This is a genomic window from Oceanipulchritudo coccoides (assembly GCF_010500615.1).
Classification (GTDB): Bacteria; Verrucomicrobiota; Verrucomicrobiia; order Opitutales; family Oceanipulchritudinaceae; genus Oceanipulchritudo; species Oceanipulchritudo coccoides.
The window spans coordinates 746,419-861,761 of the sequence record NZ_JAAGNX010000002.1 but is presented as its reverse complement, the minus strand read 5'-3'; the positions used below and the strand labels follow the sequence as shown (position 1 = coordinate 861,761).

The window sequence follows — 115,343 nt, the reverse complement described above, 5'->3', positions numbered from 1 at the left end:
TCAAGCCGACAAATTCCGGGGTAATCTGTGAGCGCCGACTCCAAGTCTTGATGGGGCGACGATCGTCTGCCGCCTGCGCCTTGGAAACCTTCTTCCAGAGACCGGGGTCGACGAAAAATCCTTTTTTAAGTGAACGAGCCATATGTATAAATGTGTGTGACCGTTAAAATTGAATGGGTTAATTCTTTACCTTGCGGCCATTCCGGCGAACCAGAATGAGCTTGTTCGAGGCCTTGTTCTTCTTGCGGGTTGGGAAGCCTTTTGAAAGCTGGCCCCAGGGGCTGACCGGATGGCCACCGCCTGAAGTACGGCCTTCACCACCACCCATCGGGTGGTCAACTGGATTCATGGCAACACCACGCACACGGGGGCGACGACCCTTCCAGCGGGAGCGTCCAGCCTTGCCGAGGGAACGGTTGGCGTGCTCGGAATTCCCGACCTCTCCAATCGTGGCGCGGCAAGTGGCCTTGACCATACGAATTTCACCTGAAGGCATCCGAAGAGTCGCGTTGCCCTTCTCAATCGAAACGAGTGTCGCAGCAACACCTGCAGTCCGGACCATTTGAGCTTTGGTATTCGGCTTGATCTCGATATTGTGGACCTTCATTGCCGCAGGAATGCTTTTTAACGGCATGCTGTTACCCGGCTTGAATTCTGCCGACTCGCTGGCGTTGATGATCTTGTCCCCGACATTTAATTTGTTCGGCGCAAGAATGTAACGCAGCTCGTCGTCCTCATACTTGACCAAGGCAATATTCGCGGAGCGATTTGGATCATACTCGAAGCGGATAACCTCGGCAGGCATATCGATCTTGTCGCGACGGAAATCAATCCGGCGGTACAGCTTCTTATGCCCACCACCGCGGCGACGGCTGGTGATACGTCCGTAGAAATTACGGCCACCGGTGCGCTTTTTGGATTCCGTGAGGCTTTTGACCGGACGTTCCTTGCTGAGACCTTCGGTGCGAACTCCAACATGGAATCGCTGTGCCGGCGTGATGGGTCGTTTTGAAATAATAGGCATTTTCTTATCTCCTGATGACCTTAGGCCATTTCAATGGTTGATCCCTGCTTCAATCGTACAATGGCTTTCTTGTAACTGGACCGGCGATGCACCTTTCCGCGTCGCATGCGATCCTGCTTGAATTTGGGTTTTACGTTGGCGATCCGGACCACGGACACTTCCACTCCAAACTGAGCTTCAATGGCCTGCTTGACGGCGACCCGATTGGCCGAATCAGCAACTTTGAACGTGTACTGATTGGCATGGGAAGTCGCTTCCGTCGCCTTTTCGGTGATAACGTGTTCGAGTAAAATACTATCGCGGTAAATCATATTAGTTGCCTCCATTCAAACGGGTGAGCAGACGCTCCAAACCCTTTTCACTGAAAATCACCTGGTCATAGGCGCTGAGGTCGTATGCATTCACATCGCTTGCCTCGTTGACCTCTATTCGGTTGATGTTGCGGGCTGCCAAGAGGCTTTGATCGGACCAGCTGTCATCAAGAATGAGCAGACGACCTTTCGGGGCAACTTTCTCCAACACCTCGTTGAAAAGACGGGTCTTCCGGTCAGCAACTTCCCATTTTTCAATAACTACGACTTCCCCGTCAACAGCACGGTCGAAAAGAGCGCGGGAAAGGGCTGCATGACGCATCTTCTTGTTGATGCGCTGGCTGAAGTCCCTGGGCTGAGGGCCGTGTGCAACAGAACCATGGTAATGCTGGGGAGCAACCTTGGATCCCTGACGGGCTGTTCCTGAACCCTTCTGGCGGAACGGCTTTTTGCCAGTTCCATGAACCGTTGAGCGGGTCTTTGTGGAAACAGTGCCTTGGCGACGATTGGCCATTACGGCCAGAATCACCTGCTTCAAGGCCTGCAGGCCCTTTTCCCCGTCAAATTGTGGAATAGCGTATTCCTTCTCCGAGGAGGAACCACCATCTGAACTGAAAACTTTGAGTTTCATGATTATAAAATCCTCTTGGAAATTAAGCCGAAGCCTTGGCCTTGATCGCCTTGCGGACCAGAACGGTCGACCCTGTTGCACCCGGGACAGATCCCTTTACCAGAATGAGATTCTTCTCAGGCAGGATTTTCACGATCTTCAGGTTTTGCACGGTGCGGCGGTGGGTCCCGAACTGTCCGGGCATCTTCTTTCCCTTGATGACCTTGCCTGGCCACTGGCACATCCCATAAGATCCACCGCGACGATGGAACATGGAACCGTGGGAAGCAGGTCCGCCAGCAAAATTCCAGCGTTTAACGACCCCCTGAAAACCACGACCCTTGGTCTCCCCGATGACGTCGACTTTGGCGTCATCCTGGAAAATCTCCACAGTCAGGGAGGATCCTGCTTCAGCAGTGGAATCCTCTGTCAGGCGAATCTCCCGCAGAAACCTCTGGGGATCCGAACCGGCCTTCTTGAAATGGCCTTTCGCGCCATTGCTTGTGTTCTTCTCCTTTTTGGAGCCGAAGCCGATTTGAATAGCACTGTAGCCATCCTTCTCCTGATTCTTCACTTGAACGACAGGACAAGGACCGGCTTCAATGACGGTTACAGGCACAAGCTCCCCAGTCTCTATGTAGACTTGGGTCATGCCGACTTTTTTGCCAATTAATGCTGTACTCATAATCTAAGCGGCAGACGGGAAGGACTCCCAGACCCTGCATTAGAGGTTAATAAAATGGATTTACGGCTTGTGTTTGGAGTTGCCTGGAGGATTCCTGGCACTTTCCCGACAAACCGGGTTTCCCCGAGGGGAAAAACAGAGGAGAAAAGTGGGCCGCAAAAGCCCTGTCAAATCTTTTGCAGAAAAATCTGCGGAAAAATCATTAAACGTTGATCGTGATGTCCACCCCGGCAGGCAGGTTGAGCTTTTTGAGCTCATCAACTGTCTGGGCTGTCGGTTCAACAATATCGATCAAACGCTTGTGGGTACGTTGCTCGAACTGGTCCATTGACTTCTTGTCAACGTGGGGGGACCGGTTCAAGGAGACCTTCTCAATCAGGGTCGGCAGGGGAATCGGGCCAGCGACACGGGCTCCCGAGCGCTTGGCAGTATCTACGATCTCAGATGCACTCTGATCGATAATGCGATAGTCGTAACCTTGAAGTTTAATGCGAATACGTGGACCACTCATAACGAAATTTTTAAAAGGTGAATTGGTTTGGTTAGATCAAGTTCGAGCCGGTGCGCGGGAGGATGTTTTTACAATATCCTCAAGCATATTGTTAGGAACAGGCTCAAAGTGGCTCGGCTCCATCGAATACGAGGCACGACCCTTGGAAAGAGAGCGGACATCCGTGGAATAACCAAACATCTGCTCAAGAGGAACATGAGCCATAATCTTGGTGAGGTTATTCTTGGTTTCAATTCCCTGGATAACGCCACGACGACGATTCACATCGCCAACAATATCTCCCTGGAATTCATCTGGTGTCTCAACTTCAACCTTCATTATTGGCTCAAGAAGGACGGGCTTGGCCTTGGCCATTGCGTCCCGGAAGGCGAAAATACCGGCCATTTTAAAGGCCATTTCCGAACTATCCACTTCGTGGAAGGAGCCGAAAGTGAGGCGAACCTTGAAATCGACGACAGGATAACCGGCCACAGTACCATTGCGCATGGCTTCCTTGATCCCCTCCTCAGTTGGCTTGATGTATTCCTTGGGAATGACCCCGCCAACGATTTCGTTGGAGAATTCGTATCCCTTACCCGTGTCCAGCGGCTCAATCTTGATTTCAGCATGGCCATACTGACCACGACCACCCGACTGGCGGACAAACTTGCCCAAGCCATCGGCAGGATGCGTGATCGTTTCACGGTAAGCGATCTGGGGACGTCCCACCGTAGCTTCAACCTTGAATTCACGGAGCAGACGGTCGCGGATAATATCCAAGTGAAGCTCACCCATTCCAGCAATGATGGTCTGCCCAGTCTCCTCGTCGGAAGAAACCATGAAAGTCGGATCTTCTTCAGCGAGGCGTTGCAAGGCGATGGAAAGTTTCTCCTGGTCAGCCTTTGAAGCAGGCTCAACGCTCATGCTGATGACCGGTTCCGGGAATGTCGGTGGCTCAAGAATGAGATCGACACCCTTTTCAGTCAGCGTATCGCCAGTGCGAACATCCTTGGCACCAATTATGGCCACAATGTCACCCGAGTAGGCCCGGGTAATATCCTCGCGGCGATCAGCGTGCATGACCATCAAGCGGCTCACGCGCTCAGATCTGCCAGTCCGCGGATTGTAAAGAGTGGATCCCTTTTCAAGAATTCCCCTGTAGACGCGGAAGAAAAGCAATTTCCCCACGTAAGGATCAGTAAAAAGTTTGAATGCCAAGCCGGCGATTTTGCCTGAATCGTCTGGGCCAACTTCGACAAGAACAGATTCGTCATCCACTGAGTGCCCCTTCTGGGCAGGGATGTCCAATGGACTGGGAAGGTAATTTACGACAGCGTTGAGGAGCTTTTGAATCCCCTTGTTCTTGAATGCCGTTCCGGGGATCACACCGATGAAATGATGTGAAAGAGTCGCTTTGCGAATTCCCGCCATGAACTCTTCCTCAGTGATCTCTTCACCCTCAAGGTACTTTTCGGCGAGAGCGTCGTCAAAGGCTGCTATGTCCTCAAGAAGAGACTCACGATACTCCTTGGCCTGCTCGAGATACTCTTCAGGAATATCCTCCTCAGTGTAACTTGTCCCGGTGGTATCATCATCATTGTAGAAGTGAGCCTGCATGCGGATCAAATCAATGAGGCCCTTGAAATTCTCTTCAGCACCAATCGGAATATAGATCGGATGGGCATTTCCACCAAGTTTGTTGCGAATATCATCAACGGCACTGAAGAAATCAGCCCCTGTACGGTCCATTTTATTGATGAAACAGATCCTTGGAACCATGTACTTGTTCATCTGGCGCCAAACCGTTTCAGATTGGGGCTGAACCCCGGCCACTGCACAAAATACAGCGACAGCGCCGTCAAGGACCTTAAGCGAACGCTCTACTTCGGCTGTGAAGTCAACGTGCCCGGGGGTGTCAATGATGTTGATCCGGTGCGGAATAGCCTCGTAAGGACCTCTTTTGGTCATCCACTCAGTGGAAATGGCCGCCGAGGTGATTGTAATGCCACGCTCGCGCTCCTGCTCCATCCAGTCAGTCGTGGCGGCACCCTCGTGAACCTCGCCTATCTTGTGGATCTTACCGGAATAAAAGAGAATGCGCTCAGTTGTGGTCGTCTTGCCGGCATCAATGTGCGCGACAATACCAATATTACGCTGAAACTCAAGGGGTACGGTTCGGGAAGAATCGTTTGCTGGTGATACCTTTTTAGGATCGAAAGTGCTCATGGAATTTAAGTACTGGAACTACCAGCGGAGGTGGGCAAAAGCCCGGTTAGCTTGGGCCATTCGGTGAGTATCGTCCTTTTTCTTAACGACCGTTCCCGTGTTGTTGTAGGCATCAGTTATTTCTGCGGCGAGATTGGCACTCATGGAACCGCGCCGGGCGCGGGATGCGGTGACAAGCCAGCGAAAGGCCAGACTCTGCTGTCGCTCGAAGCTGATTTCCAGCGGAACCTGATAGGTTGTTCCCCCGACACGACGGCTCTTTACCTCGAGCTTTGGCCGGATATTCTCCAGGGCACCCAGAAGAAGGTCGACTGGATCTCCCTTGCCAAGGTTTTCACTGACCTTTTCAAAAGCTCCATAGACAATAGCTTGAGCTATGGACTTCTTGCCATCCAACATGATGACATTGATCAGATGACTGACTAAGGGGCTGTTATAGCGGGGGTCAGGCGTGTGTTCGCGCTTTTCGGCTCTGCGGCGTCGTGACATGGTTTTCTCTCTAAATTTGGGTGTTTAAAATCAACTTTTCGGCCGTTTGACACCGTATTTGGAACGGCTGCGGCGTCTCTTTTCGACTCCAGTGCAATCAAGTGCTCCGCGCACAATATGATAACGGACACCAGGAAGGTCCTTTACGCGACCTCCACGGACCAGAACCACACTGTGCTCCTGAAGACTGTGCCCTTCATCCGGAATGTAGGCGATCACCTCATATCCGCTGGTCAGGCGGACCTTGGCAACCTTCCGAATAGCCGAATTTGGCTTTTTCGGTGTGCGGGTCATTACCTGTGTGCAGACGCCGCGGCGAAATGGATTTTTACGCAAAGCGGGCGACTTCCCCTTCTTAAAGGTGGAAACGCGTGGATTACGGACCAATTGATTGATTGTTGGCATGGCTCAAGATTCGATTTTGGAAAAAGGGCAGACCGTAGAGCTTTGGAATTCCACGGCAAGTTTTTTTTAGCTGGTTTGAATTTAGTTTTAGAAAAGGATGCCGGTCGCATCAATTACGGTGACAACCGGCATCGCTGTAAGTGTAAGAATTGTGACTAACTGGCGTCGACAGCGTCCTCCCCGACTTCCTCCGAAGACGGTGCAACAAGAGTGTTGATCTTCAGGCGCCGATAGGTCGGAAGCCCTGTTCCTGCTGGAATCAGGTGACCCATGATGACATTTTCCTTGAAGCCTTCCAACTTGTCGACCTTGCCGAGCGTGGCGGCATCAGTGAGGACACGAGTGGTTTCCTGGAAGGAAGCAGCGGAAATAAAACTTTCCGTCTCCACAGAGGCCTTGGTAATTCCGAGGAGGATTGGCTCCCCTTCAGCAGGCTGGCCACCCGCTTCGGAGATTCGCTCATTTTCCCGGATAAAGGAATCCTTGTCGATCTGTTCACCCCAGAAGAAGTCGCTGTCGCCGGGCTCCGTAATACGGACCTTGCGGAGCATCTGCGAAATGATGACTTCGATGTGCTTATCGTTAATCGTCACCCCCTGCAGACGGTAAACTTTCTGGATTTCGGCAAGAAGGTACTCTTGGACAGAGCTCGGTCCGAGAATATCGAGGATCTCGTGCGGATCAGCCGCTCCTTCTGTCAGGTGCTGTCCCTTGTAGACCACATCCCCAGGTTGTACGATGATGTGCTTGCCGTGCGGAATAAGGTGTTCCTCTTCCTGTCCGGACTCCTGGTCCGTGACAACAAGACGCTTTTTCCCGCGCACCGTGCCATTCATTGAAACAATACCGTCGATCTTGGCCATTTCGGTGGCTTCCTTCGGGCGGCGGGCCTCGAACAATTCGGCAACCCGCGGGAGGCCCCCGGTGATGTCCTGTGTCTTCGAAGCTTGACGAGGTGTCTTGGCGAGCAATGAACCACCGTCAATCTCATCCCCTTCGGTTACAGAGACAGTCGCCCCTGTGGGAATCGAGTACGTTGCGAGGAGGCGCTTGGCATCCTTGGCATCAACAATTTCAATTTGCGGTGAAAGGTCTTCCTTGTGCTCAATGACGACCGTCGCGATCCGACCTGATGAAGGATCAATCTCGCGCTTGACGGTGACACCGGGAATCATGTCGCTGAAACGGACTGTACCCGATTTTTCGGATAGAATCGGAACATTGAACGGATCCCACTGGGCCAATTTTTTGGCCGCCTCAATCTGATCGCCATCACGGACCGTCAAAACAGCACCGGCGGGAATATTGTAGGTTTCCAGTTCCTTCTCGTTATCGTCGATAATTGAGACCGCACCAGTCTTGTTAAGGACAACGCGGGAAGCACCATCCCCCACTTCAACCAGCCGCAGACCATTAAAACGGACAAAACCACCATTCTTGACGGTAATGTCGGCCGACTGGGCAAGGGCGGAAGCGATACCACCGATGTGGAATGTACGCATTGTCAACTGCGTGCCCGGCTCGCCGATTGACTGGGCAGCAATAATGCCGACAGCCGTCCCGATTTCCACCAGATCATTGGTGGCCGGATTGATACCGTACGCCTTGGCGGAAAGACTGTTGCCGCGGATGTGCGTCAAGGCGGACATGACTTTGACCCGCTCGATTCCCAGCTCGTCAATACGGGCGGCAATCTCCTTGGTAACCATTTCGCCTGCCTTAATGACAATGTCATCCGGATCAATCGGGTTGCGAACATCGAGGGAAACACAGCGACCAATGATGCGCTCACGAAGCGGGACAATGACGTCGTCACCTTCGATGATGGCGAACTTCCAGATACCATCCCGGTTTCCATCATCAATATCCGTGATGATACAATCCATTGCGACATCACAAAGCTTACGGGTAAGATAACCCGCATCGGCTGTTTTCAAGGCCGTATCGGCCAATCCCTTGCGGGCCCCGTGAGTGGAAATAAAGTATTCCAGAACGCTCAAGCCTTCACGGAAGGAGGAGAGGATCGGACGCTCAATAATTTCACCTGACGGCTTGGCCATCAACCCACGCGTTCCGCACAGCTGGCGGACCTGCTGCTTGTTGCCACGGGCACCGGAGTCCATCATCAGATAGACCGGGTTGACCTCTCGCTTGCCATTATTCTCGTTAAGATGCTCGAAGACCGCCTGGGCAATCTCGTCAGTGGCCTGAGTCCAAATATCAACCACCTTGTTATAGCGTTCGCCGCCGGTGATGATACCCTTCCGGTACTGGTTGGAGACGTCCCCGATGCGCTTGCGCGCCCGTGCAACAATTTCGCTCTTTTCGGGAGGAATGATCATATCCTCCATGCCGATTGAAATACCGGCCATCGTGGCAATTGTGAATCCGGTTTCTTTCAAGCGATCCAGCATTTTGATGGATTCTTCACGACCGGCTGCCTGATAGGTGCTGTTGATCAGCTCACCCAACTTTTTCTTGGCCACCGGGAAATTCATAAAGCCAAGGACTTCCGGCCAGATTCCACTGAAAATGACGCGACCCGGTGTCGTCACAATTACCTTTTGACGGGAATTGCCGTAGGGGGTCTTTGTTCCATAATTCGGGTTTTCAAACCGAATCCAATCGTGCTTGCCAATGACGCCATCGGCTTCAGCAAGGAGAACTTCCTCGATGGAGCTGAACAAAGGCACATGGGCACCCTTCACAGGTTGCTCGCGCGGCTCGATTGTCAGATAATAGGAACCGAGGACAATATCCTGGGAAGGAGTGAGAATTGGATCCCCACTGGAAGGTGAGAAAATATTATTTGTGCTCATCATGAGCAGCTTTGCCTCAAGAATTGCCTCAAGGCTCAGCGGCACGTGCACGGCCATCTGGTCACCGTCAAAGTCAGCATTGTAGGCGGCACAGACAAGCGGGTGCAGGCGGATAGCATCCCCTTCAATCAAAGTCGGCTCAAAAGCCTGGATGGAAAGGCGGTGCAAGGTCGGAGCACGATTCAAGAGCACCGGATGGCCGATCGTCACCTCTTCAAGGATGTCCCAGACTTCGGGTGAACGCTTTTCAATCATCTTGCGAGCACCACGAACTGTATGGACAAAGCCCAGTTCTTTCAGGCGCCGGATAATGAAGGGTTCAAAAAGAACCAGAGCCATCTTCTTCGGCAAACCACACTGGTGGAGTTTCAGTTCAGGGCCGATGACAATGACCGAACGGCCAGAGTAATCCACTCGCTTGCCAAGAAGGTTTTGACGGAAGCGTCCCTGCTTGCCTTTGAGCATGTCGCTGAGCGACTTCAGCGGGCGGTTCCCAGCGCCTGTCACAGCACGGCCATGACGACCATTGTCGAACAACGCATCGACCGCTTCCTGCAACATGCGCTTTTCATTATGGATAATGACATCCGGGGTCTTCAAAAGAAGCAGGTTCTTCAAACGGTTATTCCGGTTGATCACCCGACGATACAGGTCATTCAGGTCAGAAGTGGCGAAGCGGCCTCCTTCAAGAGGAACAAGCGGGCGCAGATCCGGCGGAATCACCGGAACGACTTCGAGCACCATCCATTCAGGACGTGACTCAGACTCGATGAAGCCCTGGATTACCTTCAGGCGCTTCGAAAGCTTCTTTTTAATCTGCTTCGAACGGGTGTTGTGCATCTGCTCGTGCAACTCGTCGACAACCGAGGGAAGATCCATGTTTTCCAGGATCTTGCGAATCGCCCCAGCGCCCATTTCAGCAACAAAGGAATCATCCCCATACTCGTCCATGGCAGCCGTATACTCTTGCTCTGTCAGCAACTGGCGCTCTTCCAGAGGTGTCTTGCCCGGATCAACAACAACATAATTCTCGTAGTAGATGACCCGCTCAAGGTTACGCGCCGTCAGGTCGAGGAGCAGACCAAGGCGACTGGGCATACTCTTGAGAAACCAAATATGAGAGCAGGAAACGGCCAGCTCGATGTGGCCCATCCGTTCACGGCGGACTCGGCTTACCGTGACTTCTACACCACATCGGTCACAAATGACACCCTTGTACTTGATGCGCTTGTACTTTCCGCAAGCACACTCGTAGTCCCGGACTGGACCGAAGATGCGCTGGCAAAACAATCCGCCTGGTTCAGGCTTGAAAGTACGGTAATTGATTGTTTCGGGATTTTTCACTTCGCCCCGTGACCAGCTGCGGATGGCATCCGGGGAGGCGATTGTGATGGAGACTTGATCGAAGGACTTTTCCTTGTCAAATCCCAGAAGGTCGCGGGCTTCGCGTGTCTGAAGTTCGTCACTCATGGCAAATAATTGGCTGATTGTTTAGCGTTGGATCAGTTGGCGAAGGCGGAGGCCAGAGGATCCTGGTCGCCCATTTTGATATCAAGGCAGAGGCTCTGCATTTCCTTCATGAGAACATTGAAGGACTGCGGAGTGCCGGCTTGCAGACTGTTGTCACCTTTGACAAGGGACTCGTAGATTTTGGTACGTCCTGCGACGTCGTCGGACTTGACGGTCAGCAACTCCTGCAGCGTGTAGGCAGCTCCATATGCCTCGAGGGCCCAGACCTCCATCTCACCGAATCGCTGTCCGCCATACTGAGCCTTACCGCCCAATGGCTGCTGGGTAATGAGACTGTAAGGACCCACTGCGCGGGCGTGGATCTTGTCCGCGACCAAGTGGTTGAGCTTGAGCATGTAAGTATAGCCGACAACGACCTCCTGGTCGAGGCGACGGCCGGACCGGCCATCGTAAAGGAAGCTCTTGCCGGTCAACGGGAGGTTGGCTTGTTCAAGGTAGCCCTTGATCTTTTCTTCCTCAATACCGTCAAAAATCGGTGTCGCAATCTTGAGCCCAAGTGCTTTCGCGGCGTAACCGAGGTGACACTCGAGAACCTGTCCGACATTCATCCGGCTCGGAACCCCAAGCGGATTAAGGCAGATATCCACGGAAGACCCATCGGCGAGATAGGGCATGTCCTCAACCGGAACAATCTTGGCGACAACGCCTTTGTTCCCGTGACGGCCGGCCATCTTGTCTCCAACCTGGATCTTGCGCTTCGTCGCGATGTAGACCTTCACGTTCTTCACTGTGCCTTGGTCGACATCATCGCCGGATTCAACGCCTTCAATGCGGCGCTCCTGATCCGTTTCAAGCTCATCAAACTTGCTTTTGAAGCTGTCGATGATCTCCATGATCTTGATTCGGACCGGAGAAGGATCGATATCAATCGACTTGTAGACGGAGGCCAGCTTGCGAAGAAGGGTCTTCGTGATCTTCCGGTTGGCCGGAATGATGATCTCCCCACTTTCGCCGTTAACCACATCGAGAGGAATCTTTTCCCCGAGAAGGATATTTGAGAGGCTTTCTGTCAGGGACTCACGCAAGCGATCCATCTGCGTACGGAATTCTTCGTTGATCTTCTTGATCTGCCGGCGGCGGTCCGAGGCGGAGAGCTTCTCCGTTTCACCCTCGACACGACTCGACACCTTGACGTCCATGATGATCCCGGTCGTGCCTGACGGAACGAGGAGAGAAGTATCCTTCACATCGGCAGCCTTTTCACCGAAAATCGCACGGAGAAGCTTTTCTTCAGGAGCCAACTCGGTTTCGCTCTTTGGTGTGATCTTGCCCACGAGAATATCGCCGGGTTTCACTTCAGCACCAACGCGGATAACCCCGTCATGGTTCAGATTCTTGAGAGCTTCCTCACCCACATTGGGAATATCTCGTGTGATTTCTTCCGGCCCGAGTTTGGTGTCTCGTGCGGTCACTTCAAATTCCTCAATGTGAATCGAAGTGAAAACATCATCCTTGAGGAGCCGCTCACTGATCAGGATAGCATCTTCAAAGTTGTACCCGTTCCAAGGCATGTAGGCCACAAGGACATTACGGCCCAGTGCCAATTCACCCTGATCCGTGGAAGCCCCATCAGCGAGCAAGTCGCCCGCCTTGATCTTTTGCCCCCGCTTGACGACCGGCTTCTGGTTGAAGCAGGTACCCGCGTTGGAGCGCAGAAACTTACGTAGCGGATAAACATAAAAACCGGTTTTCGGGTCGCTCTTGTCCTTTTTGAGCAGCTTGGGAGAAACCTCCCCGTCGCTTGTGACAATGATTCGCCGCGCATCGACTGAAGCAATCACTCCATCCGCCTCGGCAATCGTAACTGTCTTTGAGTCCCGTGCGACACGTTCTTCAATTCCGGTGCCCACAAGTGGGGCCTCGGTTTTAAGAAGCGGCACCCCTTGGCGTTGCATATTGGATCCCATCAACGCGCGATTGGCATCGTCATGCTCAAGGAATGGAATCAGACCGGCAGCCACAGAAACAACCTGCTTGGGCGATACGTCCATCAGGTGGACTTCCTTCGGATCGACTTCAATAAAGTCATCCGCCTTCCGGGCAGTCACACGACCTTCCAGTTTCCCCTTGGTCACTTTGGAATTTGCCTGGGCTATGATCTTACCTTCTTCCTGGTCAGCATTCAGGTAAATCACCTCGTCAAGCACCTTGCCGTTTTTAACAACACGATAAGGGGCTTCAATGAAACCAAACTCATTGACCTGTGCATAGGTCGAAAGACTGTTGATCAAACCAATATTTGGTCCTTCAGGGGTCTCAACCGGACAAATACGGCCGTAGTGCGAGGGGTGGACGTCGCGCACTTCAAAACCAGCGCGGTCCCGATTCAACCCTCCAGGGCCGAGAGCGGAAAGACGGCGTTTGTGCGTCACCTCAGCCAACGGATTGATCTGGTCCATGAACTGGCTCAACTGGCTACGCGCATAGAAATCGCGGATCACCGTGCTCAAGGCCTTTGGATTGATCAGTTTCTGTGGCGTGACCGAATCAACACTCTGGTCATAAAGTGTCATGCGCTCCTTCACGAGGCGCTCTGTCCGGGCCAGACCAATACGGCACTGGTTCATCAAAAGCTCCCCAACTGTGCGAACACGACGGCTGCCAAGGTGATCGATATCGTCAACGATCCCATCACCCTTTTTCAAACGGACAAGGTATTTGGTCGCCTCAACAATGTCTTCAACGACAATGATTCGGGTTTCTAGAGCAGTCTCGAGGCCCAGCTTCTGGTTGATCTTATAACGACCAACCCGGCCGAGGTCATAGCGCTTGGGATCCTGGAAGAGACGCTTCAGGAGGGCCTTGGCGTTCGCTGTTGTTGGCGGCTCACCTGGGCGCAGACGCTTGTAAATATCCTTGAGGGCCTCCTCCTCATTGCGGGTCGGGTCCTTCTTGAGGCAGCGAATGATCGCTCCATCGTCAATGGTTGTATCGATGACCCGGACAGTATCAATCCCGGCCGCTTCAATGCTCCGGACAATGGTCTTGGTGAGTGGTTCGAATGACCGGGCAAGAACCGCACCTTTGTCAGCATCGACAAGGTCTTCCACCAGCACAAGCCGGCTGACGCTTTCAAGCTTCAGGGCCTTCTTTACCTTGAGGTCTTCAATATTATAGAAAAAGTTTAGAATCTCAAAATCACTGCCGTACCCCATTGCGCGGAGAAGGGTCGTGATCAGGAACTTGCGGCGACGACGGCGGCGATCAAGATAGACATACAGCAGGTCATTCTGATCAAACTGGGTTTCCAGCCAAGTACCACGGTCAGGAATGATCCGGAAACTGTACAGGGTCTTTCCACTCGTGTGCGGGGTTGTCTCAAAGGCGATGCCCGGCGACCGGTGCAGCTGGCTTACCACCACACGCTCTGCCCCGTTGATGATGAAGGAACCACGCTCGGTGATCATGGGCATTTCACCCATGTAAATTTCCTCATCCTTAATGGAGTCCTCTTCACGGAGACGAAGCTTCACATAAAGAGAAATGGAATAGGTCACTCCTTCACGAATCGCTTCCATCTCGGTCATCTTCGGACCAGCAAGCGTGTACGAGACATATTCCAAGCTGCAACGACCATCGTAGCTCTCAATCGGGAATACTTCACGCAGGACTGCTTCCAGACCGACATGCTCGCGCTGGGTCGGAGGAACATCTTCCTGCAAAAATTCCTTGAAGGAATTGAATTGAATTTGAATCAGGTTCGGCGGAGCGATGACCTCTTTCAGTTTCCCAAAGTTGATTCTGTCAGACATGGTATTTTCAGATTGAGAGATGATGGATTTCCAGCGGGGAAATTAAATAACAGGTAGCGCTGGCAAAGTCCCTTGCGAGCCTCTGCCAGCGTACCTGGAAAAATATGATCGATAATTCGTCAGATTTACTTGATTTCGACTTCAGCACCAGCTGCTTCAAGCTTCTTCTTGAGCTCGTCAGCGTCGTCCTTAGTGGTAGCTTCCTTGACGGCCTTCGGTGCACTTTCGACCAGTTCCTTAGCCTCCTTGAGGCCGAGTCCGGTGATGGCGCGCACTTCCTTAATGACGGCAATCTTGTTGCTGCCGTGACCCTTCAGGACCACGTCAAACTCGGTCTTTTCCTCTTCTGCAGCGGCTTCACCGCCAGCAGCACCGCCAGCAGCAGCTACGGCGACAGGTGCAGCAGCGCTGACACCCCATTTTTCTTCGAGGTCCTTGACCAATCCAGCGATATCGAGAACCGACTGGGAACTGAGCCATTCAATGACGTCTTCTTTTGTTATTTCTGCCATGGTTATATCCTATTAGAGACAACTAGCGTTACTCACACACCGCGTGCTTTATCCGTTTAAGGAGACTTTCTCCCTAGCTGATTCGTTCAGGTTGAAATTAATAATATAATAGAGTGTTTCGACCTCAACCGTCCTGTTCCGACTTGGCATGGAGGACATTGAGGAGTCCCTGCGGAACGGCCTGAATGATCCGGACCATCTGCGATGCCGGTTGGTTGAGCAGACCCAGCAACTGGGCCTGGAGAATTTCCTTTGAAGGGAGCTTGGCCAGATCAGAAATCTGGGATGCCGAAAGGGGGTTGTTGTCGAGAACACCGCCTTTAATCTCCAACTTCTTCTTGTCCTTGAAGAATTTTTCGAGGGCCTTCGCCACGCCAGCGGCATTTTCGCCACCCACCACGAGCGCTGTTGGCCCACGGTAATTCTCTTCTTCAATGGGCATTTCACGATCGCTAGCCGCAATCTTCAAAATACGGTTTTTCACCACGTGGAATTCCGCACCAACTTCCGCCAGGATGCGACGGAGCTCTTCTGTCTCGGCTACGGTGACACGCTCAAAGTCTGCAAGATAAACATAATCGGACTTCTCAAGATACTGGCCGACTTCTTCGACTAGAAATTTTTTCTCTGGTTGCATAGATTTGTTCCTTCCGACTTATAAATTAGCGTAAACAGCTGAATCCAAGCGGACTCCCGGGGACATTGTTCCCGAAATCGCAGCTGACTTGATGTAACTGTGCCCCTTCAATGACTCCGGACGAGCCTTACCGAGGGCATCGAATACCGTAGTGATATTCTCCTCCAGATCCTGAACCGAGAAAGAACGCTTGCCGACAACAATACCGATGTTGGCAGTCTTATCCATCTTGAATTCAACACGGCCTCCGCTCTTGACGGACTGGATGGCTGCCGAAATGTCGTCTGTAACTGTTCCCGACTTGGGATTGGGCATTAACCCACGCGGCCCCAGGACACGCGCCACCTTGCGCACTTCCTTCATCGCGGCCGGCGTTGACACAGCGACGTCAAAGTCTGTCCATCCGTCCATGATCTTGGCGATCAGGTCATCCATACCAGCTTCGTCAGCACCTGCATCGAGGGCCTCCTGCGCATTATCGGTAAAGGCAACAACCCGGACTTTCTTGCCGCTTCCCTTGGGAAGATTGACAATGCCTCGGACCATTTGGGTGCTTTGTTTTGGATCCACCCCGAGGTGGAGCGACAATTCCACGGTCTCATCAAACCGGGCCTTGGGGAACTTGCTCAGGAGTTCCAGAGCCTCGTTCAGTGGATATGTGTCCGCGTGCGTATATAACTCGCTCGCAGTCTTTCGTTTCTTTGTGATTTTTGCCATTTAGTAAACTCCCTCCTTGGAGGTTCGAACGTTTGGGTTAAAAAATTAGTCGACCACTTCAATGCCCATTGAACGGGCAGTCCCTTCAATAATACGCATCGCGGCCTCATCGGTTGTCGCGTTAAGGTCTTTCCTCTTCGTCTCAACGATTTCCAGGATCTGCTTACGCTTAACCTTGCCGACCTTCTCCTTGTTGGGCACGCCAGATCCCTTGGCCAGACCGGCAGCTTTCTTCAGCAAAACCGCTGCAGGCGGGGATTTGGTGATAAAGCTGAATGAGCGGTCTGCATAGACCGTGATCACTGTTGGAAGGATTGTGCCGGCCTGATCTTTCGTGCGGGCATTAAAATCCTTACAAAAGGCCATGATATTGACACCAGCCGCACCGAGGGCAGGGCCAACTGGAGGAGCCGGATTAGCAGCCCCTGCCGGGAGTTGAAGTTTGATTGTTCCTGTGACTTTCTTTGCCATTGTTGCTTTCTAGATTTTTCCGGCTCACGCGAATAAGAGGCGTATCGGTGCGGCCGAAGGTTATTTCATAAATTAGTCGCCATCCGTCATTCGCTCAACCTGCCAATATTCGAGCTCAACAGGTGTGAATCGCCCAAAAATGGAAACAGAGACCTTGAGCTTTCCGCGCTCCGTATCGATTTCATCGATTCGGCCACTCAGATTGAGGAAAGGTCCATCCGTGATTTTAACTTCCTCACCCACTTCGTATTGAACCTTCGGCACTTCCTTGCCTTCGGATTCTTCAACCTGCTTCAGAATACGGTCAATTTCCGAGTCCTTGAGTGGAGCCGGGGATTTCCCGCCAGCAAACCCAATTACCCCGTCAGCCCCGTTGATAAAGTACCAGACTTTCTGGACCAAATCGTTGTTTTCATCATAAAGACGGCAATGCACGAAAATATAGCCCGGGTAGAGCTTTCGCTTCCGTTGGGACTTTTTGCCATGCTTGACCTCCGAAACGGTCTGGTCGGGGATGAGCGCCTCGAAAACAAAGTCCTCGAGCTCATTTTCAGAAATATAGCGATCAATATAGCGTTTTGCGGCAGGCTCCTTGTTTGAGAGCGTCTGCACGACAAACCACTGTCCTTGCCGGACCGGATTATCGCTGTTGGATGAATCTTCTTCCATTAATCAACCTGTATTCCTACCCGCGAACCCAGTTGGTCAGCAATTGGATCCAATTGTATACACTGAAATCAGCCAGAGCGATGAACGCCCCCAGAAGCAAAGTGGCGAAAAACACCACAACGGTGCTGTCCCTCAGCTCTGTCTTGGTCGGCCAGACTGCCTTTTTGAGCTCCGTAGAGGTTTCTCCAAGGAATATGCGGGCTTTTCTGAATGGGTTAGGCATGATTTGAATGAATGATTATTTCCTGAAGCAGGCATTAACTGTAAAAAACTGGCAGGGCAGGAGGGACTCGAACCCCCAGCCAATGGTTTTGGAGACCACTACTCTACCAATTGAGCTACTGCCCTGTAATTCTCAAAATGTTTAAGTGCGGATGCCGGGAGTCTTCATTTCGAAGAAACCCGGCAACCGGCGACAAAAGGGAATAGGATTATTCCGTGATTTCCGTGACACGGCCAGCACCAATTGTGCGCCCGCCTTCACGGATCGCAAACCGCTGCCCAGGTTCCATGGCAATCGGCTTCTGCAAGGCGATTTCCACGGAAAGATTGTCACCCGGCATAACCATTTCCACACCTTCCTTCAGGGTAAGAATACCCGTCACGTCGGTGGTACGGAAGTAGAATTGCGGACGATACCCGCTGAAGAACGGCGTGTGACGACCACCCTCTTCCTTGGTCAGGACGTAAATTTCAGCATTACCCTTGGTGTGCGGGGTGATCGAACCTGGCTTGGCCAGAACATGGCCGCGCTCAACATCATCCTTGGCAACACCACGGAGAAGCACACCGACATTGTCACCAGCTTGGCCTTCGTTCAGCAGCTTGCGGAACATTTCCACACCTGTGACGACGGACTTGCGGGTGTCGGTCAGCCCGACAATTTCGATTTCCTCGCCGACCTTGACGATTCCGCGCTCGATACGGCCAGTGGCAACAGTACCACGACCCGTGATGGAGAACACGTCCTCAACGGACATAAGGAATGGCTTGTCGATTTCACGCTCAGGAGCAGGAATCTCAGCATCAATAGCTTCCATCAGGTTGCCGATGCACTCAACACCCTGTGGGGTGCCTTCGAGAGCGCCGAGGGCTGTACCACGAACAACAACAGCGTTGTCACCGTCATACTGGTACTTGGAGAGAAGGTCGCGGACTTCAATTTCGACAAGCTCGAGAAGCTCTTCGTCATCCAGCAAGTCAACCTTGTTAAGGAAAACAACAATCTTCGGCACGCCAACCTGGCGAGCGAGAAGGATGTGCTCACGAGTCTGCGGCATAGGCCCGTCAGCGGCGCTAACAACGAGGATAGCTCCGTCCATCTGGGCGGCACCCGTGATCATGTTCTTAACGAAGTCAGCGTGTCCCGGGCAGTCAACGTGAGCATAGTGCCGATTGTCGGACTCATACTCAACGTGCGCAACGGCGATCGTCACTGTCTTCGTTTCGTCACGAACTGTCCCTCCCTTGGCGATATCCTTGTAGGACTTGAACTGGGCAAGACCCTTGTCGGACTGCACCTTGAGAATGGCAGTTGTGAGTGTTGTTTTACCGTGGTCAATGTGACCGATTGTTCCCACGTTAACGTGAGGTTTTGTTCTTTCGAATGTTTCTTTGGCCATGATCGCTAATCAGATTATGTTACGACGTTGTTTGTACGACTTAACTGCTGGTGATAGTTGAAGGTTGATGTTTAGTGGAGCCCTCGAGCGGATTTGAACCGCCGACCTCTTCCTTACCAAGGAAGTGCTCTACCGACTGAGCTACAAGGGCGCCGAAGAAGATTTGAATTAAAGCAAAGTGGCGGAATTTGCGGGTCATGAACCGTAGGGTCAAGACCTTTTTCCGCGATTTTATAAACAAATTTTCCAGAGCCGGAAATAGAGCTCGGATTGCTCACGGATAGACCGTTATGCGATAGTAGCCACTTGGCAAGCCGCGATAGTAATCCAGCGACCCGATATAGCCCTGCAGGGCCTGGTCCCAGTCGGTGAAACCTGAACTGCCAGAGATGACAGGTTTCCCAAGAGGTATTTCATGGACCAGATGCAGGTAAAAGCGAATCGGCGGCCAGAGCGCCTCGGGGGAAAGCTGCCTGAGGCTGTCCGGCAACGCGGACACCCGGAGTGAATGGTCAACCCTCTCCCCGAGGGGAATCGATTGAAGGCTGGTTTCCGAAACAATGCTAGGCAGCGGGGCCGTTGGCTGGCGACCAAACCGAGACAGATAAAATGCGGGTCCCGCCGGAAGAGCGATCTCCGGCGGTGCACTTCCGAACGGTGGCAGGGAAATTGTAGCAGGTGATGAGTCCGGAAGAGTCAAAATTGGCTCATACTGGGAAAACACTTCCGTTGCTTCCCGGAGGCTGGCCACATCATCCATCTGGCTGACCAGGTTCCATTTGGTTGGCATGAACAAAGGCGCACTGTCCTGAAGGAAGGCCTGTTCACCAAGGGCTGGATTGACGCGAATGCCCGAATTCCCAACATAGTGAACCTGCACGGGATCCTCTGGAGCCGAACGCGGTGAGGGAAATTCAATCCTGATAAAATAGAAAACACCGATATGGACGACTAGACCACCCAGAATGGAGACGAAGGCCAGTGTGAGAATTCGTTTCATGATGGAACTTCCGCTCAAAAGCCATCGGAATTAAAGAATTCCTCCTCATATGGCAGCTCAGCAGCCAGATGCACTTCTGAAAATCCAGCGCGGCCAGCCAGATCCATAAGCATGAAGAGCGTCTCTGTAGAAATAGTGGCATCGGCTTTAATCAGCAAGGTGGCGGGAAAGTCTTCCGTGCCCAGTCCGTTTTCCGTCACATAGTCCTTGAGGTGCGATTCAAGGGTAAGGGCAGAAAGTTTTTCCCCATCGAAGAAATAGAGCTCGTTCCGGTCAACTGTCAGGACTGCCGCCACGGACCCGCGTTGCAGCTCCAACGAACTGCTTTTGGAAAGGCGGATCGCCGTCCCGGGGGTAAGTATAAAGGCTGACACGTTCAAAGAGACAAAGAGCCCGATGAGGATAACATCTAGAAATGGAACGACATCGAAGCCGGACCGGGGCCGGCAACCGATGAATTTCCTCAGCTCGAGCGGTTCGGTAATTCCGGGCATTATTGATCCGCCTCCGGTTCTTGGGTCTCTTCATCGGGCAACCCACCGTCCGTTTGCTCCTGTTGCATGAACTGGATCAAGTCATGTCCGGTGTATTCCATGTCGTGCACGAGTGCGCGGACCCGCCCATGCAGGAAGTGGTGCGCAATGTGCGCCATGATGGCGATCATCAGCCCGAAAGCGGTTGTCAGCAAGGCTTGGCCGATTCCTCCCAGCAACAGCCCAAAAGTCGGATATCCGACTGTCTCGCTGAATGGGACGCCGAAAAAGGCCTGAAGCATTCCAAGGACTGTACCCAACAAGCCAATCAACGGAGCAATCCGGGCGATTGCCGCGATGGAACCAATGCGGCGTTCAAGAATAGGAATTTCAACCAAGGCAGCCTCTTCCGCCACAGTCCGCATTTTTGACTCGGAGGCTCCCGCTTGCAGCAGAATCGCTTTGACGATACCCGGGATCGGTCCGGGCATATCCTCACAAAGGGTCAGGGCCTCCAGGCGGCGACCCCGGCTGACCAGGTTGCGAATTCCCTCAAGGAACTGCCCGGTCCTCAATTGACCCCGGTGCAGGAAGAGCGTCCGCTCGATAAAAATGATAAAGCCAAAGAGGCTCACCGCGAGGAGTACCCACATCATTGGGCCACCCTGTTCAATTAGACTGAAATCAACTTCTCCCATAATCAGTATCGGTTAACGTAATGAATCCAACTTTGCCTGGGCCAAGGCCTTTCCCGGCAGCCCAAGAAGCGGAATTGTCTCAAAAATCCTTCTAGCGACGGCGCTTTGCCCGTTTTTCGCCTGAATATCTCCAATTTCGAGGAGAACCCGGGCCATCCAGTAGCGACCAGCGTCCTCTGTCAGAACCGGTTGACTCAGGTTGGGGTCGAGAACAAACCGCTCATAAACCAACCAGAGAATCCCCTCGCCTGCTTCGATATCACCTTGTTCATGGAGGGCATGAGCCCATTTGTAGCCGGCCTCCAGCCGAATGGCCGCAGGCGCTTCAGAGAGCAGGCAGGTGCGCTCGTAAATAACGGCAGCTACATCGTAGCGGGAACTGTCCTCACTTCCCAATGCCATGAGGCAATCAGCGCGACTGAGTTCGGCGCGGTACCGCTCTGGATGCTGCGGATACTGGGCCAGGAGCCGCTCATAAAGCAGCAAGGCAGTGGGGAAATCGTTCAAGCGCCTGGCAAGGTCCCCCTGCTTGAGGCGGGCATAATAGACCAGCCCATGGTTGGGATAATCCGTCACGAGTCGCTCGAGAATCGTGATGGCCTCCTGCAAGTGGATGGCCAGTCCCCGTTGCTCTGCGTTCAAGGCAGCTTCCCAAAGGGCGATGGGGGCGTATTCACTGTCCCGGAAACGGTCGACCAGATTGATCAGGCTCTGCTGGGCGCTGACCAGGTTGTCCTGATTGGATTCAACCCTGGATTCGACTAGATAAGACAGGATTGTCGGGCCGCTTTGGGGGAACTTCCCTCTCAATTCGGTAAAAACCTCCAAGGCTCCCGCCTTTTCAGCCCGCGCATAGCGAGCTTCCCCGATGAGCAAGAGCAAATTGGCCTCGACCTCCTGGAGGAGCTCCGGGGGGAGAGATTCATTACGGGGTGAATCCAAATCAGCAAGAAGGGAGCTGGCCTGCTCCTCTGCACTGGCAGGTTCAGATGCTTCGAGGGTCAGGCGTGCGGCGATCCACTTCAACCGCAAAAAGAGACCCGGAGGGACTTGTTCGCCATCCGCATCGCCCAGATCAAGTACCGATTCAATGCGCTCAAAGGCCTCCTGAATGCGGGCGTTGCGCCGGAGATAATCGAGCAGGTTCCATTCCGCCTTCCAGATGACAGCCAGTTCCAGGCGTGGATCTGAAAAGGCGGCATTGATCAAATTCCCTGCCGCTTCGGCACGGCCAGCACCAATTTCGCAAAGAACCTGCTGGAAGAAAACTGTTGGGGCCAGTGATTCCGGAGCCTCGAGCAGGGCCGCGGCATAGGCCTCCGAGGCACTGCTGTAGTCTTCATTGAGAAAAAAACAATCAGCGATTAAAACACCTGTCCGAAGAGATTGCTCGCCGGGAGGCAGTTTCGATCTCAACTGGTTAAGGTAATCGGCAGCTGTCCGGTAGCGGGGCGGGCGCTGATTCCATGAGACGTAAGCCAGCAGCCTGAGGGCGGTCGGCATCAATTCCGAATTGGGATATCCGTTGTAAAGTTCGAGTGCGCTTGTTTCAGCTTCAAGGAGTTCCCCTTTTTCAATAAGCAGATATGCTTGAAAAGCCAGAAATCGGTCTGTCAAGGGATGCGAGGGGGAACTCTCAAGCCATGTCTCAAGATCGTCCAGGAAGGTCTCCCGGTCACGTTCCCCGCTGTATGACTGGGTCAGAAGAGAAAAAGCAAGCGCAAGGTCTTCTGGGTCTGCCGAAGCCTCCGAGACAAGTTGACGGAGGGCAATGCGCCCACGGGTTGAGTCGGCTCCGGCAATCGTACCCAGCAAGAGCAGGAAATCCGAGCGAAAGCCAAATTCCCTGAGCCCGGGAAGGGCGAGATGATCACTGAGCACCTCGACAGCCAGATTCGACTGCCCGCTCCGGTTTAAGGCGACTGCCAGCAACCTGGCTGCCTCGAATCCTCCACGTTCGCCTTTCATCGACCGGACCGCCTCGCGCAGGGCACTGACCGTTTCTTCGTCGTAAATACCGTTTTTGAGATCCTCCCGTAAGCGGATAATCTCAAAATGATCGGAAAGGAGCTCTGTTGGGGCAGCTTCTTCAGCCTCAAGAAACCGTTGGTTGGCCTGCTCGAGCGAGTCGTTTCGAGCAAGGAGCAAGGCTTGCAGCAGAATAAACCAGGACCGTTCTGAGGGGCCAAGTTCATCTGGATCGATTTGATTGAGTGAAATACGGAAGGCCTCGTCATCGGATGCGAAGAAGAGATACATCGACTCAATGAGCGGATCCACGGCGAAGCCATCCGACTGGAGGCGCTCATAAACCGCACGGGCGGCGTCGAGCTTGCCCATCACAAGAGAAATCTCGAGACGCTTATTCAAGAGATCGACAGTCTCTTGCGTGGATTCAGAAGACTCCAGAAGTTGGTCGACGAGGATTTCCGCCACAGAAAGGAAACCGCTGGCGATGGCCGAATCCAAGCCGTCCAGTTCCCATTTGCGACGAATTTCCGCCACCGACTCCTCCGTGCTGAGGGTTTCAGGGAACAGAACCGATTCCCCGGTGGGTGCATCTGTTATTTGTCCCTGTAGGCAGAGCGTGGCAGCGACAAATGATGCCGCCAAAACCAGAGCCAAGGTAAATATTCGCAATGACATAGATAAATCGATTAGTAGCGAAGTATTGTTCTCGTCGTTGAATCGGCAAGGACCGTTTCCTTCCAAATATCAGAATTCGTAGCTTGAATGTAGCGGAGATTACCTCTACGCAGTGAGGTCCTATGCATCTTTTTTGCCCACGAGAACCTGATCCGGAGACAAGGGCCAGTGCCGACCCGGAATCAGTCAAGAAAATGGTCGACCTGGGGCTGAGCGTCACCATCGAGTCTGGTGCGGGACTGGCCAGCGACCATGATGATCTAGCCTACGTCGATGCCGGCGCCGGCATTTCTGAAAACCGGGACCAGGCATTGGCAAATGCCGATATTGTCCTCAGGGTCGGCTCTCCCGAAGTGGAAGAAATCGCTAAACTGAAACGCGGGGCCCTACACGTCAGTTTTCTCAATCCCTTCGCACGGAAGGACCTCCTGAAGGCCTTTGCAGAAGCGGGTGTCCATGCGGTCTCCATGGAAATGATGCCACGGACCACGCTGGCACAGAAGATGGATGCCATTAGCTCACAAGCCAATCTCGCCGGTTATTATTCGGTCATTCTGGCTGCGGAGCGGCTTAACCGGATTCTTCCCATGATGATGACTCCCGCGGGAACCATTTCGCCAGCACGCGTCTTTGTCATTGGAGTCGGGGTGGCCGGCTTGCAGGCCATTGCCACGGCAAAGCGGCTCGGGGCACGAGTGGAGGCCTTTGATACGCGCCCGGTTGTCGAGGAACAAGTTCGTTCGCTGGGGGCGAAATTCGTGAAGATAGATCTGGGCGAGACCGGGCAGACCGATCAGGGATATGCCAAGGAATTGACACCCGAGCAGATTGAAATGCAGCGCAAGGGAATGGCAAAAGTCTGTGCGCAGAGCGACATCGTCGTGACCACAGCCAAGCTCTTTGGACGGCCGGCCCCCACCCTCGTGACGAAGGAGATGGTCGCTGGCATGAAGCGCGGGAGTATCCTTGTCGACCTGGCCGCGGAAACCGGTGGGAATGTCGAGGGAACGGTCGCCGGTGAAGAAGTGGAAACCAAAGGCGGCGTGCGGATTATCGGCCTTAACAAGCTTGAAGCCTGCCTACCCTGCCATGCCACGCAGGTCTATGCGTCCAATCTGGCCAACTTCATCGAGCATTTCTGGGACAAGGAAGCGAAGGCGTTCCAATACAATCTGGAGGATGAAATCCTGAAGGGATGCCTGATGACCCACGACGGCGAGATACGGGACGAACGCTTCCGGGACTAGCCCAATCACAAAACTCACTTTTACACCATGGATATCATTCAGCTACTGTTCATTTTCGTGCTCGCGGCCTTTCTCGGGTACGAGCTGATTAAAAAGGTCCCCTCACAATTGCACACGCCATTGATGTCGGGTTCCAATGCCATCAGCGGCATCACGATTGTCGGGGCCATCCTTGCCCTGCACACGGACACGGGCTATTTCGCCCTCATTCTGGGATTTCTGGCGCTGATCCTTGCGACAATCAATGTCGTGGGCGGTTATGTCGTGACGGACCGCATGCTCGCCATGTTTAAAAATAAAGAAAGCAAGAAATGAGTCCCTCACTAATCAATTTTGTCTACATTGTCGCCTCGATCCTCTTTGTCCTCGGGATTAAGATGCTCGGGTCAGCCAAGACTGCCCGCAAGGGCAACCTGATCTCGTCTGTGGGCATGCTCATGGCGGTTGTCGTGACCCTGCTCTACAAGGGGCTGGACTTCAAATATATCGTTGTCGGCTTGATCATCGGTGGAGCAATCGGACTAGTTGCAGCAAAGCGGGTCAAGATGACCGCCATGCCCGAGATGGTCGCCCTCTTCAATGGATTCGGGGGACTGGCCAGTCTTCTCGTCGGCTGGGCCGAGTACGAAAAAATCCGCGGACAGGGCTTCCTTGAGTATTTCACCCGCCAGGATGCACCAGTGATCTTTACCTCGACGGTGATCGTCCTCGCTGTGCTCATCGGTGGAATCACCTTCACGGGAAGCATCCAGGCATGGGGCAAACTTTCGGGCAAGCTCGGTAGCCGCGCGGTAATTATTCCAGCTCAGCGCTTGATCAATGGGGCAATCGTGGGCGGCATCGTCCTGCTTTCCCTGCTTTTCATCTTCTCAGGCAATCTTGAATTAAGCTCCGGGACGCAGTTGGCGATCTTCCTCGGGGTAGTTCTCCTGTCCCTTGCGCTGGGTGTGCTGGGCGTGCTCCCCATTGGGGGCGGCGATATGCCGGTGGTCATTGCTCTCTTGAACAGTTTTTCCGGATTGGCCGCCGCAGCAGCCGGTTTTGTCATCCTCAACAACGTTCTCATCGTTGCGGGTTGCCTCGTTGGTTGCAGTGGCTTGATCCTCACGATCATTATGTGCAAGGCGATGAACCGCAGCCTGACAAATGTCCTCTTCAGCGGGTTCGGATCCTCAACCCAGAAAACCGGTGCTGAAGTCAAAGGCGAAATGAAGGCCGCCTCGGTTGAGGACGCCTATTACGTCCTGGAGGCTGCTTCCTCCGTTGTTATTATTCCGGGTTATGGGATGGCGGTTGCCCAGGCACAACACGTGGTCAAGGAGCTGGGCGAGTTGCTTGAGGCGAATGGTTGCGAGGTCAAGTATGCCATCCACCCTGTCGCTGGTCGCATGCCGGGCCACATGAACGTGCTCCTCGCGGAGGCGGATGTGCCCTATGAGCAGCTCGTCGAGATGGATGATATCAATCCCACAATGCCTTCCGTGGATGTGGCCATTGTCATTGGGGCAAACGATGTCGTCAATCCGGCCGCGGCCGATGATGAAGCAAGCCCGATTTATGGGATGCCGATCATCAATGCCCACCTGGCCAAGACAGTTTACGCCCTCAAGCGCGGACAAGGGGCCGGCTTTAGCGGGTTGATCAACCAGCTCTATTTCCTTGAAAAGACCCGGATGCTCTACGGTGATGCGAAGGCAACCGTCAGTGCCCTTGTCGGCCAATTGAAGGAAGACTAGCCGTCTAAGGCTTCAGGAAGTAGCTGCGTTGCTTTTCCGAGATGGGCATTTCCAACTGCTCCATCACGGCGAGGACGTCTTCCCATACATGGCGCTTGGCTTGAAGGCCCTGATTGCGCAGCAAGTAGCTCGGATGGTAAGTCGGCATCAGGGAAATGTCATTGAAACTTTGCCAGTGGCCACGAATCTTGCCCATCCGGCGCTTTGGATCAGCTCCGAGCAACCCGTCGAGAGCGGTCTTGCCGAGCGCAACAATGACCTTGGGCTGGATAATCTCCAGCTGCGCCAGCAGGTAGGGAAGGCAATAAGCCATTTCAGTTGCGGCCGGTGGGCGATTTCCCACGGGGCCCGGCACCGGTGGACGATAGGTCATGATGTTGCCGATGTAGACTGCCTCACGTGACAGGCCCATTGTCTGGATGATTTTTGTCAACAACTGGCCCGCCGGACCCACAAACGGCTCACCCTCGATCTCCTCTTCCGCCCCCGGGGCTTCACCGCAAAAGAAAATCTGCGCCTCGAGGGACCCGATACCCGGGACGACTTTCTTCCCCGGCTTGAGCTGGGATTGGCACCAGTCGTCAGAAAGGATTTTCTCCCGTAGAAATTTCATTCGCTCCGCCTTTGTCCCATCCGGGAGAGCGACACTCGGTGGCGCAGGCACTTCCGGAATCTCGTTCGCCATCTTCGCGGTTGGACGGGAGGGCTTGGTCACCTTGGGTTTGGGAGCAGGTTCTTTCGCGACAGGTTCAACCTTTGCCGGCGCTTCCGCTTCGGCGGCTGCCGCCACATCCCGCAAAACCTGCAGTGTCTCGTCGCTCAGGTAAACCGACTTCTCGCCGGCCTTCTGGCGCCTGAGGAGTTCGTGATATACCGCTGCCAGTTCAGGTTTCATTGCTGGGATGACTATCAGTCGCGGGCCTTCCGGGCGTCAATGCAGAAGCCTGTTTAAAACTTGGGCTTGCCGAGATAACGGGCAATTCGCTGCGGGACACCGTCAAATGACCCGTTTGAGAGGAAAACGACCACATGCTTGCCACCATTACTCAAGGAATCCTTGAGTCCGGATTCCAGTTCCTCGTTGGTGCTGTAAGCATGGGCCTTGCTGCCAAGGCGCAAAGCCATTGCGGGAAGATCAATCCGTTCGCTCTCCGGATAGCGCTCTGCCCGGAAGATCGCTCCCAGATGGACTTCATCCGCTGCATCGAAGGCCAGCTCGAAGGCCGTCTCATGGATATTGCGGCAAGCCGTGTTGGAGCGCGCCTCAAAACACATGACAAGCCGGTGCTCAGGGAAGCGGCCCCGGAGTGACTCGAGGGTGTGGCGGACAGCTGTCGGATGGTGGGCAAAGTCCATCATGATGGTAGTGGACTCCGTCGCATGGATTGTCTCTTGCCGACGCTTGACCCCATTAAAACTGGCAAGCGCCCCGAGTGGGAATTCAACCGGGTTGGGGCATCCACTCGCAAGAGCCGAGGCAAGCGCGGCCATGGAAGCGTTGCGGGCGTTGAAGAGCCCCCAGACAGGCCAGCTGACATGTCCCCATTCCTCTCCTTTGAAGATCAGGTCAAAATCACTGCCTTCAGCGGATTCCCTGTAATTTAAAATCTGCAAATCCGCCCGATCGCCTAATCCTACCCGCAGGACCGGGGCCCAGTTGATGTGGAGCAAATCTTCAAGGGCGGGATCGTCGCTGTTCACCAGGATCGTGCCGTTTTCCGGGACAATCTTGATCAAGTGGCTGAAGGTCCGCTTAACATCTTCGAGATCGCGGAAGATGTCCGCGTGGTCGAACTCGAGATTATTGAGGATCAGGATATTCGGGCAGTAATGGATGAACTTGCTCCGCTTGTCGAAAAAGGCGCTGTCATATTCATCCCCCTCTATGACAAAGGGGGCGTCGGTGGATCCGGCATGCGCACCTGTGGGAAGATCATTTGGAACGCCCCCGATAAGGTAACCGGCGTCCAATCCGGACTCTCTCAACAGGTGGGCAGCAAGCGTTGTTGTAGTGGTTTTTCCATGCGTTCCGGCCACCACGATGGTATTCCGCTTCTGCAGAATCTCCCGGGCCAGAAGCTCTGGCAGGGAGACAAAAGGGATCTCCCGGTTTGATAAAAGCCACTCCACCTCGGGATTGCCCCGGGTGTTCACATTCCCGACCACGACAAGATCAGGCCGCAATGCCTTCAGCCGGTTTGCATTGTAGCCCTCAAGAATTTCAATACCACTCTCCCGGAGCCGGTCGCTCATCGGCGGGTAAGTGTTTTGATCCGCACCCAGCACATCGTGCCCAAGGGCTCGCATCAACAAGGCACCATTTCCCATACCGGTGCCGCAGATGCTCATGAAGTAAATCCGCATCAATCCAAGAAGAGAAAGGATGCGCCGGGAGACAACCCAGAAGTCAGCTTGCGATAATAAAGAATCCGGATAAGGTTTTCTAATAAAGGATTGCTAAGGCGACCCGATTCCTAATACCAATCACAGAAACCATGAGCACGAAAAAATTCACATTCAAGAACCCCTTTCCACTCGGGGAAGACACCACCGAATATCGCCTGATTACAAAGGATTACGTCAGCGTGAAGGAATTCGACGGCAAGCCGGTGCTTGTCGTGGATCCGAAGGGGTTGGAGCTCCTGGCCAACGAAGCCACGAAGGATATTTCCTTCATGCTGCGCCCGGCCCACCTTGAACAGGTGGCCTCCATTCTGGACGACCCCGAGTCGAGCGACAATGACCGGTATGTTGCCTTGGCCATGCTGCGCAACGCGGATGTCTCTTCCCATGGAATCCTCCCCTTCTGCCAGGACACCGGAACGGCCACCGTTGTCGCCAAAAAGGGCCAACAGGTCTGGACAGGCGGTGGTGATGAGGAACATCTCAGCAAGGGAATTTTCAAGACCTACAACGAGGAGAACCTCCGTTACTCACAGACCGTGCCTCTCGACATGTACACGGAGAAAAACTCGGGCACGAATCTTCCCGCGCAGATCGACATCTATGCGGAGAATGGAATGGAATATAAATTCCTGTTTGTCGCCAAGGGCGGCGGATCTGCCAACAAGACTTTTCTATACCAGAAGACCAAGGCCTTGCTGAACCCGGAGAGTCTGGAGGAGTTCCTCACGGAAAAAATGAAGACCTTGGGAACGGCGGCCTGCCCGCCCTATCATCTGGCATTTGTCATTGGCGGGACTTCCGCAGAGGCAAATCTGAAAATGGTCAAGCTGGCCTCGACCAAGTACCTCGACGGGCTTCCGGAGAAAGGGAATGAACATGGCCAGGCCTTCCGTGACCGCGAGCTGGAGGCAAAGCTCCTCAAGATTGCCCAGCAGACTGGAATCGGCGCGCAATTCGGAGGGAAGCACTTTGCACTGGATGTGCGTGTCATCCGTCTTCCCCGTCATGGTGCCTCCTGCCCGGTCGGAATGGGCGTCTCCTGCTCGGCGGATCGCAACGCCAAGGCGAAGATCAATAAGGACGGCATCTGGATGGAAGCACTCGAGCCGAATCCCGGCCGGTTCATTCCGGAAAAATACCGGACACAGACTAAAACAGGAGCCGTTAAAATTGACCTCAACCAGCCGATGGAAGACATCCTGGCAACGTTGAGCAAATATCCGGTCACGACGCAGCTCGCCCTCAGCGGGACGATTGTTGTCGGACGTGACATCGCCCATGCCAAGCTCAAGGAGCGTATCGATGCTGGAGAAGGCCTGCCCGACTATATCAAGAACCACCCGATTTATTATGCTGGCCCGGCCAAGACCCCGGAAGGCATGCCTTCAGGTTCCTTCGGTCCGACAACTGCCGGGCGGATGGATTCCTACGTCGATCTCTTCCAGTCGCACGGCGGCTCCAAGATCATGATCGCCAAGGGCAATCGCAGCCAGCAGGTGACGGATGCGTGCAAGAAGCACGGTGGCTTCTATCTTGGCTCGGTTGGTGGACCGGCTGCCTTGCTGGCACAGGATAACATCAAGAAAGTCGAAGTCCTCGAATATCCGGAGCTCGGCATGGAAGCCGTCTGGAAGATTGAGGTCGAAGATTTCCCCGCCTTCATCCTAACAGATAACAAGGGGAACGACTTCTTCCAGATGATGAACAATTGCCCGGTGAGGTAATCAAGCGGCATCTTCATTCCGGCAATACGGCCAGTTCCGGACAGCAGGTCAGGATCGCCTTGTCGCACGTGTGGAGTTTTAGTCCAAGGTCTTCCGCGAGAGCAACATACTGGCTGTCGTAGCCGCTTAAACCGGTCCTGCGGGCTACCGCTAAAACGCGCTCCGGAGGAACCTCGTAGACGTTATCCCCCATCAGGGAATGAGCGTCCTCGAGCAAGGCATGCGATTCGGAGGCGGATACATCGCCCTTTCGTTCGAGCGTACAAAGAACATTCAGGAATTCATCCAGCCAGAGACCGGGGGCGAGCCATTCAGGCTCCCGCTGAAGCAATGCCTCAGCTGCCACGGAGCGCTCACCACGAATTAACAGGTAAACAATCACGTTTGCGTCCACGACAATCACATGCGCCCCCCCCGCTTTAATTGATCAAGATTCGCATCTTCAAGCCAGGTCTCCATCCCCTCACGGCGCAGCCTTACACGCTTCAGCAGGGTGGACCGGTCAACCGCAACCGGGGAAACTGCCCGCTCAAGGGTTGTCACGATTTGCTTGTTGAGACTGCGTCCGCTCCGCTTGGCTGCTTCCTGCAACCGCGCATGCACTTCCGGAGGCAGGTTCTTGATCGTGAAATTCATGGTTCCATTTTGCAACCGTTTTGGTGTCCTGGCAAGCGGATTTGCTGAAGGCATATTTGGCGGGCTGACTGCTGACCCGAATTCCAGAAGCCCGAAAACCAGTCAAATTCAGGCACGTGATCGGCATATGCGCACACCCGTGGATTCAGATGGATCCTGGTCCAGCGATGAGGGTCTCTGTGACGTACTGCCGCTTGGCATAATCGTAGAACATCCTTGAACCGGGCTTGCCCGAACCCTCCATGTAGTGGAACCAGCCGCCGAGGCCGGGAAAGTACATCAAGGGATAGAGAGATTTCCCAGTCTGCATCCATCGATGCAGTGAAGGATCAAACAGGGAAACCGCCTCGCTGCTCTCTCCTGAATAAAGGAGAAACCCGTGCTCGAGATGGTAAATGTACTGGTCTCCGAGCACCTTGAACTCCCCGAACCAGCTGTGTAGCCGCCAGTCATCCTGTGCGAGGATTGCGTCGTCCCATGGCCCGAGGCTGAAGGGAAGCTGGAGCAGCGAATTGTTGGAGTCGCTTAGTTCGGGAGATGGCCACCCGTCAGCACCTTCAAGGTAATAGACGATAGGAGAGGGAACATCCCTGAAATACTCGAACGGCGTCTCGCACCAACTCGGGAATGACCGGGGATCACGCCGGTGGCAGGGAATCTTGGGCGGCGCACCGAGGAAGTAGACACTCTGCAGGCTGTCGCAGTAATCAAAGACATTGGTGAATTCCGGAAAGATGCCTCCATTCCAGGAAATGTAGGGATTATTGAATCCTTCAAAGCCTGCGGGGAAAGTTATCGAGACCAGGCTCTCACAATAGGCGAAGGCTGTATTGCCAATGCGCTTCAAGCTGTCGGGCAAGTGGACCCGTCTCAGCTCGAGGCAGGCAAAAAAGACGCCTTCCGGCAGTTCCTCAATCCCATCGGGTATAGTGATTTCAGCCAGACTCGTGCAGCTGGAGAAAGCGAGTATCCCGATCGACTGGACCGATTCCGGAATGTCGACCCCGGTCAGGCCTTCGCATCGGCTGAGGGCGTACTCCCCGATGGAGGTACAGGAATCGGGAATCTCCAACCTGCCGGAAAAACCCTCAAGGACCTTGATCAGTCTCTCGTTGGCGGGGGATTCCAAGTCGACTTGATACAGGGCCTCTCCCTTCATGAGAAAATTTGGATTCGACTGAGGGACGACCAGTGTTTGCAGGCCCGGGGTGTTGTCGAAGGCCAGCTCGTCGATCGTCGCCACCTTGGCACCCAAGGATACTTCCGTCAGGGCAAAACAGTTGGCAAAGGCTCTGGACTCAATCCTGACAACCGAATCCGGAACTACGATGTAGGCAAGGTTGTGGCAGTCCCTAAAGATGTTATCGCTTACAGTCTGGAGGGAATCTGGGAGGGAGACACTCACTAATCCGGACATCCCAAGGAAGGCCGCGGTGTCCATGGAAAGGACTGAATCCGGTATCTCCAATTCTGAAATGCCTGTGCAGTTGGCGAAGGCCTGAAAACCGATCGATTCGAGGCCATGAGGGAGAGCAAGAGCTTCCAGAGCGCTACAATTGAAGAAGGCTCGGCTCCCGATCCGGCGAAGGTTTTGCGAAAAGGAAACTTTGGACAATGAGAAACAGTCCTCGAAAGCGTCATAAAGAATCTCCTCAACGGAATCGGGCAATGTGATGGATGGGAGGCTTATACAACCAGCAAAGGTCGAGTTTGAAATCTCCGGCAGCCCTGACGGGAGGTCGATATGAGTGAGGGAAGTACAATCGGCAAAGGCACGCCTTCCGATGACCTCGACGGTATCAGGGATGTCGACTTCGCCAAGATTGACGCATCCTCTAAAGGAATCCTCCTCAATGAGGGTCAGCATGCTTGGCAAGGTGATAGCGCTCAGGCCCGTGCACGCTTCAAAAGCACCATGATTGATTTCTTGAACGGATTCCGGAATCACAATTGAGACAAGGCTCTCGCATCCGGCAAAGGCACCTTCCCCAATGAAGGCAATGGCTTCAGGGAAGACGATGGAAGTGAGGCTCAAGCAATCACTGAAAGCGAAGTTGCTGATCCAACCGACACCTTGTCCCATGACCACACTTTCCAATCTAGTCATTCCAGAGAAGGCGCTCCAGCCGATCGAACCAACGCGGTCCGGAATGGCCAGATTTGTCACGCTGGTGCAGTTCCAAAAAGCAGCCTTTCCAATTTCCTTCAGGCTGTCGGGCAGGTCGATGGCTGACAGGCTTGTGCAATTCGCAAAGGCAGACTCATCAATCAACTCAAGGTTTGCCGGAAGAGTGATCTGAGCTAGTCCCGAGCAGTCCCTGAAAGCGCCAGACCAGATGGCCTGTACGGAAGCAGGAAGGTTGATCTCGGTCAAGCTGACGCAGGTGGCGAACGCGTGGTGGTCAATCGCCAGCAAGGAGGATGGCAAGGTCACATCCGCCAACTGGGTGCATCCGGAAAATGTTCTCCCGCGAATGAACTGCACCCCCTCAGGGACCGCAATGGAAAGCAGGCTGGAACATCCGGCAAAGGCGGATTGTTCGATTGTCCGGACAGAATCCGGGAGGGCCAGGTTTACGAGGCTGCTGCACCCGCGAAAACACTCTGGACCGATCGACAACAGGGTCCCGGGCAAGGACACGTTTCTCAACTGATTGCATCCAGCGAAGGCGTAGTGTCTCAGGTACTCCACTCCTTCAGGTATGTTGATCGATTCCAGACTGAAGCACCACGCGAAGGCGAAGTCCTGGATCTGCCGAACACTATCGGGCAAGGTCATGTTGACCAGGCTTTCGCAGTCGAAGAAGGCCTTCTGCCCGATGAAGGTCAGCCCGTCCGGCAGCGTTATTGCGGACAGGCTCTGGCAGTAGGCAAAACTGTTGGGACCGATGGAGGTGACTGTATGCGGAAGGACGACCTCAATCAAATTCGTACAGTGACTGAAGGTGGAGTCGAGTACGGCTTCCACTCCATCGGGAAGTGCAACCGATTCAAGGCTGTTGCATTCCTTGAAGGCATGTGACCCGATGACCGTCAATGTCGAGGGGAGGTTGATCGAGGTCAGGGATTGACAGCTTCCAAAGGCCCAGGTTCCGATCGTAAAAAGCCCCTCCGGAAGGTTGATGCTTGAGAGCTTGGAGGCATTCAGGAAGGCGTAGTCCCCGATGTGTGTAATCGTGTCGGGAAGTGAAACAGTGGTTAAAGAATGGCAGTTGGAGAAGACGCTCGGTCCGATTCGTGTTACCGGGAATCCTTCTATCTCAGCCGGGACAGTTGCTTCCGCCACCTCGCAGGTGAAGCCGGTAATCTCCACCTCGGATCCCGTAACGTCATAGGTAAACGGTCCCTCATTCGCACCAGAAAGTGGCGAGCAAAAAACAAAGGCCAGTAAGACTTTTGCCAGAGCTGGAATGAAAACCTTTGGGAAAGTCATTAGCACATTTGTCTATCGACAAATCACTAAGTTCCAATGACAAAGCTATTGTTAACTGTGCTAATCCAAGAGATAAAATTCACGTAACCCTTCAGGCCGGCTTCTCGATTTCCTCGGACTCAAGATAGCGCAGGTACTCGCTCTCGAGGAGGTCGACGAGCTGGGAAAATTCATCGACGACCGCCTTCAGGATATCGGCGTTCTCCAGATCAATCCCTGCCTTGCGCAACTGGGTCATCGGGTAGTCGTTGCCGCCGGACTTCAGGAGTGTGAGGTACTTCTCAACGGTTCCTTCCGGATCTGTCTCCATCTGCTTCATCAGGTAAGCCGCAGAGGCATAGCAGGTGGCGTACTGGTAAACATAAAAAGGCGTCCGGTAGAGATGCGGGATGCGCGACCATGAGAGCATGTAGGGATCATCGTCAGGAATGATATCACCGTGATGGGATTTGACGATCGACTTCCAGAGGTTGGTCAGGCTCTCGGCGGTAATCCCCTCGCCTTTTTCGGCCATGGCATGTGCCTGAAGCTCAAAGTCGGCCATCATGGTCTGCAGGAAGAAGGTTCCCTTGATCTTCATGAGCTGGGACTCGAGGAAGGCAATGCGTTGTGCAGGATCGTCAACTGTCTCAAGGAACTGGCGCAGGAGGAGCTTCTCATTCAGGATGGAAGCCACCTCGGCAACAAAGATCGTGTACCAGTGAGTGGCGTAGGGCTGGTATTCCTGCGACAGGCGTGTGTGCATGGAATGACCCATTTCATGCGCCACGGTGAAGACGTCATCCAGCGTCCCACGGTAGTTCAGCAGGACGAAGGAGCCGATGCCGTAACGGCCCGCATTGTAGGCCCCCGACCGTTTTCCGGGCGTCTCAAAGACGTCCACGAATCCAGCGCTGAACTGCTGGGCCATCTTGCTTGAGTATTCCTCACCAAGCGGTACGACTGATTCAACTATGAGCGGGACAATCTCGTCGTAGTTGTAGGAGGTCGTGTCATCGACGAGCGGCATGAACATGTCGCTCCATCCATAATGCTCGAGGCCGAGAAGGCGCTGGCGCAGCTGGTGGTAGCGCTGCAGGACTTCCCCTCCGTCACGGGCGACCTCGACCAGCGACTCAACCACTTCCAGCGGAATGTTGTTCTCGTCCAGCTCCATCTCAATGGTGCTGGCATACCCTCTCGCCTCGGCAAGGGCCCAACCCTGGTTCAAGACTCCCTCATAAATCGAGGCAAAGGTGTTTTGGCGGTCTTCAAACTGCTCCATCCAGGCCTCCTGGACGGCCTTCCGGTCCTCGGGATTGCGGTAAGTCGTCAAGGCCTTGCTGTAAAGCCCGGGCGTAACAGTTATAACGGTGCCGTCCGAAAGTGTCACCTCCGGGCGGTCACCATCAGCATTAGTCAATGAGCTGAAAACCTGGGCCGCTGTCCTCCGCACCTTTCCATGCAGGCTGAGCAAGCGCTCGCCCTCGGAGTTCAATGTATACCGGCCAGTGCGGTAGGCGTCCATCAAGCCGAAGCGATACTGCTCGAGGCCAGGTGTTGCATCAATCCATTCGATCATCGTCTCCTGTGGGATGGTCAATACCTCTGGTGTGAACCAGGAGATGCTGGCGGAAATCCGTGAATAGGTCGCCAGAAGCTTCCCTACCTGGCCTTGGACAAAATTGTCCCGCGTATCGACATCCCGCCGCTGACCGGCAAAGCCCCAGAGGCGGGTCGAGACCTTGCTGGCCTCGTCGGAGAGCTGGTAAACCTCCAGCAAGGTTGCAGGTCCCTCGCCCAGCCGGCCCTCGTAGGTCGCGACTTCATTGTAGAGCTCCTCCATACGCAGGAGGTCGCTTTCCCATGCCTCCCAATCAGGATAAAACAAGGTAAAGTCCCATTTATAGCTGGCTGGGACATCGTCCCGGGATTCAAATTCAAACTTGTCCGCTGCGGAAAATAGCACGCAAACGGGTATCAGGAGTGTCTGCAGGAACAGGAGAGTTTTAAAAATACGCATACGCTACGGGTGATGGGGAAATCATTATTGTAAAGCCGTATTGGCTTTTTGACCTGCAAAGTACACAAAAAAGCCGGCCCCCTTTCGGAGGACCGGCTGGATAAAAAGACGTTCGGGAGCGATTACTTGGAAGAGGCAATCTCGACCAGTTCGACAAAGGACTTTGCCTTCAATGCAGCGCCCCCGATGAGGCCGCCATCAATGTCGGGCTGATCCATCAGTGAGGAAGCATTCTCCGGCTTCATCGAACCTCCGTAGAGGATGCGAATCTTGGCCGCGGCGCCTGCCCCAAGCAGGCTGGAAAGCTCGTCACGGATCATCTTGTGGACTTCCTGCGCCATTTCCGGAGTGGCGGTCTTGCCAGTGCCAATGGCCCAGACGGGCTCATACGCAATGACCAGATTGTCCGCTGCGTCAGCAGTGACACCTTTCAGTCCCCCGACCAACTGCTCCTTGACGACTGCGAATGTCTCATTGGCTTCCCGCTGCTCGAGGGTTTCCCCCACACAAAGAATCGGCTTCAGCGAGCTATCGAGCGCAGCCAGGACCTTTTCATTGATGAAGGCATCCGACTCCTTGAAATACTCCCGGCGTTCACTGTGCCCAAGGACAACAAACGTACAGAACAAGTCGCGCAGCATCACCGGCGAAACTTCCCCGGTGTAGGCTCCTTCTGATTTCGGGTGCATGTTCTGTGCCCCGAGTTGGACATTGCTGTCCTCAAGAGCCTTTGCACAACTCTCAAGAGCGGTAAAGGGCGGGCATACGGCAACACCGACATCGGTTTGCTTGCCGAGGGCAATGTTGATTTCATTGATCAGGTCACTGCCCTCAGAACCGGTCTTGTTCATCTTCCAGTTACCGGCAATCAGGTATTTACGAAAAGTTTTAGCCATGGTCTTAATTGTATTGGTTCAGAAAAAGAAAATCACCCTAGATGGCGATCAGGCTTGGTCAAGGGCAACCACACCCGGGAGCGCTTTACCCTCAAGAAACTCAAGACTGGCCCCCCCGCCGGTGCTCATAAAGGAGACCTTCTCGGAATAACCGCTTTGCTTGATGGCTTTTACGGAATCGCCTCCCCCGATAATCGAGAGGGCATTCCCTTCCGCCACAGCCTCCGCCACAGCAAAGGTACCCTTGGAGGATTCCTCGATCTCGAAAATCCCCATTGGCCCGTTCCAGAGAACAGTCTTGGCATTCTCAACTGCCTTGCGGTAGGTCGCGATAGTCTTCGGGCCGATATCGACACCTTCCCAACCATCCTCAATATCACCTTCCTGGATTTTTGTCTCGCCGAGCGTCCCGGCCTTGAAGTCGAGGGCATTGCAGACAAGATTGTCCTCAGGTAGAAGGAATTCAACCCCCTTGGCCTTGGCCTTTTCCAGGGCCAACCGGGCAGTCTCAACCTTATCCGGCTCAGCGAGGCTGTCGCCCACCTTGCCACCTTGGGCAAGTTTGAACGTGTAGGCCATCGCCCCGCCAATCAGGATCTGGTCGGCCTTTTCCAGCAAGGCATCAATCACCATGATCTTGTCGCTCACCTTGGCTCCACCGAGAATGACCACAAAGGGTCGGTCCGGATTGGAAGTCTTCTCACCAAGGAAAGTCAGTTCCTTTTCAATCAGGAATCCACAGACGCAGGTATCCAGATACTTGGTTACGCCTTCCGTACTCGCGTGTGCCCGGTGGGCCGTCCCGAAGGCATCGTTGACGTAGATATCCCCAAGGGAGGCCAGCTGCTTGGCAAATTCCGGATCGTTATCGGTCTCGCCTTTGTGAAAGCGGACATTCTCAAGGAGGAGGACATGTCCATCCCCTAGTGAGTTGGCTGCACCTTCGGCGGATGAGCCCACACAGTCTCCCGCAAAGGCGACCGGCTGGCCGAGCTTTACTGACAGCGCGTTGGCGATGGGGCCTAATGAAAACTCCAGATTGGGCTCCCCCTTGGGACGCCCGAGGTGACTCATGATGATGACCCGGGCACCCTCTGAAACGAGGTACTTCAGGGTCGGCAGCGCCGCCACAATGCGTGTGTCATCGGTGATCTGCATTCCGCTAAGCGGTACATTGAAATCCACCCGTACAAGTACGCGTTTTCCTTTAACGTCGATATCTTTAATCGTCTTGATAGCCATTATTATAAGAGTTGAAAGTTGTGATTGGATGAAAAAAAGCCGCCCTCAGCGTGAGTAGAATCACGGGGGCGGCTGACAAAATCAATTCGGTACTATTGAAAGATTATCCGGTGATTCAGACAATCTTCTTGAGCAGGTCGACCACGCGGTTCGAGTAGCCCCACTCATTGTCGTACCAGCTGACCAGCTTGAAGAAGGTGCTGCTGAGTCCCATGCCACTGCCCGCATCGAAAATCGATGATGCCTTGCAGTGAATGAAATCGGAGCTGACCACTTCGTCTTCGGTGTACTCAAGGATGCCCTTGAGCTCACCTTCCGAGGCTTCCTTCATCTTCTGGCAGATTTCCTCGTAGGAAGTTTCCTTCTCAGTCTTCACCGTCAGATCAACAACCGAAACGGTTGGGGTCGGAACGCGGAAAGCCATCCCGGTCAGCTTGCCCTTCACGGCTGGCAGAACAAGGCCAACAGCCTTGGCCGCACCAGTAGTTGAAGGAATAATATTGATAGCCGCCGTACGACCACCCTTCCAGTCCTTGCGGCTCGGGCCGTCAACGGTCTTCTGGGTGGAGGTGTAGCTGTGCACCGTGGTCATCAGACCTTCCTTGATGCCGTAGTTGTCCATGATCACCTTGGTGATCGGCGCCAGACAGTTGGTCGTGCAGGAAGCATTGGAAATGATGGTGTCTTCAGCTGTCAGCTCGCCGTCATTGACGCCGATTACGACTGTCTTCACCTTGTCGCCCTTGCCAGGTGCGGAAATAATGACCTTCTTGGCACCGCTCTTGATGTGGCCTTCAGCCAGCGTGTCCTGAACAAACAGGCCAGTGGACTCGATGACCACTTCAACGCCGAGTTCCTTCCAAGGCATTGCTGAGGGGCCTTCGCGGACGGCGAGACACTTGATCTTGTGACCATTGACGACCAGCGTGTCATCAGCGTCTACATCCGGGGAGCTCTTTTCGCTGGCAACTGTGCCGTTGAAACGACCCTGGATGGAGTCATACTTCACGAGATACGCGAGGTTGTCTGCCGGAACAAGGTCGTTGATTGCGACGACCTCGAAGTCCTTGCCGAGGAGATCTTGTTCCACCAGTGCGCGGAATACCAGACGGCCAATGCGGCCGAATCCATTGATTGCTATTTTCGTTGCCATAATTCTGTTTCTTTTAAGCTGATTTTCGAAATGATGGTTATGAACGCTCCAAAGGCAGGTTGGCGAGAAAAACCTTCCACTCCTTTAAAGCGATACCGCAAGGGGTATAGGCGCAATCGGGGGCTTGCCAAGCAATAAATTAAATTAATTCAGCCGGACAAAAGCCATTAATTTAGCTAATACCACCAAGGGCAACGATCAAGCGATTCTTCTGCCAAGCATCGGCCCGGAAGACATGGGAGGCCCCACCCCGAAGGCACTCACCCAAGGGCAAATTCAATATCGACCTGCGGATCGGACCCGACGAGCAGGTAGACCGTCGAACCGGTCATCCAGCCGCCTGTTTCAAGGCTCTGGGAATTAGCGACTGCTGTAATGTCCTCGTAAAGGGAGGCGTCGATCCCTTGGCGATTGAGAATGAACAGGTGTACAATCTTTCCATCCGCGGTATGGAAGCAAACGAGGGAGACATTCTGGTCCTGCCAGGTCAATTGCTTGCAACCGATCGGGACGAGGGCTGTCAGGCCTGCAGGCAGCCCCTCGTAAACAGGAGCTTCCTTATTATCAAGCCATGACTCGATCGAGGTCAGGTCCTCTGTCAGATGATCCAGCTGGAAATAAACATTGCGCACATAGTAGGCCATGCCATCGCGGAAATTGCCAAAGTCATCCGGGGACTTCCCCGTGATGGATTGCTGGATGTCCTGTATGAGCACTTCATTTTGGCGCACGTAAAAGAACGATCCAAGCCCAAGAATAACCGCAGCGGCGGCGCCAAAGGCCCACAAGAGGTTCCGGCTGAAGAAACGGGCGGGAGCGGCGACCGGAGCCGCGCGAACAGTTTCCAGCAAGGCGGCTTCAAGATCATCAGGGACCGGGGTCTGATCGAAAGCCTCCCTTAACTGGGGATCCATCTCTGCCTGCAGCTGCATCCACTCCTGCAGTTCCGGATCGGATTCAGCCATCTCCAGTGCTTCCTGCATTTGTTCATCAAGTTCCGCCTCCGATGACTGGAGGTAGGCGCTAAGCCGTTCCTTTGCTTCCTGTTTATTCATGAAAGTTGTCCGGTGAGGTGTTGATAGAGCTTTTCCTTGCCCCGGTAGAGCCGCGACATGACCGTTCCAATGGGGAGCCCAAGGATGGTCGCGATTTCCTTGTAAGTGCTGGATTCGAGATAGAAGAGGGAAAGAGGAGCCCGTAGGTCGTCCTCAAGCTCATTCAACGCGGCGACCGCCGCCGCTGCGTCAATCCGGTTGCCTGAATCACTCACTGGTGCCTCATGATTGCCAATTTCCTCATCAAACTCCACCTCCGGAAAGCGCGTCAGGCGGCGCTTCTGGTCAATAAACTTCCGGTAGACGGTCGAATTGAGCCATGCCTTGACCTTGGATGGATCCTGAATATCCCGATGCTTCCTCGCCAGGCGCTCATAGGCGTACTGGGTCAAGTCGGCGGCATCTTCCGGACGTTTGGCCAGATGCAGGGCAAATCGATAAACTGTCTTGTAATGCTCGCGCACAGCTTCTTCGAGATCGATCCCCGAACGGACGGCTGCAGGCGTTTTCATACAACCATCCGTAAGGGAATTCAATTGTAGGGTAAAGGCTATCCTCTACTCCTTTATCGGCCAGACTTCACCAATGGGCAGGAGAAGTAAAAGTTGACCGGGGTGATCACAATGTGACCGAGCTCAACATGATGCAGCACCATGTCAGCAGAGGTTAACTCGAAGTTCACCACGCCGTCGCCATCCGGATCGTGGGCTGCCTTGCCTGCGTCCGTGAAGGCCACCAGTTGGACGGACCAGCGACCACCATTGTAGTGCCCCACGCCCGGGGCGGCATCGGCAACAGGGCGCTGGCCACTGAGGCCGCTCATGTCGAAATTAAAGAGCAAATCAAGGGTATGGGCGGGAGGGTTCTTGAAGCTGTTGGTCGTCAAAACCGTGGAATAAATATCACCATTGGCCCAGATCACGTCATCGACGCGAGTGGAGGCCTTATCGCTGGCTGCGTTGGCGAGGACCCCGGCCAAAAGAAAGGCAAGGGCGAGAGTCAGGTTACGGAGTTGTGTATATTTCATTTTGATAAGTGTGTTTGAGGTGAATGAAACACCGGCAGGGCCAACAGGCTCCCAAACGGCTGGAGCGGAATTGCCCCATACACAAATCGACGAACAGGTCCGGGCTTTATTCTCCAGACCGGAAAATTTATTCGTCCTCGTTGAATGCTGCCGCATCATTGATCATCCTGATCTCCAAATTGTGGGACTTCTTGATCGCTGAACTTCCCTCAGCCGCCTTGACTTAATCAAAGGGAAAATTTGTGATAGCGGATATGACAGCGACAAATCCGCAGACCACTTCCACCCATTCTCCCTCTGGCAAAAAGCCCAATGTCTTCCAGCGCCTCTGGCAAAAGCTGGACGCGAAGATGCAGGCAAAAGCAGAGGCCAGTGCAGGTAACTGCTGCTGCGATGACGGGAAGTCCGATAAGAAGGCGGGCGACAAATGCTGCTGAGCTTTGTTGACTGGCTGATCTACAGCCTCCTCGGCCTTGATCCAGGAGCTCATCATGTGCAGGCGCTCCACTTTTTCGTCTATGATGTCCTGAAGATCTTCTCACTGCTGACCGTCCTGATTTTCCTCATCGGAGTCATCCGGACCTACCTGCCGGAAAAAAAGCTGAAGGACTGGATGAGCCGCGGGGGACTCTTCGGAAATTTTGTCGCAGCCACATTCGGGGCCATCACGCCCTTTTGCTCCTGCTCCTCGATTCCACTCTTTATTGGTTTCCTGAAAGCTGGCGCGCCCCTTGGAGTGACCTTTTCCTTTCTGGTGACATCGCCACTCATCAACGAGTACCTCGTCATCCTAATGCTGGGGACTTTTGGTTGGAAAATAACCGGGCTGTACGTCCTGCTCGGCATGGTCATGGGGATTACCGCCGGAGCTGTGATTGGTCGCCTGAAGCTGGAAAGCCAGCTGGAGCATGATCTGGTGGATCCGTCCGGAGGGACAAACCAAGGAGAAGCTAATTTGGCTTTCAAGGACCGGCTCAAGTATGGCTGGGACGAAGCCTACTCCATCCTTGCGAAAATCTGGCTCTGGGTACTCCTCGGGGTTGGTGTGGGGGCGATCATCCATAATTACGTCCCACAGGAAAGTATCCATGCTGTCATGGAAAAAACAGGAATCCTTTCCGTCCCGATTGCCACATTCCTGGGGGTCCCGCTTTACGGGAGTTGCGCGGCGATTGTCCCGGTGGCCGTCGTGCTGTTCGAAAAAGGGATTCCGCTGGGAACAGCCCTCGCGTTCATGATGGCCATGGCGGCCCTGAGCCTGCCCGAAGCCATTATGCTCCGCCGTGTCATGAAGCTCTCGCTAATCGCTGTTTTCTTCGGTGTTACCACAGCGGCAATCATCATCTCGGGGTACGTCATGAACGCCGTCGTCGGTTGGCTTTGATACCAGTGGAAAAGAAATATATCCCAAGACCAAGTAAACCCTTGCCCCGTTAATTTTAATTGGCATCTTGGAGGCGCGGCGATCCGTGCCGGACGTCGGAAACAAATGCTCTTGTTTCAACAGTCAAAAAACCCCCATAATCAATAGCCATGAACGGCCCCCAAATTGTCCGTCTACCGGAACATATTGTTGAAATTGTCAGTGACGCCGGAGAAGGCGCCCAGAAGGCAGCAGTCAGCTTTGCCCAAGTCTGCGCCAAGGCCGGAAACGGCTTGTGGACAGTGGAAATTATTCCGTCGGAGATTCAACCGCCACCGCACACAACCGGCAGCGCCAGTGGCAACCGGATCCGGTTGGCCGAGCGCGGTAATGTGACCAATGTCGGCAACCTCGCCAATGTGGTCTTTGCCTTCAACGAAATGGCACTGCTTTCACGCCTGCAGGCGGAATCGGTCGCCCCGGATGCCCTCTTTCTCATAGATGACCAATGGGCCACGCATGATGTCGAAGCCTACCGGAAATCCTACCGCGAGGTCCTTGAACAGGTCCGGAAAGGAGGAGGAACGGTCATCGAGGTGCCGCTCGAGAAAGAGACCCAGAAGCATGTCGACGACACACGTCGTGGAAAGAACATGTTCGCGGTGGGAATGCTCTGTGCACTCTACAGCAAGGAACTGGAAATCCTCAGGGAGGTTGTGAGAAACGTTTTCAAGAAGAAGACCCGCAAAGTGGTCGACACGGCTGTCAAGCTGGCGACCGCCGGCTATGAGTACGGACTGGCGAATTTTGAGACCCGCTTTGAAATTCCTGCACTCCCGACGGATAAATCGATGGTCGCGATGAACGGCAACACCGCGCTGGCAATCGGGGCCGTGGCCGCAGGGTTTGATCTTTGTTCCATGTATCCAATCACGCCGGCGACTTCCGCCTCACACGTCCTGTCAGATATTTTCGAGGACTTTGGCGGCTTTGTCCATCAGGCCGAGGATGAAATCGCAGCCATTGGCGTTGCCCTTGGAGCATCGTACGCGGGCAAGACCGCGATCACGATTACCTCCGGTCCGGGGATGGCGCTCAAGACAGAATTCCAGGGACTCGCGGTGATGACCGAAACGCCGCTGGTCATTGTCGATGTCCAGCGCGGGGGACCGAGCACCGGGTTGCCCACGAAAATCGAACAAGGTGATCTGCTCCACTCCCTTTACGGCACACCCGGCGACGCCCCGAAGGTCGTCATGGCGGCGAGCACAATTGAAGAATGTTACTACATCCTCTCAACCGCCCGGAAGATCGCCGAGGAATTCCGTATGCTGGTGATTGTGCTTTCGGATGCCAACCTTGCCACCGGGCAGCAACTTTTTGTCAGGCCGGATGTATCGAAAACTCCACGACGTCCGCCGCTCGACTTAAGCCCCGTGGCAGACGATGCCCTCCCCTACGACTGGGATCCCGTCACCGGCCTTTCACAGCGCCTCATTCCGGGACAACCCGGCGGCATGGGCGTGATCACTTCACTCAACCACGACCGCAACGGCAAGGCCTGCTATGATTCGGAACGCAACCAACGGGGCCATCAGATGAGGAGCCGAAAATTGGCCGCCCTGCAGAAGAGTCTGCAGCCGCCAGCGATTCACGGTGCTGAGGAAGGCGATCTGTTGCTCATCGGCTGGGGAAGCACACGTGGGACAATAGAGGAGGCAGTCGACATGGCCCGCGCCGAGGGAAGCAATGTTTCCTCGGTCAATATCCAGTTTCTCAGCCCGCTTCCACCAGGATTGAAGAAGATTTTCTCGCGCTTCCAAAAAGTGATGACGGTGGAGCTCAACTACAGCGATGACTGGGATGATCCCCTCATCAACGCTGAAAGCCGACGCTACGGGCAGCTTGCATGGTTACTCCGCGCAGCAACGCTGATCGATATTGATTGCTATGCGAAGGTACCGGGAAGGCCGCTCATGCCGGTCGAGATTTATAACGAAATCCAGAAGCACCTTGAGGAAGGTGCCAAGCCGGGGAAGGAAAAGACCGCCGCACAAAAGGAAGGGAATTAATCATGGCCACGATCATTGAAGAATGTCTTGAAGAAACCTGCTCCATGGGGGCACACACACTTGAGGATTATGAATCCGAGATGCCGCGCTGGTGCAAGGGCTGTGGCGACCACGGCGTGCTGGCCGCGCTGCAGCGGGTCCTGCGGAAGAACAATATCGATCCGGAGAATGTCGTCTCGGTCTCCGGCATCGGATGCTCAAGCCGGCTCCCGCATTACATGAACACCTACGGATTCCATGGCATCCATGGACGCGCCTTGCCGATCTCCACGGGTGTCCGGCTTGCCCGCCCGGAACTGAAGGTGATTGTGACGATGGGCGATGGCGATTGCTTCAGTATCGGAGGCAACCACTGGCTCCACGCGATCCGTTACAATATTGATGCGGTTGTCCTGGTCTTGGACAATGAAGTCTACGCGCTGACCAAGATGCAGGTTTCCCCGACTTCTCCTGAGGGAACAAAAACCAACACGACACCGAAGGGCACTTACCTGCGCCCGATGAACCCGTTGAGTATCGTCGCGGGGATGACCAATGTCTCCTTCATTGCACAAAGCGCCACTTGGCTCCCGTCCCATCTGGATGAGACCATTGAAAAGGCGTGGGATCACAAGGGGCTCTCCTTTGTCCGCATCCTTCAGCGTTGTCCGGTCTTCATGCCGAGTGCCTTTGGCGAGGGCGGCCTGAATTACCCGGTCACCTTCCTCGAGAATGAAAGTGGCATTCCCGTTCATCCCGGACTGCTCAAGCGCGGGCCAAGCAAGCCGCACAACCACTTCGACCTGAATGACGCACAGCGCGTTGCGGCCACGGTCGACCCCGCCCCAATGGGCTTGATCTATCACAATCCGGAACTTCCCACCTATGAGGAAATCCGAGCCGGACGTTGCAAGCGCCCAGATCATGAAACCTTTATCAAGCGGCTCGACGGGGTCCTCGACCGGTTCGCAGTCTGATTGGAGAATCTAAAATGAATAGCCAAATCCGCCAACCGGTCACAGATGTCTGGCATCATCACTTGGGAACTCTTGAAGAGGCTCTGGATGAATCCATTCGCGGTCTCCAGAATCTTCTTCGACTCGATGAATATCATCGACATGGACATGAGCAACCGAAGCTCAAGGAATCCCTTGGTCCCTTCGGCTCATCGACCCTCGACCTGAGCGCCCTTTCAGATGTTCTTGGAAGCTCAGGCAGGCTCATTCCGAAGGAACGTCTCGAACGGATCAGCCAACTGCTGGATGACTTGCAGAAACTCCATAAGTACTGCCAGTCCACACCGAATAAATTGCCGTATGCCGATCTCGAGGAAGATGAGGCCGTTATTCACCAGAAAGCGGAAAAGCATCTCAATGAGATGGCCCGGATTTTTGCCAATCTCCGCATTGCCCAACTTGAGATTCATTCGAAATACAAGGATGCGGAGCATGGCCCCGTGTTCAAGGAATTCACTTGGCGCACCCTGAACCCCACCGAGTTGAGCGTCTGCCCGCCCTTTATCGTGAACGCCGAGATTGGGAGTGATAGTGGACCGGTCCTGCGCAAGATCATGTCGCTCCTTGAGAGCCGCAAACCGATCAAGGTCGTGGCCATGCGGTCAACCCTGAAAAAAACCTATTCCCCCACTTCCGACCCGAGCGTTCCCGCTACCCTCGCCATTGAAATGATTCCCGTCGCCATGCGCGGGGTTTATTTTCTCCAGAGCAGCGTGGCCGCGCACGATTTTCATAACCGGCTCTTTGAGGGGCTGACTTCGCCGCGCCCGACCCTGCTCTCCATCCTTGCCCAGAAGAAGGGAGAGGATGGACCCGTCTTTCAACTCAGGGCGCAAAAGGCCGTACGGTCACGGGCCTTTCCAGCAGTTGTTTATAATCCGGATGTCGCCCGCGGTTTTGTTACCTGCTTTAATCTCTCTGCCAATCCCGAGGGGCCGACCGATTTCAATTTTGCCCACTTTGCCGCAGAAGAAAAGGACTTTGCGAAAGAGTTCTCCATTCCGCCTGACGGGACTGATCCGCGCAACCTCGTTCCCGTGTCTGCCTATCTGGAACTGACAAGACGTCAGCGCATTGGCAAACTGCCATCAGTCACCATCACCGGGGAAGATGGATCCGAATCCACCCTGCTGGTTTCGCAGTCGATTGTCACCCAGATGTCCGACCAGATCCATCTCTGGAAAACCCTCCAGGAGCTTGCCGGGGTCGACAACCCGTTTGTCATGGATACAAAAGCCACCCTGACGGCGGAGTTTGGGGCCAAGCAGAAAGCACTCCTGGAACATCAGCAGGAAGAACTGAAGAAAGACAGTTCCCATCGCGAACAGGTCGCCGTGGCCTCAGCCGTGCAAAGGATTGTTTCTCACTTCACGGGTGTTGATGCCTCGGAGATTGATATCCAGAAACTGCTCGCGACTGTAGCGGAAAATCCAGGACAGTAGGTTATCCCATGGCACTGCGCTGAACCCACCCCGGGATCAAGGGACGACGGTCCGCACAGGGCGGAAGCCGGCATAATTGAATCCGAACTCAGGGGCAGAAAAGTTGCGATAGGCAGACCTGCACTCGAAAGCATTGAACAGGAGAATCCCATTGGTTATCGCCCCGCCGCGGAGAAGGCGTTGGCCAAAGCCGGAGGTAACGGGCCCGACCGGATCTGTCACGGGTCCGGTATCATACGAGTCGTAGAAATCCCAACACCACTCGAGGACATTCCCTGACGTATCATAGAGGCCCCACGCATTCGGCTGCTTTTCACCGATAGGATGTGTGCTAGTGTTTTCGTTTCCTCCATACCAGCCAATCAAGTCGAGGTTTGGATCGAGAGGCGATGTACCGGTGTGAGTAATCGGCCCACTGTAAAAGGCAGTCGTTGTTCCAGCCCGGCAGGCATACTCCCATTCCGCCTCAGTGGGCAGGCGATACCCATTATTATCAAATTCATACTGCGGGATGCCTCCACCCGTTCGATGAGTTTCACCTCCAAGAGTGTAGCATGGATCCAACCCGTGCAATTCACTCAGCAGATTGAGCCACTTCACGACATCATTCCATGAAACAAGCGTCACCGGATGCATGAACTCTTCGCTGAATCCATTTTGGCCAACCGGAAGCCCCGAAGTTCCATCAAATCCATTCTGGCCTACTGAAATATCCGTGTATCCCAATCCCAAAGCTGCACCCTGTGCGCGCACGGCATCCCACTGGGCCTTGGTGACTTCTGTTTGCTGGATGTAGAATGAGCGCGTCAAGGTCACCTCATGGGGAATCTCATCTGAATCACGTCCTGGCTCTGCGGGATCTGTAGGGCTTCCCATCGTAAATAAACCTGAAGAGACCAATGACATGGCGCCTGTGGTTTCAACCCTGAGGAAGATTTTCGGGTCAACTGCTTCCGTCCCCGGAGCAATTCCCGCCCAGGCGGCAAGGTCGTTACTGCGATCAAGAGAAACCTCCACAGATCCACTTCCGGTCGGAAAGGATTCGCTGATCGTGTCACTGATAAGCGGAACCCCACCACCCGTTGGTGTAAGGACCGTTCGAAATTGCACATTAGTCGCGCTTACCTCGACCAAACCGGGGCTAACCGGAAGCCAGGTTGTGCCATCTGTACTCATCTGAACCGCGGCATCCACGTTCGGCCAAGGTTGAGCCATAGCCGAGGTTCCACCAGCAATAGCCAATATAATCAAAATTATCGCGTGCAATTTTTTCATAGTACAAATCCCCACGGAAAATACCTAATTTTCAACGATCCGCCCTGCAACTCTATAATGTGCAGGCAGTTCGGAGTGAGTGTTCTCCCATGAAGACTGAAAAGGACTCAATCCTTCTTCTTGGCCTTGGCCTCCCGCGCACGCTTCAATCGATTCTGCCAAGCCTCGGTCTGGGAGAGTCCCAGAAAAACCGGTTCAATCAGCCCAGACTCCCATTCAAGGCGCACTTTGTCGATTTCATCGAAAACGTCCTTCTTGGTAACGATGAAATTAAAGCGCTCTTGGGGGTCGCGGTCGACATTGTAGAGGCCAAGGTATTTCTCCTTACCTGGAGGGATGACCATTTTGTAGTCACCCCTTCGGACCGCGTAGGCTCCCGCATCAAACTTGCGCAGGAAGACTGCCGCATGGGCGGGTTCCGGATTCTTCCCAGTCACATGAGGGACGAGGTTCACGCCGTCCAAAGGCTTTTCGGGATTAATCGGGGCATTAGCCAGATCGGCAATAGTGGCGAAAATATCGAGGGCACTGACCGGGTCGCGATAAGTCGTCCCCACGGGAAGCTGGCCCGTCCAGCGGAGAGCGAAGGGAACCCGCCAGCCGCCTTCCCAAACATCTGATTTCCATCCACGTAAAGGCGCGTTGCTGGAAGCATTGCTTTGAGGCCCGCCGTTGTCCGAGAGGAAGAATACGAGGGTGTTTTCATCGAGCCCATTGGCGGCAAGCGTTTCCAGCACACGGCCCACTCCATCATCCAAGGCACTGACCATGGCAGCATAGGTCCGGCGGTCTGGGTTTTCAATGCTGGGAAAGCGGGCAAGGTATTCTTCTGTCGCCTGCAGAGGGCCGTGCGGCGCATTGTAGGACAGGAAGAGGAAAAACGGCCTGTCACTGTTCTCCTCGATGAATTCCACCGCTGCATCAGAAAACGCATCCGTAAGATATTTGGTCGGCTTCACATGCTCGTGGTTGCGGAGAATCCAAGTCCGGTAACTTTCAATCTCGTTCCTTGCCTTGTAGCTATCCTTGATCGTGAGTTCCTCGGGAAAATATCTATGACCTCCGCCAAGGTGACCGTAAAAGAAGTCAAACCCTCGGTTGAGCGGATGCAGATCCGGATGCGCGCCAAGGTGCCACTTTCCGACGATACCGGATGTGTAGCCAACCTTCTGAAGGGCAGAGGCAATCGTATCCTCGCTCAACGGCAGTCCCATGTTCGAATCTTCAGTCTTGTATTGCGGATTTCGCTCGAAGCCAAAGCGTTGCGGATAACGGCCGCTCATGAAACCAGCCCGGCTCGGTCCACAAACAGGATAAGTGACATAAGCGCTGGTGAACTGAACGCCCTGATCAGCGATCTTGTCGATATGCGGGGTTGGGATTTCGGTGCCTCCATTGAATCCGACATCCGCGTAACCAAGGTCATCGGCAAGGATCACGACCAGATTAGGCGGGCTCTCGCTAGCACCGCTGATGTAATGAGTGAAGGCCAGGAAAAGCGCGGTAATGAGAATTGGATATTTCATTTTGATTTGGATTGTAAGGGGTTGTCTCGGCTGGCTAGGACCGGAATTAATTTTCAGGATCGGCATCTTCCGAGCAGAGGAGCTTTACTTTCTGCTTAAGGTAAATGGGCTTGCCGTTCAGCTTGGGTCTGCTGAAGCGCAACTGGGACAGGTGCATGATGGCGGGTAAAGCGAGCTCCTTGTTCTTGATGTTAATAATCTCAGGATTCAAGGCATACCCGTCCGGGGAAAGTATGCAGAAGATGACAATTTCCTCGCTGATGCCACTGCCCTTTAATTCCTCCGGATAAGGGATTTCTTTACCGAGCTTGCCCTGAAGGGAGAAGTATTTCTTCACGTCGCTCCACTCGTAAATTTTGTCTGTCATGGAATCGATGTCCACGAATACATCCCGCCCAGCGAGGGCATTGACCCGGTCCTTGATCGACAACTTGAAAAGGACAGGAATAACCACGGTCTGGGAAACCGCTTTGCCATCCTTCATCGCCGGGCTGAATTTCCAGCCTTTGACAGCTTCAAGTGCAGCCTCCCCAAATGCATCATGGGTGGCGGAGACAATCGAAGATTCCGAGACATCACCTTCGGTATCAATGGTCGCACGGATTTTAACGACACCGTCTTCGCCGCTGAACCTGAGCTCCTCAGGGTAAGTGGGCTGGTTACCATCGAGTAAACGGAGTCCGGTTGTCTCGGCACCCAGCGTGAGTACGACCATAGAGACAAGCAGGGTAAAAAGGATTGATTTCTTCATGCTCATTTTAGGGTTAAGGATTAGCAAAGGCCTGCTGACATCCTACCACAATTATCCACCCAACTGGGAGGGATATTGTCCCAGAGTAGCAGAAGATTTGTCTCAATCGTCTGGAAAACCCAATCCCGGCCGTTTCCTTATGGAGTATCCGACAAGCGATAAAAGACGGACGGGCTGATTGCCGGGTTCACATCCACAAACCAGAATCCGTTCACCCGATCTGTCGGGGCCGGAACCGGCAGGTTTCCCCAGTTGGTATCGAGGGAGGTGTTTTCCTGCAGGATCCAGTTCGGGCTTGGAGTCGGCCAGGTCAGCCGGAATCCACCAAGGGGATTCTCGGATATAAAGACCTGATCGGGATTCAGGACCGTGTCCGGATCATTCTCATCATACAGGTTGTCCCCGTCATTATCCAATCCCTTAGAGTCTGCGTCATTGGCTGAATCTTCATTCACACTTGGGTCTACCGGGGATCCACCCAGGCTCACGTCGCCCGTTCGCAAGTAATAATGAACCGTATTGCCTAAACCCGGATCAATGACGTTTTCCGGATAGGGTTCGATGGTGTCAGGGTGGCATCCAGCACAGAGTGAAACTCCGTTGACAGCATGGTGCTTCCGCAACCCGTAACCGCTGTTCTTCGCTTTGCCATTTGTGGGAAGCTCGTTGTAATTACTCTGAACCGTTTCCCCATAGTCGCGCCCGTGACAGCCCATGCAGCCCAACTCATCGCCTTCACTCCACATGATCAGGGGGTTGTCCCGACCATCCCCCGTATGGCAAAAAGAGCAGGATCCGGTCACATTGTCGGGATTTCCGGTGTGGAGATCGTGAAGCGTATCCGATCTTCCTCCGGTAAAGCCGGGATGGCACGTCGAGCAATAGCCCAAATCATCCTGAGCCGGATCATGATAGCTCTCGTAAGCGAGCAGACCAATCGGCTGAAACAGCAGGCCGGCAATAGCGGCCATGGAAAAGAGAATACTTTGGGGGCGGGGATTTAGGGGACGTACTTTCATGGTCATTTGAATAATTGTCCCGGAACTTCGGAGCAACGGCAGAAAGCCCTTTGAGGTATCAAAGAAAAGTTTATGGGGTGTTTAATCAGTACTTATTCAATAGGCTTACCCAGTCAGCCCGGCCGGAATCTTTGGTTTCCGGATCGCTGATTGGAACCGGGATTCAAGGCAATAGAATCCCGCGAATCCAGTCCCTGAAATCCACCAGGAGAAAATAAAGGTCCCAGAATACTCCAACGACTCGGTGTTTACCCCAGCGAACCAAGCGCCCGGAAACACCTGTCTTTCCGCGAACAGATATTTCTCTCAGTTGCTCAAGAATCCTCCGGGGCATGCTTTCAGGCGAGAAATGGGATTCATAGGCCGCCCTGGCCAGATGGCCCATTTCCCCGGCGCGGTGTTGCTCCCTTTCAAGGATAGCCGGAATGTCCTCAATCCGGTTCTCAGGAACTCGCAGCAGGAATGTTTCCCAATCCGGTCCATCTGGCAAAACCAGATCGTCTGAAATCAGTACGGGAGCAACCCCCATCCTCATCGACTCAAAGAGGCGGATGCAATTTGCCCCCTTCCCCCTCGGACAGATTGAAAACGAGGCTTGTCGGATTTGCTCCACATAAGCGGACTGTGCGTCCTCGGGCCGGGAGGGGGACCAGTGGTTGTATACCTCGGAGGTGTCCTGCACGATGGCGTTTGGAAAGCCCTCTAAGAATCTCAGCACCCTGTCCCTGACCGGATGGGAGTTTCTTCCGGAAAAACAGAACAGGTAGGACTTCTCACGGGGCAGGTGGTTCTTGCAAAAGCGATTGCCTCCGGTTTCGGCAAGGTACTCGAAATATCCATGGCTGGCTGTCATACCCGGCACGTGGATCTTACGGGTGAGGTTCACATAGAGCCCCGGAAGCACCGGCACCCCGGCATCTCCCTGCGAATACATGACCGTCCTCGGCGATAGCAAAAAACCCCACGGAAGTTCCCGGATGATTCGCTCGTCATACGAGTCAAAGACCAGAATCAAATCCGCTTCCTCCGGCCGATCCAGCACCTCGATGCCGTCGGGCAGGTTGGCAAGAAACGAACGACAACACCTCTGGCTGAATTCGCAGGTCCTGCTTTGTACCGGATGGAGCCCTAATTCCATTGATCAAAAACGTATTTTGGGAACTGAACAACGGCAAGCCCTCATCAGCGAGAGGTGCACCCTCATTCCGGAATCAGCTCCTTAAGCAACTCGTTCATTCCTTCCGTAGCCTTTTTCTGGATACAGTCCCATCCGCCCAAGGGGATACTCCCGGGAATGCATGGATCGATGACAAACCTACGGCAATCCAGGGGCGCATGGTGGATTAAACTGGCCGCCGGATAGACCACAAGAGAGGTCCCAATCACAATGAGGATGTCGGCCATCTCAACAATGCCAGCTGCCTCGGCAATCGCGGGCACCTCTTCCCCGAACCAGACAACATCCGGGCGTAACTGATTACCGGCGGGATCAAGGTCTCCAAGGAAGATATCCTTTTGCCCGAGATGAACCCGGTATCCGGGATCCTGACTGCTTCGGGCACGTAGCAGCTCACCGTGCAAATGCAGCACCTTGCTGGATCCGGCCCGCTCGTGGAGATCATCCACATTCTGGGTAATGACCATCACATCAAAATGCGTCTCCAGTCGGGCAATGGCATGATGGGCCTTGTTGGGGTCCGCCTCCCGCACCGCCTTTCGACGCATGTTGTAAAACCGCAGGACAAGCTCAGGATCCCGCTCAAAGGCCTCCGGCGTGGCCACTTCCTCCAGCTTGTAGCCCTCCCACAAACCGCCACTTCCGCGAAAGGTTTGGATCCCGCTTTCCTCCGATACGCCGGATCCGGATAAAATGACACACCTCTTCATGGGCTTTCAGGATGATGATTAAGAAAGGATCTGGCTATGAAATAGAGACGCCTGCAAAGCGAATCACTCCCGTCAACAAGCCAGAGGCCCGTAAGACATAATGGTCATAAGATATGTCACAGGCGTCCTCGCCTGGACTGGTGGCCCACTATAAACATAACAACCGGCCAGAGGCCTGTTACACATCATGAACCATCAAAAATATACGCCGTCCCCACTTTCTGTTCTAGACCCCTCTTTTACTGTAGACTCAATGTAGGATGGCCTGCCATGAGCGACCCCGCGCCAGCGGGGGAGTCGAATGGTACCCGGGGTGGGGGTCGAACCCACACTCCTTGCGGAACCGGATTTTGAGTCCGGCGCGTCTGCCAATTCCGCCACCCGGGCAAAAGGGAAAGATAGAAGAGAGAAAGGAGAACGGCTCAGGGCAAGCAAATTCCTGCGGGAAAGCCTACTCGCGGACGAGCTTTGGATCAGGGCCGGCGTCGGGGATTCCCTGTGCCTTGGCGCGGGCACGGAGGCGCAGGCCCTGAAGACGGATAAATCCGGTGGCGTCATCGGGGTTGTAATCGCTCAGGACGCCCTCCATGGAGGCGATATTCTCGTCATAAAGGGAATTGGGGGACTTGCGTCCAACGGTGGTGATATTGCCCTTGTAGAGCTTCAGGCGGATAATCCCGGAGACACATTCCTGGCTCTTGTCGAAGAAGGCCTGGAGAGCCTCGCGCTCGGGAGCGTACCAGAAGCCGTTATAAACAAGCTCGCTGTACTTGGGAATAAGGCTGTCGCGGAGGTGCTCAAGGTCACGGTCAAGGGTGAGGGTCTCCATCTGCTTGCGGGCGTGGAGAAGGATCGTCCCACCCGGGGTCTCGTAGACACCGCGGCTTTTCATGCCGACAAAGCGATTTTCAACAATATCCACGCGTCCGATGCCGTGCTTGCCAGCCAACTTGTTCAAGGTCATGAGGGCTTCGCCAGGGGAAAGCTTGTCCCCATTGACAGCCACACAGTCGCCCTTCTCGAATTCCAGTTCGACATATTCCTCCTCATCCGGTGCATCGACCGGATCGACGGTCAACTTGAACATATCCTTGTTCTCCTTAGTCGTCGGATCAAACCATGGATCCTCCAGGATACCGGCCTCGTAGGAAATATGGAGCAGGTTGCGATCCATCGAGTACGGCTTGCTGGCAGATGCCTCGACATTGATATTCTGTTCCCGGCAATACTCGATCATTTCCGTACGGCCCGGGAATTGCTTACGAAATTCCGCCATGCGCCATGGAGAGATAATTTTCAGGTCCGGGGCGAGGGCGGCATAGGTCAGCTCAAAGCGGACTTGGTCGTTCCCCTTCCCTGTCGCACCGTGGGCCACGGCATCAGCGCCCTCCTTGCGGGCAATGGCGATGTGAGCCTTTGCAATCAACGGGCGGGCAATGGAGGTCCCGAGATAATACTGGTTCTCGTAGAGGGCGTTTCCGCGCATCATCGGGTAGATAAAATCGGAGGCAAACTCCTCTACCAGATTCACCGTGTAATGCGCGCTGGCTCCAGTGGCCTTGGCCTTTTCGGCAAGGCCGTCCAGTTCCTCTTCCTGACCGACATCGGCCGCAAAGGTAATGATCTCAGCATTGTAGTGCTGTTTCAGCCAACTCACGAGAACGGAGGTGTCGAGGCCCCCGGAATATGCCAATACGATTTTCATAAGCAGATTGATTTAGTGGATTATCGGGCGCCTAGGAAGGAAAGAATCGCCTTTTGTGCGTGCAAGCGGTTTTCCGCCTCATCAAAGACAATGCTCTGGGCACTTTTGTAGACTTCGGAAGATACCTCCTCACCCTCATGGGCCGGTAGACAATGCAGAAAGAAGGCATCCGGCTTGGCCGCCCCCATGACGGAAGCATTCACCTGATAAGGCGCCATCTCCTGCAGGCGCTGCTCCCGCTCATCCTCGTCACCCATGCTCACCCAGACATCCGTGTAAACTGCGTCGGCGGCCTTTGCGGCAGCCAGCACATCGCTCGTAAAGGTGTAGGTCTGCTCGAGTCCTGCCTCTTTCAGGAGATCATTGACGAACGGCTTTGGGGCAAATTTTTCGGGACCGCAAAGGACAATCTCCATTCCTGCAAGCGCACCTCCAAGGATCCAGGAATGGGCCATGTTGGAAGCACAATCGCCAAAGAAGACGAGCTTTCTCCCCTTCAGCGAATCCAACAGCGACCCAGGCTCACCCCACCGCTCCGCAAGCGTGAGCAGGTCGGAAACAATCTGGCATGGATGGAGGGCATCAGTCAGTGCATTGACGACAGGGATGGATCCGAAGTGGGCGATATCCTCAATAAACTGGTGCTCGAAGGTCCGGATAATGATGCCGTGAATATAACGTGACAGGACCTTGGCTGTATCCTCGACGGTCTCGCCTCGTCCAGTTTGCATGCTGTTCTGATCGAGGATCATCGTATGCCCTCCAAGCTCATGGATCCCCACTTCAAAGGAGATACGCGTCCGCGTGGATGACTTATGAAAAAGGAGGGCCCATGTCTGCCCATCCAACGGCTTTGTTGATGGGTCTCCCCGGTTCGCCTTGAACCGGGCCGCCAACTCCAGCACTTCTCCCAGCTGCGCTTGGGACAAGTCGGTTGTTTTTAAAAAGGAAGATAACTGAGTCATTTATGTGTGTGTTCCAAAAGTTAAATCGAGTATTTCAACTGCCGTATCCAAATCCTGAATACTGACATTCAAAGGTGGCATCAGCCGGATAGCATCCGTACCGCCACGGACAACAAGAAGGCCGTTTTCACGAAGACGACCCACCCACGGCAGAGGATCCCCGTTCACGACAAGGGCGGCATGGTAGCCCATGCCACGAAAGCCGGAAAGGTGTTGGGGATGCTTTTCGACAAGCTTCTTGAGGGCGGAATGCCAGGCAACACTGCGCTCGGTCACCTGCTCCAGCAACTGTTCCTCCTCCATCACGTCCATGACGGCAAGGGCCGCCGTGCAAGCAAGGGGATTTCCGCCGTAAGTGGTGCCATGGGAACCCGGGGTGAACAATCCCGCATACGCGTCAGCCACCCAACCTGCACCGATCGGAAAGCCCCCGCCAAGTCCCTTGGCCATACCGATGGCATCGGGTTGAATGCCCGCGTGCTCGTATGCAAAGAATCTACCAGTACGGCCGATTCCACACTGGACCTCGTCGATCAAAAGAAGAATTCCCTTTTCATTACAGAGCTCACGGATTCCCAGAAGGAATTCTGTAGTGGCTGGATGGATACCACCCTCCCCTTGTATGGTTTCAAGCATGATGGCTGCCACGGACTCATCGACCATGGAACGAAAACTCTCCAGGTTGTTGAACTCAGCATGCAGGAAGCCGTCGAGCAAGGGACCAAACCCATCCTGCACCTTGGCTTGTGGCGTAGCGCTCATTCCTCCGAATGTCCGGCCATGGAAGGCGTTCTTTGCCGTTATAACCTTGTAGCAATGGCCTTCTTCTCCCCCACTCTTAGCCCGTCCATGCAAGCGAGCCAGCTTGATGAGAAACTCGTTGGCTTCCGCCCCGCTGTTACAGAAAAAGACTTTGCCCGGTCCTGCTCTTTCACAAAGACGCTGCGCTAGCTGTCCCTGCTGCGCCACATTGAACAAGTTACTCACGTGTACCAGCTTGCCCAACTGTTCGCTCACCCGTTCCACCCAGACCGGATGGCCATGCCCGAGCGTATTGACAGCGATACCCGTGCTGAAATCAAGATAGCGGCGATTCTCGGCATCCCAAAGCATACTTCCCTCTCCCTTGACGAGCGTGAAGGGCGCAGGGCCATAATTCTTCAAGACATGCGAATCATAAAGCGCGGCTGTTTTCTTGGAAGTAATTTTTGATGACGTTCTGGAGCTCATTTTAATTCCTTTCTCAGGAGGCATGGACAATTTCCGTTCCAACACCCTTGTCGGTGAATATTTCAAGCAGGATACTGTGCGGCATGGTCCCGTCGATCAAGTGGACGCGGTGCACTCCGCTGGTCAGCGCGTTGATAGCGCTCTCCACCTTCGGAAGCATTCCTGTTCCAATAATCCCTTCGGCCTTCATCGCCGGTACTTCCTCCTGCGAGATGCTTGAAATCAGCGATGAAGGATCATCCTTGTCCCGCAGCAATCCGGGCACGTCGCATAGGTAAACCAGTCGGCGTGCGCCAATTGCCGCGGCCAGGTGTGCCGCCGCCGTGTCAGCGTTGGTGTTATAAAGTTGTCCCTCTGCATCCCTTCCAATCGGGGAAACAATCGGCATGTAGTCCTGTTCCAGATACCGCTTTAAGCGGGATGATTCAACGCTTGTAATACTGCCGACGTAGCCCAGATCGACTGGGTTCCCGTCTGAATCCTCTTCAAGGCGCTTGCAGCGAAATACATCCTGGCCTTTTACAGCGATCGGATGGCCCTTCTGGATCTGGATATTTTCACAGACCGATAAGTTGATGTTCTCGTTAAGGGTCTTCTCGACAATTTGGACCGTCCTTTCGTCCGTGTAGCGCAATCCGTTTTTCCAGACCGGCTCAATCAACGCCTCGGACATGGCCTTGTTGATTGCTGGCCCGCCCCCATGGACGACAATTACATGAATCCCGACCGTCGCCAGGAAGACAAGGTCGGTCGCGACCCCGATACGCGCCCGTTCGGTGTCCATGAAGGACCCGCCAAACTTAACAACAAAGGTGCTGCCTTTGAAGGTCTGGATATACGGAAGTGCCTCGAGCAGCACCTCGGTCTTCGCCTGTATGTTTATGTCAACCGGCATCTTATTCGGATTTATTGAAGTTTACATAGCCCTCCGTCAGGTCCGTCGACCAGACCCGGCAGGATGCGTTGCCCTGGCCGAGATTGAACAGGATGCTGAACGTCTTGGCGGAAACAACCTCCTTCCAGAGGGGCTTGTTTTCATGGAAAGTACGACCCTTCGAGAATACGGCCACCGGCTCCTTGACCGCGTTGGCATATTGGAGCTCCACCGTCTCCTCGGAAACCTGGGCGCCACTATACCCAAGGGCATCCATTAACCGGCCCCAGTTCGGATCATTGCCGTACCAGGAGGATTTCACCAGAAGGGAGTTGGCAATGGCCCGTGCAGCCATGTTGGCCTCTTTTTCCGTGGCCGCTCCTTCAATGGAAATTTCCACGACTTTTGTGATTTTTTCGCCATCCCCGACAATCTTCATCGCCAGCGTGTGACAAACATAAGCCACCGCCTTTTTGAAAGCCTGCCAATCCGCGCTTTTGGGAGATAATTCCACCCCGCTGATCCCGTTGGCAAGGAACAGGGCCGTGTCATTGGTGCTTTCATCTCCATCCACCGTAACAGCGTTGAAGGAAGCATCCACAGCCTCGCTCAGGACCGCCTGGAGGTCAGTTGCACCAACTTGTCCATCCGTACAGATAAAAGCCAGCATCGTGGCCATGTTCGGCTCAATCATTCCGGCACCCTTTGCCATCCCAGAAATCCGGACAGTTCCCCGCGAGGTCGGCACCTCGACTGAAACAAGCTTACTATATGTGTCGGAAGTCAGGATCGCCTCTGCAGCTTTCAGACCATCTGCGCTATTCGTACCAAGCGTGATTTTGCCGTCTGTGAGACCTTTGGCAATCTGATCCATGGGAAGGCGCTCACCAATCCGGCCTGTGGAACAGACAAAAACCTCCTCCGGCTTGAAGCCAAGCTCAGCAGCTGCCAATTCCCGCATCTTCAAGGCATCGACAAGGCCTTCAGGGCCCGTACAGGCGTTGGCATTACCGCTGTTGGCGACAAAACCACGAGCAGCAATTCCTGAAGCCAGTTGCTCACGTCCAAGCCGGACGGGCGCGGCCGCCATCTTGTTTTGAGTGAATACGCCCGCCACGGTGCATGGGGTTTCCGATACGACCAGAGCCAAATCCAGTCGGCCATCAGCTTTGTTGCGAATATCACAATGCACGCCAGTAGCCAAAAAGCCCGGCGTGTCCACAAGACCCGATGTTTCCTCAATGATTTGAAAGTCGTCCACAGATTTTCCTCCAGAACTAAACCAGGCCCGCAAATTCCGGCCACCCCATGCGCAAATTCATAATTTGCACAGCTTGTCCACTTGCCCCCTTCATCAGGTTGTCGATGGCACTCGTGATGATCAGGTTACCGGTCCGCGAATCGACATATCCCGAGAAATCCGCCCTGTTTCGGCCCAGGACATCCCGCGTATCCGGAGCTGTCCCGCTTGGGAGAAGCCGGATTCCCTGCTTCTTCCCGTAGGCTTTCTCCCATGAGGCATAAATTTCATCAACAGCTCCTTCAAAGGGAGCCACAATCGTACTGGCAATCCCCCGCATCATGGGAACCAAGTGCGGTGTGAACTGGACCTGCACAGCCTGGCGGGCAGCCATACCAAGCTGCTCCTCAATCTCAGACAAGTGCCGGTGTTGTCCAAGCCCGTAGGCCAGTACGCTGTCCGTGCGCTCGCAGAAACTGTAGAAAACGCTCTCCTTCTTGCCTGCTCCAGAGACCCCGCTCAAGGCGTTGACGATGATTCCCTCCCCTGTCAGGAGTTTTTCCCTGACCAATGGTAGCAGGGGTAGAAGAATACTTGTGGGATAACAGCCGGGACAGGCGATTAAGTCGGCCTTTTTCCAGCCAGGCTGGGTAAACTCAGGCAAGACATACGGAACCTTCTGCAACCATTCAGCAACTGGATGCTTCTGGCCGTAATAGGTGGTGTAGGTTTCGTCCGAATTGAGGCGGAAATCCGCGCTCAGGTCGATAACCAGCCTGCCCGCCTCCACCAATGGCAGCGCATATTCGGCAGCTACCCCGTGCGGTAGCGCCAGAAACCAGATATCGACCTCTTCCTTGGCGAGAGCTTTCGGATTCGCCTTGGTAAACTCAAGATCCCCCGTGAGACCCGACAGCCGGCTCAGGATGGAGTCCACCCGTTTCCCAGCATGGGTTCGGGAGGCCACCACCGCCAATTTCGCTTTGGGGTGCCCCGCCAGCAACTCGACAAGGATTTCCCCCGAGTATCCGGAGGCTCCAATAATTCCTACTGTTTTCATGATTAAACAGGCTATGCCCTGAAATAATTAACTCGATAACGAAAAAGGGCCCTTTCCTTCGACGGCAGACGACTGCCGAGGAAGGAAAAGACCCTTTGCAAGGATACGTGTCCCCGATGACAGAACGTCTTAACGCTTGCTGAACTGGAAGCGTTTGCGCGCTCCGGGCTGTCCAGGCTTCTTACGCTCGCGACGTCGGGGATCCCGCTTTAAAAGTCCTGCTTTCTTGAGTGGCTGCCGCAGCTCACCATCAAACTTTTCCAATGCACGGGCTAAACCATGTGAGATCGCTTCCGCTTGGCCATTCGGGCCACCACCTTGCACCAAGGCAATCACGTCGAATTGACCCTTCTTGTCGACCGTCACCAAGGGCAACTCGGCCACACGGGCCAACGACTCGGAATAACAGTATGTCTCCATCTCCTTGCCATTCACCGTGAAGGAACCTGAACCGTTTGGAATCAGCCGAACCCGGGCAGATGCCCGCTTCCGCCGTCCTGTGGCCCGTAAAACCGTTGCTGCGTCACTCATATGTCTCTCGTTTGCTTAAATTAACCTTCGTAAGGAACTGGATTCTGAGCTTCGTGCGGATGCTCAGTTCCTGCATAAATCTTCAATTTCTTCATCTGGGCGCGAGCCAGCCGATTGCGGGGCAACATCCCCTTGACGGCATTCTCGATGATGAATTCTGGCTTCCGGTTACGGAATTCCTTCAGGCCGATGTACTTCTCGTTGCCGAAATAACCACTGTAGAACATGTACTTCTTCTGTTCTTCCTTGCGGCCAGTGACGGCCACCTTGGCGGCGTTCAGGACAACGACAAAATCGCCCGTATCCGTATGGGGAGTGTAAGTCGGGCGATGCCGACCACGTAGAATGTTTGCAATTTTTACTGCCAAGCGGCCGAGGACTTCGCCTTCGGCGTCGATCACGTACCACTTGGGTTCAATTTCACCTGTTTTGGCCAGATAGCTTTTCATTATCGGAAAAAAGGAAGGACCGTAGATTTAGGCCCACCCCTGTCAACTCAATTTGTCCAAAAAGAAAACCCCGATCCCACTGCTGCGGGACCGGGGCTCAAAAATCAGATCTAAATCAATTTAGAATCCGGCTGTGATGCTTGTCGCGAGGGTGAACTCGTTGTCGTCGCCACCGCTTTCGCCGATCGTGTCTTCAGAAGAAGCATACCAGTTCAGGCCAATGCTGAAACTGGCACTTTCCGTGAATGCGTAGTTGTAAGCAACACCGGCTCCGTAGTAGTTCCAGTCATCACCCAAGTCAGGATCAACCCAACCGAGGTAAGCGGACATATCCACGGATCCTTCTTCGCTCAGCTCAACTGAGTGGCCGATTGAACCTTCAAGCGTCAGGGCTTCCAGATCGAAATCATAGAAGACGTAGATCGCCGGGCTGAGGGTAGCTTCGAAGCTGAGACCAGCATATAGTTCAACTGTGTCTTCACCAACGCCGTCTTCCGGGTAAGTGTAGTAGGTGACACCGAAGTCGCCACTCACAGTTTCGTTGATGCCGAAGCCATAGCCAGCGTAGAAGTCGATTTCATTCGCAAATTCAGCATCGACCGGCAAAGCGGCCCACATGCCTGCGTAGAAATCGCCATAGCTCACGTCAACCGAAGGAGCGAAGTACTCTTCAGCAAGCTGAACGCCGCGGAAGATGTAATCCGATTCCCAGGCAACACCAGTGCTCACGGACAATTCCTGGGCACCAGCAATCGTTGCGCCTGCCACAGAGGCAGCGAGGATAGCAGTAATCTTTTTCATTTTCGTTTTCATGTTTTGTAGTTTTAGTTATTGGTTTATAACCAAAGCAAGAATGACAGCCAATAACCTAAATCTGTCAATCGTATAAATGAAGCCAATTGCGTTCCAATTTGTCCCAAAAAGTGATTTTTTTTCATTTTAATCACAACGCCGGCAAATTACCTCCTCTGGCGTGAACGGGGTTGTCAAAGTCCGGGGAATAGCCCAAGCTGGAAAGCATGAGTTCAGCAACAGGGGACCTTCCAATCATTGCGGATCAGTTATCGCAATTAAAGCAGTTCACAACCGTTGTGGCGGACACGGGAGACTTTGAGTCGATCGAATCCTATGCCCCACAGGATGCGACAACCAACCCGACCCTGATCTATAAGGCCGTGCAAATGGATGCCTATGCGCATCTTCTGGAGAAGGCAGCCACCCTGGCCGAAAAGGAAAACCGGCACGGAAGCGAACTGATAGACGATGTGATCGATCATTTACTGGTCCTGTTTGGCACGGAAATCCTCAAGATCATTCCCGGGCGGGTATCGACCGAAGTGGATGCCCGGCTTTCCTTCGACAAGGAAGGTACTATCAGGAAGGCACGCCACATCATCTCCCTCTACGAAGCGCAAGAGGTGAAAAAGGACCGCGTACTGATCAAGATTGCTTCCACATGGGAAGGACTCGAGGCAGCCAAGGTGTTGGAAAAAGAAGGCATTCATTGCAACCTGACACTCCTTTTCTCACTCATTCAGGCGATCACGGCAGCCCAGAACGGATGCACTCTGATCAGCCCTTTTGTGGGCCGCATTCTTGATTGGTATGTCGCACAAACCGGCGGCGAGTACGAGGCCCAGGATGATCCGGGAGTCCAATCAGTGACGCAGATTTACCATTACCTGAAGCACCACAACCACAAGACCGAGGTAATGGGGGCCAGTTTTCGCAATATCGGGCAAATACAAGCCCTTGCGGGATGTGATCTGCTAACAATCAGCCCGGATCTGCTGAAGAAGCTGCAAAATGATCATCGTCCGCTTGAGCGGCAACTGACTGTCGAACGAGCGAAGGTTGAGCCGATCCAGAAAATGGTAGTGGACGAAAAGACCTTTCGCTGGCACATGAATGCCGATCCCATGGCAACTGACAAACTGGCTGAAGGCATCCGGAAATTTGCTGCTGACACGGATAACCTGAGCGACTTGATTGAGCGGGAAGTCATTGATTAATGAGCGCAGAGAAAATGATCACGCACCTCGTATTTTTCAGAATGCTCCCGGAAGCCGAAGGTTCAACGGGAGAGGAAAACGCTGCCGAACTCGTTGAAATGCTCATGAAGCTACCGGGGAAAATTCCCGAGCTGGTCAAGTTGGAGGCCGGAAGGGACTTCAGCAGGACTCCTGCTTCTTTTGATGTTGGGCTACTGACCCAATTTGAGAACAAGGAAGACTTGGAGACTTACCGTATCCATCCAGAGCACCAAAAGGTGGTCAAATTTGTCCAGAAGACGACCTCAGAGCGGGCAGTGGTAGATTACGAAAGCCGCTAACCCAGGTTGATCTGGAAAATATGGGCAGGTGACTTGATCGGGTTGAGGCTGAAGAAGTTCCGTGATCCCCGCCACATATAGGCCGGCTGTGTCGGATCAAAGAGGTCTTTCACTTCAAATGCCTTGTCTGAGCCGATACCCATTTCAGACAGCGGCAGGTGGACATTCCCTTCTTGCTGCTTGTGCCAGTCGAAGTTGACGATCACCAGTAGCTGGTCCTTCCGGTCCGGAGTCTGCTTGATATAGGCCAGGATACTCGCATTGTCCGTGTCGACAAACCGGATATTCGCCGTGCGATGCATGGCTGGATGATCACGCCGGATGCCGTTTACGCGGGAAATGTCGTTCTTGAGATTCCCCGGCCGATCCCAATTCCAGTTTTTGAGTTCGTACTTTTCATTGTGATTGTACTCCTCTTTGCCGGGGAATGGCTCCTTCTCCATCAATTCAAAGGCGGGTCCATAAATGCCGATATTGGAGGATAAAGTCGCGGCAAGAATGTAGCGACCGAGAAAAGTTGCCCGATTCCCTTTCTGAAGATCCTCATGAAGAATATCCGGCGTATTTGGCCAGAAATTCGGCAAAAAGAATTCCTTCACTTCCGACTGGGTCAACTCTTCGACGTACTCCCTCACCTCCTGGGGAAAGTTGCGCCAGGTAAAGTACGTGTAGCCCTGTGTAAATCCTGCCTTGGCCAACCGGTATTTGCGCTTGGGTCGGGTAAAGGCCTCCGCGAGAAAGAGGACTTCGGGATGCGTGACCTTCAATTCCCCAATACACCAGCGCCAGAATTCCATCGGCTTGGTGTGCGGATTATCCACCCGGAAGATTTTCACCTCGGCCTCAATCCAGAAGTCAAAAATACTCTTCAGCTCGAGCCAGAGTGCCTTCCAATCCTCTGTTTCAAAGTCGAACGGCAGGATATCCTGATATTTCTTAGGGGGATTCTCGGCATACTGGACTGTTCCGTCCGGACGCCACTTGAACCACTGGGGATGCTCTTTTACATATGGGTGGTCGGGAGCACATTGGAAGGCAATGTCCAAGGCCACCTCCAGGCCATGTTTATCAGCCGCCTCGATCAGATCTTTGAAGTCCTCCATTGATCCAAGTTCAGGATGCAGGGATTTGTGTCCTCCCTGTGAGGAACCGATCGCCCATGGGCTGCCCACATCCTCCGGGGCCGCCTCAAGGGCATTGTTACGCCCCTTCCGGAACTTTTCCCCAATGGGATGAATCGGGGGGAAGTACACCACATCAAACCCCATACGGGCAATTTCCGGGAACCTGCTAATAGCATCTTTGAAGGTCCCGTGACGGCTGGCATCATTGGCGCACGAGCGGGGGAAAAATTCGTACCAGGTGCTGAAATAGGCTTTTTCCCGTTCAACAAGAAGGTGGGAAACGGTACCCTGTGTTTGCAGGCTTCGATCCGGGTAACGCCGAACAGTTTCGAAAAAGTCACCCTGTCTGGCGAGGTTCACTTTCTGCATCAGGTCGCGGGAGTGATCTCCAAGAAAACCTGCCCATCCCTTGAGCTGTTTGGCATCCTTACCTTTTGCCCGGGAGGCGGCCTCCGCTACCAATCGGGCCCCGATGTCGAGTTCCACTCCAATTTTCGAATCCCCGGCATCAGACTTCTTCACAAAGCCTACGTGCCAGTTGCGAAACTCATCTGCCCACCCGATCACACGGTATTCGTGCAATCCTATCTGCTCCGCCCGGAAGGTTCCCCCGAACTCATCATTACCAAGGTCCTGCATTGGAACTTCTTCCCAACGCTTTTGCCCGATTTTCCGATAAGCGAGAACCACATCAAGGTGGTCGTGCCCATCGGCAATGACGTGGGCCTCCACATGGAAGTCATCGCCCAATGGACGCTTGACGGGAAACATCCCGCCGCCGATTGACGGAGTGACATGATCAATGACGACCCTTGAGGGGCCGGGAAACTTGGAGACAGGTGTCATAAGGGTATTTGTTTGGAATTCCGGGTTATTTCACAAGTGAGGCGTAAAGCTCTGACGTCTCCTTGGCGATGGCAGCCCAACTGAAGGTATCGATGGCACGTTGCCGTCCGGCCTTGGCAAACGCCGCACGTCGCTCCGGGTTTGCCATGAGGCGATTAATCTGGGAAGCGATATCCTTGGAAAAATGCTCCGGCTCCAGCGGCGTAAAAGGTGATTCATGGATTTGGGCAACAGGAACAAGATAGCCTGTCTGGTCATGGACAACCACTTCGGGGATTCCTCCCACACTCGCCCCAACGACTGCTGTCTCGCAGGCCATTGCCTCCAGATTGATAATGCCAAACGGCTCGTAAATGGAGGGACAACAGAATACCTCCGCACCGGAGTAGAGCTGGATCACGGTTTTCTTGTCCACCATCTCATCTATCCAGAAAACACCGGACCGGTTCTTGCTGGCCTCCGCCACAGCTGTCTTCATCTCAGCGGCAATCTCGGGTGTGTCCGGGGCACCCGCACACAGAACAATCTGGAAATCAGGATTCATATGACGAATCGCATTTACCAGATAGATGATACCCTTTTGCCGGGTGATGCGCCCGACAAAAAGCACATAGGGCTGTTTGGGATCTATCCCGAACTTTTCAAGCGCCGCGGTCGGATCTACTTTCTGGTATTCATCCGGGTCAATACCGTTATAGATAATGTGAATCTTTTCGGGATCCACATGGAAGTGTTTCAGGACGTCAACGCGAGTTCCCTCAGAAACGGCGATGATCGCATCCGCCATTTCAATGGCCGTCCTCTCCACCCAGGAACTGAAATCATAACCACCACCAAGTTGCTCGCGCTTCCATGGACGGAGTGGTTCAAGTGAGTGAACAGTCAGGACAAGGGGAATCCCGTAATTCAACTTGGCCATGATGCCACCAAAGTGCGTATACCAAGTGTGGCAGTGGACCAGATCCGCATCAATCGCCCGGGTATTGAATCCAAGGTTTCTTTGAAGGGCTCCAAAAACGCTTCTCAGCCCTTTGGGACAAGTGAAGCCCGAATCGTCCAGGCCGGTCCCAAAGACTGACAATTTTGGGTCCTCGATATTCTGCGAACCGAAAGAGCGGACCTCAACCGGCATCAATTTACTGAGTTCCCGGCTCAGGTATTCCACGTGGACCCCCGCGCCACCATAGACGTTGGGGGGATACTCATTGGTCATTAAGAGTGGTTTCATAAGGTCTCTCCGGGTTTGAGTTCATATTCCAGCCGGATGCTGAATAATTTAACCAGTGCCAGCAGGCAAATAACCGTCAGGCCAAGAACGACCCAACCGGTAAAGTCATGCACATTCCCCAGGTCCTGGCCCCAGACAATAACATGCGTATCCAGTCCAGTGGGACCTTTTGCATACGCCCATGCAGTCAGGAATAGGCTCCGGAAGATGTTGTTGATAAAGGCGAACACCATGGCGGTCCCGACAAGGAACACCTTTTTCCATAATTTATCAAAATAGACCGATCCAAGGAAAGAGCCGGCGAAAAGACAGGCCGTGAGGGAACGAATCCCGGAGCAGGCATCCTCCACACCCACGTCTCCGAGAGGCAGCTTCAGGACACTGCCTTCGCGAACCACCGCATAACCAAGTAAATCGAAGGAGTGGTAGACGACGACCGCCACCTTGTTCATCAGGAAAGTGCTGATGGTCTTGTAGACCGCATTAAACATGGGGACCGACAACATCCAGATCAAGGCTGGGAAAAGGAACAGGAGAGCCAGATGCCAGCGCTCCTTGAGTGGATTTGGCGTCCCGTCGGCCTTTTTCCCGGAATAGAGAAATGCTCCCCCAAGAAGAATATTGGCAAAGCCGAAAGCCAGAAAATTGGAGGAAATCAGGTTTTGCCCCTCCATGGCACGATAGAGCGAGCCGGCAAAAAAGGAGACAAATCCCCCGGCAACCATCAGGACGGAAATCGTGATAAGGGCCTTCTCCAAAAGGCTGGAAAAGGTCGATGCAGGTCCGTCGCTGGAAGGATTGGAAGCAGCTTCCTGCGTGTCAGCATCTCCAATCAACCCCTTTGCCAGACGCGGCCAGCGCTCAAAGAGAACATAGGCCACAAAAAGCGGCACGATAAACCCGAAGGCATATTCATCCCGGAGTTTCCACCAGAAATACTGGTCCCAGATCAAAAAGAGGACGAGGCCAAGCAGCGCAAAGGCCGCCCATTGGGTCGGTTGGGGAAGTTGACGAAATCTCATATCGGGAAAATTCAGGGGGGACGTTGGCAAATGCCTTCTGCGAACTCAAGACCAATGGACCCTTCGAGCCCAGAGAAAAGGAATCTACGAAATGACTTTTTTCTTGCCATGCAAATTTTAAGCACCTTCTTTGTTCCGCTTATGACAACTGAGGAACAACGCCAGAAGAACCCGCTCGAACTCACGCATACCGACGTTGAGATCCTTACCCGCTACGTTACCGACACGGGTAAAATCCTTCCTCGCCGCATCACCGGCTTCACAGCTGTGCAGCAGCGACACCTTACCCGGGTAATCAAGCAGGCCAGGAATCTACTTCTCATGAAGTAACGCCGCCTGCGGTATCCCGCAGTCCTAGTGAGTAAATCCAGTTTTGAATTTTACAAGAAGGCTCCTCCTGACGGGGGAGCCTCTTCTTTTGTCTATCCGCCTAGCGAAGCAAATATCCGTTTTTTCGCAGAGGCCCTGCAGAATGGCTGCGTTGTTGGCCTTCCAACCGAGACTGTTTACGGCTTGGCGGCACTTGCGCTCGACGAGCAGGCATGCCACTCGATCTTTTCGATCAAGGGCCGCCCCTTGATGGACCCCCTGATCGTCCATGTGGCTGATCTGGAAATGGCCCGCAGCCTGGCCATTGTACCCGAGGATGGCCGTATCCTTGCCGAAGCATTCTGGCCGGGTCCCCTCACCCTTGTCCTTAAAAAGAGATCGATTGTGCCCGATCTGATTACCGCGGGAAAGGAAACCGTCGCCATCAGGATGCCACGGCATCCCGTCGCTAAAAAGCTCCTCCACCAGCTCAATGCGCCCTTGGCTGCGCCTAGTGCAAACCCCTTTGGCTACGTTTCCCCGACCCGGCCTGAGCACGTGACATCGGCATTTGGGGACAAGGTTCCTTTTGTCCTGGATGGGGGGCCGTGCGAGGTTGGGCTGGAATCCACCATCGTGGATCTGTCAAAGGGGAAGAATCCGGCCATCCTCAGGCCCGGAGCCGTAACCGCTGAGCAGATTTCAGATCACCTGCGCCTACCCGTCCAAACAAAGCTTTTGAACCTCGAAGAGACCGAGGCCGCCACCGCCCCGGGGACCATGCTCCGCCACTACAGCCCCAAAACCAAAATGATTGCCTTTGAACTGGGGTCTATTCCCAAAACTGCCAAAAACGAGGCGATAGCTTTCCTCCAAAGGCCCGGCACGCTCAATCCGTCACGGGAGCAGGCAACATTCTGGTTTTCCGAGGACGGAGACATGGAAATCGTGGCCCGGACCCTCTTCGATTTGCTCCGCAAGCTGGATGCAAAGGGCTTCGAAAGAATTTTCTGCGAACTGCCCCCCGCCAACGCCGACGGCCTTGTTTTGGCTATCCGCGATCGCTTGTCCCGTGCGGCATCGATAAAATAAAGCGGGCGGCTCCATTCAGAACCGCCCGCGCAAATTAGATTATCCGCTCAATTATTGAAAGCGGCGAGGATAGGATTCTTCCTCCTCAGCGACCGTGAGGTTCTCTTTGGAAGCATTCTTGACCGCATCCAGCATCTGGATCTTTTCCTGCAGCTTACGCTGGGCTTCAAGTTGCTCAACCTCATCGCGGGAGGCCTTTACCTTGTCCAGAAGCGCATCCTCTTCTTCGGATGGCTCATAGCCGGGAATGTCGCTGCTGGAAATCCCCATTTCATACAGGGTCTTCTTGGAGAAGACATCCTCGTACGTGGCTCCACTTGCACTCAAGATTTTGGCCGTGATGAAGATGATAAGGTTACGACGATTGATGTCCGTGCCCTTGCTGCTGAATAGACGCCCAAGGCCCGGGATTGAGCCAAGAATCGGCACCTTCGAATCCGTCAACTCTTCCGACTGCTCGATCAGCCCACCAATCGCCAGCGTGTATCCACTCTTGATGGTGACACTGCTGTCCGTCTTGCGGGTCGAAATAATCGGAATGAGCGCACCGGAAGCTCCACCAAAGGAAACCTCACCACTACGGCTGCTGATTTCCGGTTGAATATTCAGGTTGATGAATCCGGCACTGTTGATTTGCGGGATAACATTCAGGTTGATCCCGATATTCTTGTACTCGAATTGACTCACTTCAAACTGACCCACTTCGTCATTGTAGCGGTAACTCGGGATTGGATACTCCTCACCAATGTTAATCGTCGCCTTCTTGTTGTTCATGGTGACGATCGTTGGATTGGAAACCAGCTCGATATCAGAGTTTGCCTCAAGGGCACTCAGGACAACGCTGAAGGCGTCCGAGGATAAAACCGCGGTGTCTTGCCGGGTTGTCGTGGTGGGAATTCCGCTGCCGGATATCCTGTCATACTGACGACCCAGAATACCGTTCAGGCCCTGTTCCATCGAAACGCCCCAACCGACCAAAGATTGCCAGTCAACACCAAGGGAATCATTTTCACGACCTTGGATTTCGACAAACTTTGATTCGATCATTACTTGCTCGGTCGGACGGTCCAGGGTCTCAATGATTTCCTGGATGTCATTCATGCGACTCGGACGTTCAGTGATGACAAGCGCATTACTGCGAGTATCCACTTGAATCTTGCCCCCGGCGGCCGCATCGATGAGCGGCTCAACCGAACTGCGAATTTCGCCAGCATTGGCAAAGTCCACAATGAAAACGCGTGTGTCGACCGGCTCAACGGCGAGCTCGTCCTGACTCTTGATCTTGATGATGTTCCCATCAATGATGTAGGTGAAATTGAGCGGCTCGAGGACCACATCAAAAACCTGCTGCCAGGAAACGTCACGAAGCTTGATGCTGACACTGCCAGCCAAGCTGTCTGGAATGACCACATTCAGCTCATAGAGCTCTGCAACACTCCGGATGATGTCCCGGACATCCTCTTCTGGAAAGTCGACCGAGATGGTTTCGGCATCACTGGCAACAGCGGTGCCGACAGAGTCGCTTCCGGGAAGATCGAGGAAGACCTCCTCCTCCGGGACTTCGAAAGTTGGTTCGTCAGGTAGTTCCGGCAATTCGGATGCCTGCAGGGATTCTTGTTGGGCATCTGCCATCATGGCATCTGCCTGCGCGTCCACAGGATCGCCTGCGGTCTGCGCCGACACTGTCGTTACCAGCAAGGCTGATAATATCGCTATGGTTTGTAGACCTTTCATCGGTTTATCCTTTCTTGATTGTCTAGTTGGAATTTTGTTTGGCTTGAGATAAAGACTATTTACCAGATTGATTAACAGACTTCAGAAATGTTTTGTCCACGGTCGCATCGCCGACCTTGAGGGTGTATCCGCGAGCGGTGACTTTGACGATTTCCACCGTGTAAGTGGTTCCCCGGATCTCTGCGGGAAAGCTTTCGCCTTCTTCAATTGTCTCACCGTTTCCGAGCTTGAGAATTCCCCGGTTTCCGAAAATCATGCTTCCGTCCGGTTTGAAGCTGCGTGAAATAACATCCAAGGCAATCTCATCGGAAATCACTTCCGGGAGCACATCCTCCTCGATATCCACCGGGCCTTCTGACATCTCAGCCGCTAGATCCGCTTCGGCCTTCTTGCTGAATGGGGAACCCAGTCCTGTGAAATCGCCCGCTTCCTTGTCCATGTTACCAACGACACTCTGCATACCACTGATTAATTCAGTACGCTCCCCGACCGGAATAATCACCTGTCCAAGGGCGCCTGTGCTCAAGGCCATCAGGCAGGTAATAACGAAAATTGTATGTTTTTTATTCATGCTTTTCGGCAAGGACATAACAGCGCAGACGACCACCTAAATTGTCCTCATCCCCCTGTTCTCCGATTGAGGGGAAAAGACGAAGCATATCGAGGCGGACAATGTAATTCTGCCGGTTCAATACATCCATGAATCCAAGTAACTGATCCATTGATCCGGCAATCGTAAGATCGTAAGGAATCACCGAGAAATGCTTCATTTTCTCGAGGCCCATCGGAATCTCGGATCCGTCGGAGGCAACTCCCTGGGAAAACTGGTTCAGGGTCACCCCTGTCTCTTCCTCGAGGTCGTAGAAAAACTCGTAATTGATCGCCACGTTCTCGACTCTCATGAGGCGGCTTTCGATATCTTCGAGACCGGACTCGAGAGCAGCGATATCTTCCTCCAGGCCATTGGAACGCTCGGTGTTCGTGAGAATTTGTTCCCACTCCCGCTCAAGGTCCGAAAGCTCGGTCTCGTACTGCTCTAGTTTTGGTGCTCGCATGAAAAGAAGAACCAAAGCCAAGGGCGTAATCACCCCGCAGACAAAAATAACGGGATACTCAGAGAATTTTTTACTGATTACTGACAAATTCATGATTTGGAGCCCTTTTCCGGAGGAATCATCAACTCTAACGTAAAATCAAAGTATCCCTGCTCGTTATTCCGTCTGAATTGAACAAGGTCCATTTCGATTTGGCGGCCTTTCATACTGGGAAGCTTGTTGATTTCATCCTGGAAGTTGGAGAGGACTTGCGAAGGCGTCATGACCGAACCAGCAAGGATACGACCCTTAAGATCCACTGAAAAATAAGGGGCATTCGTCTCTCCATCCAAACCCTCGGCAGACTTCATCTGAATCTCGGAAAGGATGACCCGCTGGGGAAGAATGAGAGTGATTTCCTTAATGAACAGAGGGAATTCAAGTAGCTGCTGGTCGAAGGCAATGACCTCTTCCATGATAGAGGAGCTCTGCTTGAATCGCTTATTGGTATCCAGAATGCTTCGGTTGCTGGCTGTGTTATCCGCTACCTGCGATTGTAATTCACGCACCTGTGCTGTGAGGCTCTGCAGTGAATACTCCTTGATCACGTAGATCGTCACCACAAGCAGGGCGATGGATATGGCCACGAAATTAATAAGGAATCCAGTGCGGATAACCTTCGTGTCCGGCAATACACTGACTTCCCGGAAATCGGGACGCCACAATCGCTGTGAGACCTTCTTTTTATTGCTCCCAAGGGCCATCTCTTACCTTTCAAAATTCACGAACAAGCTGAATAAACCAAACTTCGAGGCATCAAAACTGGAGGCAGCACAATCATCCCCGAACGACACCCCGATACTCGAGGCCCAACCTTCCCAATCAATTTCCAACAGGCTGATATCCATTTCAGCCGCCACAACCTCCGGAATCCACGACAGGTTTTCCGGAAGGGAGGTCATGTAAATTTGTGGAATTGTCTGTCCAGTCTGGACCTCGTAAAATCCGGTCGAGGCATTCAATTCCTTCAATATCCGCCGCAAGAGCTTCGGACCGATTTCCCTGAAATCAAAGGTGTTGGAAAAGAAAAGATCCCGCGCAGAATCCTCGTCCTTTAGACCGAGTTCCTTCTGGATTACCGGCAGCACGCCGTTGAATCCGAAATTGACCGGCCGGCACAAGTCGACCTTGTCCTTGGAGAGAATAAAAAGATTGGCCGAGTTTTGTGTCATTTCAACCAGGAGAACCGGTTGCTCAATCTCCTTCACCGTGAGATAATTCTTCAGGCCAGCAAGACTCGACAAGGTACTGATCTGCAAGCTCTGCGGATAAACGCCACATTCCACAAGATTTTCCTGGAAGGCGCTGAATTCGCGTGAGTCCGCCCCACACAGAATTAACTCCTTCTGGGTGGCCAGTGACTTCTCCGGACTGAATGGCGCTCCGTTGACAGCGTTCAAGGCAACCATCCGGGACGAATTGGGATTGATCCGGAATTGCTGCTCCAGAACTTGGTTGAAGTAGCCCGGCTCCTTGGCACGGGTCATCGACTCGATTGTATGAAGTCGGAAAAACCGGCTCTCGGGAACGATCCCGCAATGGGAGTTGAAGAAGCGGTTGCGACGACCAACGGAAGCCTTCTCAAGCAGATCCTTCAACTTTCCGGGTTCATGCCGGGGGATCTCCAGAATGGAATCAACAGTGAAGGGAGGAGCAAGTCCCGATACGGCAGCCACATGATATGAGAACCCATTGACTTCAACGAAAAGACCTTTCGCTTTTTTCGATAACATCTAATGCAACTTGGTAGATTAAATAAGACATCGGAGAGGAAAGAGCCCCTCGCCTATGGAGTATTTAGATAAGTTCCGCTCATTAGATTACAAGTTTAAAAAAGAAGGTCGTGCGGGTTGAATGCCCAAGATAATGCCGATGCTAACCGCATCACGTAGTGAAAAGGCTCTTACAGGTGAACCATTCTGGATTGGCCCAACTAATACCTGTTATGATTCGTTGTAATACAAATATGGGGGCTTCCATCTACTGGCAAGACTGGGGGATTGTGGAGCAGTCTCCGTCACCCCCTGCCTGGGCAAATAAAAAAGCCACGACAGAATCCTGCCGTGGCTGTTGAAAATTACCGGTGTGTTTGAGGCATTAACCCCATGTCCGCTTCTTATGGCGATTCGAGCGCGAGCGCTTCTTGCGCTTGTGCTGTGAAATTTTGCGGCGACGTTTCTTTCTGAGATTTCCCATAGCTTAAATGAATAAAGCGGAGGACACTTTTTGTTTTCAGGCTACAAGTAAAGCCTTTTCTTGAAAAAAGCCCCTTTGACTAGTGAGAATATTTTTGAAGCTGTTTCACAAGGCCCTGCCAACGGGGCGGAGCGGGCATGGAAATCGTTAAATTCTCACTGATGGTCAGCTCCTTGAGATAATAGGCTGGGCCATCGTAGAGGGGTCGCTCGTCCTGATCCCGGCGAAAATGATAGTCCCGTTTGATACGCGAGAGCATGATAGGGTTGCTTTTAGCGTAGATTCTGTCCCCGAGGACGGGTAATCCAGACTCCAGGGCATGCAAGAGCACCTGGTGACGCCGTGGAAAGCGGGTTTGTGCGGAACAAAGGGTGTAGGATCCCACGCTGTCGACCATCGAAAAAGTGGTGTGGGTAATTTTCCCCGTGGTGTGGGAAACCAGCATTCTTGGAAGGCGCCCATGTCTGGAAAGGGGCAAATCGCACTCCAACTTATCCTCGCTGGGTGTGGACTGCGTGATAAATTCGTAGGTGAAGGAAAATGCACCGGATCCAAACTGGTTCTTCAGTTCCTCAGCCGCCTCACGCGATCTCGTCAGGAGGACTGGACCTGCGCACTCGGCATCGATGTCTGTCACTGCCCAGAGCCCCGATGGACTGATGCCCATTTTTACCAGCTCCGGCTTTCCCTGGGCCGCCTGGTAACGGATCGCCTCAATGAGGATTGGAAGGCGTGGATACCAGGCATCCTGCTGCAGGAGAATGCCGGGCAACTTAGCCAGAATCAGCATCTCCCCGTCATCATGAAGGACGGGAAGCCGGATGGGATCAACGCCAAGAAGCGGCGCTGGAAACCCTAGATGCGGCTGTTTACTCATCGGATTTGAAAAAGTGTTGCGAAGCGGGAAAAAAGAAACCCTCCGACCATTAGACCGGAGGGCACGAAAAGATAAAAATCAAGCAAGATTAATGCAGGCTTTTAGAATGGAGGCCATTCTTGGCAAGTTTGGCCTTTTCCGTGTTTGCCTTGTTTTTGTGCAGGACACCGGCCTTGACAGCCTTATCAAGGGCAGAGGCGTAAGCGCTTTTGTCTTCAGCGGAAGCTTCGCCCAAAGCCTTCTTACGAAGAGTCTTGAGGCGGCTCTTAACGGCCAGATTGCGCTCGGTGCGACGGGAAATCCGACGGACGTCTTTCTTGGATGATTGTAGATTAGCCATGATTGATTGCTTTAAAGAAACGGCAGAAAGTAGGTGAGCCCACTCCCCTGTCAAGGCTATTTGCCTTCCTTTTCCGGAATTGGCTCATCGGCGTGCCAGGCGCGCAGATCATGGAGATTCCATTGTCCATACTTGGCGGCCTCCTTCAAGATGCGCAGAAGAATCTGGGCTGTCAGAAAGCCGTCTCCCAGCGCTGTATGGCGGTCATGAGGGACAATATTGAAGTGGTCGCACAAGGCATCCAGGGAGTAGCCCCGGGGCTCTCCCAAGGAGGCAAATCCGCCTATCTCACTGACGGCCAGAAATGCTTCCATGGTGTCGATGACGACATTCTGTAGTTTGATGGCAAAGTGCTTTTCGAGGGCAAAATTGATCAGGGTGACATCGTGCTGGATATGATGCCCGACGATGATCCCATCTCCCAGCCAATCAAGAAAGGCTCTCAATGCCACCGGTGCCTCGACCCCATCCGAGGCCTCCTCACGGGTGATTCCGTGGACCGTGACGGAAGAGGTGTTGTAGGCTATGGGCAGAATGACGGAAAACTGGTCCCACAGACAGATTTCCCCGTTTTGCAGCCCTACCCCAGCCAGACTGATGATCGCATCCCGCTTGGGATCGAGGCCCGTGCTTTCCGAATCAATGCAGGCAAAGCGAAAGTTCTCCCAGTTTGCCTCAAGGGACAACTTGAGCTGGTTGATCTGCCTGTAGTGCTCAATTTCGGGCATTATCCACGCCAGTTAAGACTAAAGTGCTGCGCCGTCGCTTCCAACGTCGAATAGATGGTCCGGAAGGAAGTGATCAAGAGGGTGCGGGTTTCCGCATCAAGGGCGGACGGATGAATAACAGCCCCGTCCGTCCCGGTACGAAGCCCTTGTGAAATCCGTGCGTATTGAGCGACCAGAAACGCCCCCGAGGCCTCCTGATAAAGGTTGCCCAAAGGCGTGTCTCGTCCTGCCCGGTCCGCTGCCTTTTCAAAGCGTTTGTAGGTGGCTGTCGGCTTGCGCAATCCTGCTTCAAGGGACAAAACCCGGCCGACATCGACCAAGGGAAGAAGCGCGTGGAATTTAATCGCCAACTCGTCCCGGCGGGTCCCTTCCTTGTCGACAACATAACCCTTGAAGATGGTACGGGGAGGCTGATTCATCAATGAGTCACTCGCCATGTGACGGATAAAATCCGGATATTTGAGCAATTCCTGGTCAATATGCTTGCTCAAGGATTCAGCCAGCGGGCAATGTGTCTCCCGGAGTGGATAAAAATCAAAGGCGTCCCGGGCGCTGTAAACATGGTTACTCACCGGATTGGCAATAAGGGCCGAAAAACGGGCTTTCATAGCCTGCAGGGGCAGGCACCAGTCCGGATTCTGGGCGAGTATATTCTGCGGACTTTCAAGAAATCCACATTGACGCAAAGCATCCGCTGCCCGGTGCGCCAGCTCACGAAAATATGTCTGGTAGGGTTCCTCTTCGCCTGCAGGAGGATCGGCATAGACGAGGGCATGGTAGACAGCTGAACGGATCAACAGCTCATCCCGACCGCCACTGCCCATCATTAGCCAGGCAAAGTCTGAAGGGGCTGCCCCCCAGCCCTCTTTTTCCATGGCGGAGACAACCAGCTCAACAACCCGTGAATTCAACTTTCGGTTCAGGACCCCGACCATCTCCATGAGCCACTTGAGGGAGTGACGGCTGTCGAGAAATTCGAGAATCAGGGATTCCAGACGGTCGCGCAGGGATCTCAGGGAAAACAGATCTGGAGCAGAACTGATTGCTTCACCGACCACTGTTGGAAAACGCCCGTATTGGAGAAAGAGATTCCGCTCGGATACAAGCCCGAGGGCCCGGGAGTGGGCTGTTCCGTCTTCGGTCACAACAAGGAAATTCTTGCCGTATCGAGTCAGCTTAACCAGCAAGTCACCGGTGTTTTCGGTCGGGGAAGCGGTGATCAGGTCCGTAAACATGAGGTCGCGAACCGGGGCAAAGGGCTGGACCGATCCGTCCAGGAGGCGGTCACGCAAATCAGCATCGGTCAATTTCCCAATCGGCCGGTGGTCTTCATCGACGACCAGGACGCACTCCACTCTCTTGGATTGGAGTTTCAGGGCCACTTCGCGAATGGGGGTATCCGCCATGACGGTGACGAGCGCCTGCCGTGCACCGGATTGCGGGGGTCCAACTTCCTCCAAGCCTCCCCGGCGAAGGGTAATCGGGCCTTGGTCTGAATCGTCGTGATGTGGGTTGCGGCTCCAGACATAGGCCGGATTCAGACTGAAGTAGGCCGCCAGATATCGCCGCGCCTTCCCTGACTTCTGGGCTTCCTCGACAAATTTTTCCCGCGGGAGGCCGTAGAGGATCGTTTCCGTTTCAGTCTTGCAGGTATGAACGTAGGGTTCTTCCGAACGGATGCCCTGCAGCCCCAGAAGGTCACCCGGGCCGCGCAGGTCAATCAGTTGTTCAGTCTCCCCCTCCTCGTCGATTACGCGGATATTCCCCTGCTGGATCACATAAATCCACTGGTCCCGGGGCTGGCCCTGGGAAAAGACAATCTCCCCGTCTTCATGAAACTTGACCTTGCTTTTCCCGGCAAGCTCGCGGAGGGCTTCGACTTCAAGAAACTCAAAGGGCGGGTAGTCCTTCAGGAAGTCGGCGATACGGACAGAGATCGAGGAACCTTTCATCTGTGGGCAACAAAGGGGAGTTGATTGAAATGCAACCGCAGAGCCGCGCGACGGCAAGCCATTAGCGGGAAAAAATCCCCATTTTATCGCCACATCGGGCATACAGCTCAATGCCCTTGGCTGAACAAGTGATCAAATCATCGCTGAGTATGACCTTCCCCGGCTCAAACAGCGTGATAACGGAGGAACCGCCAAACTCAAACCAGCCCTTTGGTTCCCCCTTTGTCACTTTGCCATCCGGAGGCAGGGGTCGATGCTGGATTGAGCCCACATTGGTTGCCCCCACCTCGATAAAACAGACTTCGCCGATCGAGTCCGTCTTGATGCGGGTCAGGTAGCGCAAGTTCTCCCAGAGATAGGCAAGCCGTTGGCGCAGGGCAATTGGACTGACCGAATACAGGCGCTGGCCAAGCCAGTTGGCGGACTCAACAGTCCCGCTGGCGGGATAATGGAAGTGGTGATAATCAACCGGACACAACCGACTGAGGACCAGACTCCCTCCACTGAACCGGCGGATCAATTCCGCATCACCACCAAGCAGTTTGCCAAGATCCCATGACTGGCCTTTCACGAATACCCGTTCCTCGGATCCCAGTTCCTGAAATCCCAGATGCCGGGCATCGGCCGGGAATACAACGGAATCCGGGTCGGCATCCACCGGGCGGGCCTCCGGATGCAGTTCCCGGCAGAAAAAGGCGTTGAAAGATTCATAGGCATCAAGAGGTCGACTGAACTCAGCCTCATTGAGCCCGTATCTCTTGACAAAGGGGCGGACTTTTTTGGCGGAGGCCGGACGCTTCATATACCAGCCGAAAAGCCGTGAAATGAATGGCCGCGAAAACAGGCAGGCGGCGCCAGCTCTTCCAACAGAGGTCTCGTAGACAAGCCGAAGCGAAGATTCACCGTAAACGGCCTCCTGCAGCTCTTGGCCGGTATATCGGTCGAAAATTTCTATGGGCTCACCACGCATATGGATAAGAGGAAGCAGCCATGGCCGGGGAGTCAAAAGAGTTCTTGCTGGGCGTCGGCCTGATCGCTCAATTCAAGGAGCCAAGGGATTGAAATGCGACCCCGGAGGGAATCCTCGGATTCAAGGCGTAATAAAAGAAGTGCGGAGGCAAGGGCATCATAAAGAGCGCAGTGGGCTGATTGACGGCCTTCGGGACAGCGCTCAAGCGACAGCTCTTCAAGTGAAGCGCGCAAATTGAAAGCATCGACGAGTTCCCCAAGGCCGTAGGATTCGAGACCCCGGTAGAGTACCCGGTAAATGCTCAGTGTATCAATCCACGGGCCCCATTCCTGGGCGGTCTCGTTGTTGCCACGCCAATCTGGAACAGCGGGAGGAACGGCCCAGGTCTTTTTCAGGAAACTGTTTTCCGCGTGCCGGTTGTGCGCCGCAAAAACCCCTTCCCGCCGAAAGGCCGTGAATTGCTCGTAGGCGTCCGAGAATGGCTGCTTTGACCGGGTTGTCTGTTCACTGATTCCGTGGACCTCGCGATCCCTCTCGGAAATGCTTCCCGTCGGCTTGCAGAGGGCCGTGTGCGTCTCACGGATTTCACCGTTCTCGAGAATCACCACACCAAATTCAACCACACCGCTGGAGGGACTTCCTTCAAAATCCATCATGCAAACGGGAGCTCTCTTCCAATCAACCAAAGCCATTCAGGAGAAGACGATGCAGCAAAGCCTCCCTTTTGGGCAAGTCCGCAGGCGCAAACTCGTCGAAATTTACTGCGTTATCCACTTGCCCCGAAAATGGGGATACACTTTCGTGAATCGGGTAATGGAAATACTCTTCAATCCTGCGGACCTCATTGATCGCGCCATGCGGAAGGCGGCCCTCGAAGCCGGGCTCTCCGCGGAATCCTTTGATCCGGTTGTCCGGCCCGCTGATCCGCGCTTCGGGGATTACCAAGTCAACGGCGTACTCCCTTATGCAAAAAAAGCGGGCAAGAACCCGCGTGAGGTGGCGACCGCTCTGCTTGAATCAGCGGTAGCCGGTAATCTGCTGGATCCCGCGTTGATGGAATGGAGTATCGCGGGCCCTGGGTTCATCAATTTCACGCTCACTCCCCGCTTCTCCCTTCAGTGGCTTCATCGCTTCGTCTCCGAAGATGACCTGAAGTCGGGTGCCGGCTCACGGCTCAAGGACCGTGTCATGGTGGTCGATTACAGTTCGCCCAACACAGCCAAGGAAATGCATGTCGGCCATATCCGCTCGACGGTGATCGGGGAATGCCTCAGTCGCCTGCTTTCATTTGCCGGGGCCACAGTCACACGGGACAACCATATCGGGGATTGGGGAACCCAGTTTGGAATGCTCATCTGGGCCATCAAGCGCAAGGGCTATGACCTCGAATCAGCGGACCCGGACACCGCTGTCGCGGAACTGGAAGCGCTATACAAGGAAGGCCATGCCGCCTACAAGGAATCGACGGAACAGGCCACTGAGATCAGGGAAGAACTTGTCAAGCTGCAGAACGGGGATGCTGAGAACACGCGTATCTGGAATTCCATTACCGAGGTGAGTTGGAAATCCTTCGATCACATCTACAGCCAGCTGGGCATCAAGTTCGATGTGGTTCTCGGGGAAAGTTTCTACCGCGACAAGGTGGATAGAATTTACGAGGAGCTAGAAAAAACCGGACTCTCCGAGGAAAGTGATGGCGCAATTGTCGTCTTCCACCCTGAACACAAGCGCTTCGCCAAACAGCCCTTCCTGATCAGGAAAAGCGACGGGGCCAGCAACTACGCCACCACCGACCTCGCTTCAGTCCTTTACCGGGTTGAGGAAATGAAGGCAGACGGGATGCTTTATGTCGTCGACTCCCGTCAGGCTGACCACTTTCAACAGCTGTTTCTAACCGTTGAGAAGTGGTTCAAGACAGCTGGCCGGGTTATCCCGCAGATGGAGCATGTCTCCTTTGGCAGTGTACTCGGGGAAAACGGCAAGCCCATCAAGACAAAGGAAGGGGGCTCGGTCAAACTGAAGGAACTGCTCGCGGAAGCCGTTAGTCGCTCGGCCGCAATTGTGCGGGAAAAGAACCCGGATCTTTCCGCGGAGGAAATCGCGGAGGTGGCACGCGTGGTCGGGTTGGGGGCAATTCGCTACGCCGACCTGTCCCAAAATCGCACCAGCGACTACCTGTTCTCATGGGAAAAAATGCTTGGCTTCGAAGGCAACACGGCCCCCTATCTCCTTTACGCAGTGGCTCGCATACACAGCATTTTCCGGAAAGCAGGTATCGAGGAATCCGCTACATTTGAAAGTGCCACGGATTTCCAGACAAACGAGGAACGGGCCCTATCGCGCAAGCTCCTCGCTTTCCCGAGCACCATTGACCTGGTCTTGGCGGATCTCCGCCCCCACATCCTCTGCACCTATCTCTTCGAGTTGGCGGGCGTATTCAGCTCATTCTACAATGCCAACAAGGTCATTGTGGAGGAAGAGGATGTCCGGGCACGCCGCCTTTTACTCTGCGCGCGGACCCTGACCATCATGGAGACGGGTCTTCACCTCCTCGGCCTCGAAACACTCCAGCGGATGTAGTCCGTCGGGTCCTAGCGGATCTGCCAACGGTACGGATGGCTGGAAAGCATCTCCGGCTTCCCGGTCGTCACCCGAATCACATCCTCCACGCGCACGCCGCCCAGACCGGGGTAATACAGTCCGGGTTCGACGGTAATCACCTGTCCCTTGCGGAGTCGTGATCCACTCGGGTTGACACGGGGAGGTTCGTGCACGGCAAGCCCGAGGCCATGCCCAAGGCCATGGATAAACCCGACCGGTACACCATTGTCCCGGCGTGTCGTATAGCCCTTCTCGTTGAAAAACTTGACCACGTCCTTATAGATCCGTGAGGCCGACTTGCCACTCCGGTGTTCCGCAAGGGAGTTTTGTTCTGCCTCAAAGACCGTATTGTACAAGGCCTTCTGCGCCTCGGTTGCCCTCCCCTTCAGGTAGGTGCGGGTCATGTCACCGTGGTATCCGCTTTTCGCTACACGCGGAAAGATATCAACGATGATCAACTCATTGGCCCGCAAAGGACCCGTGCCGCGGCAATGTGGATCGCAGGCTTGGTCTCCTCCGGCGACAATCGTATTGGCCGCCACTGCTCCGCGCTTGAGACAGGCCACCGCGATAGCCTCTTGAACCTGTTCCGACGTCAGGCGCCGCCCTCCGTGGTACAGATATCCCTTCCGGATTTCAGATTCCCGGAGAATCTTTTCAACCACCCTAAATCCAGCTGAAGAGGCCATGTTGCCCTCCCTGATGAGCTTGGCTTCCTCGTCGCTTTTCAGTTCCCGCTCAGGGAAGAGCGCGCCCTCCTCAATATCAAATTTCAAGCCAGCCTCTTTTAACTTGAAGGCAAGGCCACACGGAAAGTCAGCGGCCACACGGAAGCGGCGAATCCGGAATTTCTTTGCCAGGTGCAGAATTAATCCCGCCGGGTAACCGTGCTTGCGATCGGATTCCCTGGCCAATTCCTCGAGCGAAAGGACTTCATCAAACCGGCTCTCCGCGCGAACCCGGCCAAATTCAAGCTGGCTGACCACTGCCACCCGCTTACCTTCGCACGAGAATGCGATGAATGGATCGGGGACAAAGACCTCCCCGAAATACAACATGTCGGCACTCGACTCTGAATCGGCGTACAGGAGGACTTCACTTGCGGGCTTGGTTCGCTTGCTCTTCATCATTTTAAAATTGAGATGCCCCGCATCATGTCTAGTTAATTCAATCCATGCGCAAGCTGTTCTGCCTGATCCTCCCCATGTTTTTTCTTTTTGCCGGCTGCCAGAAGGAAGCCGATACATCCGTCGATCCACTCGGACCGGAAGCTTGGATTGCCCTTAAAGTAGGTGATGTCACCCTCGAGGCACAAATTGTCCTGACACAGGCTGAACAGCGCAAAGGACTCATGTACCGGGATAGCCTCGGGGAAAACCGGGGAATGCTCTTTCCTTACGACTCACCCCGGCAACTCGCCTTCTGGATGGCCAATACGCGGATTCCCCTCGATATCGGTTTTTTTGATGAGACGGGCTTGCTCTGTGAGGTGCACCGCATGGTCCCTTTTGATACGACCAGAACAGTCTCAAGAGGCAAGGACTTGCAATACGCGCTCGAAATGAACTCCGGCTGGTTTGCCCGTAATGGGCTCTTCCCAGGAGTTCGCATGGATATGGAACTGCTTGCCGAGGCTTTGCGCAGCAGGGGCAAGGAGCCTGCTGAACCGGGAATCACAAGGCAGTAAAGCGCACCTGTTTCAACCCTTTTCCGCCGCAAGAGCAGCCTCACAAAAGCGACGCGCTGCTTCCGGGATCAGGGCACTTTCCAGTGCGCCAAAACTCAACCGCACATGGCCATGCGGGCTTCCTTCGGCGAAGCAAAGATCGCCCGGGACATACAGAATCTCCTTTTCGAGGCAAATCCGATGGAACGCCGATCCGATGCGCGTATCGGTTCCTTCCGGGCCACGGGCCCAGAGAAGGAGGCCGCCCCGCGGCTGTTGCCACGACCAGCCTGCATCCCGAAATCCGTGTTCCTCAAGTGCGCTTTCAAGCAAGTCACGCTTCTTCATGTAGGCCTGCCGGATATGTGACAAGTGGGCCGAATAAGCACCGGAGCTCAAAACATACTCAAGAATGGCCTGCGGAAAATGAGCGGTCCCGAAATCCTGATGGCCCTTGATGCTTGCCACAGTATCCAGACACTCCCGGTCGCGACTGACGATGAACCCCACTTTCATTCCCGTCGCGAAGGGTTTTGTGAAAGTCCCGGCGTAAATGACCGGATAGTCATCCCACTCGCTCATCGCGAGGAGGCTCCTGGCTGGAAAGGGTTCCTCAAAGTACAGTTCCCGATAGGCCATGTCCTCGATGACCGGAATCGGTCGCTCAAGGGCGTGAAGGACACCTGCCAGTGCTGCCTTCTCAGACTCGTCAATGCAGCGTGTCGAGGGGTTTGCATAAGCCCCCATGAGATAAACCAGTTTAACCCGATCGAAAATTCCATCGGCCTTGTAGGTGTCAATCAGCGCCTGCAGGCCATCGGCATCAATACGGCCCTCGGCATCCATGGGAATGGATACTGCCTTCACCCCAAGTCCCTTCAGTAATTCCAAAAAAACAAAGTAGCTGGGGCTTTCGACAAGAACGATGTCGCCGGGATCACACAGCATCTGCACAAGAATATACAAGCCCTGCTGGGATCCATTGGTGATCAGAATGTTTTCCGGAGACAAACTTAGAGACGCTTCACCCGGATAGGTCTTCAGGAGATCGATGACACAATTCCGCAAGCCCGGACGTCCACGGTTCATGCCGTATTGAAAGTGGGCTTTCTTCTCGGTGCCCGCCAAGTGGGCGACTGCCTCCCCGACAAGCTCCTGTGGGAGAAGGCCATTATCCGTAAACCCGGCGGCCAGTGACAGCATTTCAGGCTGGGCCAGCTTGGCGGCCATCAGCCTTGTGATGACTGAATCTATTCCCCTTGCGCAACTTCCCAACGTGGAAAAGGAAAGCCTGCTTTCCGGCCTCTCAACACTCATAGTCAACGTCCTATCAGGAAATACGGCCTTCGTCAAAATCGATCATGTCGGCGAAAGAAATCAGGTCTTCACGATCACCCGCCCCCATCTTTTCCTTGGCCTGTTGAAGGGCCTCCCGGCCCATCTCGCTCATTCCCTTCTGCACGAGTTCGCGATTCCACTTGGCGGCCCGGACATCAGCCGGAAAAAGCTCCAGCAGGCGCCGATCCAGCTCCGCATCATCGTCTCCCGCCTCCTTTACGATTCCGACAACGGCCTCCGGGTCCACTCCCAGATGCAGGCAGAGAAAACGGTCAAACCCGCGGCAGAAATTACGCTGGTAAGAGGCTGGCAACTCACCTTTCAAATCTTTCCGGATTTTCGCAACAAAGCGGGGCAGGTGTAGCAGCCCGGTTGCGGCATGCGGCAGGTAGGCGGAAGGTAAATCGCGGCAGATGGCTCCCGTAGGACCAAGGTCTTCATTGCTCATATCTGCGAAAGTGTCCGATTATTCCCCCTTGTAAAGCGTCGAAGCAAAGTGGCATTTCCAAATGCGTTTTGACAAACACTGTATACAGGAAGACCTTCCCCTAACCATGAAAGTCATTTGGCGAGTATCCCAATACCTTTTCCGCTACCCGGCCCTTTTTACAATGGTTCAGGTCCTGGCAGTCGGGATGACCCTGCTCGCCATCGCCATCCCAAAATTCATCGAGAACATTCTCACAAAGATCCAGGATCAGGGAGCCGCCGGCACGCTGGTCAGCGGTATTGTGGGCATTATCCTGCTCTACCTCGGTAGCGAAATCCTCAACGGCCTGCGGATTATCTGCAATAACACCCTCGAACAAAAGGTCCTTTTTGACATGCGCCGCGACCTCCACCAGAAGCTGCTGATTCTTCCGGTTTCTTTCTATGATGCGCGTAAATCAGGTGAAATTTCCTCCCGTGTCATTGAGGATGTCATGGCTGTCGAGCGGGCCCTGCTGGATGGAACCGAAATGGGCGGTCGCGCATTGGTCATGATCATCGGGGTCTCCATCATGCTCTTCCTGACCAATCCCGTTCTCGCCTGGTTTGTATTCCTACCGGTACCGATCCTTATTGTCCTGGGCATTTTCTACTCACGCGGCTCGCGCAAGGTCTGGAAGCATGTCCGGGAGTCCGCAGGGGACCTCAACAGTCTCCTTGTGGAGGACATCCAGGGCAACCGGCTGATCCAGACCTTCGGGCTGCAGAAAAGGGAGGGGCAACGCTTCGACACCAAGGCCTCCCTGCTCCGGACCCGGACTTTGAAGGCCATGTTCCGCTGGGCCGCCTACAATCCCAGTACCACATTCATGACCAACCTTGGAATTGTTTCCGTCATCGGCTTCGGTGGATGGATGATTCTCAATGGAAACTCGGAGTTTGGATTTCCTCAGCTGGTGGCCTTTCTCATGTACGCCAACATGCTCTACATGCCGATCGGCCAGCTCCATGGGATCAATCATATGCTCGCCGCCGGTAAGGCCTCGGGGGATCGTGTCTTTGAAATTCTTGACGCCGAGGTCGAGGTGGAGACTCCGGCCAACCCGGAACCATTCCCGGAAGGAGCCCTCCATATCCGCTTTGATCAGGTTTCCTTCAAATATCCCGGACGGCCGGAAGTACTTTCCAATTTCAATCTGGAGTTGCCATCCGGAAAGGTCACGGCACTCGTGGGCCACACCGGCGCAGGCAAGAGCACAGTCGCCAACCTGACGATGCGGACTTATGATGTCACGAGCGGGAATGTCACCGTAAATGGAATTGATATCCGCCAACTGAACCTGGAGGATATCCATTCAAAGGTTGGTCATGTTGCCCAGGATCCATTCCTGTTCGAGGGTTCTGTCCGCGATAACCTTCTGCTGGCCTGCCCCGAGGCAAGCGAAGAGGATATCAAAGCCGCCCTTGACGGAGCTTGCGCTCTGGAGTTTGTCCTGAAGCTGCCCGAAGGGCTGGATACGAATATCGGTGAAAAGGGAATTCGCCTATCGCAAGGCGAGAAGCAGCGCCTGACAATCGCCCGCGTGCTTCTCAAGAATCCTCCATTCGTGATCCTTGATGAAGCAACTGCCAGCGTTGACACGATCACCGAGCGTCTCATCCAGCAAGCCCTCGAAAACCTTACCGCAGACCGCACGGTCCTTATCATTGCCCACCGTCTCTCGACAGTCCGGAAGGCGGACCAGATCGTCTGCATGCGCGAGGGTGAAATCATTGAACTTGGCACACATGATGAGCTCCTGTCACAGGATGGCCATTATGCGCGCCTCTGGAGCTATCAGAACGACCTTATCCCCGAGTCAGCTTCCTTGTAGTCTATTTTCACTACATTAAGGGAGGCTTGATATCGACTGGCGGTGATGCTCATAAAACCGCTCTGCACCGTCCTTGCCCATGTAGCGTTCAAGCGTCTTCATGGAGGTCCGCCTCAGGTCGATCAGGATCAAGCCATCGAGGCTGTCATTAAAGGCCGGGTCCACATTGAAGCTCAACATGGTTGCATTCAACTTCAGGTACTGCCGTAGCAATACCGGCACCCCGCGCTCTTCCCGCTCAATTTCGGAAATCAATGCTGAGACATCCTCGATATCACGCACTGAGCGCTTGAATGATCGACGATCAAGTGAGCCCAGATTGCGCGAGCGGGTGGGATGCCGGGCCTTTACCTTCGAGGCAAGGACAGGGTCCAAAGCATGTTCCCGCAAATAGGTCACCATGAGATTCTTCGAGAGGCCCTTGTAATCGTTGCTGATACTGACCGGCCCGAAGAGATGACAATGATCCGGGTGTTGCACGACAAACTGCCCGATCCCCTTCCAGAGCAAACCCAGCGACAATGGTTTGCGCTGGTACTTTTCGACGACAAAGGAACGACCCAACTCAATCGCCGGATCCAGCGATTGGATAAGCTTCGTCTTGAAGCGGAAAAGGGTCGATGTATAGAGCCCCCGCTTGCCTTTGACCGGCAGGATTTCATTCGTCAGGCCGAGACGGTAGGCTCCAAGCAGCTCATATTCTTCCCTGTTCCAGACAAAGAGGTGCCAGTAATCATCGTCAAACTTGTCGAGGTCCCGCGGCGTACCAGTCCCCTCCCCGACCGCACGGAAAGTGATCTCGCGCAAACGGCCAATCTCAAGGAGGATGTTGGGGATATCATTTGCCTGTGCGGCGTAAACCGCAAACGGTCCATGCTCGAGCAATAAGGCGCTTTTCTTAAGACTCTCTATCTCCTGGATCAGCAGTTCCGGGGGTTGGGGATCGACAATGGGTTCACCGCTATGCGCCTTACGGGCATCCGAGGTGAATTTTGTCTTCTTTGCCACTTCACGGTTTTGCAGGATGTATGTCCGCAAGCGCAGGAAATCCATCACTTCACGGTTATTCCCGAAGTGTTGTAGGCGCTTCGCCGAGATAGGATTCCCGATCCGGACTTCGACCCGCCGTTGCGCCGCGTTCACCATCTCCCGCGGAAGCATCAGGGTGCGAAGAAACGGATGAATCAAACCGGCTAACTGGAAGATGTCGCTGTTACGGCCGGGAAAATAAACCGGGACAATTGTTGCACCGGTTTTTAAAATGATGGGGACCAGGTTCTCCGCCCAGAGCGGATCAGTGACCCGTTTTGAACCCCACTTGAGATGCGAAACGGTCCCTGATGGAAAGGTCGCCATGGCGTGTCCTTCCCTTAACCATTTAAGGGTCTGCTTGAGCCCTTTGAAGTTGCCCCTTGTCGCGTCGGGTGTCCCAAACGGGTTGACGTAAAAACACCGGCCACCCATGTGGTCAATCCTGTCCAGGAGTGAATTGGCCAGCAAACGACTGTCCGGCCGGATCCGGTCGAGGAGCGATCCCAATACAAGACCGTCAACTCCTCCATAGGGGTGGTTGGCCAGAAGAAACACCGGTCCCTCGGAGGGGATTCTTGAAAGATCCTTCTCACTGATGTCATAGACCACGCCCAAGGCTTCAAGTCCATGGTCATAGAAAGAAATTGCCGGATCCTCCTTCCGCAACTCCAGCAACTTCCGGTAAGTGACATTGGTTTTATGCGTCCGCAAGAGTGGCTCCAAAATCCATTGGGCACATCCAAGAAACGCGCGCACTAGCCGGTTGCTGGAAAGCTCCCGAAAATCAATGACTTTTGCCTGGGATGGATTCATGCCTGTCTTGAGCACATAAAAAACTGCACAAGTCAGCCATGACCGCCAGTCCAATCAAAGGCAAGCCGTGTCTGATTACGTCAAACCCAGGTCAAGATGTGACAAATCCGTCACGGTTCAAACGGCTCTATCGTTCAAGCAGCTTATATCGGTAGGAATCACGCAGAGCCTGCCAGCTAGCCTCAATGATATTGGGATTAGCCCCGCAGGTCCACCAGGTCTTTTCCCCGTCACCGGAAAGCATCAGCACCTGGACCACCGAATCCGTCCCCAGACCGGTTTGCAGGATCCGTACCTTGTAGTCGATCAACTGGACATTCCGCAGTTCAGGGAAATGAGCCCCGAATGCCAGACGCATGGCATGATCCAATGCGCCCACAGGACCGGTCGACTCGGCAACGGTAATCTTAATGTCTTCTTCCCCCTCGACGCGTATCTTCACAACCGCCTCGGAAATGTTCTCGTGGTTGTCCCGCACCACTTCGGAGATGGTCCGGTAACTGACCAGCTTGAAATTATCCGTTGTGCCGTGGAAGTGGCGACTGAGCAAAACCTGAAAACTGGCATCCGCGTTTTCGTATTCGTACCCCCGCGCCTCGCGTTCCTTGAGCCGTTTAATGAAGGACCGCATTTCCGAAGACTTCGGATCCACCTCTATTCCCAATTCACCAGCTTTCATGGCCACACTGCTGCCACCCGCCATGTCGGAAAGAAGAATCCGTTGGCGATTCCCGACCAACTCGGGTTCAATGTGTTCGTAGCTGCGGGAAACTTTTTGGGCTGCATTGGCATGCACCCCACCCTTGTGGGCGAAAGCACTCCGCCCAATGTAGGGAGCCTTGGAGTCAGGTACGAGGTTGGCCAACTTGTCGATTGAATGGGCCAGACGGGAAAGCTTTTCCAGGTTTTGCTCAGCGGCAAAATGGTATCCAAGTTTAAAGCACAAACTCGGCATCACTGTAGTGAGATTGGCATTACCCACGCGCTCACCGTATCCGTTCTGCGTACCCTGTACCATGCGTGCCCCGGCTTCCACACCGGCAAGGGAAAGAGCCACCCCGATGCCACAATCGTTATGGCAATGCATGCCCACCGGCACTGGTGACACTTCCTCAACAGCCTGCTTCACGACGCCCTGCAACCAAGTGACCTGGGAACCCCCGTTGGTGTCGCATAGGACAACCCAGTCAGCACCGCCTTTTGCGGCCGCCTTCAAGGTCTTGAGGGCGTATTCCGGATTGTCCTTGAACCCATCGAAAAAGTGTTCCGCGTCGTAGATAACCTCGCGCCCAGCCTCCTTCAGGAAGCGGACCGAGTCCTCGATCATGGCAAGGTTCTCCTCCGGTGTGGTCCGGAGCACTTCGGTCACGTGAAGCAGCCAGGTCTTGCCGAAAATCGTCACAACCGGAGTCTCCGCCTCCAGCAGGGTCGCCAGCTGGGGATCATCTTCAGCTTTCAAGTTGGCACGGCGTGTCGACCCGAAGGCCGTGATTTTGGCATGTTTGAAAGTCTTCTTCTTCGCCAGGTCGAAGAAAACCATGTCACGCGGGTTCGAGCCGGGCCAGCCGCCCTCAATGTAATCAATCCCAAATGAATCGAGCTTCTCGGCGACCAGAATCTTGTCTTCCGCAGAGAAGGATATCCCCTCGCCTTGCGTTCCGTCCCGCAAAGTCGTGTCGTAGATCAGGATTGAATCCGCGTCTTTCATCACTCCGGTGTTTGCCCTTTAGCGCTTTTGGTCAACGTAAAATCGCTTTGCACTTCCCTTCCCGGGTGAATCCGGGCATCCTGATTCGTTAATGGAAACCCGCGAGTTCAACTTTGATGGCCTGGTCGGACCCACCCATAACTACGCCGGCCTTTCTCATGGAAATATCGCCTCGGAATCAAACAAGGCGGCCACATCCAATCCCCGCCAAGCCGCCCTGCAAGGACTGGAAAAGGCCGCTGATCTCGCCCGTCGGGGATTCCCTCAGGCTGTTCTGCCGCCACATGAACGCCCATCCATAACAGCCCTTCAGAGCTGGGGATTCACGGGCTCAAATGATGCCCGCATTCTCGAAAAGGCGGCCCGGGAGTCGCCTGCCCTCCTTCGTGCAGCCAGTTCGGCCTCCGCAATGTGGACCGCCAACGCCTGTACAATGGCACCTTCCAGTGACACCGCGGACGGACGCGCACACTTCACCCCAGCCAACCTGAGCGGCAACCTGCACCGGTCGATCGAGGCAGGCTTCACGGAGACGCTGCTGAAGGCGATTTTCAAGGACCCAGACCATTTTCAGGTCCACCCGCCGCTCGCAGGCGGAGAAGCCATGGCCGACGAAGGAGCCGCCAATCACACCCGGCTTTCCTGCAGACCTTCGGGAAAGGGCCTCCATCTGTTCGTCTATGGACGGAGCGCATTGGACTCGACTATTGCTGCTCCCTCGAGGTTTCCCGCCCGTCAAACCCTCGAAAGCTGGCAGGCGATCGCCCGGCTACATGCCTTGGAATCCGAGCAGACTCTTTTCCTGCAACAGTCCCCGAAGGCTATTGATGCCGGGGTCTTCCACAATGATGTCATTTCCGTCGGCAGCGGCCGCGCATTCCTTTATCATGAAGAGGCTTTCGCCAAGGAGCAGGCCATTGACAATTTGAAGCGCTCCTTTGAGCACCTTAGCGGTGAACCGCTCCAGCTCATCCCAGTCAGCGCCTCGCAGGTCTCCCTGAAGGAATCGGTCAAGACCTACCTTTTCAATAGTCAGCTGCTACAGAAGCCCGACCAAAGCTTTCTCCTCGTCATGCCCGCCGAGTGCCAGGAGAGCCCTGTGGTTAAAGCCCTTTGCAGCGCATGGCTCGACGACCCGGCATGCCCGATTTCCGAACTGCTCTCCTTCGACCTGAAGGAAAGCATGCGAAATGGAGGCGGTCCAGCATGCCTCCGGCAGCGAATCCTCCTCAATGAAGCGGAAGAGGCAGCACTGGCCGGACGATTGATTCTCGATGATGCCCTGTACAATGACCTCCTCAAGTGGATTAACCGCCATTACCGCACCGAGCTCCACCCGGGAGATCTGGCGGATCCCCTGCTTCTGGAGGAATCGAGACAGGCCCTCAATGAGTTGACGCGTATTCTCGAGCTCCCGCCAATATATCCCTTTCAACAGTAAATTGCCTGATCCCGGCCTTGCCGGTTCCCTTTTCATTTAACACACTCAACCTCATGCCCAGCTTATCCGAGATTGTCACCGCGTGCGACCAAGTCACCAACCGCTCCTCCATCCAGGACTTTCCCGGGGCCAATAACGGCCTGCAGATCGAAAATAACGGGGAAGTCACGAAAATCGGGGCCGCCGTTGATGCGGGAATAGTTCCCTTTGAGAAGGCCATAGAGGCAGGAGTGGACTTCCTGATCGTTCACCACGGCCTTTTCTGGAATACCCCGGAACGCTACACCGATGTCCTTTACCGGAAGCTGAAATTGGCCATGGATCACAATCTGGCCGTCTACAGCTCGCACCTCCCACTCGATGCACATCAGGAAATCGGCAACAACCGGCTTCTTGCCAAGGCCATCGGATTGGAGCCCGAAGACTGGTTTCTTCCCTTCGAAGGTACGCCTATTGCCTTGCTGGCCAAGGCCCCCGAAAGCCGGGATGTCCTGAAAACCCGACTTCAAGAGGAATTCAAAGATGGCATGACTGCGCTGGAATTCGGAAGCCAGTCCCCAAAACGCGTTGCTATTCTCACTGGTTCCGGGCGCAGCGCCCTTTCCTGCCTTCGTGAAAACGATACCGACACCCTTATCACAGGCGAATTGAGACAGGAGCACTTCAATCTGGCCCAGGAAGAGCGATTTAACCTCTACCTTTGCGGGCATTACGCCACCGAACGCTATGGAGTCACCGCCCTTGCCGGGCAAATGGCCTCCAAGTTCCAGATTCCCTCCCATTTTATCCAGACATCTTGTCCCCTCTGATTGCTGATCCCCGGTTTTACTGACCCGGCCGCTCGTCCAGAGTCCCTCATCTTTTCTACTTGCAAAATCAAACGGGATCACCACCTTCCTCCCTTTCCGCGTCAAGAGGGCGGGTGAAAGCCCCTCCTCCGCGACCAGTCCCGCATCCGCGGGCCATAGACGGTAGGATTGGCTCCGGCGAGTCCTTCGAGTCCTCACAAGAGGGTTCCAGTGGTCGTGAAACTCACAATAATAAATGGCTAAATCACCACTCGATAAATCATCCGTCATCTCGGATTTCAAAGTACACGACTCGGACACAGGCTCCCCTGAGGTCCAGATTGCCTTGCTCACGCAGCGCGTCACTCACCTGACGGAGCACTTGCGGACTCATCGCAAGGATTTCCACAGCCGCCGCGGTCTGATCGCCATGACCAGCCGTCGTCGCAAACTTCTCGATTATGTCAAACGCCATGATCTTGAGAAGTACAAGGAATTGCTTGAACGCTTGAAGCTCCGCCGCTAAGTTGGGCTTTCCTGCTCTTTCCGGGCAGTTTCATACATTTACCGGTTCTCCATTCCACGGCTGCAAGCTGTAGGAAGTCCGCCTGCCCGGTACAGCCAGGCAGGCGAGCTTCCTAAACTCAGCTGGTCTTGGAGAACTACCATACAGGATACGCATCCGCGTATCTACCGTTCATACATAAAGTCAAAGATACATGCTGAAACAGAAATACTCCGTTACCGTAGAAGAATACGGTATCACCATTGAAACAGGAAGTGTGGCCAAGCAGGCCAACGGCGCCGTGACGATCCAGTCCGGAGAAACAACCGTTTTTGTGGCTGCCACCGCAGCCGCGAAAATCCGTGAAGGACAGGACTGGTTTCCACTCACCGTCGATTACCGCGAAAAATTCGCGGCCGCAGGCCGGATCCCCGGTGGCTTCTTCAAACGCGAGGGTCGTCCTTCTGAAAAGGAAATCCTCACTTCACGCCTGACGGACCGCCCATTGCGTCCGCTCTTTCCAAAAGGGTTTTTCAATGAAGTCCAGGTGCAGGGAATCCTCCTCACCGCCGACCTCATCAACGAACCGGATGTTCTTCTTGTGAACGGTGCCTCGGCGGCGCTGGTTTGCTCGGATATTCCATGGAATGGCCCGATTGCCTGTATCCGCCTTGGACTCATTGATGATGAATTCGTCGTCAACCCGACCCACGAACAGCAATACGAATCCGAGCTGGATCTCATCTACGTCGGAAACGAAAATGAAATGATGATGATCGAAGGCTCTGCCGAAGAGCTGCCGGACGACAAGTTTGTCGAAGCCCTGGAATATGCCCAGAAGGCAATCCAGCCCATCATCAAGGCACAGAAGGAACTCGCCAAGATGGTCGGCAAGACCAAGAAAACCTTCGACCTCTTCGTCGTGACGGATGAAAACCTCGACTTCGCCCGCAAAATCGTCGGCAAGAAAATGGCAGAGGCCGTCTTCAAGGAAGAAAAGGCCGCCCGTCAGGATGCTGTCGACGCCCTCAAGAAGGAAGTCGAAGAAAAGATGGCTGAGCGCGATGGAGACGACTATGACTCCAACCAAGTCATGCTCGCCTTCGAGGTCCTCCAAGAGGAAATCTACCGCGAAAACATTCTTGAATCCGGCAAGCGTGCTGATGGCCGCAGCCCATCGGACCTCCGCGATATTGAGTGCCATGTTGGCCTCTACCCGCGAGTCCATGGATCCGCTCTTTTCCAACGCGGAGAAACCCAGGGAATGGTCTTCACCACTCTCGGCTCACGCTCGGATTCACAGAGCATGGACGGGTTGACTGGTGGTCCTCGCGAAAAGAGCTTCCTCCTGCATTACAACTTCCCGAATTTCTCGGTCGGTGAAACAGGCCGCATCATGGGCCCGGGCCGACGCGAAATTGGCCATGGTGCCCTTGCTGAGCGCTCCCTCCTGCCGGTCCTTCCGGCCGAGGACGAGTTCCCCTACACGGTCCGTCTGGTTTCGGAAATCATGGAATCAAACGGTTCCACCTCCATGGCTTCAGTCTGTGGCGGGTGCCTGTCCCTGATGGATGCCGGTGTGCCGATCAGCGATATGGTCGCAGGGATTTCCGTTGGACTTGTCACCAAGACCGACAAGGATGGCAAGATTGCCAAGCACGTGCTCCTCTCCGACATCATTGGCGCGGAAGACCACTTCGGCGATATGGACTTCAAAATCTGCGGTACCAAGAACGGGATCACCGGATTCCAGTTGGACCTGAAGATTAACGGCCTTCCCCACGAGATTGCCAAGGAATCCATTGTCCGTAACCGCGAACTCCGGGAAATGATCCTCGAAGCCATGAAGTCGACTATCGACAAGCCGCGTGAGGAACTGAGTCCGTACGCCCCGCGTATCGAGACCATTGAAATTGATCCGGAGAAAATCGGCTTCATCATTGGCCCTGGCGGCAAAACCATCCGCCGGATCTGCGAAGTTTCCGGTGCCGAAGTGGACATCCACGATGACAACTCCGGTAAGATCAGCGTTTATGCAACCAGCGGCGAGTCCATGGATCGCGCCCTCGACGAAATCAAGGCCCTCACGGCCGAGATCGAGGAAGGTAAGCTCTACCACGGTACTGTCCGCGGCGTGAAGGACTTCGGTGCCTTTGTCGAATGTCTTCCCGGAAAGGAAGGCCTCGTGCACGTTTCCGAACTGGCCGATTTCCGTGTCAATTATGTCGACGACGTCTGCGCCATGGGCGACCTCATGTGGGTCAAGTGTATCGGTATTGACGAAAAGGGCCGCGTGCGCCTGAGCCGTACCGCCGCACTTGCCGAACGCAATGGTGAAGGCGATGAGATCAGCGAGAAAGTCGCGGCAGCCAAGGAAAAGGCTGAGTCCTCACCACAGGAACCGCGCCGCAGTGATCGCGGCGACCGGGGTGATCGCGGTGACCGGGGCGGTGACCGCCCACGCCGCCGCCAGGATGACCGTCGTCGCGCTCCCCGCAGGAAGCGCGAAGAGGACTAGGAATAAATTTCCCAACAAACCCACACCCGAAGCCCGGCCGGTCCCTCCAAATACCCGGCCGGGCTTCTTTTTGTCCGCTTCCCGCGCCTGTGGCATTGACCAGTGCCCTCCTTTCCCCAAATTAACTCGGATCATGCTTCTCGTCATCGATAACTTCGATTCCTTCACCTTCAACCTCGTCCAGTACTTCGGGGAGCTGGGAATTGAGCAAAAGGTACTCCGGAATAATGAGATTACCGGCGAGGAAGCACTGGCCATGAAACCCGACAGACTCCTCCTCTCGCCCGGTCCCTGCAGCCCCAGCGAGGCAGGCAACAGCCTCCAGATCCTCGATGCGTTTGTTGGTTCTGATATTCCCATATTCGGGGTCTGCCTGGGTCACCAATGCATCGGCCAGCATTTCGGCGGCAAGGTCATCCGCGCAGACCGCCTCATGCATGGCAAGACCTCCCCCATCCATCATCGAAACACGGACCTTTTCCAAAATGTCCCCCAGGATTTTGAAGCCACCCGCTATCATTCCCTGATCGTTGAGAAAGCCTCCTTTCCAGACTGTCTGGAAATCACCGCAGAAACCCGGGAAGGCGAAATAATGGGTCTTCGACACAAGGATTTGCCGATCTACGGGGTCCAGTTTCACCCGGAGTCCATGGCAACGCAGAATGGCATGAAAATCCTCCAGAATTTCCTCACACTTTGAGCGTTTGGAGCCCCTTTTAAAAGGGGCTTTTTTTTGGCCCGAAAACCCTGTTTTTCTCTTGCCCTTCCCCCGCTCTTTCGGCCTTAATGAACAGGGTCTGAGAGGGCGCCGCAACGGGGCCCTCCCTCTTTTTTTGAAATTTTGTAATTCCTTAATAATCAATGGCTAAGAGCAGCAACAATCCGGAGGTCTACGATGCCTCAAAAATTGAAAAACTGGAAGGCTTGGACGGGGTCCGCAAACGCCCCGACATGTACATCGGTGACACCAACGAAAGGGGCCTCCATCACTGCGTTTTTGAGATCGTCGACAACTCCATTGACGAAGCCCTTGCAGGGTATTGCAAAAACATCCGCGTGACCCTCCATTCTGAAGGATCGATCTCCGTGGAAGACGACGGGCGTGGCATCCCTGTTGACATGCACGCGAAGCATAAAATGCCAGCGCTGGAACTTGTCATGACCAACCTCCACGCGGGCGGCAAATTCGGCAAGGGCGCTTACCAAGTCTCCGGGGGTCTCCACGGTGTCGGAGCAAAGTGCGTAAATGCCGTTTCGGAATGGTTTGAAGTGGAAGTCAGCCGCGAGGAAAAGGTTCATCACATGGCCTTCAGTCGCGGCAAGACCACCGAAAAGATGAGTGTCATCGGCAAGACAAAGAAGACTGGCACAAAGATCAGCTGGCTCCCTGATCCGGAGATTTTTCTCACAACGCGGGAATTCAAATACGATTTGCTGGCAAAGCGCCTTCGCGAACTGGCCTTCCTCAATCCGGGAATTGAAATCACCCTTGAGGATCAGCGCTCCAACCGAAAGGAGAGCTTCATCTTCAAGGACGGGATCTCCGAGTATGTCCTCTTCCTGAACCGTGGCAAAACGGTGGTTAATCCGAAGCCTATCTCCTTTTCCGGGGATGCCCTCGCTGACGAAACCCAGACCGCAAAGACCGTTGTCGATATCGCCCTGCAATACAACGACAGCTACAACGACCAGATTTACGCCTACGCCAACTCGATCCATAACATCGAGGGCGGAACACACTTGAGCGGTTTCCGGACCGCCCTTACACGGGTTATCAACACCTACGCCAAACAGAACAATATCGTTAAGGAAAAGGATCCGAATATTTCCGGCGATGATGTGCGGGAGGGCCTCACCGCGGTCATTTCCGTGAAGGTCCCCGAGCCGCGCTTCGAAGGACAGACCAAGACCAAGCTCTCCAATGGTGAAGTGGACGGCATCGTTCAGAAAATTGTCGGCGAGAAGCTTAAATACGAATTTGAAACAAACCCCAGCCTGGCGAAAAAGATCATCGACAAGGCATTGAATGCTGCCCGGGCAAGGGATGCTGCGCGCAAGGCCCGGGAAACGGTCCGCAAGAGCGTGATGTCTTCCGGTGGCTTGCCGGGCAAGCTGGCCGACTGTTCGGAAAAGGATCCGACCCTCTGTGAGATCTTCATTGTCGAGGGTGATTCTGCTGGCGGTTCCGCCAAACAGGGGCGTGACCGACGCTACCAGGCCATCCTTCCCATCCGTGGAAAGCTGATCAATGTCGAGAAAGCTCGCATTGATAAGGTGCTGAATAACAATGAAATACGTACGATCATCACCGCCATGGGAACCGGGATCGGCGACCATGAAGGCGATGGGGCTTTCGATGCGCAAAAGGCGCGCTACCACCGTGTAATCATCATGTGTGATGCTGACGTTGACGGTGCCCACATTTCCACCCTTCTGCTGACATTCCTTTATCGGCAAATGCGCGGATTGATTGAAAGCGGCTATGTTTACCTGGCCCAGCCACCGCTGTACAAGATCAAGCGCAAGCGGCGCGAGCAGTACATCGACAATGATGAACAGCTGAACCGCATTCTTCTCGAACTCGGTGCCGAGGACGTGACCTTGGTCCGCCTGCGGGATGAGCATCGTTTTCCCTCAGCCAAAGTTGACCGCATTGTGGAATCCCTCGCCCGTCTCGAACTTCTGGGCAACGGCGTCACGCGCTACGGATGTTCGCTTGAAATGTTCCTGGATCAACACGACGGGGAAATCCTTCCAAAATACATCGTCCGTACCCGTACCGGGAACGAGGAAACCTTCCGTTTTCTCAAGAACGAGGAGGAACGCGTTTCCTTCATTGCCGAGGAAGGCATCGAGGATGCCTTTGCCGAGGTTATCGTTCGGCAGGTTGAGCACAATGGCCGCACCGTGAACCAGCGCTTGAGCATCCATGAGATTTTCGAGGCCGCCGCCATGACAAAAATCCTCAGGGAGCACATCCGCATGGGCCTCGATGTGAAGACTTGGACGCCCGGCGAGGAAGTCCGTTACCATATCGTGGAAAACATTGATAACCCGGAAAAGGAAAACCGGGTTGAGCTGTTCTCCATTCTCGAGCTGCTCGGTAAGATCCGGGAAATGGGACGCCGCGGGCTCCATATCCAACGATACAAGGGCCTCGGTGAAATGAATCCGAAGCAACTCTACGAGACGACAATGAATCCCGAGACACGTCGGCTCTTGCAGATCAATATTAATGACGCCGCCAAGGCAGAGCAGACCTTCACCATGCTGATGGGAGACGATGTGCCTTCCCGGCGTGCCTTCATTGAGGACAACGCTCTCAATACGTCCAATCTCGACATTTAATCCTTTCCGCATTCACCCACGCGAGTTCGCGCAATGTATACCGAAAAAGAAAATCTTACGCAGTCCAACATCACCGACGTGATGGAACGAGCCTACATCGATTACTCGATGTCGGTCATTATCAGCCGGGCCCTGCCGGATGCACGCGATGGCTTGAAGCCAGTCCAGCGGCGCATCCTTTACTCGATGCTCCGTCAAGGACTGATCCACAACCGCAGCTTCGACAAGTGCGCCGCGGTCGTCGGGGAAGTGCTCGGAAAGTATCACCCGCATGGGGATGCCTCCGTTTATGACACCCTTGTGCGCATGGCGCAAAAATGGGTCATGCGGGTACCACTTGTGGATCCACAGGGGAATTTTGGTTCAATCGACGGGGATCCGCCTGCGGCCTACCGGTATACAGAGTGTCGTCTGACTTCGGCTGCCGAAGAGCTCATCCGCCAGATCGATGAGAACACGGTCGACTTTGTCCCCAACTACAAGGAGGACACCACCGAACCGAGTGTCCTTCCGGCGGCGCTTCCAAGCCTGCTCATGAACGGGTCGACGGGGATTGCAGTCGGGATGACAACCAACATCCCGCCACACAACCTCGGTGAACTGATCGACGGAGCCTGTGCGCTCATCGATAACCCGAATCTGGACATTGAAGACCTGGCCAAAATCATCCAGGGACCAGATTTTCCAACCGGCGGCTCCATTCTCGGGAGCGAAGGTATCCATAAATACATACGCACCGGTCGCGGCATTGTGCGCATGCGCGGCACGATCCACACGGAAGAACTCAAGCAGGGCAAGGAACAGCTCGTTATCACGGAAATCCCCTACAACGTGAACCGGGCCAACCTCGTTACCAAGATTGCCGAGCTTGTCCAGGGCAAGGTCATCGAAGGCATCAGCGATCTCCGCGATGAGTCCGACGAGAATACCCGTATTGTCATCGAGTTGAAGCGTGGCGAAATCCCGCGCGTGACGGTTAATAAACTTTTCAAGCACACGCCTCTGGAATCCTCCTTCGGTGTCATCATGCTGGCCCTTGTTGACCGGCGCCCGAAGGAAATGAACATGAAGGAAATGCTCGAGGTCTACATCGAGCATCGCCGTGAAGTCATTCGCCGCCGGACTGAATTCCGGCGCGCAAAGGCAGAGGCCCGGGCACACATTCTCGAAGGTCTCAAGATCGCCCTCGATAATCTGGACGACTTTGTCCGTATCATCCGGGCAAGCCGCAACCGTGACGAAGCCAAGATCCGCCTGATGGAGAAGTATCCTCTCTCCATCAAGCAGACGGATGCTATCCTCGACATGCGACTCTACCAGCTGACCGGCCTTGAACGCGAAAAAATCGAGGCGGAGTATCTTGAACTCATCAAGCTGATCCAGGAACTGACGGAAATTCTCGAGAACGAGGACCGCCTGCTCGGCGTGATCAAGGATGAACTCTCCGAGATGCGGGACAAATACGCCACTCCGCGCGGGACCCAGATCCTTCCAGCAGAAGGTGAATTCCGTATGGAGGACCTCATTGTCAATGAAGGGTGCTGCATCACTGTCTCCCACAAGGGATTCATCAAGCGCACTCCTGTCAGCAGTTTCCGCTCACAACGACGAGGCGGAAAAGGTGTTATCGGCGCAGGCTCTCATGATGAGGATTTTGTCGAGCATCTCTTCACTGCCAGCACGCACGACTACATGATGTTTTTCATGACAAACGGGCGCGTCTATGTGGAGAAGGTTTTTGATATCCCGGAAGGCACGCGTATCTCCAAGGGACGCAGTATTGTGAACGTGCTCGAGCTCCAGAAGGACGAGCGAATTGCCGCCATGATTCCCGTGAAGGAATTTGATGAAAGCCAGCATCTTGTCATGGCGACCCGCAAAGGCATCATCAAGAAAACCAACCTCAGCGCATACAAGAATTTCCGGCGCGGGGGCATCATTGGGATCAACATTGATGACGAAGACAAACTCATCGGCGTCAAACTGACCAACGGTGAGGACGAGCTCTGCATGATCACGCGCAAAGGGATGTCGATTCGTTTCAAGGAGACAGACCTGCGTGATCAGGGCCGGGCAACACGTGGTGTCAAAGGCATCCGACTCAAGGGCAAGGATGACTGCTTGGTCACAATTGAGGTCGTCAACAACAACGCGACTCTCCTTATCGCCGGTGAAAACGGCCAGGGCAAGCGGACGGCTTTTGATCAATACCGCACCCAGGGCCGCGGTGGAAGCGGCATCATTGCAATGCGGACAGACGGCGTTGCCGGTGCCTTGAGCGTCATGGAAGATGACGAGATCATGATGCTGACCAATGGCGGCCAGGCTGTCCGGACCCGTGTGAACGAGATACGGGTGATCGGCCGCACCACACAAGGAGTGCGATTGATCAACCTCGGCAAAAAAGACAAACTGATTGGGATCAACAAGATCGTTGAAATAGACGAAGACGAGGCTTGATGTGAGCCTTGGGAGCATCCCGTTAATTTCCTTCCTTTGAAGCAGATCCCTGCTAACCTCACCCAACAATGAAAGTGGTCATAATTGGCGTGGGCGAGGTTGGCGGACATCTTAGCCATGTACTGAGCAATGCTGGTCACGACGTCACTGTGATTGAACAGGACTCGGATATTGCCTCGCACATTGAGGAGGTGCACAACGTGCGGGTCATCCACGGGAGCGGCAGTAGCGCCGAAACGCTGAAGCGCGCCATCGCAGGCGGTTGTGACCATTTCATCGCGATGACAAGTCGGGATGAGACCAATCTTATTGCCTGTTCACTCGCCCGCGTTCTCGGGGCCAAGACTGTCATCAGCCGCATTCACGACCAGACCTTCACCGACATTTCACATGTCAATTACCCGTTGCACTTCGGGATTGACATGATGCTGAATCCCGAAGGCCTGTGTGCCGCCGAGTTGGCCAAGTCAATCCGCAATCCTGCCAGGATTGCTGTGGAAAATTTTGCCCGCGGCCAGATCGAGGCTCAACGCATCGAGGTCGACAAGCGTTCCAAGTTCCTCGGACAGCCCCTTCGGGAGATCAAGCTGCACCCGGAAGTCAAATTTGGATATTACCAGCGCGACGAGGAACAGGATATCCCCTCCGCTGATACAGTTCTTCAGGCGGGTGATCAAGTAACAGTTTTCGGGCCGCCCAACGAGTTGTACAAACTTCGCACAAAGCTTGATCCCAGCACCACCGGGAAAGAGGTCCGTGTAGTGATTTTTGGTGGCAGCGAAACAGCTGTCGCCCTTGTCCGGCTGCTCAGTAATCCTCGCTTCAAGGTGCGCGTCATCGAGCAGGATGAGGAAAAATGTCGCCGCCTCGCGGAACGCTTTCCACAGGTCACTTTCATCAATGGAGATGGCACCTCCCTGCGCCTTCTTGAGGAAGAGCAGATCGGTAACACGGATTTCTTCGTCGCCTCAACAAGTGATGACGAACGGAACGTAATGACCAGTGTGCAGGCAGCAAAGCTGGGTGCCAAGCATGTGCAGACGGTCATTAACAAATCCGATTACGAGGAGATGCTTCTCAACCTTAAATCGGCGCTTGAAATTGAGACGATAGTTTCCCCCCGGATCGTCACCGCAAACGAAGTCCTTCGCTATTTGTCGGAGGAACCCTTTTTCGAGCTCTTCAATTTCCCCGACCAGAAAGCCCGCATTCTTGAAATACAGGTAACCTCCAACAGCAAGTGCGCAGGCAAGGCTCTCAAGGAAATCCCCTGGCCCAAACATGCCGTCCTGGTGGCTCTCCTCCACAAATTCCAAGTCAAAGTCCCGGGTGCGGAAGACCGGATCCTCGCCGGCGACCGTGTCGTGGTGATCACAAGAGAGGAAAACATCAAGGACTTGCTCCAGCTTCTCCACGACAGCTGATCAGCCAACCCTCGATTTAAATTTCAAGCGGCATGAATTACGCAATCCTCTTCAAGCTACAGGGCTTTATCATGGGGGCCATCGCCTTCGCGTTTGCCCTGTCCCTTGGGATTGCCATGGTCTATGATACCCATTCCACGCACGAGCTGGCGGTCACTGGATTCGGGGTCAGCTTTCTCGTTGCGGCCTGTCTCTCGGGCGGATTTCTGCTTCTTGGCCGAACGGGTGACAATACCCTCTTTCGCAAGGAGGCCCTTGCCACAATTGGTACCGGATGGCTTCTGGCCAGTCTGGTTGGAGCCATTCCCTACTTCCTTATTTTACCCGATGTTTCATTTTCAGGGGCCTTTTTCGAGTCTGCTTCGGGGCTCACAACGACCGGGGCCTCCGTCCTCAGCGATCTGGAAACCCTTCCCCGAAGCCTGCATTTCTGGCGCGCCATCAGCCAGTGGATGGGCGGACTGGGAGTTGTGGTCTTTTTCGTGGCTGTCCTCTCCTTTCTGGGCGCGGGCGCCAAGGTCCTGTATTCGCGTGAATCCTCGGCCCAGGCCGCGGACCTGAATACCTCTCGGGTGCAAGACGGCGTTCTCCACCTGCTCTACCTCTACTTCGGTCTCTCAGTGATCTGCACAGTGGTTTATTGGATCTGCGGCCTGGGCTGGTTTGAAGCCATTATTCACATGTTCACGACCCTTAGCACAGGCGGCTTCAGCACCAGGTCCGGCAGCATTGCAGACTTCGCCAATCCCGCCCTGGAATGGGCCATTATCGTCTTCATGGCAATTGGAGGAACCAGTTTTCTGTTGATTATCGAACTCCTGCGCCGCAACTGGAAGGCCCTGAAAACTTCCACCGAATTCAAGGCATACGTTGTTCTTATCCTCTCATTTAGTCTGCTGATCTTCATCTTTCTTGTGACTCATTCGGGGGACAACCCGGATTCACACGGCCTGATCCGGGCGGCTACCTTCCAGGTGATTTCCATCATGACCACTACAGGCTTTGCCACTGTTGATTTTGACCTCTGGCTGCCGGTGACCCATATCCTCCTGCTGGCGCTCATGTTCATCGGTGGCTGCTCCGGCTCCACCGCCGGAGGGACCAAGGTCATCCGGTTCATAGTCGCCCTCAAGGTCTCCGGTCAGCATATTGAGAAAGCGTATCGTTCGAGAGTCGTTCGAGCACTCAAAGTGAACGGAAAAAGCCTCTCCCTTGGGGAACAAGAGTCCATCGTGGTCTATGTGGTGATCCTGTCCTTGATTGTCTTTTCCGGGACCGTCATTGTTTCCTTCCTGGAGCCCAACATGAGTTTTGAGGGAATAGTTTCAGCCATGGCTGCCTGCCTCTTCAATATTGGTCCGGGCTTTGCCGAAGTCGGACCATCCCACAATTTTGCCGGCCTGCATGCTTATTCACAAATTTTCCTGTCCTTTCTCATGATCATGGGGCGCCTTGAGCTCTTTGCCCTTCTGGTCCTATTTTCACCTTCCTTGTGGAAACGGTTTTGACGCATCCGGACAAGAGCCCACACTGCCACAAAGTTCCGAACGGATTCCCGTCCGGAACCGTCTTATAAATCTAATGCCTGAAAAGGAAACCAGCATCGTCGCAGACGGCCTGAGCAAAAGCTTTGGCGGGCATAAAGCCGTACGCAATTTGTCCTTTCGCATCGAAAAGGGTGAGATTGTCGGATTTCTCGGCCCGAATGGAGCCGGGAAAAGCACAACCCTGCGCATCCTGACCGGCATCTTGCCCGCTGATTCCGGATATCTCTCGGTTTGCGGCAAATCGGTACCCTACCACCCGGATGAAGTGAAGAATTTCATCGGATACATGCCCGAAAACAATCCCCTGCCCGAGCATATGCGGGTTATCGAATACCTGCGTTTCCGGGCCCAGATCAAAGGCATCCCCTTGCTTCGCCGGAAGGCAGCCATTGAGCGTGCCCTTGAAGTATGTGAGTTACACCGGAAGGCTCGCCGGAAAATCATCGGCAACCTTTCCAAGGGATTCCGCCAAAGAGTCGGCATCGCGGACGCAATACTGGCCTCTCCGGCGATCACTATCCTCGATGAACCGACCATCGGGCTGGATCCCCATCAAGTGATTGCGATCAGGCGCCTGCTTGCTAATTTGCGAGGCGAGACAACCGTCCTCTTTTCAAGCCATATCCTTTCCGAAGTGGAAATCACTTGCGACCGTGTCCTTATCCTGAATCAAGGCCGCCTCGTGGCACAAGGGACATCGGATGAGTTGCGGAAACAGTTCCTGCCCGGATCGAGGTATCGCCTTGAAGTATCGGGTGGACGGCAGGAGATCATGGATGCCTTGCGCAAACTCGGCGACTTATGGGAAATTCAAATCCATCCACAATCACAGGAGGACTCTTTTAGTGTTAACCTCGTGAATCCCAAGAACGGGCAGAATGGGGAAGGTATCCTCCGGCAGCTTATCCAGTCGGACAGGCTTGCCGTTCGCCAGTTTCAGGCGGTCCAGCCAAGTCTGGAAGACATTTTCCTCACAGCCACTCAGCGCAGCTGGGAACTCACTGGCGATGAAAACAAGGAAACGGGCGCACCATTCCCAACAGATTCCTGATGCTGAAACTCATTTATCTAATCCGGCATGAGCTGCGTAGCCTCTTCTACGCTCCAAGCACCTATCTCGCGATGGTGCTTTCCCTGCTCCTGATGGGCTTCTTTTATTACATCACACTCCTGACCGTCAGTGCCGAGGAGCAGGAGCAATTGCCAGCCACCCTGTATTTCAGCCTCTTCTGGGTCCCTGTGTTGCTGATTGTCCCGATGCTGACCATGCGCAGTTTCGCTGAGGAACGCCGGCTTGGGACCATTGAAACACTGCTCACAGCGCCTATCCGGCCGGCTCACCTTGTCACGGCAAAGTTCATCGCCGCGTACGGTTTTTATCTTCTCGTGTGGGTCATATCCTTCGCCTACCCGGTCATCACAAGTATGGTCGTCAATCAACCGGAAATCAGTGAGAAGCTACTCAATATCGGAGCCCTGCTCGGGGGATTTCTCTTCATCGCGGCTTCGGGCACCCTCTTTGTTGGTATCGGTATTTTCACAAGCAGTTTGACCCGCAGCCAACTGGTTGCCGGGATGCTTTCCTTCAGTATCTTATTCATGCTGATTGTCGGGGTGGCGTCCATCCGCCTTCTTCAATTTGACCCGGGAGATTCCTCTATCTTCTCGGATGCCGCGTTAACCTATTTCCAAGTATTCGACCACTTTGAGGATTTCAGCCGGGGAATTATAGATAGCCGTCCGTTTATCTATTATCTCTCCAGTTGCTTCGCTGTTCTTGGCTTAGCTGTCCTTGTCGTGGAATCCAAACGCTGATCCATCATGCGCCGCTGGGAATTATACCAATTTGCCAACCGTCTGAAGCAGGGTAACCACTGGCTTCAGATCCTCCTGATTTTCTCCCTGATCCTCGGGATGAACCACTTTGCCTTGAAGCATTTTGTCCGGTACGATCTGACACAAAACCACCGATACGCCTTGTCCCCCGAGTCAAAGGCCTATCTTTCGGAACTGCGGGAACCGGTGGAAATTGTTGTCACGATTCCTGCCGACTCTCCCCGTCAGGAGGAGCAAGTTCTTTACCGTTACGTGGAACAACTCCTCGCGGAATATGCTTATCAAAGCCGCCGCAATGGGGAATTTCTCATCTCTGTCAGGTTTGTTGATATATACAAGGATTTGGCCGAGGCGGATGCCTTGGCGAGAGAGTTTGGTCTCGATCAGGTCAACGCCATCCTTATCTACTCCGAAAACCGGAAACGCCTCGTCCGGGCGGATGAGATGGTCTCCTTCGTTGATCGAAAAGCCGTGGCATTCAAGGGAGAATCTGCCCTCACCGCTGCCATCATGGAGGTTTCCCAGGAAAAATCCCCTAAACTTTATTTCCTTACGGGACACCGGGAAGTAGCGCCCGACGACACCTCACCAAGGGGTGGCCTTTCCCAGATTGCCCGTGAACTGCAGTTGCGCAACTTCACCCTCGAACAGCTGGACCTGACGGCCGTGAGTGGCGTCCCCGAGGATACCGCCATCCTGCTGATCCCGGATCCCAAGGGCCCACTCCTGCCATCTGAGGTGGATAAGATCCGGACCTACCTGTTCGACAAGGCTGGACGGGTAATTCTGTGGACGCGGCCCGGTGTCGATACAGGCATGAAATCCTTGCTCCGGGAATGGGGCCTCCTCCTTCCAGACCAACTGGTTATTGAGCCTGATCCCGCCTACCGGGAATCGACCCAAAGCATCCTTATCCGGAATTTTGGGGAACATCCCATCACCAGCTCCCTTATCCAGAACCAGACTTACGTCATTACCGGTCTCAATCGCCCGGTCATTCCCGGCAACCCGCAACCAGCCGATGAACGGCTCCATTTTATCCCCTTGTTTGCCACCTCGAATACATCGTGGAGTGAATCCTCCTACCAGCAGGAAGAGGCCCCAACCTTCAATCCCGGACCGGACTTTTCAGGTCCTGTACCGGTCGCCGTCGCAACCGAAAGACGGGCCTCAAGTCAACTGGGCATCAAGGTTCAAGGCGGACGCCTGGTTGTCTTCGGTTCCCCGGACATATTTTCCAACCAGCGCATCTCCTCACTTGGAAATGTCTCTGTCTTGTTCAATACGATCAACTGGATGCTCGACCGGGACAAAATGCTGGTGATCCCTCCACGCCCGGTCGCCACCTATCAGCTTTCCCTCAGTCAGAACGATCTCAAAAAAATTGGCCTTATGTACCTGATTGTTCCCGGAGCTCTGGCCCTTTGTGGGCTTCTCATCTACTGGGTACGCAAATCCTGATTTAATTCCATGCGCTTTAAACTGACCATCCTGCTTCTTGCCCTGAATGCCGCCCTGGCCTGCATCATCTTCTATTTTGACAAGGTCCAGAGTACGCAAAACCTTCTCGATGAATCCTCCCGGCTGATCATCAATCCTGATTTTGTCCAGGATCTTGAAAGGATTGAGATCAAGGGCCTCCAAACCGATCAGGAGTGGATTCTTGAGCGTGAAAAAGATCAGTGGCTTGTCTCCTCACCCTTTGAGTGGAAAGCAAACCCGTTTGCTGTCGAGCAGCTCATCTTCCAACTCCGACGTCTGGCATGGGAATCACGCTTTCCGGTTTCCGGGCTGGAGTCCTCCGGGCAATCCCTCGAGTCCTACGATCTCGCCAATCCCACGATCACCCTCACCCTTGAAGGGGGCGAATCATCATTGGACCTCTCCCTTGGCGCTCCTACGGAAATTGGAAATCGCCTCTACTTGTTATCACCAGATGGTGAATATATTTATGTAGTTGCTCGGGGACTACTGGATTCGCTCCAGCGTGACTTGGAAGCGTTTCTCGACAGGCGGATTTTCTCGATTTCGGTGGAAGAAACCCGGGCCATGCAAATCCAAGACCGTTCAGCGAGCAACATCCGGGTACGTCTTGAAAGGAATGAAGACAAATGGGCCTTTGTTTCCCCAATAGAAACCGCTGCAGACGCCGATCGCGTCAAGACCCTGCTGACCGAATGGCAAGGGCTCGAAGTGGAAGGCTTTGAGAATACTCAAGAGGGTGAAATCACGTTGAACGGCAATGCCATCCGCCTGAGTCTGGAAGGGTCGAGTGAAAGGCAGTCAATCATCCTCACACCAGTGACTGAGGGTGAAGAAGCAGGGATGACTTATTTGGCAAGGCTGGAGGGCTTTCCGACAGTTTTCCGGGTTCAAGCGGGCAAGGTGGAGCGACTGCGATCGGTTCAGGAGGACCTGCGGGAGAAGCGCGTTTTGAAACGTTACAGCGAAGACTGGAGCAGTCTGGCCATCAATTTCGGGGAGCTTGGAGTGACCTTGCAGCGTTTGGAGAATGATTCCTGGCAAGTCCTCTACACAGATAAGGAAAAACAGCTTCGATCCATGCCGGCGGCAGCGGAAGCGGTGAACGCAATGAAGGAGCTTTTGAACACAATGGAGGCAGAACGATTTGTCACGGATGCTCCTTCAGAAGCAGACCTCGTTCGCTTCGGATTGAATGAACCTCAGCGCCGGCTTCAAGTCCGCAAAGGCAGTCAGGAATCCGTCGAACTCAAGATTGGAGGGCTTTATTCGGACGAGGGGCAAACACTCTTTTATGCCTCCACGGACCAATCAGATTCTGTATTCCTGGTTCGCCCGTATGTGCTCTCTTCTCTTTCCCTTGATCCCTTTAATTACCGGGAGCGCATCATCCGCAAACTGCCCGGAACAGCCAGGATTTCAGGCTTATCGCTCATTCACCGACCCTCCGGATTGGCAGTGCCAATGGACCCGGAAAGCTCGGATATCGCCCGCGCTGTGCAGGCAGCTTTACGGGATTTTGTGGGCACCGTACGCGTTGATCGGTTCACAAACCGGCCCTTCAGCGACCCGCTGGTACTGGCCGACGACAGGGAGCTCGAATGGAAATATATCGTCGAGGCATCTGTCCAGTACCCTTCCAATCCTGAAGATGCTGAAACCATTCGGCTCTACCTCTCAGAACGGCTTGGCGGCACAAGCCAATACATCGGCGATCCGGAAAGTGGCTTGGTAGGCTTCCTCCCAATTAGGATGATTGAGATCCTCGACAGTTTTCTTGCTGAATATCCGGACACCCCGGAGCCACTCGAAGAGCAACCCGCAGTCGAAGTAATGGAACCGGTCCCCTGATCCCATGGGTCAAGGAATACGCATCTTTCGTTGGTGTTGCTGGAAAGCCGGTTGCGGCTTTCTTCACTGCCTGAACATCCTGTTGGCTTTTATCGCGGTCATGCTGACCGGCTTGGTGACGCTCAACAGTCTCCATAAGGAAGTCCCGCTCCCCGACAACCTGGCCCAATGGACAATGGGGAAAGTCCTCGGGAATGAATTGAATACCGCTTGGTCAGCAGCGGTTTTTGACCTCCGGGGTGGACTCCACTTAGAGGACTTCAGGCTGATGCGGGCACGCAATACTGAATCCATTCTGACCGCAGATATGATTCGGATCGATGTATCCTTTTTTGATCTTCTTTTCAACCAGCCCTTGCCCATCGACGAGATCAATTCAACCGGGGTCAATCTGTTCATTTCAGCAAGTGATTCCCCTTCCGGCTTGAACGAGTCCGTCATGCGGATCTCCCATGCACATCTTCTGAAAAAGCAAAACCAACTGGTTGTTGATCACCTGAATCTCAGCACTCGTGGCATGCGTTTTTATCTCACCGGGTCGTGCCCGATCGAACCACTACTGGGAAGCAGGGACACGGAACAACCCGGCCAGTCCAAGGATTTTTTCAGGAACCTGCTGGTGAGAATACAACGCTTCCCAACCAACCTCGACCTCGATTGCTTTGTCAAATGGTCCGGAGAAGACGCCCTCAATCACCGACTCGATTTGTTCCTTCTCTCACAATCCCTGGTTTTGCCGATGGCAGAGATTGAAGAAGTGAGCCTCCGCGCAGGTCTGCAGATCAATTCAGAAAGGATCACCCTGACCAGCTTGAGCGGACAAAGCATCCTGACTTTTTTAAACCCGAAAACCATTCCCCGAGCTCTTGTTCCCTGGCCCTTGGAACCGCCCGTCCCCATCTCCTTCAGCGCCACCGGGAATCCCATCCAAGCCGGCCCACTGCTCGCACCAGAGAATATCCGGATTAACTTTACGGACCCGTTCAGTGAAAATTTCCCTGTCGATGTCATGATTGCCGAAACCTCCCTTGGCCTGGCCTCCCCGGCCCTTCGTTGGTCCCTCAGCGGCAAAAACCTCTTCGCAGCTGGATCAGCAAGGCAGGTTGAACCAGTCAATCCGGATACACCGGATAGTTCGAAGCCTTGGATAATTGACCTTCGCGCAGACCTTGCCAATCCAGTCCTGCATGCCTTTTTCCCGGACCTTCCGTATCACCGGCTCTTGAAGGATACCAAAGCGGGTCGCCTAAATCTGCACGCTACCCTCTCCCCCAATGACAAAAGCGCTTCGGGGATCCTCCTGTCAGATAACCTTTATATTGGGCAAACAGACTTCTCACACCTTAAGAGCAACTTCTTCCTCTCCCGTGAGAAACTGGATTTGACCCGGATCCATGTCCAGCGATCAGCCAACGAGTATGCCCAGGGCGCCTATTTCCAGGATTTTCCTTCCTCGCGCTTTTCACTCAACGCCTACGGCTCCAGCTTTCCCAAAGCCCTGGATTCCATCCTTGGGGACTGGTGGTCACCAATCTTCACCCATATTGAGCTTGATAAGCCACCCAAGGCGGATGTCACAGTGTGGGGTCGATGGCGTGAGCGGGGCTCCGTGAACAGCATGACGAGTGTTCTGGGGCACAATGTGAGCTATCGGGGAGTTCCCGTGGAAGAAATGGAAGTGCGGGTCAGGAGCAATGCGGACTGGGCGTATCTGGAGCACTTGAAGGGGCGCATTGGGGAAACCTTCATCCGGGGCTCACTGGCATGGCCAACCCGGCTTGCCCAAAAGGAAGGGAGAATTCCCATGCTCATGGACCTGAAGAGTGACGCTCCATGGCCGATCGTGCAGGTGGCAAGTGGAGTTCCAGCCCTCAAGGAAATGAAACTGGAAGGGAATCCCGAAATTCATGTGGCCGGTACTATCTGGAGGGAAAAAGGAGAAGACGGAAATAATTTGGAAGAGATGATTCCCGATCTGCGGATAGAATTGAGCCACCGCAATGCGATGAGCGAGATTGCCGGGTGGAGCCTGAGCGGATTAGCCATTGCCGGGCGGGTTACGGGGGAGGCAATTATCCTTGAACGGATGTCAGGAACGCTTGCCGATGGGATTTTTACAGGAACCCTGGATATTCGCCACTGGCAGGAACCCGCCATCAGGGAGACCCATATAGATTTTGAGTTGATCGACGCGGATTACGGGGCGGTATTGGCGCAGGCTGTTCCCGATGAAAGTTCCAGCATATATCGGATGGCACTGGCCTCGGAAACAGGCGGAGGCAAGATCGATACCAGCATGGACTTGTCGATGGGTCCCAATCCATTGACCAACCGGGGTTCAGGACAAATCACGTTGAGTGGGGCAGATATCGGGCAAATCCATCTGTTCGGTGGCCTTTCGCGCTTTTTCTCAGGCATCGGTCTCGGATTCAGCACCCTTGACTTGAAATCAGGCAGTATTGAGTGGCGGTTGAGCGACGGTGTCCTGAGTATTCCCCGCTGTTTCCTTACCGGGCCGGTATTGAAATTGAGCTTAACCGGTGATGTTGACGTGATTGACAAGCAGCTGAAACTGCAGGCGGACGCCCAGTTCTTTAGCGGGTTTGTGAGCAAAATGCTGACTCCGGTGAGTGATAATTTCCAGTTTGATATCACTGGCCCCCTGGAAAACCCCATCTGGAAGCTTCGCCTGAACCCGCTCCGATGGTTCCAAAAACGCCTTCCCGGACAGCAGGGCACTTCCGCAGGCCCATAGGGTCCCGAGTCGATTTCCATTGCCCTCGGGCGCGAAACCTTTTCAAACTTCGCCAGAATACAGAAACTATTCACAGGAGGAACCAACCTTGGAATTCAAACATATAAAACAGATAGTCGACTTAGTGAAACGCAGCGGGCTCACCGAATTTGAGCTTGAGGAGAAGGACTTCAAATTGCGTCTCTGCCGCAAGAGCGATGAAGTCCAGGCAATCTTTCAGGGAGGAACGCCAGTCCCCTTCAATTCGACGGCAATGCCGTTTCCCGCAACGCCTGCCGGTGGGGCTGAACAAGCCAGTGCGGCGCCGGAGGCAGCCAAGGAAGTCGATGAAAGCAAATTGATCAAATCTCCCATGGTCGGCACCTTCTACAGTTCCCCCTCACCGGAAAGCCCGCCGTTCGTAGCCGTTGGTGATAGCGTCTCCGATGACACCGTGGTCTGCATTGTCGAGGCAATGAAGGTCATGAACGAGATCAAGGCCGAAGCAAAAGGCAGCATCGCCGAAATCCTGGTTGAAAACGGGGACAACATCGAATACGGGCAGGCCTTGTTCAGGCTGAAATAACGCGATCGGCAAACAATCCAATAAAATGTTTAAGAAGATCCTCATCGCAAACCGTGGGGAAATAGCCCTGCGCATCATCCGGGCCTGCAAGGAGCTCGGAGTTGAAACTGTGGCTGTTTACTCGGAAGCGGACGAACAATCCCTTCATGTGCAGCTCGCCGACGGGGCAATCTGTATCGGTCCCGCCGCTGGAAGTGATTCTTACCTCCGGGCGGAGCGTATTATTGCCGCTGCGGAAATCACGGACGTGGATGCAATCCATCCGGGATACGGCTTCTTGTCGGAGGATCCGGACTTCGCGGAACAATGCGAAGAATGCAAAATCAAGTTTATTGGCCCGAATTCAGAGCACATCCGCCAAATGGGTGACAAGGCGACCGCGCGCGCTACTGTAGCCGCGGCTGGAGTGCCGACCGTCCCGGGCAGCGAAGGCGTCGTTAAACATCCTGAGGATGGACTCAAAATTGCCGAGAAAATCGGCTATCCAGTCATCATTAAGGCCGTTGCTGGAGGCGGTGGCCGTGGAATGCGCCTCGCCCACAACTCTATTTCCTTCCAGAAGGAGTTCACGGCAGCCAGCTCCGAAGCGGAGAAAGCCTTTGGTAATGGAGCGGTCTACATCGAGAAATTCATCGAGGAACCCCGCCATATCGAATTCCAGATCCTGGCCGACGAGCACGGTAATGTCATCCACCTCGGAGAGCGGGATTGTTCCATCCAGAGACGCCACCAGAAGGTGATTGAGGAATCCCCCTCCCCGTTCATGACGCCCGAATTAAGGGAGAAAATGG

100 protein-coding genes and 3 tRNA genes (2 of these 103 only partly in view) are annotated in these 115,343 nt (G+C 54.1%); 32 read left to right on the top strand and 71 right to left on the bottom strand.

Features of this window, described 5'->3' with window-relative positions; all coding sequences use genetic code 11:
• The 24 genes from rpsS to G0Q06_RS09210 form a co-directional block, all read right to left on the bottom strand.
• Positions 1-142, bottom strand: the 5' portion of a protein-coding gene (gene rpsS / locus G0Q06_RS09325; protein WP_163964886.1) for a 30S ribosomal protein S19. The gene continues 128 nt to the left of window position 1, outside the view; 142 of the gene's 270 nt are visible here — the first part of the coding sequence; it begins with the start codon at positions 140-142; its stop codon lies beyond the left edge, outside the window.
• Between the two features lie 36 nt (positions 143-178).
• Positions 179-1,024 (bottom strand): 50S ribosomal protein L2, encoded by an 846-nt coding sequence (gene rplB, locus G0Q06_RS09320; RefSeq protein ID WP_163964884.1) that lies wholly within the window; start codon positions 1,022-1,024, stop codon positions 179-181.
• Positions 1,025-1,044: 20 nt separating this feature from the next.
• Positions 1,045-1,335 carry a 50S ribosomal protein L23 gene (gene rplW, locus G0Q06_RS09315; RefSeq protein WP_163964881.1) on the bottom strand — a complete coding sequence of 97 codons (291 nt, stop codon included), beginning with the start codon at positions 1,333-1,335 and terminating at the stop codon, positions 1,045-1,047.
• A 1-nt stretch (position 1,336) separates the two neighbouring features.
• Positions 1,337-1,966: a 50S ribosomal protein L4 gene (gene rplD / locus G0Q06_RS09310; RefSeq protein WP_163964878.1), complete on the bottom strand. Its 630-nt coding sequence runs from the start codon at positions 1,964-1,966 to the stop codon at positions 1,337-1,339.
• Positions 1,967-1,988: 22 nt separating this feature from the next.
• Positions 1,989-2,630, bottom strand: coding sequence for a 50S ribosomal protein L3 (rplC, locus tag G0Q06_RS09305; protein WP_163964875.1), 642 nt, complete (start codon positions 2,628-2,630; stop codon positions 1,989-1,991).
• A gap of 202 nt (positions 2,631-2,832) precedes the next feature.
• Positions 2,833-3,141 (bottom strand): 30S ribosomal protein S10, encoded by a 309-nt coding sequence (gene rpsJ, locus G0Q06_RS09300; protein ID WP_163964872.1) that lies wholly within the window; start codon positions 3,139-3,141, stop codon positions 2,833-2,835.
• Between the two features lie 36 nt (positions 3,142-3,177).
• Positions 3,178-5,346, bottom strand: coding sequence for an elongation factor G (gene fusA / locus G0Q06_RS09295; RefSeq protein WP_163964869.1), 2,169 nt, complete (start codon positions 5,344-5,346; stop codon positions 3,178-3,180).
• An 18-nt stretch (positions 5,347-5,364) separates the two neighbouring features.
• A complete protein-coding gene (gene rpsG / locus G0Q06_RS09290) occupies positions 5,365-5,835 on the bottom strand; it encodes a 30S ribosomal protein S7 (protein ID WP_163964866.1) in 471 nt (156 codons plus the stop codon).
• Between the two features lie 30 nt (positions 5,836-5,865).
• Positions 5,866-6,240: a 30S ribosomal protein S12 gene (gene rpsL / locus G0Q06_RS09285; protein WP_163964863.1), complete on the bottom strand. Its 375-nt coding sequence runs from the start codon at positions 6,238-6,240 to the stop codon at positions 5,866-5,868.
• Positions 6,241-6,395: 155 nt separating this feature from the next.
• Complete coding sequence (rpoC, locus tag G0Q06_RS09280) at positions 6,396-10,529, bottom strand: DNA-directed RNA polymerase subunit beta' (protein ID WP_163964860.1); 4,134 nt, start codon at positions 10,527-10,529, stop codon at positions 6,396-6,398.
• Positions 10,530-10,561: 32 nt separating this feature from the next.
• Positions 10,562-14,341 carry a DNA-directed RNA polymerase subunit beta gene (rpoB, locus tag G0Q06_RS09275; protein WP_163964854.1) on the bottom strand — a complete coding sequence of 1,260 codons (3,780 nt, stop codon included), beginning with the start codon at positions 14,339-14,341 and terminating at the stop codon, positions 10,562-10,564.
• 125 nt (positions 14,342-14,466) lie between these two features.
• Positions 14,467-14,853 carry a 50S ribosomal protein L7/L12 gene (rplL, locus tag G0Q06_RS09270; RefSeq protein ID WP_163964851.1) on the bottom strand — a complete coding sequence of 129 codons (387 nt, stop codon included), beginning with the start codon at positions 14,851-14,853 and terminating at the stop codon, positions 14,467-14,469.
• 124 nt (positions 14,854-14,977) lie between these two features.
• Positions 14,978-15,490: a 50S ribosomal protein L10 gene (rplJ, locus tag G0Q06_RS09265; protein WP_163964848.1), complete on the bottom strand. Its 513-nt coding sequence runs from the start codon at positions 15,488-15,490 to the stop codon at positions 14,978-14,980.
• A gap of 18 nt (positions 15,491-15,508) precedes the next feature.
• Positions 15,509-16,207 (bottom strand): 50S ribosomal protein L1, encoded by a 699-nt coding sequence (rplA, locus tag G0Q06_RS09260; RefSeq protein ID WP_163964845.1) that lies wholly within the window; start codon positions 16,205-16,207, stop codon positions 15,509-15,511.
• 45 nt (positions 16,208-16,252) lie between these two features.
• On the bottom strand, positions 16,253-16,678 hold the full coding sequence (rplK, locus tag G0Q06_RS09255; protein WP_163964843.1) for a 50S ribosomal protein L11: 426 nt from the start codon (positions 16,676-16,678) through the stop codon (positions 16,253-16,255).
• Between the two features lie 72 nt (positions 16,679-16,750).
• A complete protein-coding gene (nusG, locus tag G0Q06_RS09250; RefSeq protein ID WP_163964841.1) occupies positions 16,751-17,347 on the bottom strand; it encodes a transcription termination/antitermination protein NusG in 597 nt (198 codons plus the stop codon).
• Positions 17,348-17,363: 16 nt separating this feature from the next.
• Positions 17,364-17,570 carry a preprotein translocase subunit SecE gene (gene secE / locus G0Q06_RS09245; protein WP_163964838.1) on the bottom strand — a complete coding sequence of 69 codons (207 nt, stop codon included), beginning with the start codon at positions 17,568-17,570 and terminating at the stop codon, positions 17,364-17,366.
• A gap of 49 nt (positions 17,571-17,619) precedes the next feature.
• Positions 17,620-17,695, bottom strand: a tRNA-Trp gene (locus G0Q06_RS09240).
• A gap of 83 nt (positions 17,696-17,778) precedes the next feature.
• Positions 17,779-18,969: an elongation factor Tu gene (gene tuf / locus G0Q06_RS09235; RefSeq protein ID WP_163964836.1), complete on the bottom strand. Its 1,191-nt coding sequence runs from the start codon at positions 18,967-18,969 to the stop codon at positions 17,779-17,781.
• Positions 18,970-19,044: 75 nt separating this feature from the next.
• Positions 19,045-19,120, bottom strand: a tRNA-Thr gene (locus G0Q06_RS09230).
• A 123-nt stretch (positions 19,121-19,243) separates the two neighbouring features.
• Positions 19,244-19,969 carry a hypothetical protein gene (locus G0Q06_RS09225; RefSeq protein ID WP_163964833.1) on the bottom strand — a complete coding sequence of 242 codons (726 nt, stop codon included), beginning with the start codon at positions 19,967-19,969 and terminating at the stop codon, positions 19,244-19,246.
• A 14-nt stretch (positions 19,970-19,983) separates the two neighbouring features.
• Entirely contained in the window at positions 19,984-20,463 is a 480-nt protein-coding gene (locus G0Q06_RS09220; RefSeq protein WP_163964830.1) for an ExbD/TolR family protein, read from the bottom strand.
• Positions 20,463-21,098, bottom strand: coding sequence for a MotA/TolQ/ExbB proton channel family protein (locus G0Q06_RS09215; protein ID WP_238710461.1), 636 nt, complete (start codon positions 21,096-21,098; stop codon positions 20,463-20,465). Before G0Q06_RS09215 ends, G0Q06_RS09220 begins: the two co-directional genes overlap by 1 nt.
• 54 nt (positions 21,099-21,152) lie before the next feature.
• Complete coding sequence (locus tag G0Q06_RS09210; RefSeq protein ID WP_163964825.1) at positions 21,153-23,786, bottom strand: tetratricopeptide repeat protein; 2,634 nt, start codon at positions 23,784-23,786, stop codon at positions 21,153-21,155.
• A 122-nt stretch (positions 23,787-23,908) separates the two neighbouring features.
• On the opposite strand from G0Q06_RS09210, the gene G0Q06_RS09205 reads away from it, so the two are divergent.
• The 3 genes from G0Q06_RS09205 to G0Q06_RS09195 are packed head-to-tail and all read left to right on the top strand — an operon-like array spanning position 23,909 to position 26,769.
• Positions 23,909-25,033, top strand: coding sequence for a Re/Si-specific NAD(P)(+) transhydrogenase subunit alpha (locus G0Q06_RS09205; RefSeq protein WP_163964822.1), 1,125 nt, complete (start codon positions 23,909-23,911; stop codon positions 25,031-25,033).
• Positions 25,034-25,060: 27 nt separating this feature from the next.
• Positions 25,061-25,348, top strand: a complete 288-nt coding sequence (locus G0Q06_RS09200; protein WP_163964820.1) for an NAD(P) transhydrogenase subunit alpha part 2 — start codon at positions 25,061-25,063, stop codon at positions 25,346-25,348.
• A complete protein-coding gene (locus tag G0Q06_RS09195) occupies positions 25,345-26,769 on the top strand; it encodes an NAD(P)(+) transhydrogenase (Re/Si-specific) subunit beta (RefSeq protein ID WP_163964818.1) in 1,425 nt (474 codons plus the stop codon). Before G0Q06_RS09200 ends, G0Q06_RS09195 begins: the two co-directional genes overlap by 4 nt.
• Before the next feature lie 4 nt (positions 26,770-26,773).
• Here the strand turns inward: G0Q06_RS09195 and G0Q06_RS09190 are convergent, their stop codons facing one another.
• Both G0Q06_RS09190 and G0Q06_RS09185 read right to left on the bottom strand, forming a co-directional pair.
• Entirely contained in the window at positions 26,774-27,664 is an 891-nt protein-coding gene (locus G0Q06_RS09190) for a uracil-DNA glycosylase (protein WP_163964816.1), read from the bottom strand.
• A gap of 53 nt (positions 27,665-27,717) precedes the next feature.
• Positions 27,718-29,118, bottom strand: coding sequence for a UDP-N-acetylmuramate--L-alanine ligase (locus G0Q06_RS09185; protein ID WP_238710459.1), 1,401 nt, complete (start codon positions 29,116-29,118; stop codon positions 27,718-27,720).
• 146 nt (positions 29,119-29,264) lie between these two features.
• Here G0Q06_RS09185 and G0Q06_RS09180 point away from each other — a divergent pair, with 146 nt between their 5' ends.
• Positions 29,265-30,899, top strand: a complete 1,635-nt coding sequence (locus G0Q06_RS09180; RefSeq protein ID WP_163964811.1) for a fumarate hydratase — start codon at positions 29,265-29,267, stop codon at positions 30,897-30,899.
• Between the two features lie 13 nt (positions 30,900-30,912).
• On the opposite strand, the gene G0Q06_RS09175 is transcribed toward G0Q06_RS09180, so the two are convergent.
• From G0Q06_RS09175 to G0Q06_RS09130, 10 genes are all read right to left on the bottom strand, one after another.
• Positions 30,913-31,293 (bottom strand): PIN domain-containing protein, encoded by a 381-nt coding sequence (locus G0Q06_RS09175; RefSeq protein WP_163964808.1) that lies wholly within the window; start codon positions 31,291-31,293, stop codon positions 30,913-30,915.
• Positions 31,294-31,298: 5 nt separating this feature from the next.
• Positions 31,299-31,589 carry a FitA-like ribbon-helix-helix domain-containing protein gene (locus G0Q06_RS09170; protein ID WP_425496121.1) on the bottom strand — a complete coding sequence of 97 codons (291 nt, stop codon included), beginning with the start codon at positions 31,587-31,589 and terminating at the stop codon, positions 31,299-31,301.
• A 91-nt stretch (positions 31,590-31,680) separates the two neighbouring features.
• Positions 31,681-34,968, bottom strand: a complete 3,288-nt coding sequence (locus G0Q06_RS09165; RefSeq protein WP_163964803.1) for a leucine-rich repeat domain-containing protein — start codon at positions 34,966-34,968, stop codon at positions 31,681-31,683.
• A 91-nt stretch (positions 34,969-35,059) separates the two neighbouring features.
• The gene (gene pepF, locus G0Q06_RS09160; RefSeq protein ID WP_163964800.1) at positions 35,060-36,970 is read right to left on the bottom strand and encodes an oligoendopeptidase F; all 1,911 of its coding nucleotides are present in this window, start codon (positions 36,968-36,970) and stop codon (positions 35,060-35,062) included.
• A 122-nt stretch (positions 36,971-37,092) separates the two neighbouring features.
• Complete coding sequence (gene tpiA, locus G0Q06_RS09155) at positions 37,093-37,866, bottom strand: triose-phosphate isomerase (RefSeq protein ID WP_163964797.1); 774 nt, start codon at positions 37,864-37,866, stop codon at positions 37,093-37,095.
• Positions 37,867-37,914: 48 nt separating this feature from the next.
• On the bottom strand, positions 37,915-39,108 hold the full coding sequence (locus G0Q06_RS09150; protein ID WP_163964795.1) for a phosphoglycerate kinase: 1,194 nt from the start codon (positions 39,106-39,108) through the stop codon (positions 37,915-37,917).
• Positions 39,109-39,223: 115 nt separating this feature from the next.
• A complete protein-coding gene (gap, locus tag G0Q06_RS09145; protein ID WP_163964793.1) occupies positions 39,224-40,261 on the bottom strand; it encodes a type I glyceraldehyde-3-phosphate dehydrogenase in 1,038 nt (345 codons plus the stop codon).
• A gap of 260 nt (positions 40,262-40,521) precedes the next feature.
• Positions 40,522-41,316, bottom strand: a complete 795-nt coding sequence (locus G0Q06_RS09140; protein ID WP_163964790.1) for an anti-sigma factor family protein — start codon at positions 41,314-41,316, stop codon at positions 40,522-40,524.
• The gene (locus tag G0Q06_RS09135; RefSeq protein ID WP_163964787.1) at positions 41,313-41,828 is read right to left on the bottom strand and encodes an RNA polymerase sigma factor; all 516 of its coding nucleotides are present in this window, start codon (positions 41,826-41,828) and stop codon (positions 41,313-41,315) included. The genes G0Q06_RS09140 and G0Q06_RS09135 overlap by 4 nt, the downstream gene beginning before the upstream one ends.
• 53 nt (positions 41,829-41,881) lie before the next feature.
• Positions 41,882-42,343 (bottom strand): hypothetical protein, encoded by a 462-nt coding sequence (locus G0Q06_RS09130; protein ID WP_163964785.1) that lies wholly within the window; start codon positions 42,341-42,343, stop codon positions 41,882-41,884.
• Positions 42,344-42,597: 254 nt separating this feature from the next.
• On the opposite strand from G0Q06_RS09130, the gene G0Q06_RS09125 reads away from it, so the two are divergent.
• The 5 genes from G0Q06_RS09125 (at position 42,598) to G0Q06_RS09105 (ending at position 48,215) form a co-directional block, all read left to right on the top strand.
• Positions 42,598-42,780 carry a hypothetical protein gene (locus G0Q06_RS09125; protein ID WP_163964782.1) on the top strand — a complete coding sequence of 61 codons (183 nt, stop codon included), beginning with the start codon at positions 42,598-42,600 and terminating at the stop codon, positions 42,778-42,780.
• Positions 42,771-43,727: a permease gene (locus tag G0Q06_RS09120; protein WP_163964780.1), complete on the top strand. Its 957-nt coding sequence runs from the start codon at positions 42,771-42,773 to the stop codon at positions 43,725-43,727. The genes G0Q06_RS09125 and G0Q06_RS09120 overlap by 10 nt, the downstream gene beginning before the upstream one ends.
• Positions 43,728-43,876: 149 nt before the next feature.
• Positions 43,877-45,778, top strand: a complete 1,902-nt coding sequence (locus G0Q06_RS09115) for a 2-oxoacid:acceptor oxidoreductase subunit alpha (RefSeq protein ID WP_163964777.1) — start codon at positions 43,877-43,879, stop codon at positions 45,776-45,778.
• A gap of 2 nt (positions 45,779-45,780) precedes the next feature.
• Positions 45,781-46,734 carry a thiamine pyrophosphate-dependent enzyme gene (locus tag G0Q06_RS09110; protein WP_163964775.1) on the top strand — a complete coding sequence of 318 codons (954 nt, stop codon included), beginning with the start codon at positions 45,781-45,783 and terminating at the stop codon, positions 46,732-46,734.
• A 14-nt stretch (positions 46,735-46,748) separates the two neighbouring features.
• Entirely contained in the window at positions 46,749-48,215 is a 1,467-nt protein-coding gene (locus G0Q06_RS09105; RefSeq protein ID WP_163964772.1) for a hypothetical protein, read from the top strand.
• A 36-nt stretch (positions 48,216-48,251) separates the two neighbouring features.
• Here G0Q06_RS09105 and G0Q06_RS09100 read toward each other — a convergent pair whose 3' ends face one another.
• The 16 genes from G0Q06_RS09100 to G0Q06_RS09025 all read right to left on the bottom strand — a co-directional run bounded on the left by G0Q06_RS09100 (position 48,252) and on the right by G0Q06_RS09025 (position 63,528).
• On the bottom strand, positions 48,252-49,430 hold the full coding sequence (locus G0Q06_RS09100; RefSeq protein WP_163964770.1) for an SUMF1/EgtB/PvdO family nonheme iron enzyme: 1,179 nt from the start codon (positions 49,428-49,430) through the stop codon (positions 48,252-48,254).
• 167 nt (positions 49,431-49,597) lie between these two features.
• Positions 49,598-51,016 carry a sulfatase-like hydrolase/transferase gene (locus G0Q06_RS09095; RefSeq protein ID WP_163964755.1) on the bottom strand — a complete coding sequence of 473 codons (1,419 nt, stop codon included), beginning with the start codon at positions 51,014-51,016 and terminating at the stop codon, positions 49,598-49,600.
• Between the two features lie 46 nt (positions 51,017-51,062).
• Positions 51,063-51,767: a TonB family protein gene (locus G0Q06_RS09090; protein WP_163964752.1), complete on the bottom strand. Its 705-nt coding sequence runs from the start codon at positions 51,765-51,767 to the stop codon at positions 51,063-51,065.
• A gap of 137 nt (positions 51,768-51,904) precedes the next feature.
• Positions 51,905-52,786 carry a hypothetical protein gene (locus G0Q06_RS09085; protein ID WP_163964750.1) on the bottom strand — a complete coding sequence of 294 codons (882 nt, stop codon included), beginning with the start codon at positions 52,784-52,786 and terminating at the stop codon, positions 51,905-51,907.
• 163 nt (positions 52,787-52,949) lie between these two features.
• Positions 52,950-53,924 (bottom strand): exostosin domain-containing protein, encoded by a 975-nt coding sequence (locus tag G0Q06_RS09080; protein WP_163964747.1) that lies wholly within the window; start codon positions 53,922-53,924, stop codon positions 52,950-52,952.
• A 62-nt stretch (positions 53,925-53,986) separates the two neighbouring features.
• A complete protein-coding gene (locus G0Q06_RS09075; RefSeq protein WP_163964744.1) occupies positions 53,987-54,673 on the bottom strand; it encodes a Sir2 family NAD-dependent protein deacetylase in 687 nt (228 codons plus the stop codon).
• 302 nt (positions 54,674-54,975) lie between these two features.
• A tRNA-Leu gene (locus tag G0Q06_RS09070) sits at positions 54,976-55,060 on the bottom strand.
• A gap of 64 nt (positions 55,061-55,124) precedes the next feature.
• Positions 55,125-56,378, bottom strand: coding sequence for an argininosuccinate synthase (locus G0Q06_RS09065; protein WP_163964743.1), 1,254 nt, complete (start codon positions 56,376-56,378; stop codon positions 55,125-55,127).
• 20 nt (positions 56,379-56,398) lie between these two features.
• Positions 56,399-57,343 (bottom strand): ornithine carbamoyltransferase, encoded by a 945-nt coding sequence (gene argF / locus G0Q06_RS09060; RefSeq protein ID WP_163964740.1) that lies wholly within the window; start codon positions 57,341-57,343, stop codon positions 56,399-56,401.
• Entirely contained in the window at positions 57,344-58,573 is a 1,230-nt protein-coding gene (locus tag G0Q06_RS09055; protein WP_163964737.1) for an aspartate aminotransferase family protein, read from the bottom strand.
• Between the two features lie 13 nt (positions 58,574-58,586).
• The gene (gene argB, locus G0Q06_RS09050; RefSeq protein ID WP_163964734.1) at positions 58,587-59,468 is read right to left on the bottom strand and encodes an acetylglutamate kinase; all 882 of its coding nucleotides are present in this window, start codon (positions 59,466-59,468) and stop codon (positions 58,587-58,589) included.
• Between the two features lies 1 nt (position 59,469).
• Positions 59,470-60,708 (bottom strand): bifunctional glutamate N-acetyltransferase/amino-acid acetyltransferase ArgJ, encoded by a 1,239-nt coding sequence (gene argJ / locus G0Q06_RS09045; RefSeq protein WP_163964731.1) that lies wholly within the window; start codon positions 60,706-60,708, stop codon positions 59,470-59,472.
• A 16-nt stretch (positions 60,709-60,724) separates the two neighbouring features.
• Entirely contained in the window at positions 60,725-61,747 is a 1,023-nt protein-coding gene (gene argC, locus G0Q06_RS09040; RefSeq protein WP_163964728.1) for an N-acetyl-gamma-glutamyl-phosphate reductase, read from the bottom strand.
• A gap of 129 nt (positions 61,748-61,876) precedes the next feature.
• Complete coding sequence (rpsI, locus tag G0Q06_RS09035) at positions 61,877-62,278, bottom strand: 30S ribosomal protein S9 (RefSeq protein ID WP_163964725.1); 402 nt, start codon at positions 62,276-62,278, stop codon at positions 61,877-61,879.
• Between the two features lie 20 nt (positions 62,279-62,298).
• Positions 62,299-62,727, bottom strand: coding sequence for a 50S ribosomal protein L13 (gene rplM / locus G0Q06_RS09030; protein ID WP_163964722.1), 429 nt, complete (start codon positions 62,725-62,727; stop codon positions 62,299-62,301).
• Positions 62,728-62,847: 120 nt separating this feature from the next.
• Positions 62,848-63,528: a TorF family putative porin gene (locus G0Q06_RS09025; protein ID WP_163964719.1), complete on the bottom strand. Its 681-nt coding sequence runs from the start codon at positions 63,526-63,528 to the stop codon at positions 62,848-62,850.
• A 218-nt stretch (positions 63,529-63,746) separates the two neighbouring features.
• On the opposite strand from G0Q06_RS09025, the gene tal reads away from it, so the two are divergent.
• Together tal and G0Q06_RS09015 are read left to right on the top strand one after the other, a co-directional pair.
• Positions 63,747-64,739, top strand: a complete 993-nt coding sequence (gene tal, locus G0Q06_RS09020; RefSeq protein WP_163964716.1) for a transaldolase — start codon at positions 63,747-63,749, stop codon at positions 64,737-64,739.
• Positions 64,739-65,059, top strand: a complete 321-nt coding sequence (locus tag G0Q06_RS09015) for a Dabb family protein (RefSeq protein WP_163964713.1) — start codon at positions 64,739-64,741, stop codon at positions 65,057-65,059. Before tal ends, G0Q06_RS09015 begins: the two co-directional genes overlap by 1 nt.
• Here G0Q06_RS09015 and G0Q06_RS09010 read toward each other — a convergent pair.
• Genes G0Q06_RS09010 through G0Q06_RS09000 form a run of 3 tightly spaced genes read right to left on the bottom strand, consistent with a single transcriptional unit; the run spans position 65,056 to position 69,279 of the window.
• Positions 65,056-67,029, bottom strand: coding sequence for an alpha-1,4-glucan--maltose-1-phosphate maltosyltransferase (locus G0Q06_RS09010; protein WP_163964710.1), 1,974 nt, complete (start codon positions 67,027-67,029; stop codon positions 65,056-65,058). The genes G0Q06_RS09015 and G0Q06_RS09010 overlap by 4 nt on opposite strands.
• 25 nt (positions 67,030-67,054) lie before the next feature.
• On the bottom strand, positions 67,055-68,257 hold the full coding sequence (gene glgA / locus G0Q06_RS09005) for a glycogen synthase (protein WP_163964708.1): 1,203 nt from the start codon (positions 68,255-68,257) through the stop codon (positions 67,055-67,057).
• Positions 68,254-69,279: an exosortase/archaeosortase family protein gene (locus G0Q06_RS09000; RefSeq protein WP_163964705.1), complete on the bottom strand. Its 1,026-nt coding sequence runs from the start codon at positions 69,277-69,279 to the stop codon at positions 68,254-68,256. Before G0Q06_RS09000 ends, glgA begins: the two co-directional genes overlap by 4 nt.
• Before the next feature lie 141 nt (positions 69,280-69,420).
• Between G0Q06_RS09000 and rpsR the strand changes: the two genes are divergently transcribed.
• Positions 69,421-69,609, top strand: a complete 189-nt coding sequence (rpsR, locus tag G0Q06_RS08995; protein WP_163965648.1) for a 30S ribosomal protein S18 — start codon at positions 69,421-69,423, stop codon at positions 69,607-69,609.
• 27 nt (positions 69,610-69,636) lie between these two features.
• Positions 69,637-70,680, top strand: a complete 1,044-nt coding sequence (locus G0Q06_RS08990) for an L-threonylcarbamoyladenylate synthase (protein ID WP_163964703.1) — start codon at positions 69,637-69,639, stop codon at positions 70,678-70,680.
• Between the two features lie 51 nt (positions 70,681-70,731).
• Here G0Q06_RS08990 and G0Q06_RS08985 read toward each other — a convergent pair whose 3' ends face one another.
• From G0Q06_RS08985 to G0Q06_RS08930, 11 genes are all read right to left on the bottom strand, one after another.
• Positions 70,732-72,414 (bottom strand): secretin N-terminal domain-containing protein, encoded by a 1,683-nt coding sequence (locus tag G0Q06_RS08985; protein ID WP_163964701.1) that lies wholly within the window; start codon positions 72,412-72,414, stop codon positions 70,732-70,734.
• A gap of 55 nt (positions 72,415-72,469) precedes the next feature.
• Positions 72,470-72,985: a hypothetical protein gene (locus tag G0Q06_RS08980; RefSeq protein ID WP_163964698.1), complete on the bottom strand. Its 516-nt coding sequence runs from the start codon at positions 72,983-72,985 to the stop codon at positions 72,470-72,472.
• Positions 72,978-73,562, bottom strand: a complete 585-nt coding sequence (locus G0Q06_RS08975; protein WP_163964695.1) for a hypothetical protein — start codon at positions 73,560-73,562, stop codon at positions 72,978-72,980. The genes G0Q06_RS08980 and G0Q06_RS08975 overlap by 8 nt, the downstream gene beginning before the upstream one ends.
• Positions 73,559-74,212: a hypothetical protein gene (locus G0Q06_RS08970; RefSeq protein WP_163964693.1), complete on the bottom strand. Its 654-nt coding sequence runs from the start codon at positions 74,210-74,212 to the stop codon at positions 73,559-73,561. The genes G0Q06_RS08975 and G0Q06_RS08970 overlap by 4 nt, the downstream gene beginning before the upstream one ends.
• 3 nt (positions 74,213-74,215) lie before the next feature.
• Positions 74,216-75,241, bottom strand: a complete 1,026-nt coding sequence (locus G0Q06_RS08965) for a hypothetical protein (RefSeq protein WP_163964690.1) — start codon at positions 75,239-75,241, stop codon at positions 74,216-74,218.
• A gap of 542 nt (positions 75,242-75,783) precedes the next feature.
• Positions 75,784-76,581 carry a pseudouridine synthase gene (locus G0Q06_RS08955; RefSeq protein ID WP_163964684.1) on the bottom strand — a complete coding sequence of 266 codons (798 nt, stop codon included), beginning with the start codon at positions 76,579-76,581 and terminating at the stop codon, positions 75,784-75,786.
• A gap of 88 nt (positions 76,582-76,669) precedes the next feature.
• On the bottom strand, positions 76,670-76,921 hold the full coding sequence (gene rpsT, locus G0Q06_RS08950) for a 30S ribosomal protein S20 (protein WP_163964682.1): 252 nt from the start codon (positions 76,919-76,921) through the stop codon (positions 76,670-76,672).
• Between the two features lie 56 nt (positions 76,922-76,977).
• Positions 76,978-77,649 carry a 3'-5' exonuclease gene (locus G0Q06_RS08945; protein WP_163964679.1) on the bottom strand — a complete coding sequence of 224 codons (672 nt, stop codon included), beginning with the start codon at positions 77,647-77,649 and terminating at the stop codon, positions 76,978-76,980.
• Complete coding sequence (locus tag G0Q06_RS08940) at positions 77,649-79,601, bottom strand: DUF294 nucleotidyltransferase-like domain-containing protein (RefSeq protein WP_163964676.1); 1,953 nt, start codon at positions 79,599-79,601, stop codon at positions 77,649-77,651. Before G0Q06_RS08940 ends, G0Q06_RS08945 begins: the two co-directional genes overlap by 1 nt.
• A gap of 61 nt (positions 79,602-79,662) precedes the next feature.
• Entirely contained in the window at positions 79,663-80,571 is a 909-nt protein-coding gene (locus G0Q06_RS08935; protein WP_163964661.1) for a phosphatidylserine decarboxylase, read from the bottom strand.
• Between the two features lie 32 nt (positions 80,572-80,603).
• A complete protein-coding gene (locus G0Q06_RS08930) occupies positions 80,604-81,227 on the bottom strand; it encodes a 3'-5' exonuclease (RefSeq protein ID WP_163964658.1) in 624 nt (207 codons plus the stop codon).
• On the opposite strand from G0Q06_RS08930, the gene argS reads away from it, so the two are divergent.
• Positions 81,226-83,151: an arginine--tRNA ligase gene (gene argS / locus G0Q06_RS08925; protein WP_238710455.1), complete on the top strand. Its 1,926-nt coding sequence runs from the start codon at positions 81,226-81,228 to the stop codon at positions 83,149-83,151. The genes G0Q06_RS08930 and argS overlap by 2 nt on opposite strands.
• Positions 83,152-83,162: 11 nt before the next feature.
• Here argS and G0Q06_RS08920 read toward each other — a convergent pair whose 3' ends face one another.
• Positions 83,163-84,302 (bottom strand): M24 family metallopeptidase, encoded by a 1,140-nt coding sequence (locus tag G0Q06_RS08920; RefSeq protein WP_238710453.1) that lies wholly within the window; start codon positions 84,300-84,302, stop codon positions 83,163-83,165.
• A gap of 44 nt (positions 84,303-84,346) precedes the next feature.
• Here G0Q06_RS08920 and G0Q06_RS08915 point away from each other — a divergent pair, with 44 nt between their 5' ends.
• On the top strand, positions 84,347-84,859 hold the full coding sequence (locus G0Q06_RS08915) for a DUF192 domain-containing protein (protein WP_163964654.1): 513 nt from the start codon (positions 84,347-84,349) through the stop codon (positions 84,857-84,859).
• Between the two features lie 12 nt (positions 84,860-84,871).
• Here G0Q06_RS08915 and G0Q06_RS08910 read toward each other — a convergent pair whose 3' ends face one another.
• Together G0Q06_RS08910 and G0Q06_RS08905 are read right to left on the bottom strand one after the other, a co-directional pair.
• The gene (locus G0Q06_RS08910; protein ID WP_163964650.1) at positions 84,872-86,155 is read right to left on the bottom strand and encodes an aminotransferase-like domain-containing protein; all 1,284 of its coding nucleotides are present in this window, start codon (positions 86,153-86,155) and stop codon (positions 84,872-84,874) included.
• A 13-nt stretch (positions 86,156-86,168) separates the two neighbouring features.
• A complete protein-coding gene (locus G0Q06_RS08905) occupies positions 86,169-86,624 on the bottom strand; it encodes a DUF5069 domain-containing protein (protein ID WP_163964647.1) in 456 nt (151 codons plus the stop codon).
• 106 nt (positions 86,625-86,730) lie between these two features.
• Between G0Q06_RS08905 and G0Q06_RS08900 the strand changes: the two genes are divergently transcribed.
• Positions 86,731-88,479, top strand: coding sequence for an ABC transporter ATP-binding protein (locus G0Q06_RS08900; protein WP_163964642.1), 1,749 nt, complete (start codon positions 86,731-86,733; stop codon positions 88,477-88,479).
• A 15-nt stretch (positions 88,480-88,494) separates the two neighbouring features.
• Here the strand turns inward: G0Q06_RS08900 and G0Q06_RS08895 are convergent, their stop codons facing one another.
• Both G0Q06_RS08895 and cimA read right to left on the bottom strand, forming a co-directional pair.
• Positions 88,495-90,324 (bottom strand): bifunctional lysophospholipid acyltransferase family protein/GNAT family N-acetyltransferase, encoded by a 1,830-nt coding sequence (locus G0Q06_RS08895; protein WP_163964639.1) that lies wholly within the window; start codon positions 90,322-90,324, stop codon positions 88,495-88,497.
• A 127-nt stretch (positions 90,325-90,451) separates the two neighbouring features.
• Complete coding sequence (gene cimA / locus G0Q06_RS08890; RefSeq protein WP_163964636.1) at positions 90,452-92,032, bottom strand: citramalate synthase; 1,581 nt, start codon at positions 92,030-92,032, stop codon at positions 90,452-90,454.
• A gap of 91 nt (positions 92,033-92,123) precedes the next feature.
• On the opposite strand from cimA, the gene astB reads away from it, so the two are divergent.
• The 16 genes from astB to accC all read left to right on the top strand — a co-directional run.
• Positions 92,124-93,473, top strand: a complete 1,350-nt coding sequence (gene astB / locus G0Q06_RS08885) for an N-succinylarginine dihydrolase (protein WP_163964633.1) — start codon at positions 92,124-92,126, stop codon at positions 93,471-93,473.
• Positions 93,474-93,526: 53 nt separating this feature from the next.
• The gene (locus G0Q06_RS08880; RefSeq protein ID WP_163964629.1) at positions 93,527-94,282 is read left to right on the top strand and encodes a Nif3-like dinuclear metal center hexameric protein; all 756 of its coding nucleotides are present in this window, start codon (positions 93,527-93,529) and stop codon (positions 94,280-94,282) included.
• A 235-nt stretch (positions 94,283-94,517) separates the two neighbouring features.
• Complete coding sequence (gene rpsO / locus G0Q06_RS08875) at positions 94,518-94,787, top strand: 30S ribosomal protein S15 (protein ID WP_163964611.1); 270 nt, start codon at positions 94,518-94,520, stop codon at positions 94,785-94,787.
• Positions 94,788-94,980: 193 nt separating this feature from the next.
• Positions 94,981-97,284, top strand: coding sequence for a polyribonucleotide nucleotidyltransferase (gene pnp, locus G0Q06_RS08870; protein WP_163964607.1), 2,304 nt, complete (start codon positions 94,981-94,983; stop codon positions 97,282-97,284).
• 133 nt (positions 97,285-97,417) lie between these two features.
• On the top strand, positions 97,418-97,984 hold the full coding sequence (locus G0Q06_RS08865; protein ID WP_163964604.1) for an anthranilate synthase component II: 567 nt from the start codon (positions 97,418-97,420) through the stop codon (positions 97,982-97,984).
• A gap of 161 nt (positions 97,985-98,145) precedes the next feature.
• Entirely contained in the window at positions 98,146-100,632 is a 2,487-nt protein-coding gene (gene gyrB, locus G0Q06_RS08860) for a DNA topoisomerase (ATP-hydrolyzing) subunit B (protein WP_163964601.1), read from the top strand.
• A 33-nt stretch (positions 100,633-100,665) separates the two neighbouring features.
• Entirely contained in the window at positions 100,666-103,092 is a 2,427-nt protein-coding gene (gene gyrA, locus G0Q06_RS08855) for a DNA gyrase subunit A (protein WP_163964599.1), read from the top strand.
• A 68-nt stretch (positions 103,093-103,160) separates the two neighbouring features.
• On the top strand, positions 103,161-104,516 hold the full coding sequence (gene trkA / locus G0Q06_RS08850; protein WP_163964596.1) for a Trk system potassium transporter TrkA: 1,356 nt from the start codon (positions 103,161-103,163) through the stop codon (positions 104,514-104,516).
• A gap of 32 nt (positions 104,517-104,548) precedes the next feature.
• On the top strand, positions 104,549-106,024 hold the full coding sequence (locus G0Q06_RS08845) for a TrkH family potassium uptake protein (protein ID WP_163964593.1): 1,476 nt from the start codon (positions 104,549-104,551) through the stop codon (positions 106,022-106,024).
• Between the two features lie 73 nt (positions 106,025-106,097).
• On the top strand, positions 106,098-107,114 hold the full coding sequence (locus G0Q06_RS08840) for an ABC transporter ATP-binding protein (protein ID WP_163964590.1): 1,017 nt from the start codon (positions 106,098-106,100) through the stop codon (positions 107,112-107,114).
• The gene (locus G0Q06_RS08835) at positions 107,114-107,878 is read left to right on the top strand and encodes an ABC transporter permease (RefSeq protein WP_163964589.1); all 765 of its coding nucleotides are present in this window, start codon (positions 107,114-107,116) and stop codon (positions 107,876-107,878) included. Before G0Q06_RS08840 ends, G0Q06_RS08835 begins: the two co-directional genes overlap by 1 nt.
• A gap of 6 nt (positions 107,879-107,884) precedes the next feature.
• Positions 107,885-109,360: a GldG family protein gene (locus G0Q06_RS08830; RefSeq protein ID WP_163964586.1), complete on the top strand. Its 1,476-nt coding sequence runs from the start codon at positions 107,885-107,887 to the stop codon at positions 109,358-109,360.
• A gap of 9 nt (positions 109,361-109,369) precedes the next feature.
• Positions 109,370-111,232, top strand: coding sequence for a DUF4340 domain-containing protein (locus G0Q06_RS08825; protein WP_163964583.1), 1,863 nt, complete (start codon positions 109,370-109,372; stop codon positions 111,230-111,232).
• Between the two features lie 4 nt (positions 111,233-111,236).
• Positions 111,237-113,987 (top strand): AsmA-like C-terminal region-containing protein, encoded by a 2,751-nt coding sequence (locus tag G0Q06_RS08820; RefSeq protein WP_163964580.1) that lies wholly within the window; start codon positions 111,237-111,239, stop codon positions 113,985-113,987.
• Between the two features lie 88 nt (positions 113,988-114,075).
• On the top strand, positions 114,076-114,552 hold the full coding sequence (gene accB / locus G0Q06_RS08815; protein WP_163964578.1) for an acetyl-CoA carboxylase biotin carboxyl carrier protein: 477 nt from the start codon (positions 114,076-114,078) through the stop codon (positions 114,550-114,552).
• Between the two features lie 25 nt (positions 114,553-114,577).
• Positions 114,578-115,343 carry the 5' portion of an acetyl-CoA carboxylase biotin carboxylase subunit gene (gene accC, locus G0Q06_RS08810; RefSeq protein ID WP_163964575.1) on the top strand. It continues 614 nt past the right edge of the window, so 766 of the gene's 1,380 nt are visible here — the first part of the coding sequence; the start codon lies at positions 114,578-114,580; its stop codon lies beyond the right edge, outside the window.

Bases quoted from the DNA above. Each gene is read 5' to 3' on its own strand.
- G0Q06_RS09100 (WP_163964770.1), bottom strand. From the start codon at position 49,430: ATGGCTCAACCTTGGCCGAACGTGGATGCCGCGGTTCAGATGAGTACA.
- rplW (WP_163964881.1), bottom strand. From the start codon at position 1,335: ATGATTTACCGCGATAGTATTTTACTCGAACACGTTATCACCGAAAAG.
- G0Q06_RS08830 (WP_163964586.1), top strand. From the start codon at position 107,885: ATGCGCCGCTGGGAATTATACCAATTTGCCAACCGTCTGAAGCAGGGT.
- rpsR (WP_163965648.1), top strand. From the start codon at position 69,421: ATGACAACTGAGGAACAACGCCAGAAGAACCCGCTCGAACTCACGCAT.
- G0Q06_RS09200 (WP_163964820.1), top strand. From the start codon at position 25,061: ATGGATATCATTCAGCTACTGTTCATTTTCGTGCTCGCGGCCTTTCTC.
- G0Q06_RS09095 (WP_163964755.1), bottom strand. From the start codon at position 51,016: ATGAAATATCCAATTCTCATTACCGCGCTTTTCCTGGCCTTCACTCAT.
- G0Q06_RS08965 (WP_163964690.1), bottom strand. From the start codon at position 75,241: ATGTTATCGAAAAAAGCGAAAGGTCTTTTCGTTGAAGTCAATGGGTTC.
- G0Q06_RS08955 (WP_163964684.1), bottom strand. From the start codon at position 76,581: ATGAGTAAACAGCCGCATCTAGGGTTTCCAGCGCCGCTTCTTGGCGTT.
- rpsO (WP_163964611.1), top strand. From the start codon at position 94,518: ATGGCTAAATCACCACTCGATAAATCATCCGTCATCTCGGATTTCAAA.
- argF (WP_163964740.1), bottom strand. From the start codon at position 57,343: ATGACTCAGTTATCTTCCTTTTTAAAAACAACCGACTTGTCCCAAGCG.
- G0Q06_RS08820 (WP_163964580.1), top strand. From the start codon at position 111,237: ATGGGTCAAGGAATACGCATCTTTCGTTGGTGTTGCTGGAAAGCCGGT.
- G0Q06_RS09170 (WP_425496121.1), bottom strand. From the start codon at position 31,589: ATGCCTTCAGCAAATCCGCTTGCCAGGACACCAAAACGGTTGCAAAAT.
- tal (WP_163964716.1), top strand. From the start codon at position 63,747: ATGAGTTCAGCAACAGGGGACCTTCCAATCATTGCGGATCAGTTATCG.
- gyrB (WP_163964601.1), top strand. From the start codon at position 98,146: ATGGCTAAGAGCAGCAACAATCCGGAGGTCTACGATGCCTCAAAAATT.
- gyrA (WP_163964599.1), top strand. From the start codon at position 100,666: ATGTATACCGAAAAAGAAAATCTTACGCAGTCCAACATCACCGACGTG.
- argC (WP_163964728.1), bottom strand. From the start codon at position 61,747: ATGAAAACAGTAGGAATTATTGGAGCCTCCGGATACTCGGGGGAAATC.
- G0Q06_RS09185 (WP_238710459.1), bottom strand. From the start codon at position 29,118: ATGAGCATCTGCGGCACCGGTATGGGAAATGGTGCCTTGTTGATGCGA.
- glgA (WP_163964708.1), bottom strand. From the start codon at position 68,257: ATGAAACCACTCTTAATGACCAATGAGTATCCCCCCAACGTCTATGGT.
- rpoC (WP_163964860.1), bottom strand. From the start codon at position 10,529: ATGAGTGACGAACTTCAGACACGCGAAGCCCGCGACCTTCTGGGATTT.
- G0Q06_RS09195 (WP_163964818.1), top strand. From the start codon at position 25,345: ATGAGTCCCTCACTAATCAATTTTGTCTACATTGTCGCCTCGATCCTC.
- G0Q06_RS08840 (WP_163964590.1), top strand. From the start codon at position 106,098: ATGCCTGAAAAGGAAACCAGCATCGTCGCAGACGGCCTGAGCAAAAGC.
- G0Q06_RS09125 (WP_163964782.1), top strand. From the start codon at position 42,598: ATGACAGCGACAAATCCGCAGACCACTTCCACCCATTCTCCCTCTGGC.
- G0Q06_RS08905 (WP_163964647.1), bottom strand. From the start codon at position 86,624: ATGAGCAATGAAGACCTTGGTCCTACGGGAGCCATCTGCCGCGATTTA.
- G0Q06_RS09140 (WP_163964790.1), bottom strand. From the start codon at position 41,316: ATGAATAAACAGGAAGCAAAGGAACGGCTTAGCGCCTACCTCCAGTCA.
- argS (WP_238710455.1), top strand. From the start codon at position 81,226: ATGCAAACGGGAGCTCTCTTCCAATCAACCAAAGCCATTCAGGAGAAG.
- tuf (WP_163964836.1), bottom strand. From the start codon at position 18,969: ATGGCCAAAGAAACATTCGAAAGAACAAAACCTCACGTTAACGTGGGA.
- G0Q06_RS09015 (WP_163964713.1), top strand. From the start codon at position 64,739: ATGAGCGCAGAGAAAATGATCACGCACCTCGTATTTTTCAGAATGCTC.
- G0Q06_RS08865 (WP_163964604.1), top strand. From the start codon at position 97,418: ATGCTTCTCGTCATCGATAACTTCGATTCCTTCACCTTCAACCTCGTC.
- G0Q06_RS09135 (WP_163964787.1), bottom strand. From the start codon at position 41,828: ATGAAAACGCCTGCAGCCGTCCGTTCGGGGATCGATCTCGAAGAAGCT.
- G0Q06_RS09115 (WP_163964777.1), top strand. From the start codon at position 43,877: ATGAACGGCCCCCAAATTGTCCGTCTACCGGAACATATTGTTGAAATT.
- G0Q06_RS08980 (WP_163964698.1), bottom strand. From the start codon at position 72,985: ATGAATAAAAAACATACAATTTTCGTTATTACCTGCCTGATGGCCTTG.
- G0Q06_RS09130 (WP_163964785.1), bottom strand. From the start codon at position 42,343: ATGAAATATACACAACTCCGTAACCTGACTCTCGCCCTTGCCTTTCTT.
- G0Q06_RS09065 (WP_163964743.1), bottom strand. From the start codon at position 56,378: ATGAAAATCGTATTGGCATATTCCGGGGGCCTCGACACCTCCGTTCTC.
- G0Q06_RS08945 (WP_163964679.1), bottom strand. From the start codon at position 77,649: ATGCCCGAAATTGAGCACTACAGGCAGATCAACCAGCTCAAGTTGTCC.
- tpiA (WP_163964797.1), bottom strand. From the start codon at position 37,866: ATGGCTAAAACTTTTCGTAAATACCTGATTGCCGGTAACTGGAAGATG.
- G0Q06_RS08845 (WP_163964593.1), top strand. From the start codon at position 104,549: ATGAATTACGCAATCCTCTTCAAGCTACAGGGCTTTATCATGGGGGCC.
- rpoB (WP_163964854.1), bottom strand. From the start codon at position 14,341: ATGTCTGACAGAATCAACTTTGGGAAACTGAAAGAGGTCATCGCTCCG.
- pnp (WP_163964607.1), top strand. From the start codon at position 94,981: ATGCTGAAACAGAAATACTCCGTTACCGTAGAAGAATACGGTATCACC.
- cimA (WP_163964636.1), bottom strand. From the start codon at position 92,032: ATGAAAGACGCGGATTCAATCCTGATCTACGACACGACTTTGCGGGAC.
- astB (WP_163964633.1), top strand. From the start codon at position 92,124: ATGGAAACCCGCGAGTTCAACTTTGATGGCCTGGTCGGACCCACCCAT.
- G0Q06_RS09025 (WP_163964719.1), bottom strand. From the start codon at position 63,528: ATGAAAAAGATTACTGCTATCCTCGCTGCCTCTGTGGCAGGCGCAACG.
- secE (WP_163964838.1), bottom strand. From the start codon at position 17,570: ATGCCTAACCCATTCAGAAAAGCCCGCATATTCCTTGGAGAAACCTCT.
- G0Q06_RS09220 (WP_163964830.1), bottom strand. From the start codon at position 20,463: ATGCCCGGAATTACCGAACCGCTCGAGCTGAGGAAATTCATCGGTTGC.
- G0Q06_RS09090 (WP_163964752.1), bottom strand. From the start codon at position 51,767: ATGAAGAAATCAATCCTTTTTACCCTGCTTGTCTCTATGGTCGTACTC.
- G0Q06_RS08880 (WP_163964629.1), top strand. From the start codon at position 93,527: ATGCCCAGCTTATCCGAGATTGTCACCGCGTGCGACCAAGTCACCAAC.
- rpsL (WP_163964863.1), bottom strand. From the start codon at position 6,240: ATGCCAACAATCAATCAATTGGTCCGTAATCCACGCGTTTCCACCTTT.
- G0Q06_RS08970 (WP_163964693.1), bottom strand. From the start codon at position 74,212: ATGGCCCTTGGGAGCAATAAAAAGAAGGTCTCACAGCGATTGTGGCGT.
- pepF (WP_163964800.1), bottom strand. From the start codon at position 36,970: ATGCGTATTTTTAAAACTCTCCTGTTCCTGCAGACACTCCTGATACCC.
- G0Q06_RS09165 (WP_163964803.1), bottom strand. From the start codon at position 34,968: ATGACTTTCCCAAAGGTTTTCATTCCAGCTCTGGCAAAAGTCTTACTG.
- G0Q06_RS08900 (WP_163964642.1), top strand. From the start codon at position 86,731: ATGAAAGTCATTTGGCGAGTATCCCAATACCTTTTCCGCTACCCGGCC.
- argB (WP_163964734.1), bottom strand. From the start codon at position 59,468: ATGCCGGTTGACATAAACATACAGGCGAAGACCGAGGTGCTGCTCGAG.
- rplA (WP_163964845.1), bottom strand. From the start codon at position 16,207: ATGGCAAAAATCACAAAGAAACGAAAGACTGCGAGCGAGTTATATACG.
- rplK (WP_163964843.1), bottom strand. From the start codon at position 16,678: ATGGCAAAGAAAGTCACAGGAACAATCAAACTTCAACTCCCGGCAGGG.
- G0Q06_RS09075 (WP_163964744.1), bottom strand. From the start codon at position 54,673: ATGAAGAGGTGTGTCATTTTATCCGGATCCGGCGTATCGGAGGAAAGC.
- G0Q06_RS08910 (WP_163964650.1), bottom strand. From the start codon at position 86,155: ATGAGTGTTGAGAGGCCGGAAAGCAGGCTTTCCTTTTCCACGTTGGGA.
- rpsI (WP_163964725.1), bottom strand. From the start codon at position 62,278: ATGAGTGACGCAGCAACGGTTTTACGGGCCACAGGACGGCGGAAGCGG.
- rplM (WP_163964722.1), bottom strand. From the start codon at position 62,727: ATGAAAAGCTATCTGGCCAAAACAGGTGAAATTGAACCCAAGTGGTAC.
- G0Q06_RS09225 (WP_163964833.1), bottom strand. From the start codon at position 19,969: ATGAAACGAATTCTCACACTGGCCTTCGTCTCCATTCTGGGTGGTCTA.
- rplD (WP_163964878.1), bottom strand. From the start codon at position 1,966: ATGAAACTCAAAGTTTTCAGTTCAGATGGTGGTTCCTCCTCGGAGAAG.
- G0Q06_RS09190 (WP_163964816.1), bottom strand. From the start codon at position 27,664: ATGAAACCTGAACTGGCAGCGGTATATCACGAACTCCTCAGGCGCCAG.
- G0Q06_RS09210 (WP_163964825.1), bottom strand. From the start codon at position 23,786: ATGTCATTGCGAATATTTACCTTGGCTCTGGTTTTGGCGGCATCATTT.
- G0Q06_RS09215 (WP_238710461.1), bottom strand. From the start codon at position 21,098: ATGATGTGGGTACTCCTCGCGGTGAGCCTCTTTGGCTTTATCATTTTT.
- trkA (WP_163964596.1), top strand. From the start codon at position 103,161: ATGAAAGTGGTCATAATTGGCGTGGGCGAGGTTGGCGGACATCTTAGC.
- G0Q06_RS09085 (WP_163964750.1), bottom strand. From the start codon at position 52,786: ATGAAAGTACGTCCCCTAAATCCCCGCCCCCAAAGTATTCTCTTTTCC.
- rpsG (WP_163964866.1), bottom strand. From the start codon at position 5,835: ATGTCACGACGCCGCAGAGCCGAAAAGCGCGAACACACGCCTGACCCC.
- rplC (WP_163964875.1), bottom strand. From the start codon at position 2,630: ATGAGTACAGCATTAATTGGCAAAAAAGTCGGCATGACCCAAGTCTAC.
- G0Q06_RS08825 (WP_163964583.1), top strand. From the start codon at position 109,370: ATGCGCTTTAAACTGACCATCCTGCTTCTTGCCCTGAATGCCGCCCTG.
- G0Q06_RS08920 (WP_238710453.1), bottom strand. From the start codon at position 84,302: ATGATGAAGAGCAAGCGAACCAAGCCCGCAAGTGAAGTCCTCCTGTAC.
- G0Q06_RS08835 (WP_163964589.1), top strand. From the start codon at position 107,114: ATGCTGAAACTCATTTATCTAATCCGGCATGAGCTGCGTAGCCTCTTC.
- fusA (WP_163964869.1), bottom strand. From the start codon at position 5,346: ATGAGCACTTTCGATCCTAAAAAGGTATCACCAGCAAACGATTCTTCC.
- G0Q06_RS08935 (WP_163964661.1), bottom strand. From the start codon at position 80,571: ATGCGTGGTGAGCCCATAGAAATTTTCGACCGATATACCGGCCAAGAG.
- G0Q06_RS09205 (WP_163964822.1), top strand. From the start codon at position 23,909: ATGCATCTTTTTTGCCCACGAGAACCTGATCCGGAGACAAGGGCCAGT.
- rpsT (WP_163964682.1), bottom strand. From the start codon at position 76,921: ATGGCTAATCTACAATCATCCAAGAAAGACGTCCGTCGGATTTCCCGT.
- G0Q06_RS08940 (WP_163964676.1), bottom strand. From the start codon at position 79,601: ATGAAAGGTTCCTCGATCTCTGTCCGTATCGCCGACTTCCTGAAGGAC.
- gap (WP_163964793.1), bottom strand. From the start codon at position 40,261: ATGGCAACGAAAATAGCAATCAATGGATTCGGCCGCATTGGCCGTCTG.
- G0Q06_RS09180 (WP_163964811.1), top strand. From the start codon at position 29,265: ATGAGCACGAAAAAATTCACATTCAAGAACCCCTTTCCACTCGGGGAA.
- G0Q06_RS08930 (WP_163964658.1), bottom strand. From the start codon at position 81,227: ATGATGGATTTTGAAGGAAGTCCCTCCAGCGGTGTGGTTGAATTTGGT.
- nusG (WP_163964841.1), bottom strand. From the start codon at position 17,347: ATGGAAGAAGATTCATCCAACAGCGATAATCCGGTCCGGCAAGGACAG.
- G0Q06_RS08915 (WP_163964654.1), top strand. From the start codon at position 84,347: ATGCGCAAGCTGTTCTGCCTGATCCTCCCCATGTTTTTTCTTTTTGCC.
- G0Q06_RS08975 (WP_163964695.1), bottom strand. From the start codon at position 73,562: ATGAATTTGTCAGTAATCAGTAAAAAATTCTCTGAGTATCCCGTTATT.
- rplL (WP_163964851.1), bottom strand. From the start codon at position 14,853: ATGGCAGAAATAACAAAAGAAGACGTCATTGAATGGCTCAGTTCCCAG.
- G0Q06_RS09055 (WP_163964737.1), bottom strand. From the start codon at position 58,573: ATGAGCTCCAGAACGTCATCAAAAATTACTTCCAAGAAAACAGCCGCG.
- rplJ (WP_163964848.1), bottom strand. From the start codon at position 15,490: ATGCAACCAGAGAAAAAATTTCTAGTCGAAGAAGTCGGCCAGTATCTT.
- rpsJ (WP_163964872.1), bottom strand. From the start codon at position 3,141: ATGAGTGGTCCACGTATTCGCATTAAACTTCAAGGTTACGACTATCGC.
- G0Q06_RS09010 (WP_163964710.1), bottom strand. From the start codon at position 67,029: ATGACACCTGTCTCCAAGTTTCCCGGCCCCTCAAGGGTCGTCATTGAT.
- G0Q06_RS09150 (WP_163964795.1), bottom strand. From the start codon at position 39,108: ATGGCTATCAAGACGATTAAAGATATCGACGTTAAAGGAAAACGCGTA.
- G0Q06_RS09110 (WP_163964775.1), top strand. From the start codon at position 45,781: ATGGCCACGATCATTGAAGAATGTCTTGAAGAAACCTGCTCCATGGGG.
- G0Q06_RS08985 (WP_163964701.1), bottom strand. From the start codon at position 72,414: ATGAAAGGTCTACAAACCATAGCGATATTATCAGCCTTGCTGGTAACG.
- G0Q06_RS09105 (WP_163964772.1), top strand. From the start codon at position 46,749: ATGAATAGCCAAATCCGCCAACCGGTCACAGATGTCTGGCATCATCAC.
- G0Q06_RS08895 (WP_163964639.1), bottom strand. From the start codon at position 90,324: ATGAATCCATCCCAGGCAAAAGTCATTGATTTTCGGGAGCTTTCCAGC.
- rplB (WP_163964884.1), bottom strand. From the start codon at position 1,024: ATGCCTATTATTTCAAAACGACCCATCACGCCGGCACAGCGATTCCAT.
- G0Q06_RS09120 (WP_163964780.1), top strand. From the start codon at position 42,771: ATGCTGCTGAGCTTTGTTGACTGGCTGATCTACAGCCTCCTCGGCCTT.
- G0Q06_RS09080 (WP_163964747.1), bottom strand. From the start codon at position 53,924: ATGGAATTAGGGCTCCATCCGGTACAAAGCAGGACCTGCGAATTCAGC.
- G0Q06_RS09000 (WP_163964705.1), bottom strand. From the start codon at position 69,279: ATGAGATTTCGTCAACTTCCCCAACCGACCCAATGGGCGGCCTTTGCG.